This window comes from Streptomyces sp. NPDC093600 (genome assembly GCF_044764755.1).
In the GTDB taxonomy this organism is placed as follows: domain Bacteria; phylum Actinomycetota; class Actinomycetes; order Streptomycetales; family Streptomycetaceae; genus Streptomyces.
The window spans coordinates 310863-423990 of sequence record NZ_JBIWIU010000004.1 but is presented as its reverse complement, the minus strand read 5'-3'; the positions used below and the strand labels follow the sequence as shown (position 1 = coordinate 423990).

At 72.1% G+C, this 113128-nt stretch carries 98 protein-coding genes (1 of these 98 running past the window's edge); 57 read left to right on the top strand and 41 right to left on the bottom strand.

From position 1 onward, the window contains the following. The first annotated feature begins 51 nt into the window (after positions 1-51). From ald to ACIRB4_RS14590, 10 genes are all read left to right on the top strand, one after another. On the top strand, positions 52-1167 hold the full coding sequence (gene ald, locus ACIRB4_RS14635; protein ID WP_403291187.1) for an alanine dehydrogenase: 1116 nt from the start codon (positions 52-54) through the stop codon (positions 1165-1167). 430 nt (positions 1168-1597) lie between these two features. Beyond that, on the top strand, positions 1598-2641 hold the full coding sequence (locus ACIRB4_RS14630; RefSeq protein WP_229818740.1) for a ParA family protein: 1044 nt from the start codon (positions 1598-1600) through the stop codon (positions 2639-2641). Then, the gene (locus ACIRB4_RS14625; protein ID WP_403291244.1) at positions 2638-3129 is read left to right on the top strand and encodes a hypothetical protein; all 492 of its coding nucleotides are present in this window, start codon (positions 2638-2640) and stop codon (positions 3127-3129) included. Before ACIRB4_RS14630 ends, ACIRB4_RS14625 begins: the two co-directional genes overlap by 4 nt. A 45-nt stretch (positions 3130-3174) precedes the next feature. Continuing rightward, entirely contained in the window at positions 3175-4320 is a 1146-nt protein-coding gene (locus ACIRB4_RS14620) for a segregation and condensation protein A (RefSeq protein ID WP_403291186.1), read from the top strand. Next, the gene (gene scpB / locus ACIRB4_RS14615) at positions 4317-4907 is read left to right on the top strand and encodes an SMC-Scp complex subunit ScpB (RefSeq protein WP_403291185.1); all 591 of its coding nucleotides are present in this window, start codon (positions 4317-4319) and stop codon (positions 4905-4907) included. The genes ACIRB4_RS14620 and scpB overlap by 4 nt, the downstream gene beginning before the upstream one ends. Continuing rightward, positions 4907-6064 (top strand): pseudouridine synthase, encoded by a 1158-nt coding sequence (locus ACIRB4_RS14610; protein WP_403291183.1) that lies wholly within the window; start codon positions 4907-4909, stop codon positions 6062-6064. The genes scpB and ACIRB4_RS14610 overlap by 1 nt, the downstream gene beginning before the upstream one ends. Before the next feature lie 136 nt (positions 6065-6200). After that, positions 6201-6854 (top strand): nicotinamide riboside transporter PnuC, encoded by a 654-nt coding sequence (gene pnuC / locus ACIRB4_RS14605; protein WP_403291181.1) that lies wholly within the window; start codon positions 6201-6203, stop codon positions 6852-6854. Next, positions 6851-7930: an AAA family ATPase gene (locus ACIRB4_RS14600; protein WP_403291180.1), complete on the top strand. Its 1080-nt coding sequence runs from the start codon at positions 6851-6853 to the stop codon at positions 7928-7930. The genes pnuC and ACIRB4_RS14600 overlap by 4 nt, the downstream gene beginning before the upstream one ends. Beyond that, on the top strand, positions 7927-8664 hold the full coding sequence (locus tag ACIRB4_RS14595) for an NUDIX hydrolase (protein ID WP_403291179.1): 738 nt from the start codon (positions 7927-7929) through the stop codon (positions 8662-8664). The genes ACIRB4_RS14600 and ACIRB4_RS14595 overlap by 4 nt, the downstream gene beginning before the upstream one ends. After that, positions 8661-9677: an ADP-ribosylglycohydrolase family protein gene (locus ACIRB4_RS14590; protein ID WP_403291178.1), complete on the top strand. Its 1017-nt coding sequence runs from the start codon at positions 8661-8663 to the stop codon at positions 9675-9677. Before ACIRB4_RS14595 ends, ACIRB4_RS14590 begins: the two co-directional genes overlap by 4 nt. A gap of 6 nt (positions 9678-9683) precedes the next feature. On the opposite strand, the gene ACIRB4_RS14585 is transcribed toward ACIRB4_RS14590, so the two are convergent. Genes ACIRB4_RS14585 through ACIRB4_RS14575 form a run of 3 tightly spaced genes read right to left on the bottom strand, consistent with a single transcriptional unit; the run spans position 9684 to position 11251 of the window. Further along, the gene (locus ACIRB4_RS14585) at positions 9684-10382 is read right to left on the bottom strand and encodes a DNA polymerase beta superfamily protein (protein ID WP_403291177.1); all 699 of its coding nucleotides are present in this window, start codon (positions 10380-10382) and stop codon (positions 9684-9686) included. Between the two features lie 10 nt (positions 10383-10392). Beyond that, on the bottom strand, positions 10393-10875 hold the full coding sequence (locus ACIRB4_RS14580) for a Rieske (2Fe-2S) protein (protein WP_403291175.1): 483 nt from the start codon (positions 10873-10875) through the stop codon (positions 10393-10395). A 46-nt stretch (positions 10876-10921) separates the two neighbouring features. After that, entirely contained in the window at positions 10922-11251 is a 330-nt protein-coding gene (locus ACIRB4_RS14575; RefSeq protein ID WP_403291174.1) for a DUF952 domain-containing protein, read from the bottom strand. Between the two features lie 145 nt (positions 11252-11396). Here ACIRB4_RS14575 and aroH point away from each other — a divergent pair, with 145 nt between their 5' ends. The 5 genes from aroH (at position 11397) to der (ending at position 16000) form a co-directional block, all read left to right on the top strand. Then, a complete protein-coding gene (gene aroH, locus ACIRB4_RS14570) occupies positions 11397-11759 on the top strand; it encodes a chorismate mutase (RefSeq protein WP_403291172.1) in 363 nt (120 codons plus the stop codon). Then, on the top strand, positions 11756-12844 hold the full coding sequence (locus tag ACIRB4_RS14565; protein WP_403291171.1) for a prephenate dehydrogenase: 1089 nt from the start codon (positions 11756-11758) through the stop codon (positions 12842-12844). Before aroH ends, ACIRB4_RS14565 begins: the two co-directional genes overlap by 4 nt. Positions 12845-13172: 328 nt before the next feature. Continuing rightward, positions 13173-13850: a (d)CMP kinase gene (gene cmk, locus ACIRB4_RS14560; RefSeq protein ID WP_403291243.1), complete on the top strand. Its 678-nt coding sequence runs from the start codon at positions 13173-13175 to the stop codon at positions 13848-13850. Continuing rightward, positions 13793-14491: a lysophospholipid acyltransferase family protein gene (locus ACIRB4_RS14555; protein ID WP_403291169.1), complete on the top strand. Its 699-nt coding sequence runs from the start codon at positions 13793-13795 to the stop codon at positions 14489-14491. The genes cmk and ACIRB4_RS14555 overlap by 58 nt, the downstream gene beginning before the upstream one ends. Positions 14492-14551: 60 nt before the next feature. Continuing rightward, positions 14552-16000, top strand: coding sequence for a ribosome biogenesis GTPase Der (gene der / locus ACIRB4_RS14550; protein WP_403291168.1), 1449 nt, complete (start codon positions 14552-14554; stop codon positions 15998-16000). A gap of 63 nt (positions 16001-16063) precedes the next feature. Here the strand turns inward: der and ACIRB4_RS14545 are convergent, their stop codons facing one another. Both ACIRB4_RS14545 and ACIRB4_RS14540 read right to left on the bottom strand, forming a co-directional pair. After that, positions 16064-16330, bottom strand: coding sequence for a hypothetical protein (locus ACIRB4_RS14545; RefSeq protein WP_403291166.1), 267 nt, complete (start codon positions 16328-16330; stop codon positions 16064-16066). A gap of 182 nt (positions 16331-16512) precedes the next feature. Beyond that, positions 16513-17295, bottom strand: coding sequence for a hypothetical protein (locus tag ACIRB4_RS14540; protein WP_403291164.1), 783 nt, complete (start codon positions 17293-17295; stop codon positions 16513-16515). Between the two features lie 204 nt (positions 17296-17499). Here ACIRB4_RS14540 and ACIRB4_RS14535 point away from each other — a divergent pair, with 204 nt between their 5' ends. Then, positions 17500-18135 (top strand): transglycosylase family protein, encoded by a 636-nt coding sequence (locus tag ACIRB4_RS14535; protein ID WP_403291162.1) that lies wholly within the window; start codon positions 17500-17502, stop codon positions 18133-18135. A 52-nt stretch (positions 18136-18187) separates the two neighbouring features. On the opposite strand, the gene ACIRB4_RS14530 is transcribed toward ACIRB4_RS14535, so the two are convergent. From ACIRB4_RS14530 to ACIRB4_RS14520, 3 genes are read right to left on the bottom strand one after another with little or no spacing between them, the layout of a single operon-like run. After that, positions 18188-18841, bottom strand: a complete 654-nt coding sequence (locus tag ACIRB4_RS14530; RefSeq protein ID WP_403291160.1) for an ATP-binding cassette domain-containing protein — start codon at positions 18839-18841, stop codon at positions 18188-18190. Beyond that, positions 18838-21447, bottom strand: a complete 2610-nt coding sequence (locus ACIRB4_RS14525; RefSeq protein WP_403291159.1) for an ATP-binding cassette domain-containing protein — start codon at positions 21445-21447, stop codon at positions 18838-18840. The genes ACIRB4_RS14530 and ACIRB4_RS14525 overlap by 4 nt, the downstream gene beginning before the upstream one ends. Continuing rightward, positions 21435-21851, bottom strand: coding sequence for a hypothetical protein (locus ACIRB4_RS14520; protein WP_403291157.1), 417 nt, complete (start codon positions 21849-21851; stop codon positions 21435-21437). The genes ACIRB4_RS14525 and ACIRB4_RS14520 overlap by 13 nt, the downstream gene beginning before the upstream one ends. A 99-nt stretch (positions 21852-21950) precedes the next feature. Here ACIRB4_RS14520 and ACIRB4_RS14515 point away from each other — a divergent pair, with 99 nt between their 5' ends. The 4 genes from ACIRB4_RS14515 (at position 21951) to ACIRB4_RS14500 (ending at position 26218) form a co-directional block, all read left to right on the top strand. Next, entirely contained in the window at positions 21951-22481 is a 531-nt protein-coding gene (locus tag ACIRB4_RS14515; protein ID WP_403291155.1) for a hypothetical protein, read from the top strand. Continuing rightward, on the top strand, positions 22459-23754 hold the full coding sequence (locus ACIRB4_RS14510) for an ABC transporter substrate-binding protein (protein WP_403291153.1): 1296 nt from the start codon (positions 22459-22461) through the stop codon (positions 23752-23754). The genes ACIRB4_RS14515 and ACIRB4_RS14510 overlap by 23 nt, the downstream gene beginning before the upstream one ends. A 68-nt stretch (positions 23755-23822) precedes the next feature. Further along, a complete protein-coding gene (locus ACIRB4_RS14505; protein WP_403291152.1) occupies positions 23823-25097 on the top strand; it encodes a glycosyltransferase family 4 protein in 1275 nt (424 codons plus the stop codon). Positions 25098-25237: 140 nt separating this feature from the next. Next, complete coding sequence (locus ACIRB4_RS14500) at positions 25238-26218, top strand: helix-turn-helix transcriptional regulator (protein ID WP_403291150.1); 981 nt, start codon at positions 25238-25240, stop codon at positions 26216-26218. Here the strand turns inward: ACIRB4_RS14500 and ctaD are convergent. Beyond that, positions 26163-27869, bottom strand: a complete 1707-nt coding sequence (gene ctaD / locus ACIRB4_RS14495) for a cytochrome c oxidase subunit I (protein ID WP_403291148.1) — start codon at positions 27867-27869, stop codon at positions 26163-26165. The two genes, ACIRB4_RS14500 and ctaD, sit on opposite strands and share 56 nt — an antisense overlap. Before the next feature lie 398 nt (positions 27870-28267). Between ctaD and ACIRB4_RS14490 the strand changes: the two genes are divergently transcribed. Then, positions 28268-28486, top strand: coding sequence for an I78 family peptidase inhibitor (locus ACIRB4_RS14490; RefSeq protein WP_403291146.1), 219 nt, complete (start codon positions 28268-28270; stop codon positions 28484-28486). A gap of 114 nt (positions 28487-28600) precedes the next feature. Here the strand turns inward: ACIRB4_RS14490 and ACIRB4_RS14485 are convergent, their stop codons facing one another. Next, positions 28601-29602, bottom strand: a complete 1002-nt coding sequence (locus tag ACIRB4_RS14485) for a phosphatase PAP2 family protein (RefSeq protein WP_403291145.1) — start codon at positions 29600-29602, stop codon at positions 28601-28603. 406 nt (positions 29603-30008) lie between these two features. Here ACIRB4_RS14485 and ACIRB4_RS14480 point away from each other — a divergent pair, with 406 nt between their 5' ends. Then, a complete protein-coding gene (locus ACIRB4_RS14480) occupies positions 30009-31814 on the top strand; it encodes an MFS transporter (RefSeq protein WP_403291144.1) in 1806 nt (601 codons plus the stop codon). A 67-nt stretch (positions 31815-31881) separates the two neighbouring features. Here ACIRB4_RS14480 and ACIRB4_RS14475 read toward each other — a convergent pair whose 3' ends face one another. Next, positions 31882-32316: a cell division protein SepF gene (locus ACIRB4_RS14475; protein ID WP_403291142.1), complete on the bottom strand. Its 435-nt coding sequence runs from the start codon at positions 32314-32316 to the stop codon at positions 31882-31884. A 343-nt stretch (positions 32317-32659) separates the two neighbouring features. On the opposite strand from ACIRB4_RS14475, the gene ACIRB4_RS14470 reads away from it, so the two are divergent. From ACIRB4_RS14470 to ACIRB4_RS14455, 4 genes are all read left to right on the top strand, one after another. Beyond that, positions 32660-33916 carry a DUF5685 family protein gene (locus tag ACIRB4_RS14470; RefSeq protein WP_403291140.1) on the top strand — a complete coding sequence of 419 codons (1257 nt, stop codon included), beginning with the start codon at positions 32660-32662 and terminating at the stop codon, positions 33914-33916. 148 nt (positions 33917-34064) lie between these two features. Continuing rightward, a complete protein-coding gene (locus ACIRB4_RS14465; RefSeq protein ID WP_403291138.1) occupies positions 34065-34853 on the top strand; it encodes a DUF1684 domain-containing protein in 789 nt (262 codons plus the stop codon). A gap of 199 nt (positions 34854-35052) precedes the next feature. Next, the gene (locus ACIRB4_RS14460; protein ID WP_403291136.1) at positions 35053-35943 is read left to right on the top strand and encodes a S1 family peptidase; all 891 of its coding nucleotides are present in this window, start codon (positions 35053-35055) and stop codon (positions 35941-35943) included. A 179-nt stretch (positions 35944-36122) separates the two neighbouring features. Then, positions 36123-37025, top strand: coding sequence for a S1 family peptidase (locus tag ACIRB4_RS14455; RefSeq protein WP_403291135.1), 903 nt, complete (start codon positions 36123-36125; stop codon positions 37023-37025). Between the two features lie 105 nt (positions 37026-37130). Here the strand turns inward: ACIRB4_RS14455 and ACIRB4_RS14450 are convergent, their stop codons facing one another. Both ACIRB4_RS14450 and ACIRB4_RS14445 read right to left on the bottom strand, forming a co-directional pair. Continuing rightward, on the bottom strand, positions 37131-37850 hold the full coding sequence (locus ACIRB4_RS14450; RefSeq protein WP_403291133.1) for a hypothetical protein: 720 nt from the start codon (positions 37848-37850) through the stop codon (positions 37131-37133). 71 nt (positions 37851-37921) lie between these two features. Next, positions 37922-45823, bottom strand: coding sequence for a ricin-type beta-trefoil lectin domain protein (locus tag ACIRB4_RS14445; protein WP_403291241.1), 7902 nt, complete (start codon positions 45821-45823; stop codon positions 37922-37924). A gap of 644 nt (positions 45824-46467) precedes the next feature. Here ACIRB4_RS14445 and ACIRB4_RS14440 point away from each other — a divergent pair. Continuing rightward, complete coding sequence (locus ACIRB4_RS14440; protein ID WP_403291132.1) at positions 46468-49602, top strand: DNRLRE domain-containing protein; 3135 nt, start codon at positions 46468-46470, stop codon at positions 49600-49602. A gap of 76 nt (positions 49603-49678) precedes the next feature. Here the strand turns inward: ACIRB4_RS14440 and ACIRB4_RS14435 are convergent, their stop codons facing one another. Then, the gene (locus tag ACIRB4_RS14435) at positions 49679-50704 is read right to left on the bottom strand and encodes an ABC transporter permease (RefSeq protein WP_403291130.1); all 1026 of its coding nucleotides are present in this window, start codon (positions 50702-50704) and stop codon (positions 49679-49681) included. Between the two features lie 160 nt (positions 50705-50864). Here ACIRB4_RS14435 and ACIRB4_RS14430 point away from each other — a divergent pair, with 160 nt between their 5' ends. The 3 genes from ACIRB4_RS14430 to ACIRB4_RS14420 all read left to right on the top strand — a co-directional run bounded on the left by ACIRB4_RS14430 (position 50865) and on the right by ACIRB4_RS14420 (position 56524). Continuing rightward, the gene (locus ACIRB4_RS14430; protein ID WP_403291128.1) at positions 50865-54434 is read left to right on the top strand and encodes a DNA polymerase III subunit alpha; all 3570 of its coding nucleotides are present in this window, start codon (positions 50865-50867) and stop codon (positions 54432-54434) included. Continuing rightward, positions 54431-55429: a DNA polymerase thumb domain-containing protein gene (locus ACIRB4_RS14425; protein ID WP_403291126.1), complete on the top strand. Its 999-nt coding sequence runs from the start codon at positions 54431-54433 to the stop codon at positions 55427-55429. Before ACIRB4_RS14430 ends, ACIRB4_RS14425 begins: the two co-directional genes overlap by 4 nt. Positions 55430-55654: 225 nt before the next feature. Beyond that, positions 55655-56524: an esterase/lipase family protein gene (locus ACIRB4_RS14420; RefSeq protein ID WP_403291124.1), complete on the top strand. Its 870-nt coding sequence runs from the start codon at positions 55655-55657 to the stop codon at positions 56522-56524. 209 nt (positions 56525-56733) lie between these two features. Here ACIRB4_RS14420 and ACIRB4_RS14415 read toward each other — a convergent pair whose 3' ends face one another. Both ACIRB4_RS14415 and ACIRB4_RS14410 read right to left on the bottom strand, forming a co-directional pair. Continuing rightward, the gene (locus ACIRB4_RS14415) at positions 56734-57765 is read right to left on the bottom strand and encodes a lytic polysaccharide monooxygenase (RefSeq protein ID WP_403291122.1); all 1032 of its coding nucleotides are present in this window, start codon (positions 57763-57765) and stop codon (positions 56734-56736) included. A gap of 468 nt (positions 57766-58233) precedes the next feature. After that, positions 58234-58902 carry a response regulator gene (locus ACIRB4_RS14410; RefSeq protein ID WP_403291120.1) on the bottom strand — a complete coding sequence of 223 codons (669 nt, stop codon included), beginning with the start codon at positions 58900-58902 and terminating at the stop codon, positions 58234-58236. 123 nt (positions 58903-59025) lie between these two features. Between ACIRB4_RS14410 and ACIRB4_RS14405 the strand changes: the two genes are divergently transcribed. The 4 genes from ACIRB4_RS14405 (at position 59026) to ACIRB4_RS14390 (ending at position 62542) form a co-directional block, all read left to right on the top strand. After that, entirely contained in the window at positions 59026-60009 is a 984-nt protein-coding gene (locus tag ACIRB4_RS14405) for a Bug family tripartite tricarboxylate transporter substrate binding protein (RefSeq protein ID WP_403291119.1), read from the top strand. Between the two features lie 77 nt (positions 60010-60086). Beyond that, a complete protein-coding gene (locus ACIRB4_RS14400) occupies positions 60087-60569 on the top strand; it encodes a tripartite tricarboxylate transporter TctB family protein (RefSeq protein WP_403291240.1) in 483 nt (160 codons plus the stop codon). A 3-nt stretch (positions 60570-60572) separates the two neighbouring features. Next, positions 60573-62069 carry a tripartite tricarboxylate transporter permease gene (locus tag ACIRB4_RS14395; RefSeq protein WP_403291117.1) on the top strand — a complete coding sequence of 499 codons (1497 nt, stop codon included), beginning with the start codon at positions 60573-60575 and terminating at the stop codon, positions 62067-62069. Continuing rightward, positions 62066-62542: a GNAT family N-acetyltransferase gene (locus ACIRB4_RS14390; protein ID WP_403291116.1), complete on the top strand. Its 477-nt coding sequence runs from the start codon at positions 62066-62068 to the stop codon at positions 62540-62542. The genes ACIRB4_RS14395 and ACIRB4_RS14390 overlap by 4 nt, the downstream gene beginning before the upstream one ends. A 55-nt stretch (positions 62543-62597) precedes the next feature. On the opposite strand, the gene ACIRB4_RS14385 is transcribed toward ACIRB4_RS14390, so the two are convergent. Both ACIRB4_RS14385 and ACIRB4_RS14380 read right to left on the bottom strand, forming a co-directional pair. Continuing rightward, a complete protein-coding gene (locus ACIRB4_RS14385) occupies positions 62598-63119 on the bottom strand; it encodes a DUF402 domain-containing protein (protein ID WP_403291114.1) in 522 nt (173 codons plus the stop codon). Beyond that, on the bottom strand, positions 63100-64029 hold the full coding sequence (locus tag ACIRB4_RS14380) for a GNAT family N-acetyltransferase (protein WP_403291112.1): 930 nt from the start codon (positions 64027-64029) through the stop codon (positions 63100-63102). The genes ACIRB4_RS14385 and ACIRB4_RS14380 overlap by 20 nt, the downstream gene beginning before the upstream one ends. A 73-nt stretch (positions 64030-64102) precedes the next feature. On the opposite strand from ACIRB4_RS14380, the gene ACIRB4_RS14375 reads away from it, so the two are divergent. After that, entirely contained in the window at positions 64103-64477 is a 375-nt protein-coding gene (locus ACIRB4_RS14375) for a GntR family transcriptional regulator (protein WP_403291111.1), read from the top strand. Positions 64478-64573: 96 nt separating this feature from the next. Here the strand turns inward: ACIRB4_RS14375 and ACIRB4_RS14370 are convergent, their stop codons facing one another. Next, on the bottom strand, positions 64574-65764 hold the full coding sequence (locus ACIRB4_RS14370; protein WP_403291110.1) for a DUF5925 domain-containing protein: 1191 nt from the start codon (positions 65762-65764) through the stop codon (positions 64574-64576). A 220-nt stretch (positions 65765-65984) separates the two neighbouring features. Between ACIRB4_RS14370 and ACIRB4_RS14365 the strand changes: the two genes are divergently transcribed. After that, a complete protein-coding gene (locus ACIRB4_RS14365) occupies positions 65985-66791 on the top strand; it encodes an SGNH/GDSL hydrolase family protein (protein ID WP_403291109.1) in 807 nt (268 codons plus the stop codon). Here the strand turns inward: ACIRB4_RS14365 and ACIRB4_RS14360 are convergent. Beyond that, positions 66775-68451 (bottom strand): serine/threonine-protein kinase, encoded by a 1677-nt coding sequence (locus ACIRB4_RS14360; protein ID WP_403291108.1) that lies wholly within the window; start codon positions 68449-68451, stop codon positions 66775-66777. The two genes, ACIRB4_RS14365 and ACIRB4_RS14360, sit on opposite strands and share 17 nt — an antisense overlap. Before the next feature lie 336 nt (positions 68452-68787). Between ACIRB4_RS14360 and ACIRB4_RS14355 the strand changes: the two genes are divergently transcribed. Beyond that, entirely contained in the window at positions 68788-69051 is a 264-nt protein-coding gene (locus ACIRB4_RS14355) for a hypothetical protein (RefSeq protein WP_403291106.1), read from the top strand. A gap of 134 nt (positions 69052-69185) precedes the next feature. On the opposite strand, the gene ACIRB4_RS14350 is transcribed toward ACIRB4_RS14355, so the two are convergent. The 3 genes from ACIRB4_RS14350 to ACIRB4_RS14340 form a co-directional block, all read right to left on the bottom strand. After that, on the bottom strand, positions 69186-70382 hold the full coding sequence (locus ACIRB4_RS14350) for a CaiB/BaiF CoA transferase family protein (protein ID WP_403291104.1): 1197 nt from the start codon (positions 70380-70382) through the stop codon (positions 69186-69188). A 111-nt stretch (positions 70383-70493) separates the two neighbouring features. Then, positions 70494-71273, bottom strand: coding sequence for an ABC transporter permease (locus ACIRB4_RS14345; protein ID WP_403291102.1), 780 nt, complete (start codon positions 71271-71273; stop codon positions 70494-70496). 4 nt (positions 71274-71277) lie between these two features. Beyond that, on the bottom strand, positions 71278-72234 hold the full coding sequence (locus tag ACIRB4_RS14340) for an ATP-binding cassette domain-containing protein (protein ID WP_403291101.1): 957 nt from the start codon (positions 72232-72234) through the stop codon (positions 71278-71280). A 62-nt stretch (positions 72235-72296) separates the two neighbouring features. Here ACIRB4_RS14340 and ACIRB4_RS14335 point away from each other — a divergent pair, with 62 nt between their 5' ends. Beyond that, positions 72297-73013, top strand: a complete 717-nt coding sequence (locus ACIRB4_RS14335) for a TetR/AcrR family transcriptional regulator (RefSeq protein WP_403291099.1) — start codon at positions 72297-72299, stop codon at positions 73011-73013. Between the two features lie 33 nt (positions 73014-73046). Here the strand turns inward: ACIRB4_RS14335 and ACIRB4_RS14330 are convergent, their stop codons facing one another. From ACIRB4_RS14330 to hmgA, 3 genes are read right to left on the bottom strand one after another with little or no spacing between them, the layout of a single operon-like run. After that, positions 73047-74270 (bottom strand): type ISP restriction/modification enzyme, encoded by a 1224-nt coding sequence (locus ACIRB4_RS14330; RefSeq protein WP_403291097.1) that lies wholly within the window; start codon positions 74268-74270, stop codon positions 73047-73049. 57 nt (positions 74271-74327) lie between these two features. After that, a complete protein-coding gene (locus tag ACIRB4_RS14325; protein WP_403291096.1) occupies positions 74328-75077 on the bottom strand; it encodes a GntR family transcriptional regulator in 750 nt (249 codons plus the stop codon). Positions 75078-75089: 12 nt separating this feature from the next. Beyond that, the gene (gene hmgA, locus ACIRB4_RS14320) at positions 75090-76412 is read right to left on the bottom strand and encodes a homogentisate 1,2-dioxygenase (RefSeq protein WP_403291094.1); all 1323 of its coding nucleotides are present in this window, start codon (positions 76410-76412) and stop codon (positions 75090-75092) included. A 446-nt stretch (positions 76413-76858) separates the two neighbouring features. On the opposite strand from hmgA, the gene ACIRB4_RS14315 reads away from it, so the two are divergent. The 8 genes from ACIRB4_RS14315 (at position 76859) to ACIRB4_RS14280 (ending at position 87341) form a co-directional block, all read left to right on the top strand. Then, positions 76859-77449, top strand: coding sequence for a TetR family transcriptional regulator (locus ACIRB4_RS14315; protein ID WP_403291238.1), 591 nt, complete (start codon positions 76859-76861; stop codon positions 77447-77449). A 105-nt stretch (positions 77450-77554) separates the two neighbouring features. Beyond that, entirely contained in the window at positions 77555-79750 is a 2196-nt protein-coding gene (locus tag ACIRB4_RS14310; protein ID WP_403291092.1) for a molybdopterin oxidoreductase family protein, read from the top strand. A gap of 157 nt (positions 79751-79907) precedes the next feature. Continuing rightward, entirely contained in the window at positions 79908-81332 is a 1425-nt protein-coding gene (locus ACIRB4_RS14305; RefSeq protein ID WP_403291236.1) for a CitMHS family transporter, read from the top strand. 191 nt (positions 81333-81523) lie between these two features. Then, on the top strand, positions 81524-82165 hold the full coding sequence (locus ACIRB4_RS14300; RefSeq protein ID WP_403291091.1) for a hypothetical protein: 642 nt from the start codon (positions 81524-81526) through the stop codon (positions 82163-82165). Next, the gene (locus tag ACIRB4_RS14295; RefSeq protein WP_403291089.1) at positions 82152-82997 is read left to right on the top strand and encodes a class F sortase; all 846 of its coding nucleotides are present in this window, start codon (positions 82152-82154) and stop codon (positions 82995-82997) included. The genes ACIRB4_RS14300 and ACIRB4_RS14295 overlap by 14 nt, the downstream gene beginning before the upstream one ends. Before the next feature lie 1260 nt (positions 82998-84257). Then, positions 84258-84734 carry a DUF3574 domain-containing protein gene (locus ACIRB4_RS14290; protein ID WP_403291087.1) on the top strand — a complete coding sequence of 159 codons (477 nt, stop codon included), beginning with the start codon at positions 84258-84260 and terminating at the stop codon, positions 84732-84734. A 109-nt stretch (positions 84735-84843) separates the two neighbouring features. Then, positions 84844-86235 (top strand): aldehyde dehydrogenase family protein, encoded by a 1392-nt coding sequence (locus ACIRB4_RS14285; RefSeq protein WP_403291085.1) that lies wholly within the window; start codon positions 84844-84846, stop codon positions 86233-86235. 20 nt (positions 86236-86255) lie between these two features. Next, a complete protein-coding gene (locus ACIRB4_RS14280) occupies positions 86256-87341 on the top strand; it encodes a zinc-binding dehydrogenase (protein ID WP_403291083.1) in 1086 nt (361 codons plus the stop codon). Between the two features lie 38 nt (positions 87342-87379). On the opposite strand, the gene ACIRB4_RS14275 is transcribed toward ACIRB4_RS14280, so the two are convergent. From ACIRB4_RS14275 to ACIRB4_RS14260, 4 genes are all read right to left on the bottom strand, one after another. After that, positions 87380-87844, bottom strand: coding sequence for an excalibur calcium-binding protein (locus ACIRB4_RS14275; RefSeq protein ID WP_403291082.1), 465 nt, complete (start codon positions 87842-87844; stop codon positions 87380-87382). Positions 87845-87936: 92 nt separating this feature from the next. Further along, entirely contained in the window at positions 87937-88851 is a 915-nt protein-coding gene (locus ACIRB4_RS14270; protein WP_403291080.1) for a DMT family transporter, read from the bottom strand. 32 nt (positions 88852-88883) lie between these two features. After that, positions 88884-89579, bottom strand: coding sequence for an ArsR/SmtB family transcription factor (locus ACIRB4_RS14265; RefSeq protein ID WP_403291078.1), 696 nt, complete (start codon positions 89577-89579; stop codon positions 88884-88886). A gap of 88 nt (positions 89580-89667) precedes the next feature. Continuing rightward, a complete protein-coding gene (locus ACIRB4_RS14260; protein ID WP_403291076.1) occupies positions 89668-90345 on the bottom strand; it encodes a TetR/AcrR family transcriptional regulator in 678 nt (225 codons plus the stop codon). Positions 90346-90458: 113 nt separating this feature from the next. On the opposite strand from ACIRB4_RS14260, the gene ACIRB4_RS14255 reads away from it, so the two are divergent. From ACIRB4_RS14255 to ACIRB4_RS14245, 3 genes are all read left to right on the top strand, one after another. Next, the gene (locus ACIRB4_RS14255) at positions 90459-91610 is read left to right on the top strand and encodes an acyl-CoA dehydrogenase family protein (RefSeq protein WP_403291075.1); all 1152 of its coding nucleotides are present in this window, start codon (positions 90459-90461) and stop codon (positions 91608-91610) included. Between the two features lie 140 nt (positions 91611-91750). Continuing rightward, positions 91751-92038, top strand: a complete 288-nt coding sequence (locus ACIRB4_RS14250; protein ID WP_403291073.1) for a YiaA/YiaB family inner membrane protein — start codon at positions 91751-91753, stop codon at positions 92036-92038. A 104-nt stretch (positions 92039-92142) separates the two neighbouring features. Beyond that, positions 92143-92778 carry a TetR/AcrR family transcriptional regulator gene (locus tag ACIRB4_RS14245; RefSeq protein WP_403291072.1) on the top strand — a complete coding sequence of 212 codons (636 nt, stop codon included), beginning with the start codon at positions 92143-92145 and terminating at the stop codon, positions 92776-92778. Here the strand turns inward: ACIRB4_RS14245 and ACIRB4_RS14240 are convergent. Continuing rightward, entirely contained in the window at positions 92769-93230 is a 462-nt protein-coding gene (locus ACIRB4_RS14240; RefSeq protein WP_403291071.1) for a MaoC family dehydratase, read from the bottom strand. The two genes, ACIRB4_RS14245 and ACIRB4_RS14240, sit on opposite strands and share 10 nt — an antisense overlap. A 121-nt stretch (positions 93231-93351) precedes the next feature. Here ACIRB4_RS14240 and soxR point away from each other — a divergent pair, with 121 nt between their 5' ends. Continuing rightward, positions 93352-93822: a redox-sensitive transcriptional activator SoxR gene (gene soxR / locus ACIRB4_RS14235; RefSeq protein ID WP_403291068.1), complete on the top strand. Its 471-nt coding sequence runs from the start codon at positions 93352-93354 to the stop codon at positions 93820-93822. 95 nt (positions 93823-93917) lie between these two features. On the opposite strand, the gene ACIRB4_RS14230 is transcribed toward soxR, so the two are convergent. The 3 genes from ACIRB4_RS14230 to ACIRB4_RS14220 form a co-directional block, all read right to left on the bottom strand. Continuing rightward, positions 93918-94988 carry an RNA ligase (ATP) gene (locus ACIRB4_RS14230; protein ID WP_403291066.1) on the bottom strand — a complete coding sequence of 357 codons (1071 nt, stop codon included), beginning with the start codon at positions 94986-94988 and terminating at the stop codon, positions 93918-93920. A 98-nt stretch (positions 94989-95086) separates the two neighbouring features. After that, positions 95087-95872: a 3-keto-5-aminohexanoate cleavage protein gene (locus tag ACIRB4_RS14225; protein WP_403291234.1), complete on the bottom strand. Its 786-nt coding sequence runs from the start codon at positions 95870-95872 to the stop codon at positions 95087-95089. 15 nt (positions 95873-95887) lie between these two features. Next, positions 95888-96499, bottom strand: coding sequence for a hypothetical protein (locus tag ACIRB4_RS14220; RefSeq protein ID WP_403291064.1), 612 nt, complete (start codon positions 96497-96499; stop codon positions 95888-95890). Positions 96500-96712: 213 nt separating this feature from the next. Here ACIRB4_RS14220 and ACIRB4_RS14215 point away from each other — a divergent pair, with 213 nt between their 5' ends. After that, entirely contained in the window at positions 96713-99490 is a 2778-nt protein-coding gene (locus ACIRB4_RS14215) for a penicillin acylase family protein (protein ID WP_403291063.1), read from the top strand. A 65-nt stretch (positions 99491-99555) separates the two neighbouring features. Here the strand turns inward: ACIRB4_RS14215 and ACIRB4_RS14210 are convergent, their stop codons facing one another. After that, the gene (locus tag ACIRB4_RS14210; RefSeq protein ID WP_403291061.1) at positions 99556-100782 is read right to left on the bottom strand and encodes an alpha/beta hydrolase; all 1227 of its coding nucleotides are present in this window, start codon (positions 100780-100782) and stop codon (positions 99556-99558) included. A gap of 132 nt (positions 100783-100914) precedes the next feature. Continuing rightward, positions 100915-102171: an exo-beta-N-acetylmuramidase NamZ domain-containing protein gene (locus tag ACIRB4_RS14205; RefSeq protein WP_403291060.1), complete on the bottom strand. Its 1257-nt coding sequence runs from the start codon at positions 102169-102171 to the stop codon at positions 100915-100917. A gap of 167 nt (positions 102172-102338) precedes the next feature. Here ACIRB4_RS14205 and ACIRB4_RS14200 point away from each other — a divergent pair, with 167 nt between their 5' ends. From ACIRB4_RS14200 to ACIRB4_RS14190, 3 genes are read left to right on the top strand one after another with little or no spacing between them, the layout of a single operon-like run. Next, complete coding sequence (locus ACIRB4_RS14200) at positions 102339-103103, top strand: SDR family oxidoreductase (protein ID WP_403291058.1); 765 nt, start codon at positions 102339-102341, stop codon at positions 103101-103103. Continuing rightward, a complete protein-coding gene (locus ACIRB4_RS14195; protein ID WP_403291056.1) occupies positions 103100-104755 on the top strand; it encodes an AMP-binding protein in 1656 nt (551 codons plus the stop codon). The genes ACIRB4_RS14200 and ACIRB4_RS14195 overlap by 4 nt, the downstream gene beginning before the upstream one ends. Before the next feature lie 29 nt (positions 104756-104784). Beyond that, complete coding sequence (locus tag ACIRB4_RS14190; protein WP_403291054.1) at positions 104785-105378, top strand: TetR/AcrR family transcriptional regulator; 594 nt, start codon at positions 104785-104787, stop codon at positions 105376-105378. 10 nt (positions 105379-105388) lie between these two features. Here the strand turns inward: ACIRB4_RS14190 and ACIRB4_RS14185 are convergent, their stop codons facing one another. Further along, positions 105389-106603 carry an acyl-CoA dehydrogenase family protein gene (locus ACIRB4_RS14185; protein ID WP_403291052.1) on the bottom strand — a complete coding sequence of 405 codons (1215 nt, stop codon included), beginning with the start codon at positions 106601-106603 and terminating at the stop codon, positions 105389-105391. Between the two features lie 6 nt (positions 106604-106609). Further along, the gene (locus ACIRB4_RS14180; RefSeq protein ID WP_403291050.1) at positions 106610-107662 is read right to left on the bottom strand and encodes a phosphotransferase family protein; all 1053 of its coding nucleotides are present in this window, start codon (positions 107660-107662) and stop codon (positions 106610-106612) included. A 134-nt stretch (positions 107663-107796) separates the two neighbouring features. Between ACIRB4_RS14180 and ACIRB4_RS14175 the strand changes: the two genes are divergently transcribed. Then, on the top strand, positions 107797-109086 hold the full coding sequence (locus tag ACIRB4_RS14175) for a glucarate dehydratase family protein (protein WP_403291049.1): 1290 nt from the start codon (positions 107797-107799) through the stop codon (positions 109084-109086). Positions 109087-109187: 101 nt separating this feature from the next. Next, on the top strand, positions 109188-110135 hold the full coding sequence (locus tag ACIRB4_RS14170; RefSeq protein ID WP_403291047.1) for an NADP-dependent oxidoreductase: 948 nt from the start codon (positions 109188-109190) through the stop codon (positions 110133-110135). Between the two features lie 24 nt (positions 110136-110159). On the opposite strand, the gene ACIRB4_RS14165 is transcribed toward ACIRB4_RS14170, so the two are convergent. Genes ACIRB4_RS14165 through ACIRB4_RS14155 form a run of 3 tightly spaced genes read right to left on the bottom strand, consistent with a single transcriptional unit; the run spans position 110160 to position 111436 of the window. Continuing rightward, entirely contained in the window at positions 110160-110468 is a 309-nt protein-coding gene (locus ACIRB4_RS14165; protein ID WP_403291046.1) for a DUF202 domain-containing protein, read from the bottom strand. Then, positions 110465-110860: a YidH family protein gene (locus tag ACIRB4_RS14160; protein WP_403291044.1), complete on the bottom strand. Its 396-nt coding sequence runs from the start codon at positions 110858-110860 to the stop codon at positions 110465-110467. The genes ACIRB4_RS14165 and ACIRB4_RS14160 overlap by 4 nt, the downstream gene beginning before the upstream one ends. A 9-nt stretch (positions 110861-110869) precedes the next feature. Beyond that, a complete protein-coding gene (locus ACIRB4_RS14155) occupies positions 110870-111436 on the bottom strand; it encodes an NUDIX hydrolase (protein ID WP_403291043.1) in 567 nt (188 codons plus the stop codon). Between the two features lie 121 nt (positions 111437-111557). Between ACIRB4_RS14155 and ACIRB4_RS14150 the strand changes: the two genes are divergently transcribed. Next, positions 111558-113128, top strand: the 5' portion of a protein-coding gene (locus ACIRB4_RS14150; RefSeq protein ID WP_403291042.1) for an FAD-binding dehydrogenase. The gene runs 85 nt beyond the window's last position; only the first 1571 of its 1656 coding nucleotides appear in the window; it begins with the start codon at positions 111558-111560; the stop codon falls past the right edge of the window.

The following is a 113128-nucleotide window of genomic DNA, read 5'->3' as shown; positions in this document are numbered from 1 at the left end:
TGTATCGCATTGCCCCCAGTTATCCCCCTGATTCAAGGACCGTGATCGACGATGAAGGTCGGCATCCCCCGCGAGGTCAAGAACAACGAGTTCCGCGTGGCCATCACCCCTGCCGGTGTCCACGAGCTCGTCCGCAACGGCCACCAGGTCTTCGTCGAGCAGAACGCCGGTGTCGGCTCCTCGATCACGGACGAGGAGTACGTCTCGGCCGGTGCGCAGATCCTGTCCACCGCCGACGAGGTCTGGGCCACGGCCGACCTGCTGCTCAAGGTCAAGGAGCCCATCGCGGAGGAGTACCACCGCCTCCGCAAGGACCAGACCCTCTTCACCTACCTGCACCTCGCCGCCTCCCGCGAGTGCACGGACGCCCTGCTCGCCTCCGGCACCACCGCGATCGCCTACGAGACCGTCGAGACCGCGAACCGCGCGCTGCCGCTGCTCGCCCCGATGTCCGAGGTCGCGGGCCGGCTGGCCCCGCAGGTCGGCGCCTACCACCTGATGCGCTCGGTCGGCGGCCGCGGCGTCCTGCCCGGCGGCGTCCCCGGCACCCACGCCGGCGAGTGCGTCGTCATCGGCGGTGGCGTCTCCGGCTGGAACGCCACCCAGATCGCCGTCGGCATGGGCTTCCACGTCACCCTGCTCGACCGTGACATCAACAAGCTCCGCGAGGCCGACAAGATCTTCGGCACCAAGGTGAAGACGATCGTCTCCAACGCCTTCGAGCTGGAGAAGGCCGTCGTCGAGGCCGACCTCGTCATCGGCGCCGTCCTCATCCCGGGCGCCAAGGCCCCGAAGCTGGTCACCAACGAGCTCGTCGCCAAGATGAAGCCCGGAAGTGTCCTTGTCGACATCGCGATCGACCAGGGCGGCTGCTTCGAGGACTCCCACCCGACCACCCACGCCGAGCCGACCTTCCAGGTCCACAACTCGGTCTTCTACTGCGTCGCCAACATGCCGGGCGCGGTGCCGAACACCTCCACGTACGCCCTGACCAACGCCACGCTTCCCTACATCGTGTCGCTGGCGAACAACGGCTGGGTCGAGGCGCTGCGCCGCGACTCCGCGCTCGCCCTGGGCCTCAACACCCATGACGGCAAGGTCGTTTACAAGGAGGTCGCCGAGGCTCACGGCCTCGAGCACCTGGAGCTGAACAGCCTGCTGGGCTGACCTCCGCCGCGGCGCCGTCAATGCGCGCCGTCAACTGACGCATCCGGCCGGACCCTGTGCACCAGGGCCCGGCCGGATGTGTGTCCGGCCACTTCGAGGCCCCGGTTCAACTCGCCTCGAACGTAACCCTTTAACCGATTCGCACACCCCCGAAACGTGTGGATGCGTGGCTGCGCGCCCTTGACAGAGGGGTGTTCGGTTGCCGACACATCGGGGCGGGTCCGGCGGATTGTGTTGCTGCGGAGCGGTGACACGCCATAGAGTCGCCAACCGTCGGCATGGTGCCACGCTGACCTATCGATAAATGTTCCTGGTCACATCCAAGGAGGTAAGACGACTTGTGAATGAGTCGACATTTACTCCCGGGGGTGGACAGCCAGGAAACCCTGTCGGCTCCGTCGCTGTCCGAACTTTCGCGACGCATCAGCCCATGACGACAGCCCACACGATGAAGATGATGGACGGCCTACACGTGAACGCCACGGCCGGCAACGAGAGTGGCCGAGAGTCCACCCACTTCGCCGCCTACGACGAGGTGCCCGAGGGGCACTTCTACGACCCTGACGCCGAGTACGAGCCCGACCCGGAGTACGCGGCCACCCTCGCACCGGACGCTGCCCGGCAGCGCCGCGAGCGGATCGGCCCCACCGGACGGCCCCTGCCGTACTTCCCGATCCCGGGCCCGTTGACCGACCACGGACCCGCGAAGATCATCGCGATGTGCAACCAGAAGGGCGGCGTCGGCAAGACCACGTCGACCATCAACCTGGGTGCCGCGCTCGCGGAGTACGGACGGCGGGTGCTGCTCGTCGACTTCGACCCGCAGGGAGCCCTGTCGGTCGGTCTCGGCGTGAACCCGATGGAGCTCGACCTCACCGTCTACAACCTGCTCATGGAGCGGGGCATGTCGGCGGACGAGGTGCTGCTCAAGACCGCCGTTCCCAACATGGACCTGCTGCCCAGCAATATCGATTTGTCTGCGGCCGAGGTGCAGTTGGTCAGCGAGGTCGCGCGCGAGTCCACGCTCCAGCGCGCCCTGAAGCCGCTGATGAACGACTACGACTACATCGTGATCGACTGTCAGCCGTCGCTCGGTCTGCTGACCGTGAACGCGCTGACGGCGGCTCACAAGGTCATCGTGCCGCTGGAGTGCGAGTTCTTCGCGCTGCGCGGTGTGGCCCTGCTGACCGAGACGATCGAGAAGGTCCAGGAGCGGCTCAACCCCGAGCTGGAGCTCGACGGCATCCTCGCCACGATGTACGACTCCCGGACCGTGCACAGCCGTGAGGTCCTCGCGCGCGTCGTCGAGGCCTTCGACGACCACGTGTACCACACGGTGATCGGCCGGACCGTGCGCTTCCCGGAGACCACGGTCGCCGGCGAACCGATCACCACGTACGCCTCGAACTCCGTGGGCGCCGCCGCCTACCGCCAGCTCGCCAGGGAGGTGCTCGCCCGGTGTCACGCCGAGTGAGTCTGCCCGGCGCCGACGAACTGTTCCGTACGACCGGGGGGATGGCGCTCCAGGCGTCCTCGCCCCGCAGGGGCGAGGCCCGGGTGCCGGCGCCGGCGGGCGAGAGCGACACGGGCGCGGCGGAGGGCTCCGCGGAGCACACGGCGGCGTCCTCGGAGACGGCGGAGCCGCGGGCCCGGACGGCCGAGCCCGCGGAACCCGCACCTCCGGTGAAGTCCGCGTCGCCGGTCGCCCCGGCGGCACGCCGCCGGGGCCGTTCGCCGAACCGGCGGCCCAGCGGGCGCGAGCGGCACGACGAGAAGATCACCGTCTACGTCTCCGCCGAGGAGCTGATGGACCTGGAACACGCGCGTCTGGTGCTCCGGGGTGAGCACGGTCTCGCCGTGGACCGGGGCCGGATCGTCCGCGAGGCGGTCGCGGTGGTCCTGGCGGACCTGGAGTCCCGGGGCGACGCGAGCATCCTCGTGCGCCGCCTGCGCGGCCGCTGAGGGTAGCCTGCGGGCTGCCGCACCCCTGCTCCTCCCTGGACCCCGATGCCCCCGCCCCCCGCCGAGACGTCCCGCCCGCCCCGCCGCACCCTGGGGCGCGGCCCGGGGGTGCCTCCGGCAGGCGCGTCGGACCTGACCGCCGAGCCCGCGCCCGAGCCCGAGCCCGCGCCCGAGCCCGGCCCCGCCGACGGCCGGGCCGCGGCGGCGCCGGGCGCGGCCTCCGACGGCCGCCGGCCCGCCAGGGACGAGACCCCGGCGGAAGCGGGGCCGGAGAGCGGCGGCACGGCTCCCGACGCGTCGGCGAGCTCCCCTGCCCCCGACGCCCCGGCCGCGAGCGCCCCCGGTGTCAGCGTCCCTGCCCCCGGCACCCCCGAGGACTCCGCCGAGGGCGCCCCCGTTCCCGACGGCGGCCGGTTCACGGTCAGGCTGGTGAACTTCGAAGGCCCCTTCGACCTCCTGCTCCAGCTCATCTCGAAGCACAAGCTCGACGTCACCGAGGTCGCCCTCTCCAAGGTCACCGACGAGTTCATGGCGCACATCCGGGCCATGGGGCCCGACTGGGACCTCGACCAGACCACTGAGTTCCTCGTCGTCGCCGCCACGCTGCTCGACCTCAAGGCCGCCCGGCTGCTGCCCGCCGCCGAGGTCGAGGACGAGGCCGACCTGGCCCTCCTCGAGGCACGGGACCTGCTCTTCGCCAGGCTTCTGCAGTACCGCGCGTACAAGCGGATCGCCGAGATCTTCGCCGAGCGGTGGGAGGCCGAGGGCAGGCGGTACCCCCGTACCGTCGGCCTCGAACCGCACCACGCCGAGCTGCTCCCCGAGGTCGTCATCAGCATCGGCGCCGAGGGCTTCGCCGCGCTCGCCGTCAAGGCGATGCAGCCCAAGGCCAGGCCCCAGGTGTACGTCGACCACATCCACGCCCCCCTCGTCAGCGTCCGTGAACAGGCAGAGGTCGTCGTCGCCCTGCTCAAGGAGCGCGGAACCGTCAGCTTCCGGGAGCTCGCCGAGGGAGCCGAGGACACCCTGACGGTCGTCGCCCGGTTCCTCGCCCTTCTGGAGCTGTACCGCGAGAGGGCCATCGCCCTCGAACAGGAGGACGCCCTCGGCGAGCTCACCGTCACCTGGGCCGGTGCCGGTGAAGTCCGCGTCACCGACGAGTTCGATCAGGAAACGGAGGCCCCGGCGTGAGCGACCTCAAGCCCTCCCTCGAAGCCGTCCTCATGGTCGTCGACGAGCCCGCCACCGAGGAGCACCTCGCCAAGATCCTCGACGTGCCCCGCCGCGAGGTCGGCGACGCCCTGCGCGAGCTCGCCGACGAGTACACCGCCCAGGGCCGCGGCTTCGAGCTGCGCCTGGTCGCCGGCGGCTGGCGGTTCTACACGCGGGCCGAGTACGCCGGGGCCGTCGAGGCCTTCGTCCTGGACGGCCAGCAGGCCCGGCTCACCCAGGCCGCCCTGGAGACCCTCGCCGTCGTCGCGTACCGCCAGCCGGTCAGCCGTTCCCGCGTCTCCGCGGTCCGCGGTGTCAACTGCGACGGGGTCATGCGGACCCTCCTCCAGCGCGGTCTGGTGGAGGAGGCGGGCGCGGAACCCGAAACAGGTGCGATCCTGTACAGGACGACGAACTACTTTCTGGAGCGGATGGGCCTGCGCGGCCTGGACGAGCTCCCCGAGCTCGCGCCCTTCCTCCCCGAGGCGGACGCGATCGAGGCGGAGACGCTGGAAGGGGTTCCGTCGTTCGACCCGGACGCAGACGACAAGACGACGGAAGATTGATGCGAAGCAGCAGCGGCAGGAACAGCAGCGGAAACAACGGCGGGAGCCGTGGTGGCAACAGCGGCGGCCGCGGCGGCAGCAGCGGCGGCAGCGGCGGGGGACGCGGTAACCACCGCGGCGCCGGCAACAGCCGCGACGACAAGCCGGGCGGCGGCCGTCCGCGCAACCCGCGCCCCGAGGAGCGTCGCTACGACGTGGGTGGCACCGGCGGCCCGTCCGACGGACCGAAGAAGGGCCGCGGCGCCGCGGCCCGCGGGGGCGCCAAGGGCGGCCCGAAGGCCCCCCAGGGCAACCCGCCCCGTCGCGGCCCGCACGGGCAGCGGCAGGCCCCGGCCCGCTCGCGCGAGCTCGACGCCAAGATCGAGCAGCGCAACCGCGACCGGTACGCGGACCGGCCCGAGATCAAGACCCCGAAGACCTTCCCGGGCGCCGAGCAGGAGGGCGAGCGGCTGCAGAAGGTGCTCGCCCGCGCCGGCATGGGCTCCCGCCGCGCCTGCGAGGAGCTGATCGAGCAGGCCCGCGTCGAGGTCAACGGCGAGATCGTCCTGGAGCAGGGCAAGCGCGTCGACCCGGAGAAGGACGAGATCAAGGTCGACGGCCTGACCGTGGCGACCCAGTCGTACCTCTTCTTCGCCCTGAACAAGCCCGCCGGTGTCGTCTCCACCATGGAGGACCCCGACGGCCGTCAGTGCCTCGGCGACTACGTCAACAACCGTGAGACCCGGCTCTTCCACGTCGGCCGGCTCGACACCGAGACCGAGGGCATCATCCTGCTCACCAACCACGGTGAGCTGGCCCACCGTCTCACGCACCCGAAGTACGGCGTGAAGAAGACCTACCTGGCCGCCATCACGGGCCCGCTGCCGCGCGAGGTCGGCAAGCGGCTCAAGGAGGGCATCCAGCTGGAGGACGGCTACGCCCGCGCGGACCACTTCCGCGTGGTGGAGCAGACCGGCAAGAACTACCTGGTCGAGGTCACCCTGCACGAGGGCCGCAAGCACATCGTGCGCCGCATGCTGTCCGAGGCCGGCTTCCCGGTGGAGAAGCTGGTCCGCACGGCCTTCGGCCCGATCGGGCTCGGTGACCAGAAGTCCGGCTGGCTGCGCCGGCTGACCAACACCGAGGTCGGCATGCTGATGAAGGAAGTCGGTATGTAGCCGCGTCGCCCCACGACGACAGGAAGCCCGTGACCGCCATGCGGTCACGGGCTTCCTCGTCGCTGTCGTCGCCCCTTCGCACTTGTGGGCGAACCCGCCGACCTTTATAGTCAAGGTGACTCTTAAGGAGGCGGGCGTGAGCCTCGCAAGCATGCTCGAACCCCTGCAGCAGCCGCTCGTCACCGTCCTGGACACCCCGGTCAGCTGGACCGAAGTCCTCGGCTTCGGCAGCGGAGCGCTCTGCGTCTGGCTCGTCGCCCGCCAGCACCTCGCCAACTGGCCCATCGGCATCGCCAACAACCTCTTCTTCATCCTGCTCTTCGCGCAGGCGGGGCTCTACGCCGACGCCGGCCTCCAGATCGTCTTCATCACCCTCGCCGTGTACGGCTGGTGGACCTGGACCCACGGGGGTGGACCGGGCTCCGACACCCTCCCGGTGCGCCGCACCTCGCGCACCGAGTGGACGTGGCTGATCACGGCGGGGGTGGTGGGGACCCTCGGCCTCACCCTGCTGCTCGACCGCGCCACCGACTCGACCGTCCCCTTCTGGGACGCCCTGACGACCGCGCTCTCCCTCACCGCCACCTACGGCCAGTGCCGCAAGCGGCTCGAGTCCTGGTGGCTCTGGATCGCCGCCGACGTGGTCTACGTGCCCTTGTACGCCCACAAGGAGCTGTATCTGACCTCCCTGCTGTACATCGGCTTCATGACGCTCTGCGTCCTCGGCCTGCGCAACTGGAGCCGCGACCTCGCCGCACAGCGCGCCCTCCCCGCGGAGGCGGTGGCATGAAGCGCTACGGCCACGGCCTGGTCCTCGGCAAGTTCTACCCGCCGCACGCCGGCCACCATCACCTGATCCGCACCGCGCGCGACCGCTGCGAGCGCCTCACCGTCCTCGTCTGCGCCTCGTCCGTGGAGACCCTGCCCCTGGAGGACCGGGTCGACTGGATGCGCGAGATCCACCCCGACGTCCTCGTCGTCGGCGCCGTCGACGACATCCCCGTCGACCTCCACGACCCCGACGTGTGGGCCGCCCACATGGCCGTCTTCCGGGCCGCCGTGCCCGAACGCGTCGACGCCGTCTTCACCTCCGAGCCGTACGGGGAGGAGCTCGGCCGCCGCTTCGGCGCCGCGTCCGTCTGCGTCGACCCGGACCGCACCCTCTTCCCCGTCTCCGGCACCGCCGTCCGCAAGGACCCCGCCGGCTGCTGGGACTTCCTCGAACCGCCCGTACGGGCCGCCCTCACCCGGCGCGTGGTCGTCCTCGGCGCCGAGTCCACCGGCACCACCACCATGGCCCTCGCCCTGGCCGACCACTACCGGCGACGCGGCGGCGTGTGGGCCCGCACCCGTTGCGTACCGGAGTACGGGCGCGAGTACAGCGAGCTGAAACTCGCCGAACTGCGTGCGGAACGGCCCGCCGCGGACTGGACGGACGTCACCTTCCGGTCCAGCGACTTCCCCGTCATCGCCCAGCGCCAGGCCGAGCTGGAGGAGGAGGCCGCGCGGGCCGGATCGCCCGTGCTCATCTGCGACACCGACGCCTTCGCCACCACGATCTGGCACGAGCGGTACATGGGCACCACCAGCCCCGCCACCGGCGAGGTCGCCGCGCGCGGCCGGCAGCACCTCTGGCTGCTCACCGACCACCACGGCGTCGCGTTCGAGGACGACGGACTGCGCGACGGGGAGCATCTGCGGCCCTGGATGACCGCCCGCTTCGTCGCCCAGCTCGCCCACACCGGCCGCCGTACGGCCGTCCTCACCGGACCGCACGAGGAGCGGCTCGCGGCCGCCGTCGCCGCCGTGGACGAGCTGCTCGCCGAGGGCTGGCACCTGGCCGACCCCCTGCCGGAGCGCCGATGAACCACGCCCAGGCCCCCGAGGGCTACGACCGGAACGCCTTCGAGCCGTTCGCCGTCACCGCCGACCTCGCCGTCTTCACCCTCCGCGAGGAGCGCCTCCACGTCCTGCTCGTCGAACGCGGCCAGGAGCCGTACGCCGGAGCCTGGGCCCTGCCCGGTGGCTTCGTCCTGCCCCGCGAGTCCTCCGAGCAGGCCGCGCGCCGCGAACTCGCCGAGGAGACCGGCCTGTCCGAGGCCACCGTCGCCGGACTCCACCTCGAACAGCTGCGCACCTACAGCGAGCCCGACCGCGACCCCAGGATGCGGGTCGTCTCGGTCGCGTACACCGCGCTCGTACCGGACCCCCCCGAGCCGCGCGGCGGCGGCGACGCGGCACGCGCCCGCTGGACGCCGTACGGGACGCACGGGCCGCTCGCCTTCGACCACGACCGGATCCTCGCCGACGCCCGTGAACGGATCGGCGCCAAGCTGGAGTACACCTGTCTCGCCACCGCCTTCTGCGCGCCCGAGTTCACGATCGGCGAGCTGCGGCAGGTGTACGAGACGGTCTGGGGCGTCGAGCTCGACCGCCCCAACTTCCGGCGCAAGGTCCTCGCCACGCCCGGCTTCGTCCAGGCCGTGGAGGGACCGCCGCGCCTCACCGGCGGACGGGGGAAACCGGCCGCTCTCTACCGGGCGGGGGAGGCCACGGCTCTCCACCCGCCGCTGCTGCGACCGGAAGGACGATCCGCATGACCAAGCAGGCGGCCACGGGGGCGCTGATCGGACTGGCGCTCGGTGACGCGCTCGGCTTCCCGACCGAGTTCAACGACGTGCCCTCCATCCTCGCCAAGTGCGGGCCCTGGCGGGCCATGGAACTCCCGGTGAGACGGAACGGCATCGCGTACATCACCGACGACACCCAGATGACGCTCGCCCTCGCGCGGGGCGTCCGCACCGCCATGGACCGGGGCGTCCTCGCCCCGCTTCGACTGGCCCGGCCGGTCCGGGAGGAGTTCGTCGACTGGTACCACTCCCCGGAGAACAACCGGGCTCCCGGCCGCACCTGCATGGTCGCCTGCCGGCTCCTCGACGGCGACCGGCCCTGGCAGCAGGCCAGCCAGACCGGCTCCAAGGGGTGCGGCGCCAACATGCGGGTCGCACCGATCGGGCTCGTCCCCGGCCTGAGCGACGAACAGCGCGCGGGCGCGGCCCAGCTCCAGTCGGCGCTCACCCACGGCCACCCCACGGCGCTCGCCGCCTCCGACCTGACCGCCCGCGCGGTCCACCTGCTCACCCAGGGCGTCGACCCGGCCGGACTGGTCGGCCACCTCCGCTCGTACGCGTACGAGAACCGCTCCCGCTACCACGAGCAGTGGCTCGGCGACCTCTGGGCACACGCCCAGGACCCCACGCCCCGGCACTTCATCGAGCGAGGCTGGGACGAGTGCCTCGCGGTCCTGGAGAAACTGGACGCCGTCCAGCGCACGGCCGACCCGGAACTCGACCCCTGCGAATACACCGGCGACGGCTGGATCGCCGAAGAGGCCCTCGCCACCGCCCTCCTGTGCTTCCTCCTCTTCCCCGAAGCCCCCCTCACCGCCCTGCGCCGCGCCGCCTGCACCCGCGGCGACTCGGACTCGATCGCCTGCCTGACGGGCGCGTTCGCGGGGGCCCACCTGGGCGCCGACGCCTGGCCGAAGGAGTGGTCGGAGCGGATCGAACACCGCGACGAACTGCTGTCGTTCGGCGCGCTCTGGGACGCTTGAGCCGGCTCAGCCCGGCTGAAGGACGCTCAGCGCCGACGCGCGGCGGGCGCGCAGGAGGAAGTCCTCCACGCGGGCGTGGTCCGGGGTCGCGGGGAGCGGGCTCGTGGTGGAGGCGTGGTCCGCCTCCTCCGTGAGGCGGAGCATCCACGACTCGACCTCGGGCCACGACACCTCGCCGCGCTTCACCGCGAGGAGCCGGTCCCGCTCGTCGCCCACGTGGATGGTCAGCTCGCCGGTCCGCAGCAGATCGCGGCAGCTCATCAGCAGCCGCAGCAGATGCATCGCGTGCTTCCAGCGCGGCTCCCCGTACTGGCGGACGTCGGCGTCGAGCTTCCTGCGCTGCCCGGCCGCGTAGCGGACGAACGTCTGGTGCGCCTGACGGGAGAGGAAAGCCCCGCGCAGCGCGACCAGTTCGCGGCCCGTGTCGTCGATCTGCTCGACCACGGGGGAGTGCAGGCACTCCAGGACGTTGGGGTTGGCCCGCAGGGCCAGTTCGCAGAAGCGCTCCAGCTCCCAGCTGAACTGCTCCTCGCCCGGCCCTTCCACGTGCGCCGGCGGCTTCTCCAAGCGCCAGAAGAGCGGGGTCGGGGCGAGGAACACGCCCCGGCGGTCGGTGTCGCTCTCCTCCGTGGCCAGACCGAAGGCGCGCGACCCCATGACACAGGAGTAGATCGTGTGGTCGCGCACCAGTTCTACCGGAGTCATGGGCGACAGATTACGTCAGGGTGATGGCGTCCCCCGACACGCTGATCCGCTCGGCAGGCAGGGGGCGCCTGGCCGGCCCCGCGGCCACCGACCCGTCGGCGATACGGAACTTCGAGCCGTGGCAGGCACAGTCGATGGTGCCGTTCTCGACCTTGCTGACCGTGCAGCCCTGGTGCGTGCAGACCGCCGAGAACGCCTTGAAGTCGCCCTGCGTCGGCTGCGTGACGACCACCTTCTCCTCCTTGAAGACCGTGCCGCCGCCGACCGGGATCTCGGAGGTACGGGCGAGCGTCGCCCCGGCGGGCGGCGAGACGGCGGGCGCGGTCGTGGCCGGACCGGTGGTGCCGGCGGTCGGGGAGACGGTCGGGCCGGGCGTCGTACCCCCGCCCCCGTCACCGTCCGCGCCGCACCCGGTGGCCAGCGCGGCGACCGAACCCGCACCCGCCAGGAGCACGGTACGGCGGGGCGTGGCGTCTGGAGCTTCTGAATTCATGCCCTCCACCATGGCGGCGTGCCGAACCCTCCCGCGGGCGACACGCCTAGGAGGCCATCCCCCTCGCCCGGCCGTCCGCGTCCCGGCGCACCTCCAGGACGTCGACCACCGCCTCCCGCTCGATCGGGCCGTACACATGCGGGAACAGCGTGCCCCGCGACTCCTCCCAGCGGACCTCGCCGGCCAGCCGGGACTCGTCGATGACCAGGGCCAGCAGAGGCCCGGCGACCTCCCGATAGCGGGCGTCGGCGACGGCGAGCGCCGCCACCTCGTCCGCCGAGCAGTGGACGAAGCCCTCGGCCGCCAGGGAGGCGGGCGCGTACGGGAGACCGGGATCGGCGGACCACGCGGCCGCCGGTACGACGTGCAGAAGCATCCGACAGTTGTACCCCCCGCGCCGAGTGGCGGCGTGGACGGGCCCGGGTGACATTGGCCGTCTCGGAGGACGGTCGCCCCGGCTGCGCGCCGGTACGGCTGACTAGGCTGATCGGAGCACTGATCGCATTTCGAAGGAGCACGACGTGGCGGTACGAGCGGTCCGAGGCGCCGTCCAGCTGGAACGGGACGAGGCCGGACATATGCACGAGCAGGTCGAGGAGCTGCTCACCGCCGTCCTGGAGCGCAACGGGCTCACCGCCGACGACCTGATCAGTATCTGGTTCACGGCCACGCCCGATCTGCACAGCGACTTCCCCGCCGCCGCGGCGCGCCGGATCGGGATCGTCGACGTACCACTGATCTGCGCGCAGGAGCTGGACGTCGAGGGAGCGATGCCGAGGGTCGTACGCCTCCTCGCGCACGTCGAGTCGGACCTGCCCAAGGCGGAGATCGCCCACGTCTACCTCGGCGCGGCCGCCACCCTCCGTAAGGACATCGCCCAGTGAGGACCGCGCTCGTCATCGGAACCGGTCTGATCGGCACCTCCGCGGCCCTCGCGCTCGCCCAGCGGGGCATCGCCGTCCACCTCCGCGACCACGACCCTGCGGCCGCGCGTACGGCGGCGGCGCTCGGCGCCGGGACGGACGAGCCGCCCGAGGGCCGCGTCGACCTCGCGATCGTCGCCGTACCCCCGGCGCACGTGGCGGGCACCCTCGCCGCGGCCATGCGGGAGGGCCTGGCCCGCGGCTACCTCGACGTGGCCAGCGTCAAGGGCGGACCCAGGCGGGAGCTGGAGGAGCTGGGGGCCGACCTCACCGCGTACATCGGGACGCACCCGATGTCGGGCAAGGAGCGCTCCGGCCCACTGGCGGCGACGGCGGATCTCTTCGAGGGCCGGCCGTGGGTCCTCACGCCGACCCGGGACACCGACACGGAGGTCCTGAACCTGGCCCTGGAGCTCGTGGCGCTCTGCCGCGCGGTGCCGGTGGTCATGGACGCGGACGCCCACGACCGGGCCGTCGCGCTCGTCTCGCACACCCCCCAGCTGGTGTCGTCGATGGTGGCCGCGCGCCTTGAGGAGGCGGACGAGACGGCCGTACGGCTCTGCGGCCAGGGCATCCGCGACGTCACCCGGATCGCCGCCTCCGACCCGCGCATGTGGATCGACATCCTCTCGGCGAACCCCGGCCCGGTCGCGGACGTCCTCGCGGGCGTCGCGGCCGACCTGGACGAGACGGTCCGGGCGCTGCGCTCCCTCCAGTCCGCCGACGAGGAGGAGCGCCGCGGCGGCGCCTCGGGCGTCGAGGACGTCCTGCGCCGCGGCAACGCGGGCCGCGCGCGTGTGCCGGGCAAGCACGGCGCGGCTCCGGCGCAGTACGAGACGGTCGCGGTCCTCATCAGCGACCAGCCCGGCGAGCTGGCCCGTATCTTCGCGGACGCGGGCCGCGCGGGCGTCAATATCGAGGACGTCCGCATCGAGCACGCGACAGGCCAGCAGGCGGGTCTGGTCCAGCTGATGGTGGAGCCCTCGGCGGCGCCGGTCCTGGGCGCGGCGCTCAAGGAACGGGGCTGGGCGCTGCGGACGGGGTGAACCGAAGGGACCGAGGTGGCCGCCCCGGGACCGGTGTGCCTGCCCGGGCACCGCTGTGTCCGCCCAGGCACCGGTGTGCCTGCCCGGGCACCGCTGTGCCCGCCCAGGGACCGGGGTGGCCGCCCAGGCACCGCTGTGCCCGTCCGTTTCGCCGGTGCGGAACGGGCGGGCACGACCCACAGGCGCGGTGCCCTTTCGGTGGCGGTGACCCCTTGGGCCCCCGGCTGGGCCAGACGGGTGGCTGGGACTCGGTAACCTTGGGGTGGCCCCCCGCGTCCGGCGAGGCCCTACCGCGTACCCCAGGAAGGTGTTCCCCACCGTGGAAACCGTGATCGTCGCCATCGACGGCCCCTCCGGCACGGGCAAGTCGAGCACCTCGAAGGCGGTCGCCGCCAAGCTGGGGCTGAGCTACCTGGACACCGGCGCGCAGTACCGCGCCATCACGTGGTGGATGATCAGCAACGGCGTCGACGTCAGCGACGCCGACGCCGTCGCCAACGCCGCCGCCAAGCCCGTCATCGTCTCCGGCACCGACCCGGCCCGCCCGACGATCACCGTCGACGGGGCCGACGCCGCCGGGCCCATCCGTACCGAAGAGGTCACCTCCAAGGTCAGCGCCGTCAGCGCCGTCCCGGAGGTGCGGACCCTCATCACCGAGCTGCAGCGGACCATCGCCAGGAGCGCCGAGGGCGGCATCGTCGTCGAGGGGCGCGACATCGGTACGACGGTGCTCCCCGACGCCGACCTCAAGATCTTCCTCACCGCGTCGCCCGAGGCCCGCGCCGCCCGCCGCTCCGGCGAGCTCAAGGGCGTCGACGTGGCCGCCACCCGGCAGGCCCTGATCAAGCGGGACGCGGCCGACTCCAGCCGCAAGACGTCCCCGCTCGCCAAGGCCGACGACGCCGTCGAGGTCGACACCACGGACCTGACCCTGGACCAGGTCATCGAGTGCGTCGTCACCCTCGTCGAGGAGCGGCGTACCCAGAAGCGGGCGGCCGCCCGGTGACCCTGCCCTCCAAGAAGGGCGCCGCCGTCGGGCGTGGCATCGGCATCGGGCTGATGCACGGCCTGTGGAAGCCGCGCGTCCTCGGCGCCTGGCGGGTGCCGGCCTCCGGCCCCCTCATCCTCGCCGTCAACCACGCGCACAACATCGACGGACCCATGGTCATGGGCACCGCCCCCCGGCCGGTGCACTTCCTCGTCAAGAAGGAAGCATTCGTCGGACCCCTGGGGCCCTTCCTGGAGGGCATCGGGCAGGTCAAGGTCGACCGGGACAGCACCGACCGGAACACGATAGGCAACGCCCTCGCGGTCCTGGAGCACGGCGGCGTCCTCGGGATCTTCCCCGAGGGCACCCGCGGCGAGGGCGACTTCGCCTCCCTGCGCGCCGGCCTCGCCTACTTCGCCGTCCGCAGCGGGGCGCCCATCGTCCCGGTCGCCGTCCTGGGAAGTTCCGAGCGGCGCGGACGGTTGGTCAAGGCACTGCCGCCGCTGCGCAACCGCGTCGACGTCGTCTTCGGCGACGCCTTCCAGGCAGGCGACCCGAGCGGCCGGCGCACCCGCAAGGCGTTGGACGACGCCACCGTACGCATCCAGGAGCGGCTCACCGCCCACCTGGAAAACGCCAGGCGCCTCACCGGGCGCTGAGTGAGACTCTGAGTAGTGGGTTCGCACCCACCGACCACGAATGATCAAGGAACGGACTTCATGAACGACCAGCACGACCACGGGGCACTTGGCGACGCCGAGTACGCGGAGTTCATGGAGCTCGCCGCGGAAGAGGGCTTCGACGTCGAGGAGGTCGAGGGCGCGATCGAGGCGGCCGGGCACGGCCCGCTCCCCGTCCTCGCCGTCGTCGGCCGTCCGAACGTCGGCAAGTCGACCCTGGTGAACCGGATCATCGGCCGCCGCGAGGCCGTCGTCGAGGACAAGCCCGGCGTCACCCGCGACCGCGTCACCTACGAGGCCGAGTGGGCCGGCCGCCGCTTCAAGGTCGTCGACACCGGCGGCTGGGAGCAGGACGTCCTCGGAATCGACGCCTCCGTCGCCGCCCAGGCCGAGTACGCCATCGAGGCCGCCGACGCCTGTGTCTTCGTCGTGGACGCCACCGTCGGCGCCACCGACACCGACGAGGCCGTCGTCAAGCTGCTCCGCCGCGCCGGCAAGCCCGTCGTCCTGTGCGCCAACAAGGTCGACGGCCCCTCCGGCGAGGCCGACGCCACCGCCCTGTGGTCGCTCGGTCTCGGCGAGCCGCACCCGGTCTCCTCGCTGCACGGCCGCGGCACCGGCGACATGCTCGACGCCGTCCTGGAGGCGCTCCCCGAGGCGCCCGCGCAGACCTTCGGCACCGCCGTCGGCGGCCCGCGCCGCGTCGCGCTCATCGGCCGGCCGAACGTCGGCAAGTCCTCGCTCCTGAACAAGGTGGCCAACGAGGACCGGGTGGTCGTCAACGAGATGGCCGGCACCACCCGCGACCCGGTCGACGAGCTGATCGAGCTCGGCGGCAAGGTCTGGAAGTTCGTCGACACGGCCGGTATCCGCAAGAAGGTCCACCTCCAGGAGGGCGCGGACTACTACGCCTCCCTGCGGACCGCCGCCGCGGTCGAGAAGGCCGAGGTCGCCGTTGTCCTGATCGACACCACGGACAACATCTCGGTCCAGGACCAGCGCATCATCACCATGGCGGTGGAGTCCGGGCGCGCGCTCGTCATCGCGTACAACAAGTGGGACGAGCTCGACGAGGAGCGGCGCTACTACCTGGAGCGCGAGATCGAGACCGAGATGCAGCAGGTCGCCTGGGCGCCCCGCGTCAACGTCTCGGCCAAGACCGGCCGCCACATGGAGAAGCTGGTCCCGGCGATCGAGACCGCGCTCGCCGGATGGGAGACCCGCGTCCCCACCGGCCGTCTGAACGCCTTCCTCGGCGAGCTGGTCGCCGCCCACCCGCACCCGATCCGCGGCGGCAAGCAGCCCCGCATCCTGTTCGGTACGCAGGCGGGCACCAAGCCGCCCCGGTTCGTGCTCTTCGCCTCCGGCTTCCTGGAGCACGGCTACCGCCGCTTCGTCGAGCGCCGCCTGCGCGAGGAGTTCGGCTTCGAGGGCACCCCGATCCACATCTCCGTGCGCGTGCGCGAGAAGCGCGGCCGCAAGAAGTGAGCGGGACCGACAACGGCTGAGGGCCGGGGCTTCTGCCCCGGCCCTCAGCCGTTGTCGCGGGTCCTACAGGCCCCTGCGGGGTCCCGGCGGAAGCGCCGCCGGGACGGGGTGGTGCTGCGCCGACCAGGCCGTCGGCTGCGCCGCCTGCCGGTAGCCGTGGTGCCCGTACAGGCCCGAGCCCACCGGTGTCCCGAAGGCCCGGAAGCCGAGATCCTCCTCGCCGCTGCGATCCCCCGGCAGCGAGCGGAACGACCGGCGGTACTCCGAGTACAGAGCGTCGTAGATCGGCGTGGCCGACTCGCCCGTCGTGACGTCATGGGCCGGACGCATCGAGGGGATCTGACTCGGACGGGGCTGGCGGAGTGGGTCGTATGAGTGCACGTATGTGCCAACGACACCGTCGTCCGTCGGATGCGGGCGGCTCTCCGAAAGAGGCGCCCGCCGGGGGCGGGGGACGCTCGGCATCCCGGGGGGACGCGCCGAGGGGCCTAAGCCCGGACGCCCGTGCTCCCTCACGTGCCGGCCAGCGGCATCGCGGCGGCCACCAGACGGCCGTTGGCCGCCGCCTTCTCCAGCGCGTCGCGCAGCAGGTCCTCGCGCGGCTGCTGGCCGATCGAGCCCACCGGCGCCGCGAAGACGAGGACCGTGTGCGACTTGTTCGCGGCCGCCCGCCAGCCCTCGGTGACCTGGAGCGGCTGGTGGGCCTGCCACCAGGCGACCTGGCCGCCGCCGCCCGTACCGGGCTGCAGCACGGAGTGCAACTGGCCCATCGCCACCAGCACCGACCAGCCCGGCAGCGTGCCCGGCTTCCGGTTCACGTCGGACACCGGCGCGAAACCCTGCTCGATCAGCAGCGGGAGGAACTCGTCGGTCAGCCCGTCCGACCCCGGCCGGGCGACCGGCGCGGTCGGCTCGACGACCAGCGCGGGGTGCAGCTCCCCCTCGATCAGGACGAGCCCGCTGGTGACCCCGAGGACGGCCTGCTCCGGGTGGGCGGCGGTGAGCGCGTCGATCGCGTCCGTCGCGGCGATGGAGCGGACGGCGCCCTGGAGCTGCTCCTCCGCGACCTGGACGACCTGGGACGGAATGCAGCTGGCGTGGGCGAACGCCAGCACGGCGGTCTCCTCGCCGACGAACAGCACGGTGCTCGTGCGCTCCTGCTCGGAGTCGCCCGGCGTGCGGCAGGAGGTGCAGTCGTAGCTGCCCGGGGCATTGTCGCCGGCGAGCAGCCGGTCGGCTTCTTCGTCGCCGATCTCGGCGCGTACGTCCTCGCTGACGTCGAGCATGCGCGGCACGGGGGGCTCCCTGGACTCGGTACGTGCGACACCGGGCGGTTCCCGGCTCGTCTCATGAAGAGTTCAACGGGTCAGCCTCGGCCGGGGTCACGCGTCCCGGTCCGGCAAGTTGTACGACCGCTCCGTGACTCCGACCGGGTGGGGGACGGCTGCCGTACCGCGCGGCACGGCGCCGGGGCGTGTCCGGGTGCCTAGCCTGCGTCGATGTCGAAGATCCGATTTTCTCGGGCCGCCGGTGTCTGTGTCGCCGCGCTGCTCGCCCTGGTTCCGGCGCCGGCGCGTGCGGACGATCCTCCCCCGGGGACGTGGGGCGCCCCAGGAGCTCCCTGGGACTCCGGCGCCCCGTGGGACTCCAGTGACGCCTGGGATTCCGGCGCCCTCTGGGACTCCGGCGGCCCGTGGGACTCCGGCGCCGCGTCGTGCGCCCAGGACCAGTGGCCGTGGGGCTGCGTCGCCGAGTGCGAGAGCAGCGGCCGCTGGAACGCCAACACGGGCAACGGCTACTACGGCGGACTCCAGTTCGCGCAGCCGACCTGGGTCGAGTTCGGCGGACTGCGCTACGCCCCGCGCGCCGACCTGGCGACCCGTCAGCAGCAGATCACCGTCGCCGAGGACGTCCTGCGGGTCCAGGGCTGGGAGGCCTGGCCGGTCTGCTCGAAGCGGTACGGCCTGAGCGGCCGGGCCCACGTGGTCCAGCCGGGGGACACCCTCAGCTCGATCGCCCGGCGCTTCGGGATCAGGGGCGGCTGGAAGGCGCTGTACGAGGCGAACCGCGCCCTGATCGGCCCGGACCCGAACCGGATCGTCACCGGCACGATGCTGCGGATCGCGCCGCTCTAGGGGGCATCCGGAAGTCTCGCCCGAGGCGTGCGCGGCGCGGTGTCCGGCGTGCTCACCGCAGTTCGGCGGCCTCCCCGCTGAACGCGAGGGAGCCGCGCCGCAGTTCGTGCGCCAGGGTGCCCGGCGGCAGGCCGGGCGGGAGGCGCTGCTCGGCGAGCACGACGGCCGCGCCGCCCTCCTCGGCGAGGGCGGCGAGCAGGCGGTACGTACGGGAGGACACCTCCGGGGACATGCCGAGGGCGGGCTCGTCGACCAGCACCACGCGGGCGGGGGACGCCACGGCGCGGGAGAGCGCGAGCATCCGGCGCTCACCGCCGGAGAGGGTGCCGGCGGGCCGGGCGAGGAACGGGGCGAGCTCCGGGTACGCCTCCAGGGCCTCGGCGCGGCGGTCGCCGGTGGCCAGGTCGAGGTTCTCCGCGACGGTCAGGGTCGCGTACACGGCCCGCAGATCCGGTACGAAGCACAGCCCGCGGCGCGCCCGGTCGTGGGCGTGCAGCCGGGTCACGTCGGCGCCGTGCCACACCACGCGTCCGGAGGCGAGCCTGACGGTGCCCGCGAGGGCCCGCAGCGCGGTGGTCCGGCCGGAGCCGTTGCGGCCGAGGAGGACGGTGACCGCCCCGGCCGGCACGGGCAGGTCCAGGCCGTGGAGGGCTTCCAGGGGGCCGTAGCGGACGCGGGCGGCCCGCAGCGCGATCTCGACGCTCATGACACGATCCGGCCGCCTTCCATGGTGTGCACGGTGTGCGCGATGCCGGCCACGAGGTCGGGGTCGTGCTCGACGACCAGGACGGTGAGCCCGTCGGCGGCCAGCGCGGCGAGGACGCGGGCGAGGGCGTCGGTCTCGGCGGCGTCCAGGCCCGCGGCGGGCTCGTCGATGAGGAGGGTGTGCGGGCGGCCGGCGAGGGCGCGGGCGAGTTCCACGCGGCGCAGGGTCCCGGTGGGCAGACCGGCGGCGGGGCGGTGGCGGACGGGACCGGCCAGACCGAGGAGGCGCAGGGCCTGTCCGGTCGCGGCGGGGTCGCGGACGTGGCCCTGCTCGGCGCCGAGCCGGACGTTCTCCTCGACGGTGAGGGAGGGGAAGACGGCGAGCTGCTGGAAGGTCCGGGCGACGCCGAGGCGGGTACGGGCGTGGGCGGGCCGCCCGGTGATGTCCTCGCCGTCGAGGACGACACGGCCGCGGGTGGGGCGGAGGGTCCCCGCGAGACAGTCGAAGAGGGTGCTCTTACCGGCACCGTTGGGCCCGACGAGCGCGGTGACGCGACCGGGGACGAGGGCGAGGGTGACGTTGGCGAGGGCGGTGAGCCCCCCGGGGTAGGTGAGGCTCAACCCGTGCGCGTGAAGCCGCGCGGGGGGCGACGGCTCGGGGGCCCGTGCGGGGCCGAACGCGGGGGGAGGCGGGACGACCTTCCCGACCGGTGTGCCGGCCGGTGGGGCGCCATCCTCGGGCCCTTGTGCCCGCCCCGGCGGACCGGGAGGTTCCGCACCCCCCGCAGGTGACCCTCCCGAGCCCGGCGGTTCCGTGCTCGGAGGACGGTGGGCCTCCCGGGGCGGTGTCATCCGTGGGAGCCAGGACGTCAGCGGGGGGACGCGGCCCACCAGGGCCGCGAGCGCGCCCACCACCGCCGCCGCCACACCGCCCCTCGTGCCCGCGTCCAGGCCGACCAGGAGGGCCGCGGCGGCCAGCGGGGAGAGGAGGCTGTCCGCGCCGAGGACGAGGATCGCGGCGAACCACAGCAGACCGCGGACCGGATCGTAGGCCTCCGGGTCGAAGGCGCGCAGGCCCATGCCCAGCAGGCCGCCGCCCAGGGCCGCCAGAGCTGCCCCCAGGACGAAGGCGAGGAGCTTGAGACCGGCCACTCGTACTCCGGCCGCCTCCGCGCCGGACTCGTGGTCCCGCAGCGCCGCGAGCGCCCTGCCCGTACGGCCCCGGCGCAGCGCCGCGACCAGGGCCAGGCAGCAGCCGAGGACGGCCAGCTCCAGGACGTAGTACACGCGGTCGTCCCCGAAGCCGGCCGGGCGCCCGAGGACCAGGCCGGCCGTCGCGTACGGCTGGGCGAAGACGAACCGGCTCACCGCCACCCCGACCGCCAGCGTCGCGAGCGCCAGCGCGAGGCCGTGCCGCCGGATCGCCGGCCACCCCGTCAGCAGACCCAGCGGCGCCACCAGGAGCACCGCGACCGCCAGGGCCACCAGCTCCGGCAGCCCTCCCGCCGCCAGCAGCGCCGTGAAGAGCGCGCCGAGCCCCGCGTACGCCGCCTGCCCAAGCGCGATCTGCCCGCCCCGGCCCGTCACCACCACCAGGGAGAGCAGCACGATCGCCAGCGCGGGCACCTGGACCGAGGTGTGGAGGTCCGACCCCGCGAACCCCAGGGGAAGCAGGAACAGGACGCCGGCCGTCACCCACACGCCGCCCGGCACCCGGCCCGTACCGGTCGGCGGTGGCAGCACGTCCTGGCCCCGGCCGCCCACACCCGGCAGGGCGAGCGCCGCCACCAGCAGCGCCACCACGAACAGGTTCGCGCCCACCGCCTGGACCAGCGGCCCCGCCCACCCCTCCGGGTGCAGCCGGGTCAGCTGCGCCTGCGCGACACCCAGCGCCAGAGCCGTCCCGATCGCGACCGGCAGGCTCCGCATCCGCGCGACCACCGCGACCGCGATCACCTCGACCACGAGCAGCGGCATCCCGTACGGGTCGAGCCGGACGTACGGGGCGAGCAGCACGCCGGTGAGTCCGGCGGTGAAGGAGCCGAACGCCCAGCCCGCCGCCGACACCCGGTCCGCGTCGATCCCGCCGAGCATCGCCAGCGGCCGGTTGTCGACCACAGCCCGCAGCTCCCGGCCGAACCGGCTCCACCGCGTCACCGCCCCCACCAGACAGGCGAGGAGGACCACCGCCGCGAGCTGCGCCCACGGGTCGTCGCCGAGCAGCACCGGGGCGTCGGCCCGCGCCCCCGGACCCCACACGAGCGCCGCCCCGCCGACGAGCAGCACGAAGACGCCGATCGAGGCCACCAGCGTCTGCGCCGGGTTCGAGCCGAGCAGCGCCAGCGGGCGGAACACCCCGCGGTCCAGGACCAGACCGATGCCCGGCGCCACCACGAGCAGAACGAGCAGGGCTCCGAGCGGCAGCGGCCAACCCCACTCCACCACCAGCTGCCGCAGCAGATACGCGCAGACCATCGCGACCGCGCCGTGCGCCAGATTCAGCACACCGGTCGTGCGGTACGTGACGATCAGCCCGATCCCGGTGAGCGCGGCGGCGCTGCCCACGGCGAGGCCCGCCAGGGTCAGGTCGTATGTCAGCGAGGCCACGGCTCACACACCGGACAGGGCGCGAGCTCCGAGTCCCCCGCCGGCAGGGCGTCGTCCCGGCCGGCCACCAACGGGCAGTCGGGCCGGTGCGCGAGGGTCCCGCCGGGGACCCGGACCGGCGGAGCCTCGGACGAGGGCGCGGGCGGCTCCTCCGGTTCGGCCGCGGGCCCGCCCGCCCGCTCCTTCGCGGCACGGACGGGCCCGCGGCCGGCCGGCGCGGTCCCGATCAGCACCGCGCCCGCCACGATCAGTGCCGCGCCCGGGACCGTGCAGGAGGCCAGATACGGCAGCTGCCGCTCCGCGAACCGCTCACCGGAGACGCCGTACCAGCCCAGGACGCACAGCACCGCGCCCACGGCGGCGGCCGCGAGGCCGCACCACAGCGGCGCCCGGGATGACGGCACGGGAGCCTCCCTCGCCTCTTTTTTGCGCTATCCCGCGATACGGAACACCCTGGAATCATCAGGCCGCCCGGCCTGAACAGACATCCGGTGGTGAGCCAGATGGTTCTCAGTCGACTCGGTGGACGTTCTCGGATCGCGGCCCTGACAGCCGTGGCGGCCCTCGCCCTCGGCCCGGCGCTCGCCGGCTGCGCGGACGACGAGACCCCCTCGAACGAGGGCACTCCGGTGGTGCCGCCCGCGCCCACGTCGCCGCCCGCGGCGGAGACCGGCCGGCTCGCCGACCCGGACGCGGCGAAGGCCGAGATCACCAAGAACTGGACCGCCTTCTTCGACCCGAAGACCCCGACGGCCGAGAAGGTCAAGCTGCTGGAGAACGGCGAGAGGATGCGGCCCGTCCTCGGAGCCTTCGAGGGCGACAAGAACGCTGCCATGACGTCGGCGAAGGTCAAGGGCGTCCAGTTCACCTCGCCCAACAACGCCGACGTGACCTACGACCTGCTCGTCGCCGGCAACCCCGCACTGCCCGACTCCAAGGGCACCTCCGTCCACCAGGGCGACGTGTGGAAGGTGTCCCAGAAGACCCTCTGCGGTCTGGTGCAGCTCAGCGGTGCGACCGTTCCGGGCTGCTGACGCGGGAGCCGCGCTGCTGCTCGCCGCGCTGCTCGCCCTGGTCACGGCGTGCGGCAGCCGGCTGCCGGAGCGCGCGTTCGAGACGCGGCCCACCGCCCACCCCTCCGGCGGTGAGCCGCTCCGCGTCGGCATCATCTCCAGCGCCACCAGCCCCGTCGGCGGCGACGCGTTCACCGGGCCGCGCGACGGCGCCCGCGCCTGGTTCGAGGCCCTCAACGCGCGCGGCGGCCTGAACGGACGCCGGGTGGAGGTCGTGACCTGCGACGACGGCGGCAGCGGCGTCGGCAACAACGCGTGCGTGCACCGGCTGGTCCGGGAACGCGAGGTGTTCGCCCTGGTCGCCACGACCGCGCTCGAGTACGCCGGGGCGCCCCAGGTCGCGAAGGCCGGTGTCCCCGACATCGGAGGCCAGCCCCTCACCCCGGCGTACGACACCTATCCGCATCTGTACGGGATCTACGGCAGCTCCGCCCCGCGCACCGGCGCCTCCCCCGGCTGGGGCGGGGTCCTGTACGGCGGCACCGAGGTCTACCGCTGGTTCAGGAGCGAGCACGGCGCCCGTACCGCCGCGGTCGTCGCCTACAACCAGGCCGCCTCCGCCGCGTACGCCCGGCTGGTCGCCGCCGGACTGCGGGCCGAGGGCTACCGGGTCGTCCACGAGCAGGTCGACTTCGCGCTGCCCAACTTCCGGGCCGTCGCCGCCGATCTGAAGGCCCAGGGCGCCGACCTCGTCTTCGACGCCCTGGACACGCACGGCAACGCCCGGCTGTGCGAGGCGATGGACGCCGTCGGGGTCCGGGTCACCGCCAAGGTGACGAACGTGCAGAACTGGTCCTCCGCCGTGCCCCGCGACTACGCGAAGTCCCCGGTCTGCCGGCAGGCTCTGTTCGTGACGGGCTCCAGCCGCAACTACGAGGACACCGGCCATCCGGCGGTCCGTGACTTCCGGGCGGCGATGGGTGACCGGCCGCTGCTGTCCCAGTGGCAGTTGGAGGGATGGGCGGCGGCCATGTGGTTCACCGACGCGGCACGCTCCTGCCTCGCCGGCGGCGGTCTCACGCGCGCGTGCGTCGAGGATTTCGTCAACCGGCCCGAGCCGTACACGGCCCGTGGCCTGCTGCTGCCCGTACGGTTCGAGAAGCTCGCCGAGCCCCCGAAGACCCGTCACACCTGTCTGTCGGTGGCGCGTTGGCGGGACGGGCGGGGCTGGGTCACCCAGGGAGACATGAACACGAACTGCGCCACCGTTCCCCAGCTCGGCTACCGACCGTGAACCGGCGGCCCGGGCACCCAGTACAGTCGCCCCCCGACGACCACTTGACCGGGGGGACCGGCAGCGCGATGCGTATCTCCTTTCTGCTTCACAACGGCTACCACATCGGGGGCACTATCCGGACGACGTTCACCCTCGCCCAGGAGCTGGCGGAACGTCACGAGGTGGAGATCGTCTCCGTCTTCCGCCACCGCGACGAGCCGATCCTCGGCGTTCCGGCCGGGGTGACCCTGCGTCACCTGGTCGACCTGCGCAAGAACAGCGCCGGTTACGACGGCGAGCACCCGGACTTCGCCCGGCCCGCCCGGGTCTTCCCGCGCGGCGACGGGCGGTGGAAGCAGTACAGCGCGCTGACCGACGCGCGGATCGGCGAGCACCTGAGCACCGTGGAGGCCGACGTGCTGGTCGCCACGCGCCCCGGTCTCAACGTGCAGCTGGCCAGGCAGGCCCGGCGCGGCCCCGTCCTCGTCGGCCAGGAGCATCTGATCCTGGACAGCCACAGCTACCGGCTCCGCCGGGAGATCGGCCACGAGTACGCGCTCCTGGACGCCGTCACCACCGTCACCGAGGCCGACGCCCGCTCCTACCGGAAGCTCGCGCTGCCCGGCGTACGGATCGACGCGGTGCCCAACAGCGTGCCCGCGCCGAGCGTGCCGCCGGCCGACCCCACCGCGAAGATCGTCGTCGCGGCGGGCCGGCTGACCCCGGTCAAGCGGTACGACGTGCTCATCGACGCCTTCGCCGAGGTGGCCGCGGCCCGCCCCGACTGGAAGCTGCGGATCTACGGCACCGGCGACGCCGCCGGCAACCTGAAGAAGACGCTGGCCCGGCAGATCGAGCGGCGCGGCCTCGGGGAGAACGTCTTCCTCATGGGCACCGCCCACCCGATGGAGCCGGAGTGGGCCAAGGGTTCCCTCGCCGCCGTCACCTCGCGGCAGGAGTCCTTCGGCATGACCATCGTCGAGGCGATGCGCTGCGGACTGCCGGTCGTCTCCACCGACTGCCCGCACGGGCCCCGCGAGATCATCGAGGACGGGGTCGACGGCCGTCTGGTGCCGGTCGACGACGTCGGCGCGATCGCCCGGGCCCTGCTCGAACTCGTCAACGACGACGAACTGCGCGCGAAGACCGCGCGGGCGGCCCTCGCGGCGTCCGAGCGCTTCGACCCGGCCCGCATCGCCGCCCGGCACGAGGAGATCTGGTCGGCCCTCCTCGCCCGGGGCGCGAGCACCCGCACCCACGGACGCGCCGGGGAGGCCCTGCACCGGGGCGCCGGTACGGTCGTCGACGCGGTCTACAGCCTGAAGGCGAAGGCGGGAGTGCTGGTGCGCCGCTTCCGCTGACCTCCGCCCCGTCTGCTTCCTTCGACCCTCCGACCCGGGGCCGGGGGTGCCGGGGCCGACGGACCCCGAGGACCGGCGACGGCCGAGAGCCGAGGGGATCGAGGACCGTGGCTGTCCTCGACGGCTGGGAGACTCGGCCCATGTTGGAGACCTCCGCACGACTGCTGCGCCTGCTCTCGCTGCTGCAGGCCCACCGCGAATGGTCCGGCGCCGCCCTCGCCGAGCGGCTCGGCGTCACGCCGAGGACCGTACGGCGGGACGTCGACCGGCTGCGCGAGCTGGGCTATCCCGTCAACGCCAGCCCCGGCACCGGGGGCGGCTACCAGCTCGGCGCGGGAGCCGAACTGCCGCCGCTGCTCCTCGACGACGAGGAGGCCGTCGCCGTGGCCGTCGGGCTGCGCACGGCCGCCGGCCAGGGCATCGAGGGCATCGGCGAGACCTCCGTACGCGCCCTGGCCAAGCTGGAACAGGTCCTGCCAGGCCGGCTGCGGAGCCGGGTGAGCGCGCTCAACGCCTTCACCGTACCGATGCTGCGCACCCCGTCCGCCCAGATCGACCCGGCCGTCCTGACCGAACTCGCGAACGCCTGCCGGGACGGCGAACGGCTCCGCTTCGAGTACCGCGACCACGGCGGCGCGGCCTCCCGCCGCACCGTCGAGCCGCACCGCCTGGTGTGCACCGAGCGCCGCTGGTACCTGGTCGCCTGGGACGTCGACCGTGCCCAGTGGCGTACGTTCCGGGCCGACCGGATCGAGCCCAAGCCGCCCCACGGCCCCCGGTTCCCGCCCCGCGAGCCGCCCGCCGAGGATCTCGCCGCCTATGTCTCGCGGGGCGTCTCCACCGGCGCCTACGCCACCGAGGCGACGATCCGGCTGCACGTCCCGCTCGCCGAGGCGGCCACGGTCGTCGGACCCATGGACGGCGTCCTGGAGGCGGACGGGGAGAGCGCCTGCCTGCTGCGCACGGGCGCGGCGAGCCTCGACCACCTGGTCCTGCACATCGTGATGACGGGGCTCGAGTTCGAGGTGGTCGAGCCGCGGACGCTCGACGACCGGATGCGGGCGGTCAGGGACCGGATCGATCGTGCCCTTCACCGCTCTCAGGAGCCGTCGCGGGCCTGAGCCGGTCCCGCTCGTAGGCGGCGAACTCCGGGTGGTGCAGGTCGAACGCCGGAGCCTCGGAGCGGATCAGGGGCACGGCCAGGAAGTTGTGGCGGGGCGGCGGGCAGGACGTCGCCCACTCCAGCGAACGGCCGAACCCCCACGGGTCGTCGACCTCGACCTTCTTCCCCTCCTTCGCGGTCCGCCAGACGTTGTAGAGGAACGGCAGTGTGGAGGCGCCCAGCAGGAGCGAGCCGATCGTCGAGACGGTGTTGAGAGCGGTGAACCCGTCGGCGTCGAGATAGTCGGCGTAGCGCCTCGGCATGCCTTCCGCGCCGAGCCAGTGCTGGACCAGGAACGTGGTGTGGAAGCCGACGAAGAGCGTCCAGAAGTGGATCTTCCCGAGCTGTTCGTCGAGGAGTCGGCCGGTGAACTTGGGCCACCAGAAGTAGAAGCCGGCGAAGGTCGCGAAGACGACGGTGCCGAAGACGGTGTAGTGGAAGTGGGCGACGACGAAGTACGTGTCGGTCACATGGAAGTCCATCGGCGGCGAGGCCAGGACGATCCCCGTCAGTCCGCCGAAGAGGAACGAGACGAGGAAGCCGACCGACCAGAGCATCGGGGTCTCGAAGGAGAGCGAGCCCTTGAGCATCGTCCCCGTCCAGTTGAAGAACTTCACCCCCGTCGGCACGGCGATGAGGAAGGACAGCATCGAGAAGAACGGCAGCAGCACCGCCCCCGTCGCGAACATGTGGTGCGCCCACACGACCACCGAGAGCCCGGTGATCGACATGGTGGCGGCGATGAGCGTGGTGTACCCGAAGATCGGCTTGCGGGCGAAGACCGGGATGATCTCGCTGACGATGCCGAAGAACGGCAGGGCGATGATGTAGACCTCGGGATGGCCGAAGAACCAGAAGAGGTGCTGCCACAGCAGCGCCCCGCCGTTCTCGGACTGGAAGACCACCGAGCCGAAGCGCCGGTCCGACTCCAGCGCCAGCAGCGCGGCGGCCAGCACGGGGAAGGCCATCAGGACCAGGATCGCGGTGAAGAGCACGTTCCAGGTGAAGATCGGCATGCGGAACATGGTCATGCCCGGTGCCCGCATGCCGATGATCGTCGCCAGGAAGTTCACCGAGGTGAGGATCGTGCCGAAGCCGGAGAGCGCGAGACCCATGATCCACAGGTCGGGCCCGACGCCGGGGGAGCGCTCCAGGCTGTTGAGCGGGGCGTAGGCCGTCCAGCCGAAGGCGGCCGGTCCCGTCGGCAGCAGCAGCGAGCCGATGACCATCAGGCCGCCGAAGAGGAACAGCCAGTACGAGAGCATGTTCAGGCGGGGGAAGGCGACGTCGGGGGAGCCGATCTGGAGCGGCACGAGCTCGTTGGCGAAGCCGGCGAAGGTCGGTGTCGCGAAGAGCAGCAGCATGATCGTGCCGTGCAGCGTGAACGCCTGGTTGAACTGCTGGTTGTCCACCAGCTGGAGCCCGGGGCGGGCCAGCTCGGCCCGCATCAGCATCGCCATGAGACCGGCGGCCAGGAAGAAGAGGAACGACGTGACCAGGTAGAGGTGGCCGATCTTCTTGTGATCGGTCGTGGTGAGCCAGTCGATCACCATCCGCCCGTGCCGCTCGCGCGCCGACTCGACGACAGCGGCCGCGGTCTCGGTACCCATCGCTGCCTCCGGAGGTCCGACCGTCCGGACATGATGCTCGCGATGGTGCCGGGACAGCGGGAGGCGCACAGGACGGGCTTGGTCCGGTTGGCGGACAGCGTGTGAAACATGCGCGGAAAGCGTGAATGCCACCGGGAAGTGCGGCGGCTCTGCAATTCCCTTCGGGCGAGCCGGGAACGCAATTCCGAAGCGGCGGCGCGATCTGTCGAGAGCCGCCTGGAATTGCCGGGGAAACGGCCGGAAACTGCTCGATCGAGTGACGGTGTTCGTGTCAAACATATGTCGAGAACCTGTGACACAAGCGTGACCGGTGAGGTACGTGGGCTTGCTGCGGCGTCTCACGCGCTCCGCGCCTCCGTCACTTCCGTCACCGTCCGGCGCCGCCTAACGTGAGGCGCATGACATCGAAGCCGACCTCTCCCGTACCGCCCGAAGACGGCTCCCCGGAGTCCTATGTGGGGCTCGACGCGGAGCGCGCCGAGCAGCTCGCCGGAATCCGCGGCTGGAACGTGGTGCGCTCCCTGCCCCCCGGTTCGATCATCACGATGGAGTACCTGGAGGGCCGCATCAACTTCGAGGTGGACCAGGGCACCGTCATCCGCTGCTGGCTCGGTTAGCGCGCGGACGGAGGTGGGGACGGAGACGGACGCGGGCCGTCGAGGACACAAGGACCCATGGGGAAGGGCCCCGGCCGGAGCCGGGGCCCTTCCCCATGGGGTCGTGAGGGGTGTTCAGCCGCCGGTGAGCGGCCGCGAATGCGACGGCCGACGGCTGCCCGCCGGGGCGACCGGAGTCCGCTCCGACCGCACGGCGTGCGTCCGGGAGGCGGTGAGCGGCGGAGCGAGCCGCCCGTCCCCGCGCCCGGCGGCCGGCCGGCCGGTCCTGGACCCGATGATCTCCCGTACCGGCTCCTCGGCGGCCGACGGACGCGGCGGGTGCGGTGCCGTGCGCGGACCGCCGGTCGCGACGGGCAGCGACGGCACCAGCCGGCGACGGGCCCGCACCTGCTCGCGCAGCCGGTTCCGCAGGCTGAGGATCAGCGCCTCCGCCCTGGCGATCAGCGGCTCGCACCAGGGCAGCGCGAGCAGGATCAGCAGGCCGGCGGCCCAGCCGAGCAGCACATCGCTCAGCCAGTGCGTACCGAGGTAGACGGTGGTGAGGCCGACGCCCAGCGCGACCACGGCCGAGAGGGCCGACAGATAGCGTCTGGCCCGGGGAGTGGTCGCCAGATACGCCAGGATCCCCCAGGTCACGACCGCGTTGGCGGTGTGTCCGGACGGAAATATATCGCCGCCGGCGAACAGTTCGGCCGATCCGATCTGTGTCGCGTAGTGGGGACCGAGACGGCCGAGCCCGATCTTGACCGAGCCGACCGTGACGTTGAGCAGCAACAGTGCCGCGCCGAGGGTGAGCAGCGGCCGCAGGGTGTGCTGACGCCATGAGCGCCAGCCCAGCCAGGCCGCCACCATCACGGCCGTCGGGCCGCGTTGACCGAGAACGACGTAGTAGTCCAGGAAGGCGTGCAGCTCCGGCCATTGCTGATAGGGCCGGAAGAGCATGATCTTCCAGTCGAGGGTCACCAACCAGGTCGACAGCAGTACGGCCACCACGATGGCGAGATAGAACGCCGACGTCCCGCCGAAGAGGGCGAGACGCGTGCGGGTCATCCGCGGGACCTCTATCTTCGGCGGTTCCGGCTCCCGGTCCAGCCGGGCAAAGATGTCGGTACGCACCCAATCGACGTTACAGGGAGTGAGTAGCGACCCTGGTCGATCCGGTCTCTTCGTGATGACGATGTGATGTGGAGTTGGTCTCAGTCGGGGGATTATTACCGGCCCCGGTCGGAGAATCCGATGACCTCTCGCCCAATTGCCGGTGAGTGACTTTCCGGAAGTCTGTTTGTACGCAGGGGAAATGCTTCAAGCGGTTGTCCGCACCGAATTCCGGGCAGCGCGCGGCGCGGGCGGAGTGGCGTACGCCACACTCCCGGGCCCGCCGGGGTGAGAGCTGCACCACGCGCTCGGCGCTTGAACTCGCGTACGCTGGCGGCTCACTCGCCCGTCGATGCCGGGCCGCCCCGAGGACAAGCGCCCCGGCCGGCGCCCACCGAGCGCGAGGGATTCACTGGGAGGTACGGACATGCAGCGGACGATCACGGCCGGAGCACGGCTCCGCGCCGCCGGCGGCGATGCCAACCGCTGGGTCGTCCTCGTCGTTCTCTGTGTCAGCCTGCTGCTGGTCGCGCTGGACGCCACCGTGCTCCATGTCGCCGTCCCCTCGCTCACCGAGGACCTGCGCCCCAGCTCCACCGCGCTGCTCTGGATCGTCGACGCCTATCCGCTCATCTGCGCCTCGCTGCTGATCCTCTTCGGCACGCTCGGTGACCGGGTCGGCCGGCGCCGGGTGCTCCTGCTCGGTTACGCGCTGTTCGGACTCGCCTCCGCGGTCGCCGCCCTGGCCACCACTCCCGAGGTGCTCATCGGGGCCCGCGCCCTCCTCGGCGTCGGCGGCGCGATGATCATGCCGGCCACCCTGTCGATCCTCCGGGCGGTCTTCCCCGACCGGCGGGAGCGCGCCACCGCCATCGGCATCTGGACGGCGGTCGCCGCCGTCGGTGCCGCCACGGGACCGGTGCTCGGCGGCTTCCTGGTCGAGCACTACTGGTGGGGCTCGGTCTTCCTGATCAACATCCCGCTGATGGCGCTGATCCTGCCGCTCGGCCGCTGGCTGCTCCCCGAGTCCAAGGGCAGCGGCGACGGCCCCTGGGACGTGCTCGGCGCGCTGATGGCGGCGGCCGGTGTGCTCGGCGCCGTCCTCGGCGTGAAGCGGATCGGCGCAGGCGACCCCCTGCTCTCCGTCGCAACCGCGGGGCCGCTGCTGCTCGGGGTGGCGCTCCTGATCCTCTTCGTGCGCCGCCAGCGACGGCGGACGCATCCGCTCATCGACGTGCGGTTGTTCTCCCGCGCCGCCTTCACCACCTCCGTCGGCTGCATCGTGCTCGCCATGCTGGCCCTGGTCGGCCTGGAGCTGATCGCCGTCCAGTACCTCCAGCTGGTCCTCGGGCTCAGCCCCCTTGAGACCGGGCTCCGGCTGCTGCCGCTCACCTTCGCCGCCATGGCGGCCGGCGCCACCGGCTCGTACACGCTGCGCCGGATCGGGCCGCGCCGCATGGTCGGCTGGGGCTTCGTGCTCACGGCCGCCGCCGTGCTGCTGCTCGTCCTGATGGGGCAGAACGACCGGCCGCTGCTGCTCACCGTCGGCTTCGTGCTGCTCGGCTTCGGACTGCAGACCACCCTCTTCTCGGCGTACGAGTCGATGCTCAGCGAGGCCCCGGCGGAGAGCGCGGGCGGGGCGGCGGCCATCGGCGAGACCTCGTACCAGCTCGGCGCGGGCATGGGCATCGCGCTGCTCGGCAGCGTGATGAACGCGGCCTACGCGCCCGGGGTCGTGGGCGTGCCCGGGGTCCCAGCCGAGGCGAGCCGGGCCGCGGCGAACTCGCTCGGCGAGGCGTACCAGGTCGCCGAGCATCTCGGCGGCGCGGCCGGTACGGCGCTGTACCACGCGTCCCGGCATGCCTTCGTCAACGGTCTGCACGTGACGCTCTTCGTCAGCGCGGGTCTTCTGCTGCTCGGCGCGCTGATGGCGCTGCGGCTGCCCCGGGTGATGGAGTGCGCGCCGGACGCGGAGGAGAAGGCCACCGCCCTCGCCGGCGCGGCCGACCCCGGCGCCATCGCGCGGGTGCCCGCCAGCCGGGAGCCGGTCACGTGTCCCGACCCGGTGGGCCATAAGACCGCCGGACGTCAGACCGCCACTCGCGAGGTCGCCAGCCGGGAGGCCGCCACCGCCACCCGTGAGAGCGCCTCCCGTGAGACCGCTACCGCCACCCGTGAGGCCGTCGGTCGTGAACCGGCCGGGCGGGCGGGCTCCGGGCGCACGGCGCGCTGACCGGAGCGGAGGGTGCCGGGCGGGACGTCCGGTGGCCGGAAGGTGATCCGGCCGGGGAGCGCCCCGCTCAGCTCTGGTTGAAGAAACCGTCCTGCGCACGCCCCGCGGAGTCACCGCTGACGATCTGCGTGTCGGCGGGGGTCAGCAGGAACACCCGCGTCGCCACGCGCTCGATCGATCCGCGCAGACCGAAGGCGAGACCGGCGGCGAAGTCCACCACGCGCTTGGCGTCGGCGGGCTCCATCGCCGTGAGGTTCACGATCACCGGGACGCCGTCCCGGAACAGCTCACCGATGCCGCGGGCGTCGCGGAAACCGTCCGGGGAGACGGTCGCGATCCGGCGGCCCTGCTCCTGAGCGGAGTCGGACGCCACCCGGACCCGGGGGTCCGTCACCCAGGCGTCGCCGGTCTCGGCACCCTCGGCGTACTCGTCGTCGTAGTAACGCTCGTCGTTGTCCTCGACGAGTCCCAGCCAGGCACTCGCCTTGCGCACCGATCCCATGGACGCCTCCTTTCAGCGCGGTCACTTGTGGTTCCGCATACCCATCGTGGTCCATGATGACGATCGCGCGCCAAGTGGATAGTCGCCGCGCAGGGGATTCGTGACGGTACTGGTGCAGAACGTGAGGCCCGTTTGCTGGCGAATCGTCAGGAAACTTGCGATATGCGGGGCCTGACGGAGGATTGGACGGGCTGCGCAACTTAAAATATGAAAGTCGGGCCGGAAGGGTGACGAGGCGGGCGTACGGGTGAACGGTCCCGCTCGATACGATGCCCGTCGCACACGCGCACGGCACGCGGCGCACGACACGCGGCGTACGGCGCTCGGCTCACGGGGGAGTCTCTTGTTCGGAATCGTCAGGCCATGCACCCACCGTCTCGGCGACGGTCTCAAGACGGAGTGGATGGCCCATCTCTGCGGTCTCTGCCTGGCACTTCGGGCCGATCACGGCCAGTTCGCCCGGGTGGTCACCAACTACGACGGCCTGATCGTCTCGGTCCTGACGGAGGCTCAGACCGGCACCAGGACCGGGGCGGTCCCTGGTGGCCGTCGCACAGCCGGCCCCTGCCCGCTGCGCCAGATGAAGAGCGCCCCGGTCGCCCAGGGCGAAGGGGCCCGGCTCGCGGCAACGGTGTCGCTGGTGCTGGCCTCGGCGAAGATACGGGACCACGTCGCCGACCGGGACGGGTTGTTGGCCCGCAGGCCGGTCGCCGCGGCGGCCCGCCGGGTCGCCAGGTCCTGGGACCGGGCGGGCGCTCGGACCGGCCGTGAGCTCGGCTTCGACACGGCGGTCCTGGTGGACGCGGTGGACCGGCAGGGCGGGATCGAGTCGCTGGCCGGGCCCGGAACGCCGCTTCTCGCCGTGACCGAGCCGACCGAGACGGCGACCGCGGCCGCGTTCGCGCACACCGCCGTCCTGGCCGGCCGGCCGGAGAACGCCGCGCCGCTGGCCGAGGCGGGACGGCTCTTCGGGCGCCTCGCGCATCTGCTGGACGCCGTGGAGGACCGGCAGGCCGACGCCGTGTCGGGTGCCTGGAACCCGCTCACGGCGACGGGCACCTCCCTGGAGGAGGCGCGGCGGCTCGCGGACGACGCGCTGCACGGGATACGGCTGGCGCTGCGGGACGTGGAGTTCGTCGACGGCGCACTGGCGCACCTGCTGCTCGCGCACGAGCTGCGCAACTCGGTGGACCGGGCGTTCGGGACGACGACCTGCGCGCACGGGGCGTCCGGGGCGTCCGGGGCTTCTCCGGGCAACCCCTACCAGGGCGGCGGCTCCGGCTCGTACGGGGCGGGGAACCCGTACGGCGGCGGGAATCCGTACGGCGGGGGAGGCCCCTACGGCGGCGGGGCGGGCGGCCCCGGGGGTCCGGGCGGGCTGCCGCCGCAGTTCGGGGCCGGGGGGCCGGAGCGGCCGAAGCCGCGCGGGTTCCTGGCCGGCTGCGCTGCCTTCACCTGGCTGTTCTGCACGTGCCAACTGTGCTGTGCGAAGGAGTACGAGGGTCCCTGGTCCCGGAAGAAGCGCAAGGGCTGCTGCCGGACCGACACCGGCCGCGACTGCGCCTGCGACAGCTGCGAGTGCTGCTGCTGCGACTGCTGACGGCCCGTCGGCTCGCGTGGGTGTTTTCGGCGGCGCCGTCGGCCCGGGCGGATGCCTGCGGGGTGCGCCGGGCACTCCGGCGCGATGCCGTGGTCGCCTCCCGGGCTTCCGGGGCTGTATGGACGCCCGTATGGAAGGGTGGGACTCCATGAGCACGGATCCTCAGCAGGACTGGCAGCACTGGCACGAGCAGCGCGTCGCCGCGGTCGCCTCCCCCTACGGCCCGCTCTCCCTCACCGGTACGTACTGGCTCTCCGACCACCCGGAGGGGCGAATTCCGGCCGTTCCCGGGCAGTGGCGTGCGGACGGTGACGAGGTGGTCCTCACCGCCGGCGCCGAGGACGCCGTCACCGTCGACGGCGAGCCGCTGATCGGCAGCGTCCGGCTCACCGCCGACCACGCGCCGATCCACGAGTCCCGGGTCGAGTCGGCCGGGCGACGGCTGGTCGTGCTGCGCCGCGAAGGGGAGTGGGCGGTACGGGACTTCGATCCGAAGTCACGGGCGCGCCGCGCCTTCCGGGGCATCGAGGCCACCCCGTACGACGACCGCTGGGTGGTGCCGGGCACCTTCCGGCCGTACGAGCGCGCCCGCAGCGTCCGCGTGGAGAACGCGGACGGCAAGGAGCGCGGGCTCGGCCTGTCCGGCGAGCTCTCCTTCGAGCTCCACGGCGCCGAGCACACCCTCCAGGTCGCGGTCGAGGACGACGGCACGCTGTGGGCGGTCTTCGCGGACGCCACCAGCGGCCGGGACAGCTACCGCTTCCGCTTCCTGCGCCCCGCCGCCCCGGCGGAGGACGGATCGGTGACGGTCGACTTCAACCGTGCGCTGCTGCCTCCGTGCGCCTTCGTGGACCACTTCATCTGTCCGTTCCCGCCGCCGGGCAACACCCTCGACACGGCGGTGCCGGCGGGGGAGCGGCGGGTGATCGAGGCCTGACCGGGAAGTTCTCCTTCCTGGTCGGGCCTGGGCCCTGTGTGCGGCGCGCGCCGAGGGCGAGAGGTCCGGGGGCGCCCGTTCGGCATGCGGTCTTGTGCGTCCGCTCGCCGAAGGCCACTATCACTGGCGTGCGTGTCAGGGACACGACACCCTGATCGCGTCTCACGGGCCCGCCATCCACGGGCCCCTCCGCTTTCCCATGAGGAGATCAGTGAGGAGACCAGTGAGCAGACCAGTGAGAACCAAGCGCGCTCGATGGCTCGCCGTCGCGGCGGCCCTCGCGGCCACCACCGCCGTCGCCCTCCCCGCGGCCCAGGCGGCCCCCGCTCCGGCGCCCGCCGGAGCCGCCCAGCTCGCCCGCGCCGACGCCGCCGTCCTCAAGGCGGACGTCGGAGGCACCGCGTGGTACGTGGACCGGGCCGCCGGCCGGGTCGTCGTCACCGCCGACTCCACCGTCTCCGACGCCGAACTCGCCAAGATCCGGCAGACCGCCGGCCCCGACGCGGGCGCACTCACCATCGAGCGCACCCCCGGCGTCTTCAAGCCCCTGCTCGGACCCGGCGACGCCATCTACGGCGGCGGCTACCGCTGCTCCCTCGGCTTCAACGTCCGCAGCGGCAGCACGTACTACTTCCTCACCGCCGGCCACTGCGGGAACTCCGTCAGAACCTGGTACGCCAACTCCGCCCAGTCCACACTGATCGGCGACACCGTCGGATCCAGCTTCCCGGGCAACGACTACGCCCTGGTCCGCTACGACAACGCCTCGCTCAGCCACCCCGGCGGCTTCACCGCCGCCGACGCCTACGTCGGCGAGCCCGTCAAGCGCTCCGGTTCCACCACCGGCACCCGCAGCGGCACCGTCACCGGTCTGAACGCCACCGTGCACTACTCCGGCGGCGGCACCGTGCGCGGCATGATCCAGACCAACGTCTGCGCCGAGCCGGGCGACTCCGGCGGCGCGCTCTACGACGGCACGAAGGCACTCGGCCTCACCTCCGGCGGCAGCGGAAACTGCTCCACCGGCGGCACGACCTTCTACCAGCCGGTGCCCGAGGCCCTCGCCAAGTACAAGGTCAGCATGTACTGAACCACCCGGACGAACACCCTTCGCCCGCAAGGTAGTTGAGCGCCGTACGGCCGAAAGGCGCCCTTGCGGCGCCGACCCGGGCGGCCCGAGACTCCCCCACAGCGCCGGCCCCCAGGGCCGCGCCTCACGGGCCCGACACCCCACGACGGGCCCCCGATTCCCCTCTGGAGGAACGACAAGTGAGGATCAAGCGCACCACCCCCCGCAACGCCACCGCGAGACGCACCCGCCTCGTTGCCGTCACCACCGGGCTCGTCGCCGCGGCGGCACTCGCCGTCCCCACCGCGAACGCCGAAACCGCCGGAACGTTCAGCGCGACGCAGCTCTCCGCCGCGAGCGACGCCGTCCTGGCCGCCGATGTGGCCGGTACCGCCTGGCACATCGACCAGGCGACCGACACCGTGGTCGTCACCGCCGACTCCACCGTCTCCCAGGCGGAGATAGCCAAGATCAAGCGCCAGGCGGGCACCAACGCCGGGGCGATACGCGTCGAGCGCACGCCCGGGAAGTTCACCAAGCTGATCTCCGGCGGCGACGCGATCTACGCCAGCAGCTGGCGCTGCTCGCTGGGCTTCAACGTCCGCGACAGCGCGGGCAACTACTACTTCCTGACCGCCGGCCACTGCACCGACGGCGCGGGAACCTGGTACGCCAACTCCGGCCGGACGACCGTGCTCGGCTCCACCTCGGGATCCAGCTTCCCGAACAACGACTACGGCATCGTCCGCTACACCAACAGCTCCATCGCCAAGCCCGGCACGGTCGGCGGCGTGGACATCACCAGCGCGGCCAACGCCACCGTCGGCATGTCCGTGACCCGCCGCGGCTCCACCACCGGCACCCACAGCGGCTCGGTCACCGGCCTGAACGCCACGGTCAACTACGGCGGCGGCGACATCGTCTACGGCATGATCCGCACCAACGTGTGCGCCGAGCCGGGCGACTCGGGCGGCGCGCTCTACTCCGGCAGCCGCGCGATCGGCCTCACCTCGGGCGGCAGCGGCAACTGCTCGTCGGGCGGCACGACGTTCTTCCAGCCGGTGACGGAGGCGCTGAGCGCGTACGGGGTGAGCGTGTACTAGGAGAGGGCGGCACCTCCGCAGCACGATGAACCGAACTGAAACACATCAGGTCCCCCGGCCGGACGCGGCCGGGGGACCTGAGCCATGACGGCGACAGCGGATGAATCAGGCGGTGAACTCCTCCATCTTGGCCTCGGCGGCCTCGACGACTTCCTCGAGCGAGTTACAGTCCCGCTTGCTCTCGGGAGCCTCCGACGACCAAACGGCATAGCCGCCTTCCGGTGTGGGTTTGATCAAGAGCTCGCCGGCCTGGCTGTCGTAGCAGTCCAGGGCCAACCGCAGGACCCAGTGGGAAAAGAACGGGAACAGCCTTCCCAGCTTGCCATTCGCACGCAGCATCGACAGCAGTTCGCGATAGGACAGGAACACATCGTCTTCGATGAGGAGACCCCACTGCGTCTCGACCGGATTGCCCTCCTCGTACGCCTGACTCAGCCGGTCGAATTCCATGAAGGGGAATCGCTCGTGCAGTTCGCCGAGTGTGGCTCCCTGACGCCAGAACGCCATTGCTTCGGCGGCACGGCCCAGATCCTCGGTGCTGCCGCTGGCCCACACATGACCATGGTGGCTGTCCAGGGTGATCGCGAATCTGCGCGCGCCATGGCCGAGGTGGACGCGCATGGCCCCGCGTGATGACGGAAATTCCGCAGTGCTCCAATGGTGCTTCTGCGATACCGGATCGGTCTCGGCGGCGCCGAGGTCGAGGTCGTGCGTGCGGGCCGACGAGACAAGAGCGGGCTGGAGCCCGCCCTGTTCGACGATGTCCGAGTAGTGGACCAGACGAGGGTCTCGGCGCGGGGCATCAGGTTCTTCGTGGGGAACCATAGGGACTCCTTGAGCAGAAAGCCCGGTGGGGCGGCTCCGGTGCGGAGCCGCCCCACGGGGTCAGGACAGACTTACGGGGCCCATTCGAAGGTCCAAGCGGTATACCACTTGCCCTCGTGCCACATGGGCTCAGGATAGTCCTCGATCAGGCCGTTCTTGTCGTAGAACTTGATCTTGTCCCACGACTTGCGCCCGCCGATCACTGCTCTCGCAAGCCATGCCATCTCCTGCGCAGTGGCGTGAACGCCCTTGCCGCCCCTGAGGCCGGCTGTCGCCATGCCTTCGAAGCCGCCTTCGAACTGCTCCGTGTACACGTGAATCGTCGTGTTGGGATTGTCGATGGCGCTCCTCACGTGGGTACTCCACGTGTCGATGTACTTCGGGTCCATGTAGTGGGTGAGATTGTTGTCGTTCGCCCACTTGGCGGCGTTGGCCTTCTGGTACCCGAGTCCGACATCGGTGGGGCAGGAACCGCCGTCGTTGTGAACCAGGACCGGGACGGCCTCGCTGACCACGTAGTACGTGTGGAGGTCGCTCACCGTCAGGTTGTGAACGGTGGCGGACTGCGCCGTCCAGCGCTGGACAGAGGCGATCTGGACGTACGTGCCCGCGCTGGTCTGGAGCCACTGGCCCGACTCCAGATCGGATGCCTCGAGCCACTTGCCGACCGAGGGAACCCAGAACGGGTGGCCGTCGGTCGCGGTGACCTCGGCCGTCTTGGTGCCCGCCTTGCCGTCGGTGTCGATGGTGACCTTGACCAGGCGCTTGAGACCCTGGCCCTTGATCTCCGCGGTGACCGTCTCGATCCGGGTCTCCCCGGTCTTCGGGTCGGTCGCGACGACCTTGTCACCGGTCTCGACCTTGTCGATCGGCTTGGTCGAGCCGTCGGCCATCAGCACCTTCGTGCCCGGCACGAAGCTGTTGCAGCCTTCTACGGCCTTGCCGGAGTCGCCGCTGCCGCTGCTGCCGCCCTTGCTCCGCGAAGAACCGCCGGAGTCGCCGCCGGGCTTGTTCCCACCGGAGCCGCTCTTTCCGCCGCCGCTCTTTCCGCCGCCACCCTTTCCGCCGCCACCCGACTGCGAGGAGGACTTCGGTGCGGCCTTGGCCTGGGACTGCTTCTGGACCGGGTTGCCGGTCTTCTTCTTGGCGGCCGCCGCCGCGTCGGCCTTTCTCTTGGCCTCTTCGGCTGCCTTCTTCTTTGCGCGTTGCGCGGCCTCCTTCTTGGCCTTCTCGATGGCGGCCTTCTTGGCTCTCAAGGCCGCGGCCTCGGCGGCCTTGGCAGCCTTAAGGACCTTCTCGGCGGCCTTCTTCGCCGCCCGGAACGCCTGGATGGCGTCGATGGTGCGGCTGACGGCCTTGAGCACCGACGGGATCTTGCCCAGCTTGGTCCACGGGATCGCCCCGACGATCATGCTGCCGCAGGACCACATGTCACCGCCGAAGCAGGCCATGGCGTCGCCGAGACCGATGAAGTCGCTCAGGATGCCCCAGGCGGCGCTCAGGATCACCGATGAGAGCGACCTGCCCATGGTGGCCTGGGCAGCCGCGACCTGTGCTGCGGACAGACCCGCACCACGGAGGGCGGCCTCCTTCTCGGAGGCGGTCAGGGTGATCGCCAGGCCGGTCGGGTCGGAGTGCGTGACGGGATTGTTGTGGGCGTAGGCGTAACCGTTGGACTGCAGCGGGTCGTTCAGATCCATGACCGGGTCGGCGGACAGGAAGCGTCCGACCACCGGGTCGTACAGACGGGCGCCCAGCGGCTGGAAGCCGGAGGCGTCATCCCTGGTCTGGCCCAGGAACCCGGTGTGCGTCTGCATGTTGACGCCCGTGGTGGCGGTGCCACGCTGGTTGCCGAACGGGTCCTGCTTGCGGATCCGCACCGCCATCGTGCCGCTCATGGCGACCTCGGCGTAGGCGGAGCCCTGGTGGTCACCCGTCTGAGCGACCAGCTGCTCCGAACCCGTGCCGTAGGCGTAGCGCATGACCGAGCCGCCCGGGGCACCGTAGGTGCGCTGGCTGTTGACCAGGACGCCGCCCTGCTGGACGGTGACCTCGGTCTCGCCCAGGTGCAGGGTGGCCTGCTTGCCCTTGATGGTGAGCAGGCGCTCGCCGTCGGGGCCGTAGATGTGGCGGGTGTCGTTCTGCGGCGCCCAGAGCTGCGCGGCGGAGGTGCCGTCACAGGTCGCGAGGACGATCGCGGTGCCACTCGCCGAGTTGGCGCCCTGCACCGCCAGGCACAGGCTCGACGCGATGTGCGTCAGCTGACCGGCGGCGTTGCGCTTCAGTTCCTGCGCGGCGGTGCCGCTGCACTTCTGGATCTGGAGCGCGGACCCGGCCGTGTTGGCGGCCGGCTGGAGGCACCAGTCGTCGTAGACGGAGAGCGTTCCCCTGTTGGGGTCGATCTGAGTCCCATCCACGGGGGCGGGAGTCGGCGTGAACTTCCAGTTCTGCGCCACCGTGGCGTTGCAGGTGTACAACTGGATCGGCTGGCTCGCGGCGGCGAGGCCGGACTTCAGGTCGATGCACTTGTCGGTGAGGCCCACGTACGGGGTCTTGCCACCGGTGCCCTGGCCTGTGATCCGGTCGACCTTGCCGTCGTACGTCCAGGTCAGCGTCTGCTTGTCGCCGTGCTGGATCGAGGTGATCGACTTGGTCTCACCCGTGAGCTCGTACAGACGCTCAGCCTCGGCCTTGACCTGCGCACCCGCGGGGGTGGTGTAGGTCTTCGACATCTTGGTGAGCGTGTGCGGCTGGCTCTTGGCGGCGCCCACACCGTACGTGTACGTGGTGGTCGCGTCCTTGGCCGTGGCGCCGGTGAGGTCCTTCTCGGTCAGCTTGGTTCGGTTGCCGAGGAGGTCGTACTCGTACTGCTGCCAGTAGCCGGAGCTGTCCTTGCCGGCGGCGACGTTCAGGGTGCCGTCGGCGTTCTTCGGGGCGGTGCAGGCGGTCTGGTCGTTGGACGTCCAGGCCTCCTTCAGCTGACCCAGCGGGTCATACGTGAAGCACTGTCGCTCCTCGATCCCGGTGGCCTCCTCACGGATGCCTGTGACGTTGCCCACCGGGTCGTAGGTGTAGGAGCGCTTGGAGACCAGATGGTCGTTGGGCAGGGGGGTCTGCTCGCGGTAGACCGACTTGTCCTGGAGTTCACCGGTGGATTCGTCGTACGAGTTCTGCGTCCACACCCGGTAGGGCAGGGCCCCGAGAGTGGAGCGCATGACCTGGCCGTACGGCGAGTAGACAGTCTCCGAGCCGTACCAGTCCTTGCCGGAGATGGAGAGCGGCTTGCCGTGCTTGTTGTAGCGGACTATCAGGTTCTCGGCGTCGAACTTACCGGCCTTGGGGAGTTTCGCCTCCTCCAGCTGACCGGTGTCCGAGTAGGTGAAGGCGTGGGTGTACTCGGACTGCAGGCCCCAGGTGGTGGCCAGCGACGACGGCAGCGACAGCGTGGTCGAGGTCGGCTGGTAGTCCTTCGTGTAGCCGTTGACCTTCTGGGTGTACGCCAGTCCGTCCGTGTAGCGGGTGGCGGTGGCGGGCATGCCCTTGCCGCCCGGGGCGGTGTCGTACGTGAACTCCGCCAAGAGCGTGCCGGTCGAACCGGTCAGGCGCTGCTGCTTGGGCCGGGACAGCTCGTCGTAGCCGTTCCAGACCGTGACTCCGCGAGCGTTCGTCGTGGTCAGCGGCCGGTCGCGGTGGTCATAGGTGTTCCGGGTGATGCCCGTGTCCGGGTCGGTCGCCGTCGCCATCCGACCGCGGTAGTCGTACGTCCACGTCCAGGGGTGCGTCGGGTCGGCGGAGCTGACCGCCTTCACCATCTCACCGCGGGTGTCGTACTCGTAGCGCATCGACGTGTAGCCGTCGGGCGCCGCCGGGTTGATGGTGTCCGTGCGGACCGTGCGGCCCAGAGCGTCGGTGTAGACCCGGTAGGAGGAGGCGCCCTGCGGCTGGATCACCTTGGACCAGTCGGTGCCGTACTCGTAGCGGGTCGCCTTCTCGGGGACCGCCTGGGAGATGGCCTCGGTGGTCCCGGGGGCTTTCACCTTGAGGACCGGCATCTCCTCGAGTACGCGGCCGAGGCCGTCGTACTTGTAGCGGGTGATGTTCGGAACCGTGGTGTCCGCGCGCGGGGTGAACAGCTCACCGGTCGGCTCGGCCTCGTTGAGGTAGGCGTTGTTGGTCTGGTAGACCTCACCGGCGCTGTTGTACAGCGTGTCGGTGATCAGACGGCCACCGCCGTCCGCCTCGTCCTGCGTCTGCCGCTCACGGCCCAGACCGTCGTAGATCGTGACGGACTTCTCGATCCGGTCCTTGTAGCCGCGGCTGTAGGTCGTGACGTACGGAGGCTTGCGGGTCTTGCGGGTGGAGTCGTCCGGGTCCGTCTCCTCCGCCGGGATCGTGTACTCGGCGCGGAAGTCGGGTACCGCACCTGTCGTCGGGGTGCGACCCGCCGCCCAGGCCTCGACCAGGCGGCCCAACGGGTCGTACGTCGACTCACTCACGTACCCGTTGGCGTCGGTCGTCTTGAGCGTGACCGCCCGGCCGGGCTCCAGCTCCTGAATCTGGCTATGCCCGAGCGGGTTTGTCTGGGTGACCTTGAATGCCTGGCCGGTGGGCGGGTCGAAGGCCATGGTGGACACCTGCTGGTCGGTATCCGTCTTCTTGATGACGCGGCCGATGGCATCGAATTCGGTCGTGCCGTCGGTCTGGAAGCCCGTGCCCGCACCGTTGAGCGACCACGACTCGGTCGCGAGGGCGCGGGTCGTGTCGGCGAGCGCGGTGGCGTACGCCGTGTTGTCGTACGCGGTCCGCGTCGCGGCACTCAGCGTGGAGAGGTCGGCCCAGTTGGCGCTCGCACACGAGGTGGGCGAGACGAGGACCTGCTTGGACAGACCGATGAGGTTCTTGGTCGTGTGGTGCAGGTACTCGAGCTTGGTGCAGGACTCGTCGCCGGTCTTGCCGGTGTCGCCGAACGACTCGACGTAGGTCGGCAGACCGTAGGTCGACTCGAACGTCGTCTTCGTGCGGACACTCCGCAGGGTGCGGGTGTCGTCACCCGTTCCCGACGACTTGGTGTACGCGATCTCCTCGGGCTCGGTGACGCGCCAGGCCTTCAGCGGGTCCAGGCCGTCGCCGAGGTCGCGGCTGGCGAGCTCGGTGGCCGCCGGGACGGTGAGGCTGCGGGTGAGCCAGTTGCTGTCGGCGTCGGTCGCGTTGGTGTAGCTGAACTCCTCGGCGATGCGGCCGGCGAACGCCTCACGGTCGTAGACGGTCGCACCGTTGTGGGTGAGGGTGGCGCCCGTGATGTCCTTCATGGGGACGGTGTCGCCCATGCCCCGGTAGAAGCGGGTGACAGCCTTGGTCTTCGGACCCTCGGCGCCGGGAACGTCCTCGGTGGGGCTGGTGCCGTCGCCGCTGTCGGCCGTGGCCTTGCGCTCGCCGGTGGTGACCGTGGTCTGCTCGAAGCCCGCGAACTGGGAGTACGTCCGCGTGGACTTCTTGGTGAACTCCGCCTCGGCGAGCTTCCAGCCGGCGTTCTTGTAGTCGTACGAGGTCAGCGTGGAGTACGAGCCGTCGACGTTCGGGAGTTCCTCGATCGAGGCGACCACGTACTTGTTGAACCAGTCGATGTCCTCGACCTCGGCGTCCGGGTGCCAGAACACCGGGTAGCACAGCCGGGTGTTGGACTTCAGCGCGGCGGTGTCGGTCTTGCCCGGAAGGTTGGTGCTGTCGAGGCACGCGGTCTCACGGGGCTTGTAGGTGACGACCGTCTCGCCGCCGTACTCGTTGACGACACGGGCGATGCGCAGACGCGAGAAGCCGGGCCGCGGGTCTGTCTCCGGGCTGCCGCGGTAGACGCGGTTCGGCATGGCCTCTTCGTTGGACTCGAACCGCACCGGATTCAGCTTCACCGAGGCGTCGGTGGAGCCGTTGCGGGCGTAGCCGGTGCGCTGGATCGACTCCAGCCACAGCGCCGTGTTCGCGCCGGTCTTCAGCACCGGGAAGCTCTGCTTGAGCTGGTACTCGTCGACGACCTGACGCGCGGTGGTGTCCGTACGGCGCTGCGCGGAGGTGGTGATCTTGTCCAGGCGCTTGCGGGTCCAGAACGTCGGACCGGCGTTCCAGCACTTGCGGGTGTACGTCGAGGTGACGGCCTTGCAGTTCAAGTCGGCCGGGGTGTCGTACCAGATGCGGTACTTGCCCGGGTCCTTGTCCGTGAAGTTGGCGTCCGTGCAGGTGAGCGTTCCCTCGGTGTAGCACCGCTCTTCGACGGAGAAGTTCACACGGGCCGGGGCCGACGCGGAGAAGATGCTGTCCTTGCGCTGGCCGTAGTCGATCCGCGACAGGTAGCCGCCGCGGTGGTACTTGACCGGGCCCTTGAAGTAGAAGTTCTTCGCGTAGTAGTTCTCCTCGCGCTCCCACCACAGCGACATGGCGTTGCCGTGGATGTCCTCGACGTAGTCGAGGTTCCAGCGCCAGGCCTGGAGGCAGGAGGAGTTCTTCCAGTCGGCGGTCGTCGAGCCCTTGTAGCAGGGCTCGCCCGAGTGGTTGCCGTAGACCGGCACCGCGAGGACGGAGTCGGTGTACGGGTCGTCGGCGGCGGTGCCGTTGTCCGACCAGCCCGGGAGCTTGTTCAGACCGAAGTGGTACTTGGTGCCGTCCTTGGTGGTGACGACCCAGTACTCGCCGTCCGCGTCCTTCAGGCCCGAACGCGGGTCCTTGGACGTGTCCTTGATCCGCTCGATCTTGGAGCCGTCACCGTTGGCGGTGAACCACTGGCCCTTGGCCGCGTCCCACACCAGCTCGGTGGTCATGCCACCCAGCGACAGGGTGGCGTTCTCCGAGCCCCAGCACAGGTCGGCCGTCTTGTGGTCCTTGTTGTTCGACCCGGCCCTCTTGGAGTCCTGGCGGCAGTTGTTGTACGTCCGGGTGATCGAGCCCGCGTTGTAGTCCCAGCCGTCACCGATCCAGGACGCCTGGTTGTTCGACGCCGAAGTACGGCCGTCGACCGACTGCGAGTTGTACGACAGGCCGACCTTCGGCATCAGACCGCCGGCGGTCTCCGGGACCTGCACCTGGTAGCTGTAGGTGAACGCACCGTTGGACGAACCGGCCGCCCAGGAGCCGGAGGACAGCAGCGGCGAGGCGGTGAAGTCACCGGACGCCGAAGCACCGGTGTCCATCGCGCCGACGACCTGACGGCCGTTGGCGCCCACGTTCGACGAGAAGGCGGCCTTGCGCGCGGAGGCGCCCGACACCTTCGAGGTGTCCTCGTCCGGCAGCAGGTTCGCGACCGGGATCGTGCCGGACAGGATCTGGCGGGTCGCGGCGTTCTTGGTCTTGCCGGACGTGGCCTTCAGCTTGGTCTTGGCCGCCGGCACCTCCTTGACGGTGCTGCGCAGCCGCTCGACCTCGAGGTCCGGCTCGCTCTCGCCGGCCATGGTCTCGGTGCCCGTGTCCGGAGCACAGTCACCGGTCTCCGGGGAGTCGATGACACAGCTCGGCAGCAGGACGAGACCGAAACGCTCGGCGGCCAGCTGGCCGTAGCGGTCCTCGAAGGCTGTGGTGTCGACGTCGACGAGCACCTGCGCCGCCGGGTCCGCCGTCGCCGGCGGCACGATCTCCATGATCATGCCGGGCACGCCGGTGTCCTCGGACGTCGTGGTCGCCTTGACCGCGACCTGCCAGTCACCGGCGATCGCCGCCGGATCCTGACCCGCAGGCACACCCACACCGACCGGCAGAAGCGCCGAAGTCGTCGTGTTCACGACCTGGACCGTGGACCCCGGCGCCGCCGTCGACGGGTCCGCCTTACCGGCGTCCGCCGCCCACGGGTCCACCGCCACCGGCTTGTACGCCGTGACCGGCTGCTCCGGCGCCGTGGTCAGCGCCTTCGGAGCCTGGGGGTCGTCCGACAGCGTGGTGCTCTGCGGAAGATCCGGCAGATCGACCTCGGAGGTCTGCTCCTCACGAGTCATCCCGTCGCCGGGAACGGCCAGAGCCTGACCACCCAGGCTCGTCACCGTCAATATCGATGACAACAAAAGGACGGTCGCCGTGCGGCTTCGCCGACGGCGCCGTCGTTGTGACTCTGTCATGGCCAGGCGATCCCGCCCCGACCATGACAGTGGTTCTGAAGCACGCATGCGCGTCGACTCCCACCCAGACGAACAAGACAACGGAGAGGTGCGGAAACACCAAAGAGCACGCGCCTGATTCAGGCGCGTGCGTGCGCACTTTCTGTCATACGCGTTCCATTTGCAAGATCGACGAGGGGGGGCGATGCACCATGGAAGTGATCTTCGACACAGTGCAGTCGCGAGCAGAATCCCGCACTGCCGATCTTTGAGATAGATCGGGCATCGGACTTAATTCGCGACCTAATGGACCATCAAGAGGTGATATTCCAGGACGTCCTGGTGGTTCATCACTCCACTACCACGTAGTACGTAACGGCTTCATAAATCATTAAAGCGTGGACGTGACCTGCCGATCGTGTGATCGTGTGCGCGCCTTGCGCCCCGCGGCTATCCGTCGGGGCTGTCTGTGTTGTCCACAATCAACCTGGTTCCCACGGGAGTAGACCGCCGTGCCTGCGCCGCCTCGTCTTCTCAGCCCATTCGTGCGCACGCGCACACGGCTGACACTCACCCTCGGCCTCGTACTGGCCGCACTCACCGCCGCGCTCCTGCCCTGGTGGCAGCCGAGCACGCCTCCGATCGCCAAGTCCCCCGTCACGGACGCCAAGCGGGCGTCGACCGGTCCGAAGGACGAGGCCGCCGCGGCGGCCGAGGCCAAGCGGATCGGGAAGAAGGTGCTCGTCGACACGGCGACCACCGAGACGCAGCTCGTGTGGGCGATGCCCGACGGCAAGATGCGTACGCAGATCCACGCTCTGCCGCAGCGTGCGAAGAACACGCAGGGCAAGTGGGCGCCGATCGACAACACGCTGCAGCGGACGAAGGGCGCCGGCCAGTTGGCCGTGCGCCCGGTCAACGCCGTCGTGCCGGTCCGGTTCTCCGGCGGTACGGCTGCCGCCTCGGAGCGTGCGGACCGCTCGTACAGCCGCGCGCCGCTGGCCGATGAGACCGTGCTGGCCGAGGTCGACCTGGGCGGTCACACCATCGCCTACACGTGGCCGGGTGTTCTGCCCGAGCCGGTGCTGGACGGCCCCCGTGCCCTCTACCCGGAGGTGTTCCCGGGTGTCGACCTGCTGCTGGTGGTACGTGAGGAGGGCGGCTTCGGCCAGCTCCTGATCGTCAAGAACCGCGAGGCCGCGCAGAACAAGGACCTCGCCGCCGTCTCCTACGGCCTGCGCTCGAAGACGGCCGTCTTCCGGCAGGACGCGAAGGCCAACCGGATCCAGGTCCTGGACAAGGCGGGCAAGGAGGTCGGCAACATCCCGACCCCGTTCGCCTGGGACTCCAACGGCCGCGACTCCGAGCTGCCGCCGGGCACTCCGCAGCGCACCTCGGTCGCGACCACGGCCGACGTGCTGAAGCTGTCGGGTCTGACCGGTATCGAGCCCGGTGCCCGCTCCGCGCAGCTGCCCGTCACCCTCGACGGTGACAAGACCGGCGCGGCCCGGCTCCACCTGAACGTCGCCGAGACCGGCCTGCTGACGGACAAGGACACGAAGTTCCCGGTCTTCATCGACCCGCCGCTCAACAGCGACTGGCTGGCCTGGACGGTGGCGTACAAGAAGTACCCGAACTCCAGCTTCTGGAACGGTACGAACTTCTCCTCCGGCACCTCCGACGCCCGCGTGGGCTACGAGAGCGACACCGGCGGCCTGGCCCGCTCCTTCTGGCGGATGCGGTTCTCGGAGACGTACAAGGGCGCGAAGTTCGACTGGGCCACGTTCAAGATCCTGAACAACCACTCCTGGTCCTGCACCACGCGCCAGATGGAGTTCTGGCTGACCGGCTCGATCTCCTCGGGCACGACGTGGAACTCGCAGCCGAGCTGGGGCAGGGCTCTGCACAAGAAGTCCTTCGCGCACGGCTGGTCGAGCTCCTGCCCGGACGACTACGAGGCGTTCACGGTGACGTCCGCGGCCCAGGAGGGCGCGGACAAGGGCTGGGGGAACATCACCTTCGGCATGCGCGCCACGACCGAGACCGACACCCAGACCTGGCGCAAGTTCAAGGCGACCGGCGCCGTGATGGAGGGCCAGTACAACCGCCCGCCGTCCCAGCCCACCTATGGCACCTCCTTGCCCGGTGGCGACTGTGTGCCCGGCCCGACCAACAGCGTCCTCATCGGCCGGACCAAGATCACCCTGAAGGCCAAGGGCCACGACCCCGACGGCACCCTGCCCAAGCTGCGCTTCCGCTTCTGGAAGACCGGTTCGACCGCCGCCAAGAAGGAATACCTCGCCACCCCGGCGACCACCGGCTACGGCCAGATGGTCATCGAGGCCGACGATGTACTGCTGAAGGACATCACGGCCAACACGCTCTATTCGTGGGACGTGCGCGCCGAGGACTCGGCCGGTGAGGTCTCCACGTTCTTCCCGAGCGGCACCGAGCCGTGCCGCCTCACCGTCGACCCGACCGCGCCGCCGCAGCCGGAGATCACCAGCACGGTGTTCACGGAGGCCACGGCCGACGGCAAGACGTGGGCGAAGGTGAACTTCGGCAAGCCGGGTGACTTCACCTTCACCGCGGCCGGAGCCACCAAGTTCAAGTACGCCTTCGAGGGCGTGGGTTACGTCGACGCGCCGACCCCCGTCAACGGGACGGTCACGATCAGCAACGTGACGCCCAAGCACGCGGGCCCGAACGTGCTGACCGTCTACGCCTACGACGCCAACGGCAACCAGAGCATCCGCGGGGACTACAGGTTCTACCTGCCGCCGCGCGACAAGGCCGACGGTCCCGGCGACACGGGTGGCGACGGCATCGCCGACCTCATCATCGTCGACGCCAACGGCAACCTGCGGAACTGCGTCGGCGCTCCCGACGGAGAGCTGTACACCTGCCTGGCCGCCTCCTACGTGACCAAGGACAAGAAGCTCGACCCCGCCGGCCACTGGTGGAACGGCACCAAGGCCGCGCTGATCGCGCACTACGACGACGTCTACCCCGGTGACGGTTCGACCGACCTGTTCTCGGTCTCCCCGGACGGCCAGTTCTGGCTCTACCCCGGTGACGGCTACGGCAGCTTCAACGTCGACGACCGCATCGAGATCCGCCTGCCCCAGGGCGCCCCGGCACCGTCCACCTGGACGCAGATGAAGGCGATCGGCGACATCACCGGCGACCAGAAGCCCGACCTGGCCCTGCGGGCCGGCACGGCCTTCTGGGTCCTGTCCGGCTACACCGGCGCCACCTTCCAGACCGCCACGCTCATGGAGGGCTCCGCCTGGGCCCGCCGCGACATCGTCAACATCGCCGACATCAACAAGGACGCGACGCCCGACCTGCTCTGGCGCAACCTGGACAACGGCAACATGTACGTCCGTCACGGCAAGCCCGGCACGGGCACCGGCAGCGTCGACCTCGTGTCGCTCAAGCAGGCCGCCAACTCCCTGAACGGTGACGTCTCCTACGGCACCAACTGGACGGAGGCCAACGTGGGGGTCGCGATCGGCATCCCGGACATCAACGCCACCAAGGACGGCGTCCCGGACATCTGGGCCCGTTTCGAGGACAACGGAAACATCAAGGTCTACCACCCGTCCACCACCAATACCGGCGCACCGGTGAAGACCGTGCTGTCCGTGGACTGGCGCACCGTCAAGTCATTCGGTTGATCCCGTCCGCCCACTGAACACCGAGCCCCGGCCGCCTGCCTCCCAGCAGGCGACCGGGGCTCGGTCGTTCGACCGCTCAGACCACCTCGTCCGCGATCCGCTCGGGCTCCGGCTCGCGCTTCAGCGAGGAGAGCACCAGGGTGATCACGGTGCCGACGAGCGCCCAGGCCGAGAGGACCAGGAGCGAGCCGGTGACGTCGTTGCCCTTGAAGTACGCGATCGAGCGCGCCGCCCAGGTGCCCGCGCCCGGGGGCAGGGCCGGGCCGATCGCGCTCCAGAACGGGGGCAGCATCGGGAGCGGGAAGGCGCCGCCCGCGCTCGGGTTGCCCGCGATCACGATCAGCAGGATCGCCAGGCCGATGCCGACGATGCCGAAGAGGCACTGGAGGGCCAGGGTGGCCGCGCCGACCGCGAAGACGACCAGGGCGCCCAGGCCCCACAGGGCCGCGACGCTGCCCGGCAGGGCTCCCAGGATCGGGCCCACGATGACCGCGCCGCCGAGGCCGCCCAGGACCGAGTAGAGGGCGAGCACGCCGAGCCGGATGATCGCGCGCTCGCGGTTGGCGGGGCGGGAGCCCGCGCTGATGGCGAGGATCGCGGCGCAGATGTAGCCGCCGACGCACCAGCCGACGACCAGGTAGAACGCCGAGAGGCCGTCGAAGTCCTGCCTGGAGGCCGGGGCGATGTCGACGGTCCGGAGCGTGCGCCGGTTGGCGGACTCGACCTCGGTGAAGATCCTGTCGAGGGCGGAGGACAGCACCGTGCCGCCGCCGGAGGCGACGAGCAGGGTGTCGGTGGTCCCGGCCGGGTTCACCACCAGGGCGCCGTCGATGTCCCGGTTCATGATCTGCTTCCGGGCCTCGGCCTCGTCCGCGACCGTCCGGGGGTCGAGCGGCCCACCGGGAAGCTTCTCCAGCCGTCCCATGAGCTGGGCGGAGACCTGCTGCGGCGCGACTACGCCGAAGGGCACGTCCTTCGGTTTCGGGCTGTGCAGCGCCCCGACGTAGGAGGCGATGAAAAGCAGCTGGAGGGCGAACACGCCGAGGACGAGCAGGGCGGCTCGCGGGGTGACGGCGCTCTTCAGTTCAGCGGCGAGGCTCATGCCCCCACGCTCCGGGGCGGGGAGTGTTCGCGCAGGTGGGCCGGGGCCGAACGGATGACGGGGGAGCGGAGCGCCCGCCGTATCGTACGTCCGTTCGAAATGGGCTAGGGTGAAGGAGAGGGGGTGGGAACGTACGTACGAATCGATGCGGGAGGTGCGCATGCCGGGGTTCACGCATCTGCACACCGCGTCGGGCTTCTCCCTGCGCTACGGCGCCTCGCACCCCGAGCGGCTGGCCGAGCGCGCCGCCGAGCGCGGCATGGACGCCCTGGCCCTCACCGACCGGGACACCGTCGCGGGCGTGGTCCGCTTCGCGAAGGCCTGCGCGGCGGCGGGGGTGCGCCCCCTGTTCGGCGCGGACCTCCCGCTCGCCGGCCCCGCCCCGGCCGGTGGCTTCGCGGGCCATGCCGGTGCCGGTCCGCGTGGTGCGGGCCCCACCGGTGCCGGTGCCGGGCGCCCGCGCGACCGCGGCCCGAACGCCGGGACCTCCGCGCGCCGCGTGCCCGTGCGCGGGGGCGCCTTCGTGGACGAGTCCGCGCCCCGCGCCGTCTTCCTCGCCCGGTCCCGGGAGGGCTGGGCCGCGCTCTGCCGGATGATCACCGCCGCCCACGCGGAGGGCGAGCGCCCCCTGCTGCCCTGGGACGCCCACCACGGCGACGGTCTGACCGTGCTCCTCGGCCCCGCCTCCGACGTCGGCCGCGCCCTCGCCGCCGGCCGCCCCGACCGGGCCGCCCGGCTGCTCACCCCCTGGCGCGAGCGGTACGGCGACGCGCTGCGTCTGGAAGCCGTCCACCACGGGCGGTCCGGCACGGGCCCCGGCTCGCTGCGGCTCGCCGCCCGTACCGTCGGCTTCGCCGCCGAGCAGGGCGTCCGCCCGGTCCTCACCAACGACGTCCGCTACGCCGACCCCGGCCAGGGGCCCGTCGCCGACGTCCTCGACTCCGCCCGCCGCCTGGTGCCCGTCGACCCCCGCAAGGAGCTCGACAGCGGCGAGGCCTGGCTCAAGGGCGCGGACGACATGGCGGCCGCAGCCGAACGGATCGTCGAAGCGGCGGGTTTCCGCCGGGACACCGCCCACCGGCTGCTCGAACAGACCCGGGCGGTCGCCGCCGACTGCCTGCTCGACCCGGAGGACGACCTCGGCATCGGCTCCGCCCACTTCCCCGAGCCGCACCTCGTCGGCGCCGCGCACCGCACCGCCCAGCGCGTACTCGCCTCCCGGGCCGCCGCCGGCATGGTGCTGCGCGGTTACGACAAGCGCCGCGCCTACTGGGACCGGATGCACCGCGAGCTGGACATCATCGACCACCACGGTTTCGCCACCTACTTCCTGACGGTCGCCCAAGTCGTGGACGACATCAAGAAGATGGGGATCCGGGTCGCCGCCCGCGGCTCCGGCGCCGGCTCCCTCGTCAACCACCTCCTCGGCATCGCCCACGCCGACCCGGTCGAGCACGGGCTGCTGATGGAGCGCTTCCTGTCCAAGAACCGCACCGCCCTGCCCGACATCGACATCGACGTCGAGTCCGCCCGCCGTCTGGAGGTCTACCGCGCGATCATCGACCGCTTCGGCACCGAGCGGGTCGCCACCGTCGCCATGCCCGAGACCTACCGGGTGCGCCACGCGATACGGGACGTGGGCGCGGCCCTGTCCATGGACCCCGCCGAGATCGACCGGATCGCCAAGGCGTTCCCGCACATCCGGGCCCGGGACGCGCTCGCCGCCCTCGACGAACTGCCCGAGCTGCGCGAACTCGCCGGTGAGAGGCAGAAGTACGGCAGGCTCTGGGAGCTGGTCGAGGCCCTCGACAAGCTCCCGCGCGGGACCGCCATGCACCCGTGCGGGGTGCTGCTCTCGGATGCTTCGCTGCTCACCCGTACCCCCGTCGTGCCCACCAGCGGCGAGGGATTCCCCATGTCCCAGTTCGACAAGGAGGACGTGGAGGACCTCGGGCTGCTCAAGCTCGACGTCCTCGGGGTGCGGATGCAGTCCGCCATGGCCCATGCCGTCGCCGAGATCGAGCGGGCGACGGGCGAACGGGTGGACCTCGACGACCCGGAGCAGGTCGAACCGGACGACCCGAAGACGTACCGGCTCATCCAGTCCACCGAGACCCTCGGCTGCTTCCAGATCGAGTCGCCCGGCCAGCGCGACCTGGTCGGCCGGCTCCAGCCCGCCACCTTCCACGACCTCGTCGTCGACATCTCGCTCTTCCGGCCCGGCCCGGTCGCCGCCGACATGGTCAGGCCGTTCATCGAGGCCCGCCACGGCCGGGCCCCCGCCCGCTACCCGCACCCGGACCTGGAGGGCGCGCTGAAGGAGACGTACGGCGTCGTCGTCTTCCACGAGCAGATCATCGAGATCGTGCGGATCATGACCGGCTGCGGCCGGGGCGAGGCCGACCAGGCGCGGCGCGGACTGTCGCACCCCGAGTCGGAGGGGCGGATCAAGGTCTGGTTCGCCCAGCGGGCCGCGCGGCGGGGGTACGACCTCGAGACGATCACCCGCACCTGGGAGATCGTGGAGGCGTTCGGCTCGTACGGCTTCTGCAAGGCGCACGCGGTGGCCTTCGCCGTCCCCACGTACCAGTCGGCCTGGCTCAAGGCGCACCACCCGGCGGCCTTCTACGCCGGGCTGCTCACCCACGACCCGGGGATGTACCCGAAGCGGCTGCTGCTCGCGGACGCGCGGCGGCGCGGGGTGCCGGTGCTGCCGCTGGACGTGAACCGGTCGGCGGCCGCCCACCGTATCGAACTGGTGTCTGAGTCGCCGGAGGTGTGGGGCCTCCGGCTCGCCCTCGCCGACGTCCACGGCATCAGCGAGGCGGAGAGCGAGCGGATCGAGGCCGGACAGCCCTACGCCTCGCTGCTCGACTTCTGGGAGCGGGCCAGGCCGCGAAAGCCGGTGGCCGAACGGCTCGCGCAGGTCGGCGCGTTGGACGCCTTCGGCGCCAACCGGCGTGACCTGCTGCTGCACCTGACCGAACTGCACCGCGTCCAGCGCGGAGCCGCCTCCTACGGCGGTCAACTGCCGCTCGCCCAGGGGCGCAAGACGGCCCCCATCGGTCTGCCCGACCTCGATGAGTCGGAGCGGCTCAGCGCCGAGCTGGGCGTCCTCGGCATGGACGCCTCCCGCCATCTCATGGGCGACCACCACGCCTTCCTGCGGGAGCTCGGCGTGGTCTCCGCCAAGCGGCTGCGCGAGGCTCCGCACGGGCAGACCGTCCTGGTCGCGGGCGCGAAGGCGGCCACCCAGACTCCGCCGATCCGCTCCGGCAGGCGGGTCATCTTCACCACGCTCGACGACGGCACGGGCCTGGTCGACCTCGCCTTCTTCGACGACTCCCACGAGGCCTGCGCGCACACCGTCTTCCACTCCTGGCTGCTGCTCGTCCGGGGCGTGGTGCAGCGGCGCGGCCCGCGCAGCCTCAGCGTGGTCGGGTCCGCGGCCTGGAACCTCGCGGAGCTGGTGGAGCTGCGGGCGACCGGAGGTCTGGAGGCGGTGGGGGAGCGGCTCGCCTCCCGGCCGGAGGGCACCGGCGAGAAGAACGCCGATGGGGAGAACGCCGATGGGAAGGCCACCGAGGGGAAGACCACCGACAGCGGTCGCCGGATCAGGATGTCGACGGGGTACGAGATGAACCCCTGGGCGGACCTCCAGCCGGCCGGCGAGGGCGCGGCGACCCCGTCGCGGAAGTTGTGGCACAGCAGTCCGGGGAGCGCGGGATGATCCTCTGTGTACGGTTCCGGCTGGAGCCCACGCCTTTCCAAAGCGGAGGGGTCGAGCCGATGCTGCCGCGACTGGTGGAGCTGCTCGGCGAGTTCACCCCGGTCGTCGAGGCCACCCCGCCCGACACCCTGCTCGCCGACGTGCGCGGCGCGCTGCGCTACTTCGGCTGGAGCCCGGCGGAACTGGCCTCGGTGGTACGGGTCAGGGCGCTCGCCCTGTACGGCGTCGACTGCGTCATCGGGGCCGGTCCCAACCCGATGCTGGCCCGGATGGCCGCCCGCGAGGCCCGCCCCGGAGCCACCCTGGTCGTCGAGGATCCGGAGGGCTTCCTGCGGGACCGCCCGGTCGCCGCGCTCGACGGGGTCGGCCGCGCCACCGCCCGTACCCTCTGCGCGTACGGACTCGACTCCATCGGCCGGGTCGCGGACGCGCCGCTCGCCGTGCTCCAGCGCCTGGTCGGCGCGAAGACGGGACGCGAACTGGGGGAGCGGGCGCGGGGCGTCGACCGTACCCCGGTCGTACCGAACGCGCTCTCCCGCTCGATGGCCGCCGAACGCTCCTTCGACCGCGACGAGTTGGACCCGTCGGCGCAGCGCCGGGCGCTGCTCTCGCTCGCCGGGGAGCTGGGCGCCCGGATGCGGGCGGAGAAACAGGTGTGCCGCTCCCTGACGGTGACCGTGCGGTACGCGGACCGGTCCACCAGCAGCCGTACCCGTACGCTGCGTGAGCCGACCGCGCACTCGGCGGCGCTCACCGCCCTCGCGTACGCGGTCCACGAGTCGTTCGGGCTGCAGCGGGCGCGGGTGCGGGGGATCGCGCTGCGCGCGGAGGGGCTCGCACCCGCCGAGGGGGCCGCGCACCAGCTGACCTTCGACCCGGGGGACGAGAAGGCCCGGCGGATCGAAGCGGTGGCGGACCGGGCGCGGGCGAAGTTCGGTCCGCGGGCGGTGCTGCCGGGCTCGCTGGCCCAGGGGCGGGGGCCTCTGGCGGCCTGACGCCGCGGCCCATGGCCCCGCCGACGGCGGACCCGAAGGCCGCCCGGTGCCCGGCCGTTACTCCTTATTGACGAGAAGTCAGTTTTTACCGACGCGTAACTTCCCAGTAAAGACTACTCGTGCGTAGCTTGGCATGAGCAGAGCATCCCCACCTGTGGTCCGGACCGCAGGGCTCGCTGCCGTCGCTCGTCCCAGGTTTCCCTTGAGCCGCAAGGAGATCGCACGATGCTGCCCTGGAAGCACGCGCTCAGAGCCGTGTCGGTCCTGCTGCTGACCGCCGCCGCCACCCTCGCCCCCACCGCCTCGGCCCAGGCCACCACGGCCGCCACCACCGTGAGCCGGGGCTGGAACGACTTCACCTGCAAGCCCTCCGCCGCGCACCCGCGCCCGGTCGTCCTCGTCCACGGCACCTTCGGGAACTCCGTCGACAACTGGCTGTTCCTCGCCCCGTACCTGGTCCAGCGCGGGTACTGCGTCTTCTCGCTCGACTACGGCCGGCTGCCGAACGTGCCGTTCTTCCACGGTCTCGGCCCGATCGAGAAGTCGGCCGAACAGCTCGACGCGTACGTGGACAGGGTGCTCGCGGCCACCGGCGCCGCCGAGGCCGATCTCGTCGGCCACTCCCAGGGCGGCATGATGCCCCGCCACTACCTCAAGTTCCTCGGCGGGGCCGAGAAGGTCAACGCGCTCGTCGGGATCGCCCCCGACAACCACGGCACGACCCTGCTCGGCCTCACCGCGCTGCTGCCGTACTTCCCCGGCGCCGAGGACCTCATCAGCGAGAAGACACCCGCTCTCGCCGACCAGATCGCCGGCTCCCCGTTCCTGACCCGGCTCAACGAGGGCGGGGACACCGTGCCGGGCGTCACGTACACGGTCATCGCCACCAGGTACGACCAGGTCGTCACCCCGTACCGCTCGCAGTTCCTCGACGGCGAGCACGTCACCAACGTCCTCATCCAGGACAAGTGCGCGCTCGACCTCTCGGAGCACGTGGCGATCGGGACGGTGGACCGGGTCACGTTCCACGAGGTGGCCAACGCCCTCGACCCGGCCCACGCGACCCCGACCACCTGCGCGTCCGTGGTCGGCTAGGGGTCGGACACGACCTAGGTCGTGTCCGGAAAGTCTCGCCTGGTCCGCGACGCCCTGCACGCGCGGTCGCTGCGTTGGCCACAAGCCCAAGTAGCTCCGCTACGAGGGCTTCCGGCCGCCTCGCGATCGCACGCACCGGACGCCGCAGACCCCGCCCTCCGGGCGGACGGCGATACTTTCCGGACACTCCCTAGGAGCCAGCGGCTGTGTCAGCGGCCGTGTCGGCGGCCTGCCTGCGGCGACGAGCGGCGGACCGTCGCGAAGAGCACCGCCGCACCGATCGCCAGGACGGCGGCGCCGCCGACCGCGAGGTACGGGGTCATGGCGTCGCCCCCGGTCGCGGCGAGGCTCTCGCCCGGACCGTCGGCGGCCGCACCGGCGGGCGCCGGCCCGTTCGGTGAGGTCGGCGTGGTCGGCTCGGTCGGCGTGGCGGGCTCGGACGGGGCCGGCGCGGCCGGCGCCGAGGCCGGGGCGGCGGCGGTCTCCTTCGCGCCCGTCTCCGCCTTGTCGTCCCCGTGCCCGCCGTGCTCGACCGACGACTCGTCCTTGCCGTCCTCGATCTGCTCGTCGGTGGGCGCGGACGGCGCCGGGGCCGTACCGCCGCCGTCCCGGCCGAAGACGACGTCGGAGCAGGTGTAGAACGCCTCGGGGGAGTCGGAGCGCTGCCAGATCGAGTAGATCAGATGCCGGCCGGACTTCCGTGGCACGGTCCCGTCGAAGACGTAGTCGCCGCCCTCCAGACTCGGGTCGGTCACCGTCGCGAACGGCTTCTCCTCCAGGTCCGACCACCTCAGCGGCTTCGACGGGTCGTAGCCGTCCTTGGTGACGTACAGCTCGATGGAACCCCGGTGCGGCGCGGTCGCCTTGTAACGGAAGCGGTGCGCACCGGAGTCGAGCCGGCTCGCCGGCCAGTCGGCGCGTGCCAGGTCGAGGCCCCGGTACTTGTCGTTGCCGGCGCTGCACAACGCGCCGTCCGGGATCAGCTCGCGGTGCTTGCCGGCCGCGTTGGCGATGTTCACCGCGTTCCAGTCGTAGAACGCCTGCGCCCCGCTCGCCGCGACGGCCGCCTTGCACGCGGCGGACCTCGGGCTCTCCGGCCCCTCGGCGTAACAGGCCGAGACCCGGCTCACCGGATCCGTCATCGACCCGTGCGCGGAGGCCGGGGCGGCGGCGAGACCGGCGAGCGCGAGCGGCGCGATGCCGAGGACGAGAGCGGTGGAGGCCTTGCGGCGAGTGGTCATGTCGGAGCAACTCCTTCGACGGGGCCGGTGGGGGGACGCGTGGAGGCGCGAGGCGCTGACGCGGGAACGCGCTGGGGCGGTCCGGCCCGGCGGCGCAGCCCCCCGAGAGCTACGGCACCGACGGCCCGGACCGGCCCGGCGCTCAGCAAGCTAGCCCGTCGAAACCGCGAAAAACGCTGCTGGGAGCGGTGGGTGGCGATCTTTATGGTCGCCTTAAGGCGGGAGTAAGAAGCCGCTCAGGAAGCGGAGGGAACGGCGCCGGAACGGAAACCGGAGCGGGGCCGGAACGCGGCCGAGTGGAGCGGAGGTCGAACCGAAGCCGGAGCCGAGCGGACCTGGGTGGCGCCGAACGGGAAGGTGCCCGAAGGAGCGGAGGCCGTCCGAAGCCGGAGCCGCCCGAGCCCGTACGGAGCCGAACGGGGAAAGTGCCCGAAGTGCGGGCCCCGCCCCGCCGACGAGCCCGCCTGTTCAGCCCAGCCGGCGGTAACGCCGCTCGGGCCGCCCCGTCCCCCCGTACCGCAGGGTGATCTCCGCGCGGCCCGTCTCCGCGAAGTACTCCAGATAGCGCCGGGCGCTGACCCGGGACAACGAGCCCGCCTCCGCGCACTCCGTCGCCGACAGGCCCTCCGGATGCGCCCGGAGGATGCCGTCCACCAGCTCGGCCGTCGGCGCCGCCAGCCCCTTCGGGAGCTCCCGCGAACCCGGCGGGCGGGTCCCGAAGATCTGGTCCACGTCCTCCTGGCGGGCCTCGTCCAACTCCTCCAGGCGGCTGCGCAGCGACGCCACGTGCCGCAGCTGCTCCTGCAGGGCGGCCTGGTTGAACGGCTTGATCAGATAGTGCAGCGCCCCCGCCCGCAGCGCCGAGCGGATCGTGCCCGCGTCCCGCGCCGCCGTGATGAACAGCGCGTCGACCCCCAGGCCCGCCCCGCGCAGCTCCCGAAGCACGCTGATCCCGTCCATATCGGGCAGAAAGATGTCGAGCAGCACCAGATCGGGACGCAACAGGTCGGCCGCGCGCAGCGCTTCGGCGCCGCTGTGCGCCACACCGACGACGGAGAAGCCGTCCACGGCCGACACATAACGGCTGTGCAGCTTCGCGACCATGAAGTCGTCGTCCACCACCAGCACCTTTGTCACGCCGCCACGCTAGGTCGCGACCACAAGGACCACAACGTCCGTTGATTGCGGAAGAGAGACAGCTTCTTAACGCGCGGGCAACATGTGGGCCACTTCACTCCATCTACCCGAGAGGCGGCACACGTGCGTCTACGCACTCCCCTCGCCCTGTTCGGGGCGGCGCTGCTGGTGCTCGTGGGGCCGCCGCTGCTCTCCACCGGCAGCGGCTCCGACACCGGCACGCAGATCCCCGGCCTGCGGTTCATGGTCCCCAACACGCCCGGCGGCGGATACGACATCACCGCCCGCACCGCTGCCAAGAACGCCGAGGACGCCGGTCTGACCACCGACATCGAGGTCTTCAACCTGCCCGGCGCCGGTGGCACCGTCGGCCTCACCCGGCTCGTCGGAGAGCACGGCAACGGCCGGCTCGCGATGTCCATGGGCCTCGGCGTCGTCGGAGCCGTCCACACCAACAAGACCCCGAAGACCCTCACCGACACCACCCCGATCGCCCGGCTCACCGAGGAGCCGGACATCGTCGTGGTCGGCAAGGACTCCCCGTACCGGACCATCCAGCAGCTTCTCGCCGCCTGGCGGAAGGACCCCGGCAAGCTGCCCGTCGGCGGCGGCTCGTCGCCCGGCGGACCCGACCACCTCGCGCCGATGCTCATGGCCCAGGCCGCCGGCATCGCGCCGAAGAGCGTCAACTACATCCCCTTCGACGGCGGCGGCGAGCTCCTCGCCTCCATCCTCGGCGACAAGGTCGCCTTCGGCGTCTCCGGCGTCGGCGAGTACCTCGACCAGATCAGATCCGGCGAGCTGCGCCTCCTCGCCGTGACCGGCCCCGAGCGCGTCCCCGGGCTCGACGCCCCCACCCTCCGGGAGGCCGGGCTCGACACCGAGTTCACCAACTGGCGCGGGATCGTCGCCCCGCCCGGCCTCTCCGACGCCGAGCGGGACAAGCTCGTCGGCCTGGTGACCAAGCTGCACGACTCTCCGCAGTGGCGGGAGTCGCTGAAGAAGAACGGCTGGCACGACGCCTTCCTGCCCGGGGAGAAGTTCGGCGACTTCCTCGCCGAGCAGGACAAGCAGGTCGCGTCGGTACTGAAGGAGCTGGGTCTGTGAGCACTCCCACCGGAAACCCCACCGACACCCCCACCGACACCCCCACCGGCACCCCCGCCGAGAAGCGGTCCGGCTGGCTGCGCGAGCACTCCGAGCTCGGCGTCAGCCTTCTCCTCCTCGTCATCGGCGTCCTCGTCCTCACCGACGCCCTGACCATGTCCGTCGACCTCACCCAGCGCGGCCCCGTCGGCCCCAGGACCGTCCCGCTCGTCGTCGGCGCCGGCCTCCTCCTCGTCGCCGTCCTCCTCGCGGCCGACGTCCTGCGCGGCGGGCGCGGCGAAGCCGAGGGCGGCGAGGACGTCGACCTCTCCGAGCCCAGCGACTGGCGCACGGTCCTGCTGCTCGCCGGCGTCTTCCTCGCCTTCGCGGTCCTCATCGACCCCGTCGGCTTCCCCGTCGCCGGCGCACTCCTCTTCTGGGGCGCCGCCTACGCGCTCGGCAGCCGCCACCTCCACCGCGACCCCCTCATCGCCGCAGGCCTCTCGCTCCTCACGTACATCGTCTTCAACAACCTGCTCGGAGTCCCGCTGCCCGGCGGCCCGCTGATGGGAGTGCTCTGACCCATGGACTCACTCAACTCGCTCATCGACGGCTTCGGTACGGCCCTCACCCCGATGAACCTGCTGTGGGCCGCCATCGGCGTGCTCCTCGGCACCGCCATCGGCGTCCTGCCCGGCATCGGCCCCGCCATGGCGGTCGCCCTGCTGCTCCCGGTGACCTACGGACTGGAACCCACCGGCGCCTTCATCATGTTCGCCGGCATCTACTACGGAGCCATGTTCGGCGGCTCCACCACCTCCATCCTGCTCAACACCCCCGGCGAGAGCGCGGCCGTCGTCGCCGCCATGGAGGGCAACCCCATGGCCAAGGCCGGCCGTGGCGCACAGGCGCTCGCGGCGGCCGCCATCGGCCACTTCACCGGCGGCATGATCGGCACCCTGCTGCTCGTCGCCCTCGCCCCGACCGTCGCCGCGCTCGCCGTCGACATCGGCGCGCCCGACTACTTCGCCATCATGGTCCTCGCCTTCATCGCGGTGACCTCCGTCCTCGGCTCCTCCCGCATCCGCGGTCTTGCCTCGCTCCTCATCGGCCTGACGATCGGCCTGATCGGTCTCGACCAGATGACCGGCCAGCAGCGCCTCACCTTCGGCTCGCTCCAGCTCGCCGACGGCGTCGACGTCGTCATCGTCGCGGTCGGCCTCTTCGCCATCGGCGAGGCGCTGTGGGTCGCGGCCCATCTGCGCCGTACCACGGGCGAGGCCATCCCCGTCGGACGGCCGTGGCTCGGCAGGGACGACGTCCGGCGCACCTGGAAGTCCTGGCTGCGCGGCCCCCTCATCGGCTTCCCGTTCGGCGCGATCCCGGCCGGCGGCGCCGAGATACCGACCTTCCTGTCGTACGTCACCGAGAAGCGCCTCTCCAAGCACAAGGACCAGTTCGGCAAGGGAGCCATCGAAGGCGTCGCGGGACCCGAGTCCGCCGCCTCCGCCTCCGCCGCCGGCACACTCGTCTCCATGCTCACCCTGGGGCTGCCGACGACCGCCGTCGCGGCCGTCATGCTCGCCGCGTTCCAGCAGTACGGAATCCAGCCCGGCCCGCTCCTCTTCGAGCGCGAACCCGACCTGGTCTGGGGCCTGATCGCCTCGCTCTTCGTCGGCATGGTCCTGCTGCTCGCCCTCAACCTGCCGCTCGCCCCCGTCTGGGCCAAGCTGCTGCGCATCCCGCGCCCGTACCTCTACGCCGGCATCCTCTTCTTCGCGGCCGTCGGTGCCTACGCGGTCGGCGGCGAGGCGCTCGACCTGGTGATCCTGCTGGTCATCGGCCTCATCGGCCTCGGCATGCGGCGCTACGGACTGCCCGTCCTGCCGGCCGTCATCGGCGTCATCCTCGGCCCGGCCGCCGAACAGCAGCTCCGCCGCGCGCTGCAGATCAGCGACGGCTCCCTGACCGGGCTTGTCGACACCCCGTTCTCGGTCACCGTGTACGCGGTCGTCGTGGTCCTGCTGGCCTGGCCGCTGCTGAAGAAGGTGATCAAGCGCCGTCGTAACGTGACGGCATGACAGACACCATCCCCCGCCTCGCGGTCCCCGCCGACGTGCCCGCCGTGAAGTCCGTGACCGACGCGGCCTTCCGGCACTACATCGAACGGATCGGTCTCGTACCGGCGCCGATGGAGTACGACCACGCGGCGAACGTGGCCGCGGGGAGGGTGTTCGTCGTCGGGAACCCGGTGCTCGGCCTCGTGGTGGTGATCCCCGAGGCCGACCACCTCTACCTGGACGAGATCGCGGTCCACCCGGACGCCCAGGGCACGGGCCTCGGCCGCACCCTGCTCACCTGGGTCGAAACGCACGCCCGGGAACTGGGGTTGCCGGAGGTGCGGTTGCTGACCAACGCGATGATGTGGGAGAACCAGAAGCTGTACGAGCGGTACGGCTACGAGATCACCGAGCGCCGCCTGGACGGGCCGTACGACCGCATCCATTACCGCAAGCGCGTGTCCCCGCTCCTCCACCCGCCCGGGACGGCGTGAGTTCCGGAGGCGGCACCGCAGGGCAGCCCGCCTGCGCCGTCCCGGCGTCGCGGCCTCAGCCCAGGATCCGCGCCGACCCGGTGTCGTGGCCGCAACCCAGGAGTTCCAGCAGGCCCTCGCGGCCGAGGACCTCCAGTTCGTCGAGGGCGACGACCGCACAGGCGGCCGCCTCAGGGTCGGAGGTGGTGAGGCCGCTCGCCGCGAACTCGTCCTCGTCGAGTCGCAGCACCTCGCTGCCGTCCGCCGACACCCACAGATCCAGGTCGAGGTCCTCGACCACCACCTCACCGCCCTCCCCGTCGATCGCGGCGGGCCGGGTGATGTCGCAGTACCAGCCCTTCAGGGCGCCGTCCGCCGAGCGGACCTCCTTGACCGCGTACCAGCGGTCGCGCCAGTAGTGCTCGACGAGGACGTCGCCCGGCTCGAACCGTACGAAGCCGAAGTCCCGTACCCCCTCGGCGGCCCAGGGGGCGCGGACCGTGAGCCGGGTGCCGTCGTCGGCGAGGACGTCCGCCGGGTAACGGATCTTCGTCCGCCCCGCCTTCACGAGCACCACATCAACCAAGCGTGCGGACATGGCGTACCTCCGTCGCGCAGATCTCGTATCCGAACCATGAGTTGATGGCCAGCATCGGCCCGTTCCCGGCGTCGTTCCCGGTGAACGCCTCCGTACAGCCGGCGGCGCGGGCGCGGTGCAGGGAGTGGTTCTTGGCGAGCTTGGCCAGGCCGCGGCCCCGGAACGCGGGGTCGGTGCCGGTCATTCCCGAGCCGTACCGGCCGGCGCCGTCGGTCTGCGCGGCGGTGAAGGCGGCGGGCCGTCCGTCCACGACGGCGACGGTGGTCAGCTCGCGGTCGAGCAGGGGGTGGTGCCAGGTGGTCGCCAGCCAGTGCTCGTAGTCCGTGAGCTGGGCGCCGACGTCACCCGGTTCGTCCGCCGTGGTCAGCGCGTCGAGGACGAAGAGCGGACGGGGGTCGGCGGCGAACTCGGCGGCCGTCCGCAACTCGACACCGGCGGGCGGCTCCTGGAGCGGGGGCAGCTCGGCTCCCGCCAGGTCGAGGCGGAGGAAGTGTGCGGACCGGCTCGGCGCGTACCCGTGCCTCTCGGCGAAGGCGCGGAACCCCGGCTCGTCGAGCACCCAGCTGTAGAGCGTGGTCGCCCCGGCCGCCGCGAGGTGCTCCTCGGAGGCCCGCAGCAGCAGCGTGCCGGCGCCGCGGCCCCGCTTCTCCGGGTGGACGTAGATGTTGACCGAGCCGATGCCGGGCTCGGGGGCGTCGTACGCGATGCCGAGCTGCGAGCAGCCGACGATCTCCCCGTCGATCTCGGCGACCAGAGGCCGCTCATGGGCGTCGGGATGGGCGTGCGCCCAATCGAAGGCCACCTGTGCGGCATTGCCGAGCATGCAGGGGAGCGCTGCCCGCCGGACCCGGGCGAAGCCCGCCGCGTCCTCGGGGTCCTCGGGCCGTACATCGCGCACGATCACAGTCATGGTGCCGCACGCTACGTCCGGCGGCGGTGGGGCCGCCTCCCATTTTTCCGTGCGGCGGGGGCAGAATCGGCCCGTGACATTGCGAATCACCGTGGACACGGGCTCCCCGACCGCCCCGTACGAACAGCTGCGCGCCCAGATCGCGGAGCGCGCCCGCTCCGGCGCGCTGCCGGTCGGCTACAAACTGCCGACGGTACGGGGTCTGGCGGAGGACCTGGGCCTGGCGGCGAACACGGTCGCCAAGGCGTACAAGGCGCTGGAGGCGGACGGTGTGATCGAGACGAGGGGCCGGCACGGCACGTTCGTCGCGGCGGCGGGCGACGCGGCGCAGCGCCGCGCGGCGACGGCGGCGGCGGCCTTCGCGGAGGAGGCGCGGCGCCTGGGCCTGACCCGCGAGGCGGCCCGCGGCGCGGTGGACGAGGCCCTGCGGGCGGCGTACGGGGCGTGAGCGGGGGAGCCGGCGGCCTGGCCTGATCCCAAAAGGAGAGGCCCTGAAAGAGAGGCCATACAGGTACAGCCCCGGTCTACAGGTACAGCCCCGCGTCTACAGGTACAGCCCCGCGTCCGGTCGGCGGGACTCCGGGACGCCGGCCGGAGCCGTGCCCCGGCGCAGCGCGAACAGCTCCGCGAGCGTGGCGCCCTCGTGGCCGAGGCTTTCCCGGCCCTGGGCATCCCCGCCGAGCCACGAGAGCGCCTCGGCGTGGGTCAGGCCGCCCACCTCGATCCGCGCCAGGCAGCGGCCGGGCCGGACCACCGCCGGGTGGAGGCGCTCCAGGTCCTCGTTGGTCGTGACGCCGACGAGGACGTTGCGCCCCTGGCCGAGGAGACCGTCCGTCAGGTTCAGGAGCCGCGACAGCGCCTGTCCCGCCGTGTGCTTCGCCTCGCCCCGGATCAGCTCGTCGCAGTCCTCCAGGAGCAGCAGGCGCCACCGTCCCTTCGCCGTGCCCTCGTCCTCGCCGATCGCGATGTCCATCAGATAGCCGACGTCGTTGAAGAGCCGTTCCGGGTCCAGGACGCAGTCCACCTGGCACCAGTCACGCCACGAGCGGGCCAGCGTCCGCAACGCGGACGTCTTGCCCGTTCCCGGCGGCCCGTGGAGCAGCAGCAGCCTGCCCGCGATGTCGTCCGGCGTGACCTTCATCAGCCGGTCCATCGCCTCGGCGACCGGCGCGGTGTAGTTGGGCCGGATCTCCTCCCATGTGCCGGCGCTGATCTGACGCGTCGTGCGGTGCGGGCCGCGGCGCGGCGACACGTACCAGAAGCCCATCGTCACGTTCTCCGGCAGGGGCTCCGGCTCGTCCCTCGCCCCGTCCGTCGCCTCCTTGAGGACCTTCTCCGCCAGCTCCGCGCCCGTCGCCGTGACCGTGACGTCCGCGCCCCGGTTCCACCGCGAGATCAGCAGGGTCCAGCCGTCGCCCTCGGCGAGCACGGCGCTGCGGTCGTCGTCCTTGGCCGCGCGCAGCACCTTCGCCCCGGCGGGCAGCAGCGTCGCGGCGGGCTTGACCCGGTCCAGGGTGGTGCTGTGGGAGTGCGGCTGCTCGCCCGTCGCGAAGCGGCCGAGGAACAGCGCGTCGACGACATCGGCGGGCGAGTCGCTGTCGTCGACGTTGAGCCGGATCGGCAGCGCTCGTTCGGGCTCTGACGGATCGACGGCGGACGGAGCGTCAACTGGAACCGGATCACGAGAATCCGACGAGGTGGCGGGCTCCGCGGGGGTGGCAGACATGGCGCCCATGATCCGGCAATCGCGCATCGAGCGCACAGTGTTTTGGAGACGCCCCGCGGCCGACCGGGAGCCGGCCGACCTGTCGGATCGCCAGGTGGCCTGATTCGAGCGGTGCCTGACGGGCGGTCGGCAGGTTCTCGCCAAATGTTCTTGGCATGGACACTTCCAGCGGATCGTTCACGCTGCTACTACCTAGTAACAGCAGAGGTCCTGCTACCAGGGAGGTTCCATGAAACTGTCCCGTCTCGCGGCCGTCTCGTCCTCGCTCCTGCTCGGCGCCGTCCTCGCCCTCACCGGCGCTGGGGCCGCGCAGGCCGCCGAAACCGCCGCCCACGACTACGTGGCGCTGGGCGACTCCTACTCCTCCGGCGTCGGAGCCGGGAGCTACGACAGCGCAAGCGGCAACTGCAAGCGCTCCACCCGCGCCTTCCCCGTCCTGTGGGCGAACGCCAACTCGCCCTCCTCGTTCTCCTTCACCGCTTGCTCGGGCGCCCGGACGGGAGATGTGACGAGCGGGCAGCTCGGACCCCTCTCCGCCGCCACCGACCTGATCTCCATCACCGTCGGAGGCAACGACGCCGGCTTCGCCGACGTCATGACCACCTGCGTCCTCCAGTCGGAGGCCAGCTGCATCAACCGCGTGAATCAAGCCAAGAGCTACGTCGACACCACGCTTCCCGGAAAGCTCGACTCCGTGTACTCGGCGATCAGAACCAAGGCCCCGAACGCGCGCGTCGTCGTCCTCGGCTACCCCCGCTTCTACAAGATCGGCGGCAGCTGCATCGCCGGGCTGACCGAGAACGAGCGCCGCGCCATCAACGGCGGTGCCGACCACCTCAACGCGGCCACCGCCAAGCGCGCGGCCGACCACGGCTACACCTTCGCGAGCGTCGTCCCCGCCTTCACCGGACACGAGATCTGCTCCGGCTCGTCCTGGCTGCACAGCGTCAACTGGAGCAACATCGGCGAGTCGTACCACCCCACTGCCGCCGGACAGTCCGGCGGCTACCTGCCCAGCTTCAGGAACGTGGTGTAGTCGGCCCGCCCGGGGAGGCGGCCCCGCCCGTCGGGGTCGCCTGCTCACAGGTCACCGAGAACCGCACCCAGGACGAACGGGTCTCCACCGGCTCGCGGACCTCCACCCGGATCCGGTCGCGCCGCGTGTCGCCCGCCCGGTACGTCAGCTCCGTGTGGTCGACCCTCCGCCGCTCCGGACCGCCCGCCGCGAACTCCAGCGTCCGCCAGCCGCCCGCCGAGGTCTCCCCGCTCTCCGTGACCCAGCGGTACTCCACCGACGCGGGGGTTCGCCCCACCATCAACGTGGCGGAGAAGGCAGGGGCCTTGGCCGCCGGTGGCGGACACGGCCCGCTGTAACCGCCGCGTACGGCCGTCACGTACACCAGGACCGACGGGGACGGCGGCGCGGTGGTCCCGGTGGCGGTGTTCGTCCTCGTGGCGGTCACGGTCGTGGTCGCTGTCGCGGTCGTGGTCGTCGTAGCGGGCGGGGACGTGGTCGCGGTGGTCGTCGGGGTGGCCGAGGGCGAGCCGCTCGACGGGGCGCTCGTGGTGCTCGCCGGCGGAGAGCTCGCTCCGGGCGCGCTGCTCGTGGGCCCGCCGCCCTTGCCCGTGGCGCCGATCCGATCCTCGTTCCGCAACAGCCAGTACGCCAGCGCGATCGCGGCGAGCAGCAGCGCGATCGCCACGGCGAGCAGCGGCCCGCCGCGCCCCGACCGCCGCCCCCGGCCGGACGACGTCCCCGCACCCGTCGCGGGGCTCCGGGAGAGCGGCGCGGTGGACGAGAGAAAGGGCAGGGGCGGAGGCATGTCGGAGGTGTCGGCGCGAACGACCGGACCGTACGGCTCCGCCCGTAGCGTCCCCGGCTCCGGCGCTCGGCCCGCGCCCACCAGGCGCAGCTGCCGTTCCGCCTCCTCGGCGGTGAGCCGCTCATCGGGCTCCTTGCGCAGCAACCCCTCGATCACCGGGGCCAGCGGGCCGGCTCTGCGGGGCGGCGGAAGCTCCTCGTCCACCACGGCCCGCAGGGTGCTCAGCGGAGTGTCCTGGCGGAAGGGGGAGTTGCCCTCCACCGAGGCGTAGAGCAGCACGCCGAGCGACCACAGGTCGGACGCCGGACCGGGCGTGTCTCCCAAGGCCCGCTCAGGAGCGAGGAATTCGGGCGACCCGACCAGTTCGCCGGGCACCGTGAGCGTCGAGGCGCCCTCCACCGTCGCGATGCCGAAGTCGGTCAGTACGACCCGACCGTCGTTCCTCAGCAGGACGTTGACGGGTTTCACATCCCGGTGCAGCACCCCGGCCCCGTGCGCGGCACGCAGCGCGGCCAGCACCTCAGCGCCGATGCTCGCGGCGCGCCGCGGGGGCATCGGGCCCTCCGCGTCCAGGACTTCGGAGAGGGTGAGCCCGCGGATCAGCTCCATCACGATCCAGGGGCGGCCGCCGTCAGTGGCCACGTCGTACACCGTCACCACGTTCCGGTGCGAGATCCGGGCCGCCGCCCACGCCTCGCGCTCCAGCCGCGCGTACAGTCGGCCCTCCTCGCCCGCGGGTGTCCCGACCGGGGCGCGGACCTCCTTGACGGCGACCTCGCGGCCGAGGGCCTCGTCCCTGGCGCGCCAGACGGTGCCCATCCCGCCCTCGCCCAGGATGTCCAGGAGCCGGTACCGACCCGCGATCACGGTCATGGCGTGTCCCCTGTCCGTCGTTGGCCCGGTGGAGCATTTCTGCCCCCGGGCCGGGTACTTCGAACTCCGGCGGAAGGAGGTCCGGTGATCTTGGTGGCGGAGATCACACTCCGTCAGATGACCGTGGGTGACGTCCTTGCGTGCAGGATGGTTCCTGACAGTTCGGCAGGTGTTCGAGCGCTGTCCAACTCGCCCTGGAATCAGCTGGATTCGGACAGTAACCGTCAACCCCCGTACGAGTGCGGTGAATACCACCGCCGGGATACACGGGTGTCGAGACGGGGCGATAGGGTTAACCTGCCCGGGCCGGGTGCCCTCGTTTGGGTGGGGAGTGACATGGAACAGATAGCAATGCGCAGCAGGCCGCGAGTGCCTGCCATCACATGCGGGAGCGGCGCGACCAGTTCGCGGCTCGACCGCCATCTCGCGGTACTCGGCGGTCCCGCCGTGCCACAGCGCGAGGCGGCCGAGGCGACGCTGCTGATGCGCGAACTCACGACACGTGACGTCACGCACAGCCGTCGCAGCAAGAGCGCGCGCGTCTCGCTCTTCGCGCCCCTGCGACGCCTGCGCCGCTCGCTGTTCGGCAGCCGAGGCTAAAGCAGCAGGCCCAGCAGGCCCACCGGAAGGGTTGTGGGCACACGTTCCGCCGGGCCGGGGGGCTTCCCCCGGACGAAAGCCCGGGGGAGGTGCGCACAACCCCCACCTCCGCGCTCAGGTACCGACCGGCCTGGTCAGGCCACGACACCCTCCGCTCGAAGCACCCCCAGCTCGGCCGAAGTGACCCCCAACTCCCCGAGAACCCGCTCCGTGTCCTCGCCCAGCGCGGGGATCCGGCCCATCCCCGGCTCCGGACCGTCGGGAAAGACGACCGGCGGCAGCAGTGAGCGCAGCGGCCCCACCGGCGAGTCCACGGACCGCCAGCGGTCGCGCGCGGCGAGCTGCGGATGCTCCGCCAGATCCGCCACCGTGTTCAGCCGGGCACAGGCGATCCCCGCCGCGTCCAGCCGGGCCAGCGCCTCCGCCGCCGTCAGCGGCGCCAGCGCGGCGGCGACCACCGCGTCCGTCCTCTCCCGGCCGGCCACCCGGGCCGCGTTGGTCGCGAACGCCGGATCGTCCGCGAGCTCCGCCCGGCCCATGACCTGTTCGGCGAGCCGCCGCCACTCCCGGTCGTTCTGCACGGACAGCAGCACCAGGCTCCCGTCGGCCGTCGGATAGGCGTCGTACGGCGCGATGACCGCGTGCGCCAGGCCCGTACGCGCCGGAGGCGTCCCCCCATGCATCCCGTGATGCAGCGGATGCCCCATCCACTCGGCCAGCGCGTCCAGCAGCGACACCTCCACCGGCCCGCCGCGCCCCGTCGTCCCGCGCCGCACCAGCGCGGCGAGCACACCCGCGTACGCGTACATCCCCGCGGCGATGTCGGCCGCCGGGATCCCCGACTTGACCGGCCGCTCCTCGGTCCCGGTCACGGACACGAGACCGGCCTCGCACTGCACCAGCATGTCGTACGCCCGCCGGTGCGCGTACGGCCCGCCCGGCCCGTACCCCGAGACGTCCACCGCGATCAGCCGCGGATGGGCGGCGCACAGCGTGGCCGCGTCCAGACCCAGCCGCGCCGCCGCCCCCTGCGCCAGGTTCTGTACGAAGACGTCGGCGCCGGCGACCAGCCGGCGGACGAGCGCGAGCCCCCGCGCGTCCTTGAGGTCGACGGCCACCGACTCCTTGCCCCGGTTGCACCACACGAAGTGCGACGCGAGCCCCCGGGCCGCCGTGTCGTACCCGCGGGCGAAGTCCCCGCCGTCGGGGCGCTCGATCTTGACGACCCGGGCGCCGAGATCGGCGAGCTGGCGGGTGGCGAAGGGAGCGGCGACCGCCTGCTCGACGGCGACGACCGTGATCCCCTTTAGGGGGAGTGGCTGAGTGCTCATGGAAGCCCTGCCTACCCTGCCGAGCCGCGCTTGTCACTGCGGCCCTTCTCACCCGCGGGCCGCCGTCACCGCGGCCCGCGTCCCGCGAGGCCGGGGCCGGCCGGGGTGCGGTCAGCCGCGCCCGTACCGCCGTACCGCCGCCGGAGCGCAGAGCGCGACCAGCGCCAGCGACCAGAGCAGGGCGCCCGCCACCGGATGCGCCACCGGCCAGGCGGCGTCCGGCGGCACGTGCGCCGCGCTGCCGGAGAGCTCGCGGACCGCCGTCGTCACCGCCGAGATGGGGTTCCACTCGGCGACCGTCCGCAGCCAGCCCGCCATGTTCTCGGTCGGGATGTACGCGTTGGAGAGCAGCGGCAGCATGAAGGTGGCGCTGCCCAGCTGGCCGGCCGCCTCCTCGCTCCGGGAGGCCAGGCCCAGCAGGATGCCCACCCAGGTCGTCGCGAACCGGAAGAGCAGCAGCAGACCGAAGGCGCCGAGGGCCTCCAGGGCCGTGCCCTCGATCCGCCAGCCCATCGCGAGGCCCACCAGGATCATCGGGACCATGCCGACCGCGCTGGTCACCAGGTCGGCGAGCGCCTGGCCCAGCGGCACGGCGGCCCGGCTGATCGGCAGGGTCCTGAACCGGTCCGTCACCCCCCGGTGCGCGTCCTGGGCGGCCTGGAACATCCCCGTCATCAGCCCGCCCGCCGCCGTCGCCACGAGCAGACCGGGCACCAGATACGCCCGGTACTCGGCGCCGGGCATGGCGAGCGCGCTGCCGAAGACGTAACCGAAGAAGAGGAGGAAGACGATCGGCATCGTCTGCGTCATCACGAGGATGGCCGGGGCGTGCCGAACCCGTCGCAGATGGCGGCCGAGGATGTAGGTGCCGTCGTGGACGAGGGCGCTCATGCGATCAGCTCCTCAAGGGGGAGGGGGTGGGGGCGTCGGGCCGCTCCGTGAGGCGCAGGAACACCTCGTCGAGGGTGGGCGGACGCAGGGTGGCGTCGACGATGTGGACGCCCGCCGCGTCGATCTCGCGGACGATCCGGGGGAGGGTGAGCGTGATGTCGGTGGTCACCGCTCCGACCGTGCGGCGCTCGGCGTCCAGCGTCGGGACGGAGCCGGTGAGCTGGTCCAGGACGGCAGCGGCGGCGTGCAGCAGGGCGGGATCGGCGACGACCACCTCCGCCCGGCTGCCGAGCATCGCCTTGAGCTCGGACGGGGTGCCCCGGTGGGCGGCCCGTCCTCCGTCGATGAGCACGATGTCGTCGGCGAGCTGGTCGGCCTCCTCCAGATACTGCGTGGTCAGCAGCACGGTCGTGCCCTGGGAGGCCGATTCCCGCACGGCGTCCCAGATCTCTCCCCGGCTGTGCGGGTCGAGCCCGGTCGTCGGCTCGTCGAGGAAGAGGACCCGCGGCCGTACGAGCAGACTCGCGGCCAGATCGAGGCGGCGGCGCATGCCGCCCGAGTACGTCCGGGCCGGCCGGCCGGCGGCCTCCGTGAGCCCGAAGCGTTCCAGGAGTTCGTCGGCGCGGCCGCGCGGGGCACGCAGCAGCCCGGCGAAGAGCCGCAGGTTCTCGGCGCCGGTGAGGTCGCCGTCGACCGACGCGTACTGCCCGGTGACGGCGATCCGCTCCCGGACACCCGCCGGGTCGCGCACCACGTCCCTCCCCGCCACGCGAGCGCTGCCCGCATCGGGCCTGAGCAGCGTGGTCAGCACCCGTACGGCCGTGGTCTTGCCCGCTCCGTTGGGGCCGAGGACGCCGCAGACCGTGCCCTCGGGCACGGCCAGATCGAGACCGCGCAGGGCGGAGACCTCGCCGTACCGCTTCGACAGACCCTCACTAAGTACAGCGTACGTAGTTGTCATGGTGTGACCATAGCGCACTACGTACGGTGTACGTAACTAGGATGGGGGTGAGGTGATGATCCATGGCGGGCCGAGCGGCCGACCCCGAAGTGATCTGGGCGCGCCCCGAGCGCACCGGCCGAGGTCCCAGACCGGCGTACAGCAGGGACGACATCGTCGCCGCCGCGGTGCGCATCGCCGACGAGGACGGCATCGACGCGCTCTCGATGCGCCGACTCGCGGCCGATCTCGGCTGCGGCACCATGTCGCTCTACAACTACGTGCCGCGCAAGGAGGACTTGTACGAGCTGATGGTCGACGCCGTCAGCGGCGAGTACGTCCTTCCCGATCCGCCCAGCGGCGACTGGCGCGCGGACATGCTCGAGGTGGGCCGCCAGGCCCGGGCGATCCTGCGCCGCCATCCCTGGGTGATCCGGCTGATGACGACGGGGTACGCCTTCGGGCCCAACGCCCTGCGGTTCCTGGAGTCCTGTCTGGCCTGCCTCGACGGGCTCGACCTGCCCGGCGGCACCAAACTGGAGCTGATCGCGACCGTCAACGGCACCGTGATGACCATCGTCGCCAACGAACTCGCCCTCGCCGAGCGCGCCCGTGGACTGCCCTGGTCCGAAGAGCAGGAACAGGCCGTGCGCGCCGCCTACCTCGCCCGCCGGCTCGCGGGCGGCGCGTACCCGCGCCTGGCCGCCGTCCTGGGGGAGGGTGGTGTCGAACGCCTCGACCCGGACGAGGTCTTCGAGCGGACGCTGGGGCGGGCGCTGGACTCGTTCGTACGGGGATAGGGCGGCGTAGGCGGATAGGGCGGTGAGGGCGCCTTAGAGCAGGGCGAACTGGCCCTCCGGGCCCTCCTCCTGATGGTCCAGGACGGACGCCGGGCGCCGTGCCCGGTCCGGTACGGGCAGCACGCCGGCCTCCCGCAGGGCGCCGCGCGTCAGGCGCGGCCCGGCGTCGAGGGCGGCGCGCTCCGGCTCCCGCTGGGCCAGCAGGGCGAGGACGGTGATCAGTTCCAGGAGTTCCGAGGTCCACTCCTGCGGCCAGGTCGCGGGCCCGATCGCCTCCAGGCTCCCCGGCTCGGCCGGCGCGGTCCGGCGCGCGAACCACTGCTCCAGTACGCGTACGCCCCCGGCATGGAACTCCCACGCCTCGGCGGGCACCGGCGAGATCCGTCCCCCGTCGAGGTCCAGGGCCTCCTCCCCGGGGTCGTACGCGAGCGTCGTCGGCCGGGCGGGAATCGCCGCCCGCACATAGGGCCGCCGGCCGCCGGGCAGCCGGGGCCTGTCACCCCCGCGGGCGCCGCGTAGCTGAATGCCGGTCAGCCGCCGGCCCAGCTCCACGCCCGCGAGCCAGACGGCCGGGTCCTCGGGGAGCGGGACACGGCAGCCGGTGGGGGAGGGGCGTGCGGCCGCCACCGCCCAGGCCAGCAGGTCGTGGGCGGCGACCTCGTGCCCGTACCGCTCGCTCAGCAGGGGCAGGAGACCGGGTGCGACGTTCGGTTCCAGGCCGCCGGGGCGCCGGAACAGCGGACGGATCCGGCCGGGCCGGCCGGCGGGGGAGCGGCCGTCGGGCAGAGCCGCGGTCACCAGCAGGGCGGGACCGGCCGTGCCGGAACCGGTGCCCGGCACGTACCCCTGCTCGACGGCGAACAGCTGACGCCCGTCGGCGACGCGCCACAGCTCGGGCCGGGCGGTGTCGATCAGCCGGTGGTCCGGGATCAGCCACTGCTCGTCGAACGGCCCGTGCGCGATCCGCACAGGCGCCGGACAGGGCCCGGACTCCCGCGCGAACCGGCCGGTGCCGGTCGCCTGCCCCGGGAGCGCGGCCACCGAACTCGCCGGCGTACGCGCCCGGCTGGGCCGGAAGAGCCGCTCCCGCTCCTCCCCCTCGGCCCCGACCAGCCGCTCCCAACGGGCGCGCAGCGTCCGCACGTCCGGCGCTACCACCCAGGACCGGCCGAACCGCAGCGGCGCCACGGACCACGGCATGAGCTCGTCGAGCAGCGGCACCTCGTCCGTCCGCGGGTCTTCGGTCACCCGCCGCATGCTAATGAGCGGCCCCGGGGCCGCGCAGCAGGGCCTCCCGCCCGCCGGGCCGCCGGCTCAGTGGGACTCGACCGTCACCGTGAAGGAGAACCGGTCGCCCCGGTACTGGATGCGCGCCACGTCCACCACCCGGCCGTCCTCGCCGTAGGTCACGCCCGTGTAGTGCAGGATCGGTGAGAGCAGCGGGACCTCGAGGAGGGCCGCCGTCTCCGGGTCGGCGAGGCGGGCCTCGACCGTGTCCGTGATCCGGCTGATCCGGACGCCGACCACGTCCCGCAGGACCTTCGTCATCGGCCAGCGCTCCAGATCGGCCGGGTCGAGTCCGGCCGCCACATCCGGACGTACGCAGTTCCGGGCCCAGTTGGTGGGCTCACCGGTCTCCCCGTCGCAGCGCAGCCTGCGGTAGGCGACCACCTCCGAGTCGTCGGGGAAGTACTCGGCGAGCTCACCGGGCACCGGCTCGGGGCCGTGGCCGAGGACCGTCGTCCGCTCGCCCGACTGCTGGGCCACGATCGCGTCGATCGAGCCGAGCAGCCGACGCGGGGTGGAGCGCCGGGCCCCCGGCTCGATGAACGTGCCGCGCCGCCGGTGCCTGCTGATCAACCCCTCCTGCTCCAGCTCCTTGAGGGCCTGTCGCATGGTCAGCACGCTCACGCCGTAGTGGGCGGCGAGCTGCTCCTCGGTGGGCAGCCGCAGCGAGGCGTCGGGCGTGCGGCCCAGTATCGAGGCGCGCAGGGACTGCGAGACCTGGTACCAGAGCGGCAGTTTGCGGTTCAGGATCAGCGAGTCGGGAGCGAAGGCGGTCACGGTTTCTCCGTACTACGACCGGAAGTGGCGCTCAAGACCCTGCCACACGTCGTCGTAGCCGCTCTGCAGATGGTCGGCGTTCGCCGCCTGGCCGGTGGCGGTGACGGGCCAGCGGGTCTCGAACATGAAGGCGAGACCGTCGTCGACCTTCTGCGGCTTCAGCTCCGCCGCGCTCGCCCGGTCGAAGGTCTCCCGGTCGGGCCCGTGGGCGGACATCATGTTGTGCAGCGAGCCGCCGCCCGGCACGAAGCCCTCGGCCTTCGCGTCGTAGGCGCCTTCGATCAGGCCCATGTACTCGCTCATCACGTTGCGGTGGAAGTACGGCGGCCGGAAGGTGTCCTCGCCGACCAGCCAGCGCGGGGCGAACACGACGAAGTCGACGCCCGCCAGGCCGGGGGTGTCCGTCGGTGAGGTCAGCACCGTGAAGATCGACGGGTCCGGGTGGTCGTACGAGATCGTCCCCATGACGTTGAAGCGGCGCAGGTCGTAGACGTACGGGGTGTGGTTGCCGTGCCAGGCGACCACATCGAGCGGGGAGTGGCCGTAGGTCGCCGACCAGAGGTTGCCGCAGAACTTGTTGACGACCTCGACCGGCCCCTCGACGTCCTCGTAGGCGGCCACGGGCGCGCGGAAGTCGCGGGGATGGGCGAGGCCGTTGGCGCCGATCGGGCCGAGGTCGGGGAGCTGGAAGGGCGCGCCGTAGTTCTCGCACACGTATCCGCGGGCCGTCTCGTCGAGAAGCTCGACCCGGAAGCGGACCCCGCGGGGGATCAGCGCGATGTCGCCGGGGCGGGCGGCGAGCAGGCCCATCTCCGTGCGGAGGAGGAGCCCGCCGCGCTCGGGGACGATCAGCAGCTCGCCGTCGGCGTCGCTGAAGACCCGGTCCATGGAGGTGTTGGCGTGGTAGAGGTGCACGGCCATGCCGGCGCGCTGGGTCACGTCGCCGTTGCCGCCGAGCGTCCAGAGGCCGGCGAGCCAGTCCGTTCCGGGAGCCGGGTCGGGCAGCGGGTTCCAGCGCAGCCGGTTGGGGTCCGGGACCGTCTCGGTGAACGGCGCGGAACGGACGGCGCCGTTGTCGATCCGGGTGAACGCCGGATGCGCGGCCGAGGGGCGAATCCGGTACAGCCACGACCGGCGGTTGTGGGCGCGCGGCTCGGTGAACGCGCTCCCGCTCAACTGCTCCGCGTACAGGCCCAGCGGCGCGCGCTGCGGGGAGTTGCGGCCGTGCGGCAGCGCGCCCGGGACCGCCTCCGAGCTGTGCTCGTTGCCGAAGCCGGTGGAGTACCGGAGTCCTTCGGCCGTCTTCGCGACCTGTTCGGTGCTCTCCGTGGTCATCGCGCGCTCCTGTCCTCATGCCCCGAAACAATCCTATGCATGACCGTAGGATTCCGCGCCCGCCCGCGTCAACGGGGCACTCGCGGCGGGGGTGGGACGAAGTGCGTGCACGAGGGGTTCCAAAGATGAGCATTGCTCTACTCTCACGCGCATGTGGTGGACCCGCAGGCTCCTTCTCACGCTCTCGGTCGTCCTCGCGGTGTACACCCTCGGGGGCATCCGCCTGCTCATCGCCTGATTCCGGCCGGAGCGGCATCATGGTCCCCGTGCCCCAGCCCAGCCCGTCCGACAAGCCCCGCCCGTCCGGCAGACCCAGCCCGTCCGACAAGCCCCGCCCGTCCGACAAGCCCGGTCCCTCCGGCAGGCCCAGCCCGTCCGACAGACCCGGCCCGCACCCCCACCCCGGCCAGGTCGCCGGCCCGGTCGCCCCGCCCCCACCGCCCGCCCTGCGCCGTACCCCCGTCCAGCAGCGCAGTGCCGACCGTCTCGCCCGGATCCTCGACGCCTGCGCCGAACTCCTCGACGAGACCGGTTACGAGCAGCTGAGCACCCGGGCCGTCGCCGTCCGCGCCGGCGTCCCCATCGGCTCGGTCTACCGCTTCTTCGGCAACAAACGCGCCATGGCCGCCGCCCTCGCCCACCGGAACCTCGACCGCTACGCCGCGCGCATCACCGCCCGCCTCGCCGTGCTCCCCGCGGTCGACGCCCACGCGGCCATCGACACCGTCCTCGACGAGTACATCGCGATGAAGCGCACCGTGCCCGGCTTCGCGCTGGTCGACTTCGGCGTCCCGGCTCCCGGCGAGGCCGGCGACGACGACCCCAACCACCTGGTCGCCGACCGCCTCTGCGAGCTGCTCGCCGCCCCCCTCGGCCGTCCCGCCGACGAGACCCTGCGCCGCAAGGTCCTCGTCGGCGTCGAGGCCACCGACGCCCTGCTCCAACTCGCCTTCCGTACGGCGGCGTCCGGCGATCCGGCCCTCATCGCCGAGACGCGCGAGCTGCTGTACGCGTACCTCGCACCCTCCCTGTCGTGACCGCTGCCGATCGAACCCCGCCCGTCACCACCCTCCCGATCATCCCTACCGGTCGGTATGCTCGGCGCCACCCGCTGCCCGCCCCAGCGCTCCAGGGAGCCCGTCATGTCCACCGCACTGCGCATCTGCCCCCTCTGCGAAGCCACCTGCGGGCTGACCCTGACCCTCGAAGGAACCCGGGTCACCGGCGCCCGGGGCGATCGTGACGACGTCTTCAGCCAGGGCTTCATCTGCCCCAAGGGCGCCTCCTTCGGCGAGGTCGACGCGGACCCCGACCGGCTCAAGGGGCCCCTCGTCCGCGAGGGCGGCGCCCTCCGGGAAGCGAGCTGGGACGAGGCCTTCGACACCATCGCCGCCCGGATCCGGCCGCTCGTGGAGGAGTACGGGCCGAACGCCGTGGGTATCGTCCTCGGCAACCCGAACGTCCACACCATGGCCGGCGCCCTCTATCCGCCCCTGCTCCTCGGGGCGTTGGGGACGCGGAACCTCTTCACCGCGTCCACGCTCGACCAGATGCCCAAGCACGTCTCCAGCGGACTGCTCTTCGGCGACCCGTTCGCCGTGCCCGTTCCGGATCTGGACCGCACCGCGCATCTGCTGATGCTGGGCGCCAACCCGCTGGAGTCCAACGGCAGTCTGTGCACCGCCCCCGACTTCCCCGGCAAGCTGAAGGCTCTGCGCAAGCGCGGCGGCACCCTCACCGTCGTCGACCCGCGCCGCACCCGCACGGCCGCCCTCGCCGACCGGCACCTCGCCATCCGCCCCGGCTCCGACGCCCTCCTCCTCGCCGCGCTCGCCCACACCCTCTTCGAGGAGGGCCTCACCGACCTCGGCGCGCTCGACGGGCATGTCGAGGGCGTGGAGGAGGTCCGGGCGGCGGTACGGGAGTTCACCCCCGAAGCGGTCGCCGCCGCCTGCGACCTGGACGCCACCACCATCCGTACCATCGCCCGTGAACTCGCCGCGGCCCCCTCCGCGGCCGTCTACGGACGCATCGGCAGCTCCACCGTCGCCTACGGCACCCTCGCCAGCTGGCTCGTCGACGTTCTCAACATCCTCACCGGCAACCTCGACCGCCCCGGCGGCGCACTCTTCCCGCTCTCCGCCACCGCCCCTGCCTCCCGCCCCGCCGGCCCCGGCAGGGGATTCACGCTCGGCCGCTGGCGCAGCAGGGTCTCCGGCCATCCCGAGGTCAAGGGCGAGTTCCCGATGGCCGCCCTCGCCGAGGAGATCGAGACCGAGGGCGAAGGCCGGATCCGGGCGGTGATCACCATCGCCGCCAACCCCGTGCTGTCCGCGCCCGACGGCCGGCGCCTCGACGCGGCCCTCGGCGCCCTCGACCTCATGGTCGCCGTCGACCCGTACCTCAACGAGACCAGCCGCCACGCCGACGTCGTCCTGCCCCCGCCGCCGCCGTCCCAGAGCGCGCACTTCGACTTCGCCTTCAACGGCTTCGCCGTCCGCAACCAGGTCCGCTACACCCCGGCCGCCGTCCCTCTGGAAGAGGGACGCATGGACGAGTGCGAGATCCACGCCCGGCTGATCCTCGCCGTCTCCGGCATGCACGGCGCCCCGCCCTCGGCCGTCGACGACCTGGCCATCGACACCGCCCTCGCCAAGGCCGTCACCCAGGAGCACTCACCCTTCTTCGGGTCCGACCCGCGGGAACAGGCTCGGCTCCTCTCCGGCCGCACCGGACCTGAGCGGCGCCTCGACATGATGCTGCGCCTGGGCCCGTACGGCCTCGGCCTCGATGACGTGCGGCAGGCACCGCACGGCATCGACCTCGGCGCGCTGAAGCCCCGGGTCCCTCAGCTCCTCAAGACCCGCAGCGGGCGGATCGAGCTGCTGCCGGAACCCCTCGCCGCCGACCTGCCCCGGCTGCGCGCCGCCCTGGACGCGGAGCCGGACGGGCTCGTGCTCGTGGGCCGCCGTCATCTGCGCTCCAACAACAGCTGGCTCCACAACGTCCCCTCCCTCAACGGCGGCTCCAACCGGTGCACCCTCCAGGTCCACCCCACCGACGCCGACCGGCTCGGGCTCGCCGACGGCAAGCCCGCCCGGATCACGGCGGAGGGCGGTGCGCTCGACGTCGAGGTGGAGATCACCGACACCGTACGGACCGGGGTGGTGAGCCTGCCGCACGGCTGGGGCCACGACCGCCCCGGCACCCGGCTCACGGTCGCCGCCGCCCGGCCGGGCGTCAACGTCAACCAGCTCCTCGACGGCTCCCGGCTCGACCCGCTCTCCGGCACCGCCGTCCTCAACGGATTCCCCGTCGAGATATCACCCCTGCCGTGAACCTTGTGATGCCCCTGCTGTGACCTGGGGTTTTGCTCGTATTGCTCACGCGTCAACATCTTGTTAACGGCTGAAGAGGGCACCTAACGTCATCCGAACCGCCGCACCGGTGGAGTCCTCCCGGTGGGAGTTCAAAGGTGAACGTGAGGTGTCCTCCATGCTGACCGTCCTCGGCTTCGCCATGATCGCGACCTTCCTGGTCCTGATCATGATGAAGAAGATGTCGCCGATCGCGGCGCTCGTCCTGATCCCCGCGCTGTTCTGTGTCTTCGTCGGGCAAGGAGCCCAACTCGGCGACTACGTCCTCGAGGGCGTCGGCAAGCTCGCGCCCACCGCGGCGATGCTGATGTTCGCCATCGTCTACTTCGGCGTGATGATCGACGTCGGCCTCTTCGACCCGATCGTCCGGGGCATCCTGCGCTTCTGCAAGGCCGACCCGGTGCGCGTGGTGGTCGGTACGGCGCTGCTGGCGGCGATCGTCTCGCTGGACGGCGACGGCTCCACCACCTTCATGATCACCGTCTCCGCCATGTATCCGCTGTACAAGCGGCTCGGGATGAGCCTGGTCGTCATGACCGGAGTCGCCGCCACCGCCAACGGCGTCATGAACACACTGCCCTGGGGCGGCCCCACCGCCCGCGCCGCCACCGCGCTCAAGCTCGACGCGGCCGACGTCTTCGTACCGATGATCCCGGCGCTCGGCGCGGGCCTGCTGTTCGTCTTCGTCCTCGCGTACGTCCTCGGCCGCCGCGAGCGCAAGCGGATCGGCTACCTCACCCTCGACGAGGTGCTGGTGACGGAGCCCGAGGCCGAGACGGTCCTGGTGAAGGCGGGCGCGGGCGCGGGCGGGGGCCCGGACGCCGGCGCGGGCAAGGCTGTCGGCGGGTCCGGCGGCGCCGCCGGGCTGCCGGAGGGACCGGACGCCGTCCCCGGCGGGGGTTTCCAGGGCCTCGACCCGGACCGCCCGACGCTGCGGCCCCGGCTGTACTGGTTCAACGCGGGTCTCACCGTCGCGCTGCTCAGCGCGATGATCCTGGAGCTGCTGCCGATCCCGGTCCTCTTCCTGATCGGCGCCGCCCTCGCGCTGACCGTGAACTACCCGCAGATGGCGGACCAGAAAGCCCGGATCGCCGCCCACGCGGACAACGTCCTCAACGTCGCCGGCATGGTCTTCGCCGCAGCCGTCTTCACCGGCGTGCTCACCGGCACCGGCATGGTCAAGCACATGGCCGACTGGCTCGTCGGCGCGATCCCCGAGGGCATGGGCCCGCACATGGCCCTGGTGACGGGGGTCCTCAGCCTCCCGCTCACGTACTTCATGTCGAACGACGGCTTCTACTTCGGCGTCCTCCCGGTGCTTGCCGAGGCGGGCGCCGCCCACGGGGTCTCGCCGCTGGAGATCGCCCGCGCCTCCCTCGTGGGCCAGGCCCTGCACATGTCGAGCCCGCTGGTGCCGGCCGTGTACGTCCTCGTCGGCATGGCGAAGGTCGAGTTCGGCGATCACACCAAGTTCACGGTGAAGTGGGCGGCGCTGACATCGCTGGTCGTGCTGGCCGCGGGGATACTCTTCGGCATCATCTAGGGCGCGCGGTCACGCCGGGGGACCGGGAGCTCCGGATGAGGCCCGGGACTCCGTCGGAGGTCCGAGGCTCCGCCGGAGGGGTGAATGTGGCGGGTGTCGCGGCCCGGTCGACACCCTTTGCGTTCATGTCATGACAGATAGTCAGATTATCGGTTGATCACCGACGTCTTCATGACTGGAGGAACCCCCGCATGTCCGCTCTGCCTGTCCGCTCCCTGCTGTCCACCGCCGTGGCCACCTGCGCCCTCGGCACGGTGGCCCTGGCCGGTGCGCCCGCGGCCCTCGCCGCCCCCGGCGACAACGGCGACGTCAAGGTCCACCACGCCGGGCGTCCCGACGAGCCGCCCCGTACGCTCGAGTCCGACCAGCGCAGCGAGCCCAAGGTCTGCACGTTCTACTTCTCCGCGCTCAGCTTCGACGGGCTCCCGGCGCTCACCTGGACGATCGTGCCCCAGCCGCTGAAGGGCGGCGTCGTGAAGAGCGGCACGATCACCGTCGACCCGCAGGGCAACGGGTTCACTCCGGACCTGGAACTCGCCGACGGCCTGTACAAGGTCGAATGGACCTGGCCGGGCCAGATGGGCGCCAAGAAGAGCAAGGTCTTCAAGGTCGACTGCGGCAACTTCACCCACCCGCCGAAGAACGAGGGCCAGGGCCACGGCAAGCCGCCGCACGGCCCCGTCGGCGCGGGCGGTGGCGGCAGCGCCGAACTCGCCGCCGACAGCTCCGCCTTCGGTGTCGGAACGGCACTCACCGCGGGCCTCGCCGGTACGGCCGGGCTCATCCTGCTCCGTCTCCGTCGGTCGCGCCGCCGCACCGATGGCGCCGCGTAGGTCCCGCTACACGCGCAGGCAGCGGCGCCTCTTCCGGCTCGCCCGGACGGTGGTGGTGGCCCTGTCCCTGGTCGTCGGCGGCATGTGGTGGGCCCAGGACGAGGAACCGTCGGGCCCACCGATCGCGGCCGCCCCGGCCGCGCACGGGGCGGCCGAGGTGCCCGCCGCGGCCCCGGCCGTACCCGCGCCCCAGCCCGACCAGAAGCCCCGGGCGCAGCCCCCGCCGAAGCCGAAGCCCAAGGCGACGCCGACGCCGACGCCGACGCTGACGCTGACGCCGACGCCGAAGCCCCCGCTGAAGCCGAAGCCGAAGCCGAAGCAGGGGGCCAAGGCGAAACCGGTGCCCAACGGACCGCCCTCCCCCCTGGGGCGTTCGCGCCCCACCGGGCTCGCCGTCCCGGCGATCACCATCGAGGCGCCGGTCATCGGCCTGGGGCTGGACTCGTCCGGTCGGCTCGCCACCCCACCGGTCGACAACCCGCGCGTCGTCGGCTGGTACCGGCAGGGCCCCACACCGGGTGAACGCGGTACGGCCATCGTCGTCGGCCACCGCGACACCCGCACGGGGCCCGCCATCTTCCTCAACCTCACCGCGCTCAGCCCCGGCAACACCGTCCGGATCGCCCGGGCGGACGGCCGGGTCGCCGTCTTCACGGTCGACAAGGTCCGCACGTACACCAAGGAGAATTTCCCCGACAGCGAGGTGTACGGCTCCACGGGCCGGCCGGAGTTGAGGCTGCTCACCTGCGGCGGAGCGTTCGACCGGAAGAAGGGTTACGAGGCGAACGTCGTCGTCTACGCCCACCTCACGGATCTCGACCGGAAGATCTGACCGCGGCCTCGCGCCGCCACCGCCCGGCGGGCCCCGCCAACTCGGCGCGCGCCCGCCGGCTACGGCGGCGCCCGGTCGAACTGGTCCCACGCGGTACGTTGACGGCCTGGCGTGCCGGGTCGGCGACGGCCGGCTTCGGCGCGGCCCGACGCGGTACGTCGACGGCTCGCGTGGCCGGGGTCGGCGATGGCCAGCTTCGGCGCGGCCGGATCTTTCGCCGCCCGGTGTGGCGGTGACCGTCTGGTGCGGCATGGTCAGGTCCGATCCAGCCTGACTGGGCCGGCAAGTGCGGCGACGGCCCGAGCCGGTCCGTCCGGCGGCGGTGGGTCGGGCCTGGCCGCGCTGTATCGCGGCTCGGCCTGGCCGGTCGGCGTGCGGCGGGGTTGGGCTCGTCGGTCCGGCGGCGGTGGGTCGGGCCTGGCCCCGCCGTGTCCCGGCTCGGCCTGGCCGGTCGGCGTGCGGCGACGCCCGGTCTCAGTCACCCGTCCCGGCGGGGTCGGTACGGCCTGCCTCCGGCCCGGCCATGTCGTCAGAGTGCGACGGCGTCCCGGCCCGCCAGTCGGCGTGCGGCCACGGCCTGGGCTCGCGCGTCCGGAGCGCAGTCCGGCCTGGCCGCGCCGTGCCCCGGCTCGGCCTGGCCAGTCGGCGTGCGGCGACGGTCTTGGCTCGCCCGTCCGCCTCGGTCTCTTCCCGCCTGCGCGCCGTCAGCGCGGCGGGACGGCCCGCCCGTCTGAGCCTGGCTCGGTCCAGTGGACGGCGGGTCGCCGCGTCGCGCCGGCCCGCCCTGCCGTGCCCCCCTTGGCCTCAACGAGCCGCTCGCCGGCTCACCCTGCCCCGTCACCTCGGCGGCCGCCCGCGCCAGTCGCCCCTCTGGCTGGCCCGTACCCCAGCTGGGACCGCCCGTCAGCGTGCCGCGACGCCGACCGGCCCCCCGCCCGAGCCGGGTTCGGCCCAGCGGACGCCATGCCGCCCCCGCCTCTCCGCGAGCCACCGGCCGGCTCGCCCCGCCTCCGTCGCTCGGCGCCCACCAGCCGCTTCTCTGACGTGCCCACGGCCCAAGCCGGCCGCGCCCGCCGACTGGGCCGCCAGCCGAGCCGCCTCGTCCGCTTGCCGCGACGGCCCGGCCCGCCCGAGTCCGGCTCCCGCCAGCGGACGGCACATCCGCCGCGCCGCCCCCGACCACCGAGCCATTCGGCGTCGCACTCGCCGAGCTCAAAGTCACCTTCAACCCCACCACCCCACCACCCAAGGGACGCCCCCATGCCCCACCCCCTGCCCACCCCACGCCGCCGCCTCGCCGTCTTCGCCGCCGGGCTGGTCATCGTCGTCGGCGCCCCCGCTGCGTACGCCGCCCTCGGGGACGAGACCGCTCCAGAGTCAGCCGTCCCGGCCGCGCGGGGCCGCGGAGCGGCGTACCTGGAGACCCGGTTGTTCTTCGGGACCGAGCGGCCAGACGGCGGGCCCGATGTCACCGACCGGCAGTTCATGGCCTTCGTCGACAAGGAGGTGACGCCCCGCTTTCCCGGCGGGCTCACCGTGCAGGACGGCCGTGGACAGTGGAGGGACAGGAGCGGCACCATCGAGCGGGAGCGTTCGTACGAGCTGATCCTGCTGTACCCGGCGAGCGAGGCGAAGGTCCATGATCCGTGGATCGAGCGGATCAGGCGGGCGTACCGGACCGCCTTCGCGCAGGAGTCGGTGGCGCGGCTCGACGAGCCGACCCGGGTCGACTTCTGAGGGCCGGCCCTGAGACGAGGGCCACGATTGGCGGCCCTGGCGCCGGAAAACTATCAGCGCTAGTTTGGGTCGGACGTGCGAACCGGTCGGTGACGTGAGGAGACAGCGGATGAAGGCCCACGACGCGATGTACATCGGCGGGGAGTGGCGCCCCGCCTCCTCCACGGACACCATCCCGGTGATCAATCCGGCGGACGAGCAGGTCATCGGTCATGTCCCCGCCGGCACCGGCGAGGACGTGGACGCCGCCGTACGCGCGGCTCGCGCCGCCTTCCCCGGCTGGGCCGCCACCCCGCCCGCCGAGCGCGCGGCCCGCATCGGCGCCCTGCGGGACGCGCTCGCGGCCCGTGCCGAGGACATCGCCGCGACGGTCACCGCCGAGCTGGGAGCCCCGCCCAAGCTCGCCGCCGCCGTCCACACCGGACTACCGATCGCCGTCGCCGGCTCCTACGCCGAACTCGCGGCCACCTACCCCTTCGAGGAGAAGGTCGGCAATTCCACCGTCTACTCCGAGCCCGTCGGCGTCGTCGGCGCGATCACTCCGTGGAACTACCCGCTCCACCAGATCGTCGCCAAGGTCGCCCCCGCGCTCGCCGCAGGCTGCACCGTCGTCCTCAAGCCCGCCGAGGACACGCCGCTGACCGCCCAGCTCTTCGCCGAGGCCGTCCACGAAGCCGGTGTACCGGCCGGGGTGTTCAACCTCGTCACCGGGCTCGGCCCGGTCGCGGGGCAGGCGCTCGCCGAGCACGAGGGCGTCGACCTGGTCTCCTTCACCGGCTCGACCGCCGTGGGCAGGAAGATCGGCGCCCTCGCGGGCGGCGCCGTCAAGCGCGTCGCCCTGGAGCTCGGCGGCAAGTCCGCCAACGTCATCCTGCCCGGCGCCGACCTCGGCAAGGCCGTCGCCGTCGGCATCGCCAACGTCATGTCCAACTCCGGTCAGACGTGCAGCGCCTGGACCCGGATGCTGGTCCACACCGACCGGTACGACGAGGCGGTGGCGCTCGCCGCCGAGGCCGTCGCCGCGTACGTCCCCGGCGAGCGCGTCGGCCCGCTCGTCAACGCCAAGCAGCAACAGCGCGTTCTCGGATACATCCGGAAGGGCGCCGAGGAGGGCGCCCGGATCGTCGCCGGCGGCCCCGAGGCGCCGCGGGAGACCGGTTACTACGTCTCCCCGACCGTCTTCGCCGACGTCACCCCCGACATGACCATCGCACAGGAGGAGATCTTCGGCCCGGTCGTCTCGATCCTCCGGTACGAGGACGAGGAGGAGGCCCTCGCCATCGCCAACGGGACCGTCTACGGCCTCGCCGGCGCCGTCTGGGGCGAACAGGAGGCCGCCGTCGCCTTCGCGCGCCGTATGGACACCGGTCAGGTCGACATCAACGGCGGCCGCTTCAACCCGCTGGCGCCCTTCGGCGGTTACAAGCAGTCGGGCGTGGGGCGCGAACTCGGCGCCCATGGCCTCGCCGAGTACCTCCAGACCAAGTCCCTCCAGTTCTGAGCGTCCGAGGAGTCACGAGCGTGAGCGTCATCCGTGCCGCCGTCCTGCCCGCCGTCGGCGCTCCTCTGGAGATCACCGGCATCGAACTCCCCGAGCCGGGGCCGGGCCAGGTCAGGGTCCGCCTGGCCGCCGCCGGGGTGTGCCACTCCGACCTCTCCCTGAGCAACGGCACCATGAGGGTGCCCGTCCCGGCGGTCCTCGGCCACGAGGGCGCCGGAACGGTCGTCTCCGTCGGCGAGGGCGTCACCCATGTCGCCCCCGGCGACGGCGTCGTCCTCAACTGGGCGCCGTCCTGCGGCTCCTGCCACCACTGCTCGATCGGGGAGGTCTGGCTCTGCGCCGACGCCCTGACGGGGGCGGGGAACGTGCACGCCGTCTCCGAGGACGGCACGGAGCTGCACCCCGGTCTCAACGTGGCCGCCTTCGCCGAGGAGACCGTCGTCGCGGCCAACTGCGTGCTGCCCGTCCCCGACGGGGTCCCGCTCACCGACGCCGCCCTGCTGGGCTGCGCCGTCCTCACCGGCTGGGGTGCGGTCCACCACTCCGCGCGGGTACGGGAGGGGGAGTCCGTCGTCGTCTTCGGCGCCGGAGGCGTGGGCCTCGCCGCCCTCCAGGCCGCGCGGATCGCGGGCGCCTCGCCGATCATCGCCGTCGACGTGTCGCCGGAGAAGGAGGCCCTGGCGCGGGCCGCCGGAGCCACCGCGTACGTCGTGGCCTCCGCGACGACCGCCAAGGAGATCCGGAAGCTGACGGGCGGCCACGGCGCCGACGTGGCCGTGGAGTGCGTCGGCCGCGCCACCACCATCCGTACCGCCTGGGACTCCACCCGACGCGGCGGCCGCACGACGATCGTCGGCATCGGGGGCAAGGACCAGCAGGTCTCCTTCCACGCCCTGGAACTCTTCCACTGGGGCCGCACCCTGTCCGGCTGCGTCTACGGCAACTCCGACCCGGCGAAGGACCTCCCGGTCCTCGCCGACCACATCCGCGCCGGCCGCCTCGACCTGAGCACCCTGGTCACCGACCACATCACGCTGGACGGCATCCCGGCCGCCTTCACCAACATGCTGTCGGGCAAAGGCGGCCGGGCGCTCGTGATCTTCTAGGGGGCGGCCGGCCTCTACGTCGTTTCGGCCGTGCTCCGTCAGGCGCGCTGCCGGGTGCGGCGCCGGTGGAGCGCGTAGCCGACGGCCACGGTGGACGCGACGACCAGGCCGAGCCCCAGGCCCGTCTCCCAGTCCGCGGGACCGAAGCTTCCGCCGACGCCGCCCTGCGCTCCTCGGGAGGGCATCACGGTAGGGCGGGGGGACGGGGTGACGACCGGGGCGCTCGGAGCGCTCGGGGTGATGACCGGGGCGGTCGGGGCGGTCGGGGGGACGACCGCGCCGCCCCTGCGCGGCAGCCATTCACAGGCGATCTGGTCGTCCTGGCCCTGGTCCTCGTCGAGTCGGTGCGGGTCGCTCGGGTCCCTGTTGAACTCGGCCTGCGCGTCCTCCTGGAAGCGGAAGTCCCGGCAGTCGAGATCCTGCGCGTGCGCCGCCCCCGCCAGAGGGACGACGGACGCGAAGGCCAGGGCTATGCCGGCGACAGCGGTGCGGCGGCACTTCATGTAGGCCTCCTCGTGGTCGGTTCGACCGTCGGTTCGACGCTACGAGCGGGGAGACGGCACGGCGCGGGACGTTGGGCCGAACGGGGTCGCCCTCAGGCGGCCTCGACGCTCTCGGCCGGGCTCTTCTCCGGCTTCGGGCGGGAGCGGGACACCGCCACTCCCGTCAGGCAGAGCGCGCCGCCGGCGAGGGTGAGGAGGCCCGGGAGTTCGCCGAGGAAGAGCCACGCCATGAGGACGACCAGGGCCGGTACGGCGTACGTCGTCGCGCCCATCCGGCCCGCCGTCGTACGGGCCAGGGCGTAGGCCCAGGTGGTGAAGGCGAGGGCGGTCGGGAAGACGCCGAGGTAGACCATGTTCAGGGTCGCCGCGAGGGGTGCCCGGCTCGCCTCGGCGATGAGTTGGCCGGCGAAGGGCAGACAGGCGACCGCGCCGACCAGGCACCCGAACGTGGTGACCTGCAGGGCGCTTCCGTGCGCCAGGGCGGGCTTCTGGGCGACGACACCGCCGGCGTACGCGATCGCCGCGACCAGACAGAGCACGACGCCCAGGACCGAGGCGTGGCCCTCGCCCGACATCGACAGGCCGACGGCCACCGCGCCGGCGAAGGACACCACCATCCCCGCGATCAGCCGCGGCGGCAGCGACTCGCGCAGGAACCGCGCGCCGAGCAGCGCGATCAGGATCGGGCCGATGTTCACGACCATCGCGGCCGTACCCGCGTCGACCTCCTGCTCACCCCAGTTGAGCGCCACCATGTACGCGCCGAACCAGAGCAGACCGGAGACCAGGATCCCCGGCCAGGCGGCCCGGGGCGGTACTCCCTCCCGCCGTATCAGGAGGACGGCGCCGAGCACGAGCGCCCCGGCGAGCAGTCGGCCGAGGGCGAGGGCGCCGGGGGAGTAGGCGGCCCCGGCGCTGCGGATGGAGACGAACGCGGAGGCCCAGAGGACGACCGTGACTGCGGCGGCGGCCAGGGCGAGGCGGGCGGTTGCGGGGGAACGGGTCATGCGGAGACCGTAGGGCCCCGACCTTTCGGCGCTCACCGAATTATCGCCGGCGCGATGCCCAGCGCCCGGTGGAGGGCGTCCTCCCCGGCGGGGGTCACCTTCACGGCCCGCCCGGACCCGATCCGCACGCACCAGCCGCTCTCCAGCGCGTGCCGGCACAACGCCGCCCCCGCGATCCCGGCGAGGTGCGGCCTCCGTTCGGTGAGGTCGAGGCAGCCCCGGGCGACCGGCCGCCGCCCCTTGGCCTCCAGCGGAATGCCGAACTCCGCGAACCAGTCCACGCCCCGGTCCGTCAGCGCGAACCCGGTGTCCTGGCGGAGCAGTCCGCGTACGGTCATGGCCTCGGTGATCGCGATCCCGAGCCGCCCGGCGAGGTGGTCGTAGCAGGTACGCCCCCGCGCCATCGCCCGGCCCGCGCTCGCGGCCCGCAAGGTGCGCGGCGGCTCGGGGACGGCGGGCTCGGCCCGCGCGGCGAGGTCCTCGACGAGGTGGGCGACGCCGGGGTCGGCGAGGCGTACGTGCCGGTGCCTGCCCTGTCGTTCCTCGGCGAGCACCCCGCCCGCGACGAGCTTCCCGAGATGCTCACTGGCGGTGGACGGCGCCACGCGCGCGTGCCGGGCGAGTTCCCCGGCGGTCCAGGCGCGCCCGTCGAGCAGGGCGAGCAGGAACGCGGCGCGGGTCTCGTCCGCGAAGAGCGCCGCGAGCGCGGCGAGGTCTCTGGCTGCCATGGAAGACAGGGTCCCGCACGCACTGTTCGGCAGGGGCCGAACGATCCTTCCGGCCCGTCTCCAGCCCCGCGTCCGGCCGTACCGCCGGCTACGAACCGCTCGCCGACCCCTGCTTGGGCCACTTCCCCCGTACCCCCGCCTCGTACTGCATCGACAACCCGTCGAGCAGCGCCCGCAGCCCCGTGTCGAACGCGCCCTCGTCGACCTTCTGCCGGTGCTCGGCCAGAAGGTGGGCCTGGCCGAGGTGGGGGTAGTCGGCCGGGTCGTACGCCGTCTCGTCGTCGACGAAGCCGCGGGCGAAGGAGCCGAGCGCCGAGCCGGTGACGAAGTAGCGCATCAGCGCGCCGATGTAGGTCGCCTGGGCCGGGGGCCAGCCCGCCCTGACCATCGCGCCGAAGACGGCGTCCGCCACCCGCAGGCCCGCCGGACGGCGGCCGGGGCCCTGGGCCAGGACCGGGACGATGTTCGGGTGGTCGGCGAGCGCCGCGCGGTAGGAGGCGGCCCAGTCGTGCAGGGCCGTACGCCAGTCGCGGCCGTCGTCCTCGTCGAACATCGACAGATCGACCTTCGCGCTGACCGCGTCGGCGACGGCGTCGAGGATCTCGTCCTTGGTGCGGAAGTGGTTGTAGAGCGACGGCCCGCTCACTCCCAATTCCGCCGCGAGCCGACGGGTGGAGACCGCCGCGAGGCCTTCGGCGTCCACGAGCGCGCTCGCCGTCTCGACGATCCGGTCTCTGCTCAGGAGGGGCTTGCGCGGTCGGGCCATGGCGCACATAGTAGGCATGCGTCCCAGAAACTAGCAGCGCTAATTAACTGCTTAAGCATCTCCGAAGAATCGTCCGAGAAACGCCCGAAGAACGCCCGAAGGTCGGTGTCGCAGTGGATCTGGAGCTGAGCGAGGAGCAGGCGGCCGTACGGAAGCTCGCCGAGGACTTCGTCGCGCGCGAGGTCGCTCCCCATGTCGTCGCGTGGGACCGCGCCGAGAGCGTCGACAAGTCGATCGTGAAGAAGCTCGGCGCGGTCGGCTTCCTCGGCCTGACCGTCGCGGAGGAGTACGGCGGCTCGGGCGGTGACCACCTCGCCTACTGCCTCGTCACCGAGGAGCTCGGGCGCGGCGACTCCTCGGTGCGCGGCATCGTCTCCGTCTCGCTCGGCCTCGTCGCCAAGACCCTCGCCTCCTGGGGGAGCGAGGAGCAGAAGCGGGAGTGGCTGCCCCGGCTCACGGCGGGCGACGCCGTCGGCTGCTTCGGACTGACCGAGCCGGGGACCGGCTCCGACGCCGGGAACCTGACCACCAGGGCCGTCCGCGACGGCGGCGACTATGTCGTCAACGGTTCGAAGATGTTCATCACCAACGGCACCTGGGCCGATGTCGTCCTGCTCTTCGCCCGCACCAACGACACCCCCGGTCACAAGGGCGTCTCCGCCTTCCTCGTCCCCACCGACACCCCCGGTCTCACCCGCCGCACCATCCACGGCAAGCTCGGCCTGCGCGGGCAGGCGACCGCCGAGCTGGTCCTGGAGGACGTCCGCGTCCCGGCCTCCGCCATGCTGGGGCCGGAGGGGAAGGGCTTCACCATCGCCATGTCCGCCCTGGCGAAGGGGCGTATGTCGGTCGCCGCCGGCTGCGTCGGCATCGCCCAGGCGTCTCTGGACGCCGCCGTCCGCTACGCCGGGGAGCGCGAGCAGTTCGGCAAGCCGATCGCCTCCTACCAGCTGGTGCAGGAGCTGATCAGTGACATCGCCGTCGACGTGGACGCCGCCCGGCTGCTGACCTGGCGGGTCGCCGATCTGATCGACCGGGGCGAGGAGTTCGCCACCGCCGCGTCGAAGGCGAAGCTGTACGCCTCGGAGGCCGCGGTCCGCTCGGCGAACAACGCCCTCCAGGTCTTCGGCGGTTACGGCTACATCGACGAGTACCCGGTGGGCAAACTGCTGCGCGACGCGCGCGTGATGACGCTGTACGAAGGCACCAGCCAGATCCAGAAACTGATCATCGGCCGCGCGCTGACCGGCGTCTCGGCCTTCTGAGCCCCCCCCGTCGGGTCGCCGCGCGCCCCCGCGTCGAGCCCCTGCGACCAGTCCCCGCGATGAGCACCTGCGCCGAGTGAGTACGCGATGAGTATCCGAACGGATGTGGCGGGTGCCACATCCGTCCGATGCTGTCCGGCATGAGTGACACACCGGTCAAGCAGCAGAACACGGCCGCCTACTACATGCAGGCCGTCATCTCCTTCGGGCTCGCCCTCTCGGCCGTGAGCATCGGCATCTTCAACCTGGACGCCGACGCCTGGGTGCGGTCCTTCCTCGCCATCGCGGTCCTCTACCTCACGACCTCCGCCTTCACCCTCGCCAAGGTGGTCCGCGACCGCCAGGAGGCCGGCCAGATCGTCAGCCGGGTCGACCAGGCCCGTCTGGAGAAGCTCCTCGCGGAGCACGACCCCTTCCAGAAGCTCTGAGCGGAGCCGGTTGCGAGCGCGCGGCTCCGGACGCCACGCCTCTAAGCGCTTGCTCAGCTTCGTTGTATGGTGTTCGTCCTGACCGGCTGGAGAAGGGGCGAACGATGAGCGCGGCGGACGCGGCGGAGGAGACGCCCGGCGGCGAGGACGGGCCATGGGGCGAGGTCACGCCCGAAGCGGCCAGGCGGCTGCTGGTGGCGGCCGTCGAGGCCTTCGCCGAGCGGGGGTACCACGCCACCACGACCCGTGACATCGCCGGCCGGGCCGGGATGAGCCCGGCCGCGCTCTACATCCACTACAAGACCAAGGAAGAGCTGCTCCACCGGATCAGCCGCATCGGCCACGACAAGGCCCTGGAGATCCTCCGGGCCGCCGCCGACGGCGACGGCACGGCCGGTGAGCGGCTCGCCGACGCGGTGCGCTCCTTCGTACGCTGGCACGCCGAGCGCCACACCACCGCGCGGGTCGTCCAGTACGAGCTCGACGCGCTGGGCCCCGAGCACCGCGCCGAGATCGTGGAGCTGCGCCGCGAGTCCGACGCGGCCGTGCGCCGGATCATCGAAGAGGGCGTGGAGGCCGGGGAGTTCGACGTGCCGGACGTGGCGGGCACGACCGTCGCGGTGCTCTCGCTCTGCATCGACGTCTCACGCTGGTTCAACGTCCGGGGCCGCAGGACGCCGGACGAGGTCGGCGCGCTCTACGCCGACCTCGTCCTGCGGATGGTCGGCGCTCAGAAGTAGTAGCGCGACACCGACTCCGCGACGCACACCGGCTTGTCGCCGCCCTCGCGCTCCACGGTCACCGTCGCGGTCACCTGCACACCGCCGCCCGCCTCCGTCACCTCGGTCAGCACCGCGCCGGCGCGCACGCGGGAGCCGACGGGCACGGGTGCGGGGAAACGGACCTTGTTCGTACCGTAGTTGAGCCCCATCTTCATGCCCTCGACGCGCATGATCTGCGGAACGAGCACCGGCAGCAGCGACAGCGTCAGATAGCCGTGCGCGATGGTTCTCCCGAACGGACCGGCGGCGGCCCGCTCCGGGTCCACGTGGATCCACTGGTGGTCGCCGGTCGCCTCGGCGAACAGGTCGATCCGCTTCTGCTCGATCTCCAGCCAGTCGCTCCGGCCCAGCTGCTCGCCGACGGCGGCGCGCAGCTCCTCGGCGGAGGTGAAGATCCTCGGCTCTGCCATGTCCCGCTCCCTGCGTCTCACCCGATCACCCGATGTCGCTTCGTCTAAGCGACTGCTTAGTCTGGCGGGGGTGGAGGGCTGTGTCAATGGGCCGGCAAAGGCGCGCAGTAGGGTTCGAGGGGTGCCACAGATTCCGGAGAAGATCCACGAACTCACTGTCGGGCAGCTCTCCGCGCGTAGCGGAGCCGCCGTGTCCGCCCTGCACTTCTACGAGTCCAAGGGGCTGATCAGCAGCCGCCGCACCAGCGGGAACCAGCGCCGTTACGGTCGTGACACCCTGCGCCGGGTCGCCTTCATCCGGGCCGCCCAGCGCGTCGGTATCCCGCTGGCGACCGTCCGCGACGCGCTCTCCCGGCTCCCCGAGGAGCGCACGCCCACCAACGAGGACTGGGCGCGGCTCTCGGCGGCCTGGCGTACGGAACTCGACGAGCGGATCAAGCGGCTCGGGATGCTGCGGGACCACCTGACCGACTGCATCGGCTGCGGGTGCCTGTCCCTGGAGAACTGTGTGCTGTCCAACCCGGACGATGTGATCGGCGAGCGGATGGCCGGCTCGCGACTGCTCCCGGAGCGCCGCGCCACGAAGGAGTGACCCGGTAGGGGCGAAGGGCGGGAGCGCCCGGTACGAAGCAGGAGCCCGCCACCCCCGTGGGCGGGCCCCTGCGGTTCCTGGGTGCGCGGCGGCTCTTACTCGTACTCGGTGCCGCCCTTGCGGGTCAGATACGCCGGGCTCACCGCCTTGGCGATGGCGCGGCCGCCCACGACGGGGCTGTACCGCTCGGTGACCGGACGGATCACGACGCCCTCGCGCAGATGCAGCCCCCGGCCCGACACGGTCTCCCGGCCGCTCGCCAGGTCGAGCACCACGGCGAGGTCGTACGGACCCGTGTACAGCCGCGGTACGAGGGGCAGTTCGCCCGGCTCCAGGACGGCGGCCGCGTCCAGCCACCGCACCTCGCCGTCGATCTCGGCCGAGACGTCGAAGACGGCGTAACAGAGGTCGGTGGTGCGGGCGTCCGCGCCGTAGCCGAGGTCCTGCACACCGGAGCCGTAGACCTCGCCGAACAGGCCGACCCGGCGCGCCCCGAGCCGCTCGGCCAGGCGCGCGGCGACGGCCGGGACGTCATGGCCCAGGATCGCGCGCCAGTACAGATTGCGCGGATCCTCCGTGAGCGCCAGGCCCTTCGCGCCGAACCCCTTCGAGGAGACCTGCACCCGGCCGTCCTCGGCGAAGTACGTCATCAGGCAGGCCGAACCGTGCAGCTTCTCCGTCAGGACCACCGGCTCGCCCGGTTCGAAGATGTCCGGATACCGCTGGAGGTTCTCGATGTCGACCCAGGGCAGGAGATCGGGCGCCGCCTCCACGTCCCCGCTCATCGTCGGCGGGATCGGCGGCGCCCATTTGGTGATCCCCAGCACCTCCGCGAAGTCGGTCCCCTCCGCGGCCGCCCGTACGAGGTCCACGTCCGCGAGCGCCTTGGGCCGGCACACCAGCCCCTGCGACAACTCGCCCCGCAGCCGTACCGCCTTGACCCGGTCCGAGGCCTTTCCGGCGAGCCGCCCCGTCAGCCCCAGCTCCTCGACGAGGGCGGCGGGAAGCACGGCCTGCTCCGGGATGTAGAGCGCGGCGTCACCACTGCGGTACGCACCCTTGGCGACGACCGCGCGATAGAGGCCCACCTGGGCCAGTTCGAGGGCGTCGGCGTTCGGGTGTGCGTGGACGGTCAGCAGTTCGGCGGTGACGCGCAGCGTCGACATGTCAGTTCTCCGGCCCTTCAGGTGGCGTTCTCATCGCCGGACACTCTGCCGGTGCGAATTCCCCTGGGCGAGCCGTTTTCCCTCTGCTATAGGGAACGCTACAGGGAGCGTTCCGTCGCCGTCACGGCGGCCGCGACCAGCTCGGCGTTGGACCGCGCCGGGCGCCCGTCCGGCAGGAAGAGCGTGTCCTCCAGGCCGACGCGGGTCGCGAGACCGAGGCGGCGGGCCAGGCGCAGGACCGGCCAGGCGCCGGCGTCCTCTCCGTGAAGGAGGACGGGAGCAGGGGCGTGGCCCGGTGCGGTGAGGCGGCCGTGAGCGGAGTCCCGCTCGGCAAGTCGGCTTGAATCCGGCCCCAGTGCGGCCAGTTGGGCGAGCAGGGCGTGGGCGGTGGCCTCCGCCGTCGTCGGGTCCAGGTCCGTGACCTCGGCCAGGATCCGCAGGACCCGGGGAGCGAGGGGCGAACGCAGGAACCTCGCCGGGCCTTCCGTACCCGACCAGAGGCCCGCCTCCACCCCCACACCCCGCTCCAGGAGCGCCGCCGCCAGCTCCTCCGCGCCCCGCTCGTGCCAGTTCACCGAGGCGTGGTCGGGAAGCACCGTCCAGGAGCGGACGCGCTCGACCCTCCGTACCGGATCGGGCTCCGCCCACGCACCGGTCGTCACCCCCACCGGGACGTCGACCACCGCGCGGATCGCCGTCAGCGTCTCCGCCAGCACCCGGGGCGAGAGCGTGTCCCCGCCGCACGGCGTCTTCGGATGGACATGGACGTCCCCAGCCCCGGCGGCGACGGCTGCCGCCGCCTCCTCGGCCAAGGCCGCCGACGACATCGGCACGGCCGCCGAGTCCCCGGGCCCGCGGCCCCCGTTGAGACAGACCTGGATCAGCACGTCACCCGTGCCTCAGGCCGCCGACACCAGCCGGGGCAGGGACCTCTCCCGTGCCCGTGCCAGCGCCCGCGAGGTGAGGACCGCCCGGGGCACGACCACGCCGCAGTCCCCGCACACCGGCCCGAACCACGGTTCGTCCGCCAGGTCGGGACGCCACTCGATCCGCGGCCCCGCGCACACCGGGCAGTGCTCGCCCGGGTCCGACTCCAGGGCCGCGATCAGCCGCCGCAGCACCTCCGCCAGCGGCTCCGACGGGTGGACGGCCGGATCGTCGCACCGCGCCACTCCGTTGCCGCCCCAGGTCCGCCGGTGCCAGTCGTCGAGCGCGCCGGGCCGGCGCAGCCCGTCGTGCTTCTCCCGCCGTCGGCGCTCCGCGAAGTCCCTCTCGTACGCGAGCCACACCGCCCGCGCCTCCTCCAGCTCCTCCAGCGCGGCCACCAGCCGCCCAGGATCGAGTTCGCGGTCCTCGGGCCCGAACCCGTGCCTGCGGCACAGGTGGTCCCAGGTCGCGCGGTGCCCGTAAGGGGCGAACCGCTCCAGGCACTTGCGCAGGGAGTACCTGCGCAGCGCCGTGTCGCACGCCGGGTCACGCACCTGTCTCGCAAGACTCCGGAAACCGGCCATCGCTCCGCACCTCCGTCGCTCGTACTTCGGCGTCAAGGACGTTATGGGATGGACGAACGAGTGCCCCGTCCTGTTCCATCCAAAATTCGATGGCCCCATCAGAAGACCGGAAACGACCGTTGTGGGGATTCGGAAAAAGTGACGGTTGCTCACCTTACCTACCGGTCCTACCGCCAGTAACCTCCGGCGCACCGGCCTCCCCGAGGAGCAACCATGCGACGACGCACCGGACGACTGAGAATCACCCTCGCCGCCGTACTCGCGCTCGGCGCGGGCCTGCTGGCGCCCTTCCCCAACGCCTCGGCCACCGCCGAGACCCCCGTGCCCGACCTCTGCGGCAGCCAGTGCGCCGACATCCTGCCGCCCGGGCAGAACGGCAACGCCACCCTGGCCGACGTCCTCGCGCACCGGGTGCTGGGAACCCGTCCCGCCCACTCCTCCGACCAGCTCGGGCGTTACGACGCGCTCGTCGGCGGATACGGCACCCTCACCGACGCGAAGCTGACCGAATTCTTCAACGACTCCTCCTTCGGCGTCCCGGCCGACCAGGTCGAGTCGGTCACCCGGCCCCGCGAGGACGTGACCATCACCCGGGACAAGAAGACCGGCGTCCCGCACATCAAGGGCACCACCCGCTACGGAACCGAGTTCGGCGCCGGGTTCGCCGCCGCCCAGGACCGGCTCTGGATGATGGACCTCTTCCGGCACATCGGCCGCGGCGAACTGACCTCCTTCGCCGGCGGCGCCCTCGCCAACCAGGGCCTGGAGCAGCAGTTCTGGCCCCAGGCCCCGTACACCGAGGCCGACTACGAAGCCCAGATCGCCCGCATCAAGGCCACCGAGGGCGAGCGCGGCGAGCTCGCCATGGCCGACGCGCAGGCGTACGTCGACGGCATCAACGCCTACCGGAAGGCGGCGAAGGAGGGGCGCTACTTCCCCGGCGAGTACGTCCTCACCGGCAAGGTCGACGCGATCACCAACATCGGCGAGATCCAGCCCTTCAAGGTCACCGACCTGATCTCCATCGCCTCCGTCGTCGGCGGCCAGTTCGGCGGCGGAGGCGGTGGCGAGGTCCAGGCCGCGCTCTCCCTGCTCGCCGCGCAGAAGAAGTACGGCGTGGTGGAGGGCACCCGGGTCTGGGAGTCGTTCCGCCAGCGCGACGACGCCGAGGCCGTCCTCACCGTGCACGACGGCACCTCCTTCCCGTACGCCGAGAAGCCCGCACGGCCGCGCGGCACCGCCCTGCCCGACCCCGGATCGGTCCGTCCCGAACAGCTCGTGTTCGACCGCACCGGCTCGGCCGGCACGGACACCAAGTCCCCGCTGAAGGCACCGGAGCGGCTCAGGCCCGCGCAGGGGATGTACGACGACGGGGTCATCGACCCGCGTTCGCTCGACCCGAAGAAGGGCATGTCCAACGCCCTGCTGGTCTCCGGCGCCCACACCGCGAGCGGCAACCCGGTCGCCGTCTTCGGCCCGCAGACCGGCTACTTCGCCCCGCAGCTGCTGATGCTCCAGGAGCTCCAGGGGCCGGGCATCTCCGCTCGCGGTGCCTCCTTCGCCGGTGTCGGCATGTACGTCCAGATGGGCCGGGGCCAGGACTACGCCTGGTCCGCCACCTCCGCCGCCCAGGACATCACCGACACCTACGCGATCGAGCTCTGCCAGGACGACGTCCACTACCTGTACCGCGGCGTCTGCACCCCCATGGAGAAGCTGGAGAAGCACAACGCCTGGCAGCCCACCGTCGCCGACTCCACCGCCGCCGGCTCCTACCGGATGCGGGTCTGGCGCACCAAGTACGGCATCGTCACCCACCGCGCCACGGTCGGCGGCAAGCCCGTCGCCTACACGACCCTGCGCACCACCTACCGCCACGAGGCCGACTCCATCATCGGCTTCCAGATGCTCAACGACCCGTCGTACGTCAAGGACGCCCGCTCCTTCCAGCAGGCCGTGTCCCACATCGACTACGCCTTCAACTGGTTCTACGCGGACTCCCGGGAGGCCGCCTACTTCAACAGCGGAATGAACCCCGTCCGGGCCGAAGGCGTCGACCCGGCCCTCCCCGTCCGGGCCGAAGCCGCCTACGAATGGCGGGACTTCGACCCCACGGCCAACACCGCCGCGTACACCCCCTTCGCCGCGCACCCCCAGTCGATCGGCCAGGACTACTACATCTCCTGGAACAACCGGCAGGCGAAGGGCTACAACACCGCCGGCTTCGGCTTCGGCGCCGTCCACCGCGGCGACCTGCTCGACCAGCGCGTCCGGCGCCTGGTCGAAGAGGGCGGGGTCACGCGTGCCTCCCTCACCCGGGCCATGGCCGAGGCAGGGGTCACCGACCTGCGCGGCGAGCAGCTGCTGCCCGAGCTGCTGAAGGTGGTCCGCACCGCGCCCGTCACCGACCCGGCGCTCGCCACCGCCCTCCAGCAGCTCGACTCCTGGCGCGCCGCCGGAGCGCCGCGCAAGGAGACCGCGCCCGGCTCACGGACCTACGGCCACGCCGACGCCGTACGGATCATGGACGCCTGGTGGCCGCTGCTGATCGAGGCCGAGTTCCGGCCGGGGCTCGGCGACGAGCTGTACACCGCGCTGACGGCGAGCCTGGCGATCGACGAGTCACCGGGCGCGAGCCACGGACCGACCGGCGCGCACGGCGGCTCCGCCTTCCAGTACGGCTGGTGGGGCTTCGCCGACAAGGACCTGCGCCAGGTCCTCGGCCTGCCGGTCCGGTCCCCGCTGGCCCGGACGTACTGCGGCGACGGCGACCCGGCCGCCTGCCGTGGCACCCTGCTCGCCACGCTGAAGCAGGCGGTCGCCAGGACACCGGCCCAGGTCTACCCCGGCGACGACAGCTGCGCCGCGGGCGACCAGTGGTGCGCGGACTCCCTCCGGCACCGGGCACTCGGCGGCATCACCCACCCGGGCGTCAACTGGCAGAACCGCCCCACCTACCAGCAGGTGGTCGAGTTCCCGGCCCACCGCTGACGTCCCACACGAGGCCGGATCGGACGGCACCACCGTCCGATCCGGCCCCTCGGGCGCCTAGCCGGTCAGGCCGGCCTCAGCGGCAAGCCACCCCCCAGCGCCACCACCCGCGCCAGCTCCGGATGGCAGATGTCGCTGTGCTCGCCGACCACCTCGGCCGCGTCCACGCTGACGCACCCCGACGCCGGCATTCCGCCGTCCAGCGCGGCGGACAGCGGCAGCGCGACCGTGCCGCGCACGGCCTGGATGCCGTCGTGGCCGATCGCCCACCAGCGCTTGTCGCTGCCGAGGAGCGACTGGGCGTCCCGGGCCAGCCGGGAGGCCAGCGGATAGAACACCCGCAGCGGAGTGTCATGACGGGAGTGGCAGGCGATCACGGGCCCGTCGACCCGTCCCTGGAGATCGCGCAACGCCCCGCCCCTGCCCGGATCGTGCGGCAGGCTCGCCGCGAACGCGTAGTGGGAGAAAGCCCCTTGGAGCAGCGTCACCGACTTCACGTTCCGCGCACCGACGGGCAGCCCGCGCAGCGCGTACGCGACGAGCCGGGCGCCCATGCTGTGTCCGACGAGGTGGATCCGCAGACCGGGGGAGGAGCGGGCGAGAGCGCTGAGGAGGGGGCCGAGCCCCCGCTCGCCGACGGTGCCGGCCCGCCGCTTCATCGTGTAGTACGTGGCCTGGCGCAGCGCCTCGCGCGCACCCTTCCAGTAGCGCCCGAACCGGCCGCCGAACGCCTCGCGCGGAGTGGGCACGGCGCCCGGACCCGCCGCCTCGTCCAAGGCGTCGGCGAACATGGCGCAGACCGCGACGGGATCGCCCAGGAGGAAGTCGGGCACCTCCGGCGCTCCCGGGCCTACCGCGAAGCCCGCCGATGCCGAGCCGGTGTCGGTCAACTCGCGCAGCAGATCGCCGAATTCGGTGAACGCGGCCTCGTCGTCGGGCTGTTCCCGCAGCAGGACGGCGAGCCGCTCCACCACCGGCCCCTTGCCGGGATGCGCCGCCGCCACCGCCTCGAAGTCGGGGATCGGCTCGTCCGAGAACATGATCGACGGCCAGACCGCCCCCACGTACCCGACCTGTGCATCGGGCCGCAGCAGCTGGGGGAAGGGGGCGAAGAACGCCGCGAAGAGACGGTCGGCCACGGAGGGGGTGTTGTTCCAGCCGTGGGCGAACATCACCAGATCCGTGACCCCCCGCGCGGCCAGGGCCGAGAGCGCCTCGCGCTGCCCGGCCGCGCCGTCGCCGTCCTTGTCGAAGGTGATCTCCCGGTACGGCTCCACACTCATCCCGGCCATGGCCTGCCCCGTCCCTCCGCGTCGAGGTGCGCTGCTCCACGGGCATTGTGCCCGCGCGGGGGTGCGGCCAGACGTCCGGCGCGGGCGCGCCGCCGAGACTCCACCGGTCGTCAGGGGGTCGAGCCCACCCGTTCAGCGGTAGAGCAGGTACTCCTCGCGCACGGCGCGGAAGGCGGCCAGGTCCGAGGCCCACGCGCCCACCACCTCGTCCGTGTCGGCGCCCGTGTCGATCAGGGTGCGCACGCGGGTCGAGCCGGTCAGCTTGTCGATCCAGTGGTCGGGGCGCCAGGCGAAGCCGCTCCACGACCGCTTGGCGCTGACCAGCAGCCCGATGCCGGTGCGTACGGGGTCGAACGCCGCTCGGTCGTGCACCTGGACCTGGACCCCGCCGACCGTCCTCCCCTGGAACTTCGAGAAGGTGGGGGCGAAGTACGCCTCACGGAACCGCACGCCCGGCAGCTCCAGGGCGTTCGCCGCCTCCGCCCAGCGCCGGTCGACGCCCTCGGCGCCGAGGAGTTCGAAAGGCCGGGTCGTGCCCCGCCCCTCGGAGAGGTTGGTGCCTTCGAAGAGGCAGGTGCCGGGGTAGACGAGCGCGGTGTCGGGCGTCGGCATGTTGGGGCTCGGCGGCACCCACGGCAGCCCGGTCGCGTCGAAGAACTCCGCGCGCCGCCAGCCCGACATCCGCACCGTCTCCAGCTCCACCGGCTTCGTGAGGAACTCGCCGTTGAACAGCCGGGCCAGCTCCGCCACCGTCATCCCGTGCGCCTGCGCGATCGGCTCCCGCCCCACGAAGGTCGCGAACGCCCGGTGGAGGACGGGGCCGAGCGCCGCCCGCCCGGTCACCGGGTTCGGCCGGTCCAGGACGACGAACCGTTTCCCCGCCAGCGAGGCGGCCACCATGCAGTCGTACAGCGTCCAGATGTAGGTGTAGAAGCGCGCGCCCACGTCCTGGATGTCGAAGACGACCGTGTCCACACCGGAGGCGGAGAAGACGTCCGCGAGCGGCTGACCGCTCTTCAGATACGTGTCGTAGACGGGCAGTCCGGTCGCCGGATCGTCGTGGCGGCCCTCGGAGCCGCCCGCCTGCGCGGTGCCCCGGAAGCCGTGCTCGGGGCCGAAGACGGCGACGAGGTCGACGCGGTCGTCGGCGTGCATGACGTCGACGATGTGGCGGACGTCGGAGGTGATCCCGGTCGGGTTGGTGACGACGCCGACCCGCTCCCCGGCGAGCGGGGCGTAACCGTCGGCGGCCAGCCGCGCGAAACCGGTGCGGACCCGGTGGGGCCGGTCGTGCGCGACGGCGGCGGGCGCCCCGACGGCCGCGGCGCCCAGCCCCAGCACGCCGCCGGCGGCGAGCAGACCGCGTCTCGACAGGTTCGACGGGCTCATACGGAAACCTCCCTGATCGCCTTCCCTGACATGGCCACGCACGCTAGCGCTTGGACCGCCCGCCGGGAACGAGGCGTGCGCGGCGTGCCCCCGGCGAAGAGGGCTTCCCAGGCAACATACCGACTGGTTAGTCTGCTCATACTGTCGCAACGGAGAGGCGGGTCCCGATGAGTACGGTGCAGGGCGCTGGAGTGGTCGTCACGGGCGCGGGGGGCGGAATCGGGGCCACGCTGGCCCGCCGCTTCGCCGCCGAGGGGGCCCGGGTCGTCGTCAACGACCTCGACCCCGGCCGGATCAAGGCCGTCGCCGAGGAGATCGGCGGCACCGCCGTGCCCGGCGACGCCTCCGCGATCGTCGACGAGGCCCGCGAGGCGCTCGGCGGCACCGTCGACGTGTGGTGCGCCAACGCCGGACTCGCCTCACCGGGCGACGCCTTCGCCGACGAGGCCGTCTGGGCCGCCGCCTGGGACGTCAACGTCATGGCCCACGTCCGCGCGGCCCGTGCCCTGCTGCCCGACTGGCTGGAACGCGGCAGCGGCCGCTTCGTCTCCACCGTCTCCGCCGCCGGCCTGCTCACCATGGTCGGCGCCGCGCCCTACAGCGTCTCCAAGCACGGCGCGTACGCCTTCGCCGAATGGCTCTCCCTCACCTACCGCCACCGTGGCGTCAAGGTCCACGCCATCTGCCCCCAGGGCGTGCGTACGGACATGCTCACCGCCGCCGGATCGGCCGGCGAACTCGTCCTCGCCCCCACCGCGATCGAACCCGAGGACGTCGCCGACTCCCTCTTCGACGCCATAGAGGCCGACCGCTTCCTCGTCCTGCCCCACCCCGAGGTCGCCGACTACTACCGGGCCCGCGCCACCGACCCGGAACGCTGGCTGGGCAACATGAACCACATCCAGCGGAAGTGGGAAGGCGGGCGCCGATGACCACGAAGGAGTCGGTCTACGCGGCGATGCCCTGGCTGGCGCAGCTCAGCGAGGCCCAGCGGGCGCCCCTCTCCCCGCCGCCCACCGTCCTCCACGCCTTCCGGGCCGCCGCCGCCCGCACCCCCGAGCACCCGGCCCTCGCCTATTTCGACGCCCGGCTGACCTACCGCGAGACCGACGCCCTGTCCGACTCCGTCGCCGGCCACCTCGCCGCCCGCGACGTGGAGCGCGGCGACCGCGTCGCGATCATGCTTCAGAACAGCCCGCACTTCGTCCTCGCCCTGCTCGGCGCCTGGAAGGCGGGCGCCACCGTCGTCCCGCTCAACCCGATGTACAAGTCCGGTGAAGTCGGCCACGCCCTGCGGGACTCCGGGGCCACCGCGCTGATCTGCTCCGACCGCGCCTGGGTGGACCATCTGCGGGAGACCGCCGCCGACTCTCCCGTACGGACCGCGCTCACCGCCTGCGAACGCGACCTGCAGACCCGCGACGACCCCCGGGTCCTCGGCTTCGACCGCGTCACCACCGACGTCGACGACCTGCTCGCCGTCGCCCGCGCCGGACACCCGGCCCCCGCCGACCGCGAGCTCGACGGCGACGACGTGGCCCTGATCAGCTACACCTCCGGCACCAGCGGCACCCCCAAGGGCGCGCTCAACCTCCACCGGGGTGTGATCCACAACGCCGAACGCCAGCGCACCGGGCACCCCGTCCCGCCCGGCGCCGGCTACTTCGCGCTCGCCCCGCTCTTCCACATCACCGGCCTCGTCTGCGAGCTCGCCGCCTGCTTCGCCAACGCAGGCACCCTCGTCCTCGCCTACCGCTTCGACGCCGGCGTGGTCCTGGACGCCTTCCTGGAGCACCGGCCCGCCTACACCGTCGGCCCCTCCACCGCCTTCATGGCGCTCGGCGCCCACCCCGCGGCCACCCGCGACCACTTCTCCTCCTTCCTGGTCCTCTCCTCGGGCGGCGCCCCGCTGCCACCCGCCCTGGTGGAGACGTTCCGCGCCCGCTTCGGCCCGTACATCCGCAACGGCTACGGCCTCACGGAGTGCACCGCGCCCTGCGCCTCCGTACCGCCGGAGAAGGAGGCGCCCGTCGACCCCGCCTCCGGAACCCTCTCCGTCGGCGTCCCCGGACCCGACACCGTCGTCCGCGTCCTGGACGAGACCGGCGCCGAGGTCCCCTTCGGCGCGCAGGGCGAGATAGCGGTCCGCGGCCCCCAGGTCGTCCCCGGCTACTGGGGCCTGCCCGAGGCCACCGCCGCCACCTTCCCCGACGGGGAGCTGCGGACCGGAGACATCGGCTTCATGGACCCGGACGGCTGGCTCTACGTCGTCGACCGGAAGAAGGACATGATCAACGCCTCCGGCTTCAAGGTCTGGCCACGGGAGGTGGAGGACGTCCTCTACACCCACCCGGCGGTCCGCGAGGCAGCCGTCGTCGGCATCCCCGACGCCTACCGCGGGGAGACGGTCAAGGCGTACGTGAGCCTGCGCCCGGGGGCCAGCGCCGAGCCCGCCGAGCTCTCCGCCTACTGCGAGCAGCGGCTCGCCGCGTACAAGTATCCGCGCGAGGTCGAGATCCTGGCGGAGCTGCCCAAGACGACAAGTGGGAAGATCCTCCGAAGGGAACTTCGTTCCCCCCGATGACGACGAGCACGACGGAAAGGCGGCGGAGCATGGCCAGGACGACGGACGGGAGCGGCACGCCCGTCCCCCAGAGGCTGCTGGCCGCCGCCACCCGGCTCTTCGCGGAGCGGGGGTACGACCGCACCTCCGTCCAGGAGATCGTGGAAGCGGCGGGCGTCACCAAGGGCGCGCTCTACCACTACTTCGGCTCCAAGGAGGACCTCCTCCAAGAGGTCTACTCCCGGGTGCTGCGCCTCCAGCAGGAGCGGCTCGACGCCTTCGCGGACGCCGACGCCCCCGTGGAGCGGCGGCTGCGCGACGCCGCCGCCGACGTCGTCGTCACCACGATCGACAACCTCGACGACGCGTCGATCTTCTTCCGCTCCATGCACCACCTCAGCCCGGAGAAGAACAAGCAGGTACGGGCGGAGCGCCGCCGCTACCACGAACGCTTCCGCGCCCTGATCGAGGAGGGCCAGCAGGCCGGGGTCTTCTCCACCGCGACCCCGGCCGACCTGGTCGTCGACTACCACTTCGGCTCGGTGCACCACCTGTCGACCTGGTACCGCCCGGACGGCCCGCTCACCCCGCAGCAGGTCGCCGACCAGCTCGCCGACCTGCTGCTGAGGGCGCTGCGGCCCTAGGGGATCCGCCCTACAGGTACTTCTTGATCTCCCGGCGCGCCAGCGAGCGCTGGTGCACCTCGTCGGGGCCGTCCGCCAGCATCAGCGTCCGCGCCCCGGCCCAGAGCTCGGCCAGCGGGAAGTCCTGCGAGACACCGCCCGCGCCGTGGACCTGCACCGCCTTGTCGAGGATCTCGACCACCGCGCGCGGGGTCGCGATCTTGATGGCCTGGATCTCCGTGTGCGCGCCCCGGTTGCCGACGGTGTCCATCAGCCAGGCGGTCTTGAGGACGAGGAGCCGCAGCTGCTCGACCGTCACCCGGGCGTCGGCGATCCAGTTCTGCACCACCCCCTGCTGGGCGATCGGCTTGCCGAACGCCGTACGCGACACCGCCCGGCGGCACATCAGCTCGATGGCCCGCTCCGCCATGCCGATCAGCCGCATGCAGTGGTGGATGCGGCCCGGGCCGAGGCGGGCCTGGGCGATCGCGAAGCCGCCGCCCTCCTCGCCGATCAGGTTCGAGGCCGGGACGCGGACGTCGTGGAAGAGGACCTCCGCGTGACCGCCGTGGGAGTGGTCCTCGTAGCCGTACACCTGCATCGCACGGCGCACCTCGACTCCCGGGGTGTCGCGCGGCACCAGGATCATCGACTGCTGGCGGCGGACGTCCGGGCCGTCGGGGTCGGTCTTGCCCATCACGATGAAGATCCGGCAGTCGGGGTTCATCGCACCGGAGATGTACCACTTCCGGCCGTTGACGACGTAGTCCCCGCCGTCCCGCTCGATCCGGGTCTCGATGTTCGTCGCGTCCGACGAGGCCACCTCCGGCTCCGTCATCGCGAACGCCGAGCGGATCTCCCCGGCCAGCAGCGGCTCCAGCCACTGCTTCTTCTGCGCCTCGTCGCCGAATTGGGCGAGCACCTCCATGTTGCCGGTGTCCGGGGCGGCGCAGTTGAGCGCCGTGGGGGCCAGCTGCGGGCTGCGGCCGGTGATCTCGGCCAGCGGCGCGTACTGGAGGTTGGTCAGCCCCGCCCCGTGCTCCGCGTCCGGCAGGAAGAGGTTCCACAGCCCCTGGCGCCTGGCCTCGGCCTTCAGCTCCTCCACGATCCGCGGGGTGTCCCACGGCGAGGCGAGCAGCGCCCGCTGCTCGTGGGCGACCTGCTCGGCGGGGTAGACGTGCTCGTCCATGAAGGCGAGCAGCTTCGCCCGCAGCTCCTCGGTGCGCGCGTCGAATGCGAAGTCCATGGCGGATCAGCCTTCCTGGAGGGTGGTGAGGCCGTGCTCGATGAAGACGGGGACGAGTTCGCCGATGCGGTCGAAGCCGGCGCCGACGGTCTGGCCGAGGGTGTAGCGGTAGTGGATGCCCTCCAGGATCACGGCGAGCTTGAACCAGGCGAAGGCCGTGTACCAGGAGATGGCGGAGGTGTCGCGGCCCGAGCGGGCGGCGTACCGCTCGATCAGTTCCTGGGGCGCGGGGTGTCCGGCGGCCGCCGCGGTCGTGCTGACGGGGGAGTGGGGGATGTCCAGCCTCGCGCTGTACATCACCAGCAGCCCGAGGTCGGTCAGCGGGTCGCCGAGGGTGGACATCTCCCAGTCCAGGACGGCCTTGATGCGGTCGTCCTCGCCGATCAGCACGTTGTCGAGGCGGTAGTCGCCGTGCACGACGGTCGGGGCGGGGGAGGCGGGCAGGCCGCGGCCGAGGCCGGCGTGGAGCTCGTCGATCCCGGGCAGCTCGCGGTCGCGCGAGGCGTCGAGCTGCTTGCCCCACCGGCGCAGCTGCCGGTCGAGGAAGCCCTCGGGGCGGCCGAAGTCGCCGAGGCCGACCTCGGCGGGGTCGACGGCGTGCAGATCGACGAGGGTGTCGACCAGTCCGAGGACGGCGGCCCGGGTCCGCTCGGGGCCGAGCGGGGCGAGCTGGCCGGCCGAGCGGTACGGCGTTCCGTCGACGAACTCCATGACGTAGAAGGGGGCTCCGAGGACGCTGTCGTCCTCGCAGAGCAGCACCGTCTCCGGGACCGGCACGGCCGTCGGGTGCAGGGCGCTGATCACCCGGTGCTCGCGCTTCATATCGTGCGCGGTGGCGAGGACATGGCCGAGCGGAGGCCGGCGCACCACCCACCTGCCGGTGCCGTCACTGACGACGTAGGTGAGATTGGACCGGCCGCCCTCGATCAGCCGGGCGGTGAGCGGCCCGGCCACAAGACCGGGCCGCTCGCGGTCGAGGAACCCGCGCAGCTGCTCGGGGTCGAGGCCCGGCGGGGGCACCTCCCGCGTCGCGGACTGCGGGGGAGGGGCTGAGCTCATCGTGCGTACCTCCGGAAGCGGTCATGGGGTCGGCGCCCATGATGACCGACCAGTCGGTATGTCGTCCAGGGCGGGACCTGAAATGCCCTTCCGGGGTCTGGCCCACGGATCTGCCCCATGAATAGGGTTCACATATGGATTCAGAGCTGCTCGTCGAGGAAGTCCGGCTGACCCCGATCCTCATCCCCGACCCCCCGCTGCTCAACACCCAGGGAGTCCACCAGCCCTACGCGCCCCGGCTCATCGTCGAAGTGGTCACGCGCGGCGGTGTCAGCGGCCTGGGCGAGACCTACGGCGACACCCGGTACCTGGAGCCGGCCCGGCCCCTTGCCGAGGCACTGCCCGGCCGCTCGGTCACGGACGTGAACGGCCTGTTCGCGCTCGCCCGTCAGGTGTGCGGGGAGCCGAGCGCCACCGACGGGCGGGTCGACGCGGGCGGGCTGCGGGGCGCGCAGACGGCGGACAAGCTCCGGCTCTCCGTCGTCTCCGCCTTCGAGGTGGCCTGCCTGGACGCCCTCGGCAAGACGCTCGGCCTCCCGGTCCACGCCCTGCTCGGCGGCAAGGTCCGCGACTCCGTCGAGTACAGCGCCTATCTCTTCTACCGCTGGGCCACCCACCCCGACGGCGGAGAGGCGGACGGTTGGGACGCGGCGCTCGACCCCGCCGGCGTCGTCGCCCAGGCCCGCCGATTCGACCGTATGTACGGCTTCCGCTCGTTCAAGCTCAAGGGGGGCGTCTTCCCTCCGGAGCGGGAGATCGCCGCGATCCGGGCTCTGGCGGAGGCGTTCCCCGGCCGCCCGCTCCGTCTCGACCCCAACGGCGCCTGGTCCGTGGAGACCTCCCTCGCCGTGGCACGGGAGCTGAAGGACGTCCTGGAGTACCTGGAGGACCCCGCGAGCGGTACGGAGCCGATGGCCGAGGTCGCGGCCCGTACGGACGTACCGCTCGCGACCAACATGTGCGTCACCACCTTCGAGGAGGTGCCGGAGGCCTTCTCCCGTGACGCGGTACGGATCGTGCTCTGCGACCACCACTACTGGGGCGGGCTTCACCGCACCCGCGAACTCGCCGCGCTCTGCCGCACGTACGGCGTCGGCCTGTCGATGCACTCCAACACCCACCTCGGCATCAGCCTCGCCGCCATGACGCAGGTCGCCGCCACCCTTCCCGACCTGCACCACGCCTGCGACACGCACTACCCGTGGCAGACCGAGGACGTCGTCACCGTCCGGCCCGTCTTCCGCGACGGCCGGCTCGCGGTCTCGGACGCCCCGGGCCTCGGCGTCGAACTGGACCGGGACCGGCTCGCGGCCCTGCACCGCCGCTGGCTCGACGACGACGGCACGATGCGCGACCGCGACGACGCGGCGGCGATGCGGGTGGCGGACCCGGACTGGCGGACACCGGACGTCCCCCGCTGGTGACGCGGCCCGCGCGGCGATCGCAAGCGGGACTCCCATGCCCGACCGCCCGGCCGGGGGAGTCCCGCTTGCGAGGTGCGGGCCTGACCTCGATGGTTCGGGGTATGAAGGCGATCAGCTACAGCCGGTACGGCGGGCCCGAGGTGCTCGAGTACGGCGAACGGCCCGACCCGAAGGTCGGACCGGACGACGTGCTCGTCAAGGTGCGTGCGGCGGCCGTGAACCCCGTCGACCGGAAGGCGCAGGCCGGATACCTCGACGGGATGATCGACGCCGTCTTCCCCGTGATCCCCGGCTGGGACGTCTCCGGAGTCGTCGTGCAGCCCGGCGTCTCCGTCCCGGAGCTCGCCGTCGGTGACGAGGTCATGGGCTATGTCCGCGAGGACTTCCTCTCCCGTGGCACCTTCGCCGAGTACGTCGCCGCGCCCGTCCGCACCCTGGCCCGCAAGCCCCGCACCATGGGCTTCGAGGAGTCGGCGGCCCTGCCGCTGGCCGGGCTCACCGCCTATCAGGTGCTCCACCAGGCGCTGTCCGTGCGCTCGGGCGAGACCGTCCTCGTGCACGCGGCGGCCGGCGGCGTCGGCTCCATGGCCGTCCAGATCGCCCGCCACCTCGGCTGCCGGGTCATCGGCGCGGCCCGCGAGTCGGGCCAGGACCGGATCAGGGAGCTGGGCGCCGAGCCGGTCCTCTACGACGAGCACACCTTCGCCAAACAGGTCCGCGCCCTGGCCCCGGCGGGCGTCGACGCGGTCCTGGACACCATCGGAGGCCCGTTCCTCAAGATCAGCCCGGAGGTGCTGGCACCCGAGGGCCGCCTGGCCTCGGTCGCCGACGGCGAGGTCATCGGCCTCGGCGGCCGCTACTTCTGGGTCCGCCCGGACCGCGACGACCTGGCCGCGCTCGCCACCCTGGCCGAGGAGGGCGTCCTGACGGTCCGGGTGGCGAAGGCCTTCCCGCTGGAGCGGGCGGCCGACGCCCAGCGGGCCAACGCGGAGGGCGGCCTGAACGGAAAGGTCGTGGTCACGGTGGAGTGGCCGACCGACGCCACCTGAACCACTCGAACGGCCAGGGCCCGTTCAGACCACGACCGCCACGGCGAACCCGGCCAGCGCGATCGTGCACACGGCCGCGAGGACCGCGCCCCGGTGCGAGAACGGCCGGGGCCGCGCCGCTTCCAGGGACCGGATACGGCGGTGGGCGACGGCCAGGAACGCGATCCAGACCAGCGCCGACAGCGCGGCCCCCGCCACTCCGGCCGCCGTGATGTCGTCATGGATGGCCTGCTTCGCGGCGAGGACCGCCACGACCGTGCAGGTCAGCGTCGTACGCCGCCACGCCAGCCGCGTCCGCTCGGGCTGCAGCCCCGGATCCCGTACCTCCGTCACCGCCCGGCCCAGCCGAAGACGACGACCACGACCATCGTGAGCGCCACCACGGCCACCGCCAGGCTCAGCACCGTCGGGAACCGTGACACCGGCAGATCCTCACCCCGGCGCATCGCCCGCTCGCACCGCACCCAGTGGTTCACCGCCCGCAGCGCGCACAGCGCCCCCGCGCCCAGCAGGGCCAGCGCCAGCCCGACCCGTACCCCCCAGCGCAGATCCGGCAGGAACTGGTCGACGGCGAAACCGCCGCCGACGAGCGCGAGCGCGGTCCGGATCCAGGCGAGGAAGGTGCGCTCGTTGGCCAGCGAGAAGCGGTAGTCGGGGGTCTCGCCCTCGTCACGGATCCGCCGCGGCGCGAACCACAACCGCAGGCTCTGTACGAAGTCGCTCACCGGGGCACCCTATCCGCCGGCGCGCTCTCCGCCCGTCCCTCCCGGTTCGCCGGCCGAGCGGCCCGCCCGGAGCGCGGACATCCGCTGATAGGCCGCCAGACCGTCCGGCACCCACTCCCATGTGGCGAGCCGGGCGGCCACCTCCTCCTCCGGCAGGAAGGCGTGCCAGGCGACCTCCGTCGCCTGCGGGTTCACCGGCAGCTCGCACCGCACCTCGTACACGGCCGACCACCACTTCCCGGCGACGCCCCCCGAGTCGTGGAGGAAGCGGAACAGCGGCTCGGGGCGGGGCAGTCCGCTCACACCGAGCTCCTCCTCGGCCTCGCGCAGCGCCGCCGCGTCGTACGACTCGCCCGCCCCGAGGACCCCGCCGACGAACATGTCGTACAGCGAGGGGAAGAGGAGCTTCGTGGGGGTGCGGCGATGCACGAAGATCCGGTCCTCGGCATCCCGTACCAGGACGAAGGCGCAGCGGTGGATCAGGCCGCGCGCGTACACCTCGCCGCGCGGGGCCTGACCGATCACCTCGTCGTTCTCGTCGACGACGTCCAGGATCTCTTCAGCGGGGTCGGTCATGCCGCCATGAAACCACCGGTCCGCCGACCGCCCGCGGGCACCGCCCCATCTCGCATAACGAGAGCGTTTCTCTCCGTCGGAACGGTTGACTCGATACATTCGTGTATCCAATAGTCGGGCCATGTCCTACGACGCTGATGTGATCGTGATCGGGGCCGGCCTCGCGGGGCTCGTCGCCACCGCCGAACTGGTGGACGCCGGGCGGAGCGTCATCCTGCTCGACCAGGAGCCCGAGCAGTCCATCGGCGGCCAGGCGCACTGGTCCTTCGGCGGACTCTTCCTCGTCGACTCGCCCGAACAGCGCCGCCTGCGGATCAGGGACAGCCACGCGCTCGCCCTCCAGGACTGGCTCGGCACCGCCGGGTTCGACCGCGACGAGGACCGGTGGCCGAGGAAGTGGGCCGAGGCGTACGTCGACTTCGCGGCGGGCGAGAAACGCTCCTGGCTGCACGCGCGCGGGGTGCGCTTCTTCCCCGTGGTGGGCTGGGCCGAGCGCGGCGGGTACGACGCCAGCGGCCACGGCAACTCGGTGCCCCGCTTCCACATCACCTGGGGTACGGGACCGGGCCTGGTCGCCCCCTTCGAGCGCCGCGTCCGCGAGGGCGTCGCCGCGGGCCGCGTGCAGCTCCGCTTCCGCCACCGCGTGACCGCCCTCGGCCGTACGGCGGGAGCCGTCGACACCGTCAGCGGCGAGATCCTGGAACCGTCCGCCGCCGCACGCGGCACCGCGAGCAGCCGCGAGGTGACGGGTGCCTTCGCCTACCGGGCCCAGGCGGTGATCGTCACCTCGGGCGGCATCGGCGGCAACCACGACCTCGTGCGCCGGCAGTGGCCGAAGCGGCTCGGCACCCCGCCCGCGAAGCTGCTCTCCGGCGTGCCCGCCCATGTCGACGGGCTGATGCTCGGCATCGCGGAAAAGGCCGGCGCCCACCACATCAACCGCGACCGGATGTGGCACTACACCGAGGGCATCGAGAACTGGAATCCGATCTGGGCCCGGCACGGCATCCGCATCCTGCCCGGCCCGTCCTCGCTCTGGCTGGACGCGCGCGGCCGACGGCTGCCCGTCCCCCTCTTCCCCGGCTTCGACACCCTCGGCACGCTCGAACACATCACGCGCACCGGGTACGACCACACCTGGTTCGTGCTCGACCGGCGGATCATCGGCAAGGAGTTCGCCCTCTCCGGTTCCGAGCAGAACCCCGACCTGACCGGCAAGTCGATCCGCGACGTCATCGGCCGCGCGCGGCAGGACGTGCCCGGCCCGGTGAAGGCGTTCATGGACAAGGGCGTGGACTTCGTTGTCGAGAACGACCTGTCCGCCCTCGTCCGGGGCATGAACGCGCTCACCGACGAGCCGCTCATCGACGAGGCGGAGCTCCGGCGCGAGATCACCGCCCGCGACCGCGAGATCGCCAACCCCTTCACCAAGGACCTCCAGGTGATGGCGGTCCGGGGAGCCCGCAAGTACCTGGGCGACAAGCTGATCCGTACGGCGGCCCCGCACCGGATCCTCGATCCGAAGGCCGGCCCGCTGATCGCCGTACGGCTGAACATCCTCACCCGCAAGTCGCTCGGCGGCCTGGAGACCGACCTGTCGTCACGGGTGCTGACGGAAGGCGGAGAGGCGCTGGAAGGGCTGTACGCGGCGGGCGAGGCAGCCGGCTTCGGCGGCGGCGGTGTCCACGGCTA

What these genes read in the sequence shown, in the direction of transcription:
- ACIRB4_RS14500 (WP_403291150.1), top strand. Translation starts at nt 25,238, where the DNA reads ATGTTGGAGACCTCCGCACGACTGCTGCGCCTGCTCTCGCTGCTGCAG.
- ACIRB4_RS14200 (WP_403291058.1), top strand. Translation starts at nt 102,339, where the DNA reads ATGAGTACGGTGCAGGGCGCTGGAGTGGTCGTCACGGGCGCGGGGGGC.
- ACIRB4_RS14275 (WP_403291082.1), bottom strand. Translation starts at nt 87,844, where the DNA reads ATGAAGTGCCGCCGCACCGCTGTCGCCGGCATAGCCCTGGCCTTCGCG.
- ACIRB4_RS14230 (WP_403291066.1), bottom strand. Translation starts at nt 94,988, where the DNA reads ATGTCGACGCTGCGCGTCACCGCCGAACTGCTGACCGTCCACGCACAC.
- ACIRB4_RS14595 (WP_403291179.1), top strand. Translation starts at nt 7,927, where the DNA reads ATGAACCACGCCCAGGCCCCCGAGGGCTACGACCGGAACGCCTTCGAG.
- ACIRB4_RS14535 (WP_403291162.1), top strand. Translation starts at nt 17,500, where the DNA reads ATGTCGAAGATCCGATTTTCTCGGGCCGCCGGTGTCTGTGTCGCCGCG.
- ACIRB4_RS14355 (WP_403291106.1), top strand. Translation starts at nt 68,788, where the DNA reads ATGGAACAGATAGCAATGCGCAGCAGGCCGCGAGTGCCTGCCATCACA.
- ACIRB4_RS14335 (WP_403291099.1), top strand. Translation starts at nt 72,297, where the DNA reads ATGGCGGGCCGAGCGGCCGACCCCGAAGTGATCTGGGCGCGCCCCGAG.
- ACIRB4_RS14610 (WP_403291183.1), top strand. Translation starts at nt 4,907, where the DNA reads ATGCGAAGCAGCAGCGGCAGGAACAGCAGCGGAAACAACGGCGGGAGC.
- ACIRB4_RS14480 (WP_403291144.1), top strand. Translation starts at nt 30,009, where the DNA reads ATGCAGCGGACGATCACGGCCGGAGCACGGCTCCGCGCCGCCGGCGGC.
- ACIRB4_RS14415 (WP_403291122.1), bottom strand. Translation starts at nt 57,765, where the DNA reads ATGACCACTCGCCGCAAGGCCTCCACCGCTCTCGTCCTCGGCATCGCG.
- ACIRB4_RS14600 (WP_403291180.1), top strand. Translation starts at nt 6,851, where the DNA reads ATGAAGCGCTACGGCCACGGCCTGGTCCTCGGCAAGTTCTACCCGCCG.
- ACIRB4_RS14155 (WP_403291043.1), bottom strand. Translation starts at nt 111,436, where the DNA reads ATGACCGACCCCGCTGAAGAGATCCTGGACGTCGTCGACGAGAACGAC.
- ACIRB4_RS14175 (WP_403291049.1), top strand. Translation starts at nt 107,797, where the DNA reads ATGGATTCAGAGCTGCTCGTCGAGGAAGTCCGGCTGACCCCGATCCTC.
- ACIRB4_RS14265 (WP_403291078.1), bottom strand. Translation starts at nt 89,579, where the DNA reads ATGGCAGCCAGAGACCTCGCCGCGCTCGCGGCGCTCTTCGCGGACGAG.
- ACIRB4_RS14390 (WP_403291116.1), top strand. Translation starts at nt 62,066, where the DNA reads ATGACAGACACCATCCCCCGCCTCGCGGTCCCCGCCGACGTGCCCGCC.
- ACIRB4_RS14420 (WP_403291124.1), top strand. Translation starts at nt 55,655, where the DNA reads ATGCTGCCCTGGAAGCACGCGCTCAGAGCCGTGTCGGTCCTGCTGCTG.
- ACIRB4_RS14240 (WP_403291071.1), bottom strand. Translation starts at nt 93,230, where the DNA reads ATGGCAGAGCCGAGGATCTTCACCTCCGCCGAGGAGCTGCGCGCCGCC.
- ACIRB4_RS14220 (WP_403291064.1), bottom strand. Translation starts at nt 96,499, where the DNA reads ATGGCCGGTTTCCGGAGTCTTGCGAGACAGGTGCGTGACCCGGCGTGC.
- ACIRB4_RS14205 (WP_403291060.1), bottom strand. Translation starts at nt 102,171, where the DNA reads ATGAGCCCGTCGAACCTGTCGAGACGCGGTCTGCTCGCCGCCGGCGGC.
- ACIRB4_RS14180 (WP_403291050.1), bottom strand. Translation starts at nt 107,662, where the DNA reads ATGAGCTCAGCCCCTCCCCCGCAGTCCGCGACGCGGGAGGTGCCCCCG.
- ACIRB4_RS14285 (WP_403291085.1), top strand. Translation starts at nt 84,844, where the DNA reads ATGAAGGCCCACGACGCGATGTACATCGGCGGGGAGTGGCGCCCCGCC.
- ACIRB4_RS14530 (WP_403291160.1), bottom strand. Translation starts at nt 18,841, where the DNA reads ATGAGCGTCGAGATCGCGCTGCGGGCCGCCCGCGTCCGCTACGGCCCC.
- ACIRB4_RS14270 (WP_403291080.1), bottom strand. Translation starts at nt 88,851, where the DNA reads ATGACCCGTTCCCCCGCAACCGCCCGCCTCGCCCTGGCCGCCGCCGCA.
- ACIRB4_RS14340 (WP_403291101.1), bottom strand. Translation starts at nt 72,234, where the DNA reads ATGACAACTACGTACGCTGTACTTAGTGAGGGTCTGTCGAAGCGGTAC.
- ACIRB4_RS14310 (WP_403291092.1), top strand. Translation starts at nt 77,555, where the DNA reads ATGTCCACCGCACTGCGCATCTGCCCCCTCTGCGAAGCCACCTGCGGG.
- ACIRB4_RS14290 (WP_403291087.1), top strand. Translation starts at nt 84,258, where the DNA reads ATGCCCCACCCCCTGCCCACCCCACGCCGCCGCCTCGCCGTCTTCGCC.
- ACIRB4_RS14465 (WP_403291138.1), top strand. Translation starts at nt 34,065, where the DNA reads ATGAGCACGGATCCTCAGCAGGACTGGCAGCACTGGCACGAGCAGCGC.
- ACIRB4_RS14630 (WP_229818740.1), top strand. Translation starts at nt 1,598, where the DNA reads ATGACGACAGCCCACACGATGAAGATGATGGACGGCCTACACGTGAAC.
- ACIRB4_RS14515 (WP_403291155.1), top strand. Translation starts at nt 21,951, where the DNA reads ATGGTTCTCAGTCGACTCGGTGGACGTTCTCGGATCGCGGCCCTGACA.
- ACIRB4_RS14350 (WP_403291104.1), bottom strand. Translation starts at nt 70,382, where the DNA reads ATGAGCACTCAGCCACTCCCCCTAAAGGGGATCACGGTCGTCGCCGTC.
- ACIRB4_RS14170 (WP_403291047.1), top strand. Translation starts at nt 109,188, where the DNA reads ATGAAGGCGATCAGCTACAGCCGGTACGGCGGGCCCGAGGTGCTCGAG.
- ACIRB4_RS14590 (WP_403291178.1), top strand. Translation starts at nt 8,661, where the DNA reads ATGACCAAGCAGGCGGCCACGGGGGCGCTGATCGGACTGGCGCTCGGT.
- ACIRB4_RS14300 (WP_403291091.1), top strand. Translation starts at nt 81,524, where the DNA reads ATGTCCGCTCTGCCTGTCCGCTCCCTGCTGTCCACCGCCGTGGCCACC.
- ACIRB4_RS14330 (WP_403291097.1), bottom strand. Translation starts at nt 74,270, where the DNA reads ATGCGGCGGGTGACCGAAGACCCGCGGACGGACGAGGTGCCGCTGCTC.
- ACIRB4_RS14580 (WP_403291175.1), bottom strand. Translation starts at nt 10,875, where the DNA reads ATGAATTCAGAAGCTCCAGACGCCACGCCCCGCCGTACCGTGCTCCTG.
- ACIRB4_RS14545 (WP_403291166.1), bottom strand. Translation starts at nt 16,330, where the DNA reads ATGCGTCCGGCCCATGACGTCACGACGGGCGAGTCGGCCACGCCGATC.
- ACIRB4_RS14505 (WP_403291152.1), top strand. Translation starts at nt 23,823, where the DNA reads ATGCGTATCTCCTTTCTGCTTCACAACGGCTACCACATCGGGGGCACT.
- ACIRB4_RS14190 (WP_403291054.1), top strand. Translation starts at nt 104,785, where the DNA reads ATGGCCAGGACGACGGACGGGAGCGGCACGCCCGTCCCCCAGAGGCTG.
- ACIRB4_RS14385 (WP_403291114.1), bottom strand. Translation starts at nt 63,119, where the DNA reads ATGTCCGCACGCTTGGTTGATGTGGTGCTCGTGAAGGCGGGGCGGACG.
- hmgA (WP_403291094.1), bottom strand. Translation starts at nt 76,412, where the DNA reads ATGACCACGGAGAGCACCGAACAGGTCGCGAAGACGGCCGAAGGACTC.
- ACIRB4_RS14460 (WP_403291136.1), top strand. Translation starts at nt 35,053, where the DNA reads ATGAGGAGATCAGTGAGGAGACCAGTGAGCAGACCAGTGAGAACCAAG.
- ACIRB4_RS14435 (WP_403291130.1), bottom strand. Translation starts at nt 50,704, where the DNA reads ATGAGCCTCGCCGCTGAACTGAAGAGCGCCGTCACCCCGCGAGCCGCC.
- ACIRB4_RS14425 (WP_403291126.1), top strand. Translation starts at nt 54,431, where the DNA reads ATGATCCTCTGTGTACGGTTCCGGCTGGAGCCCACGCCTTTCCAAAGC.
- ACIRB4_RS14245 (WP_403291072.1), top strand. Translation starts at nt 92,143, where the DNA reads ATGAGCGCGGCGGACGCGGCGGAGGAGACGCCCGGCGGCGAGGACGGG.
- ACIRB4_RS14360 (WP_403291108.1), bottom strand. Translation starts at nt 68,451, where the DNA reads ATGACCGTGATCGCGGGTCGGTACCGGCTCCTGGACATCCTGGGCGAG.
- ACIRB4_RS14430 (WP_403291128.1), top strand. Translation starts at nt 50,865, where the DNA reads ATGCCGGGGTTCACGCATCTGCACACCGCGTCGGGCTTCTCCCTGCGC.
- ACIRB4_RS14210 (WP_403291061.1), bottom strand. Translation starts at nt 100,782, where the DNA reads ATGGCCGGGATGAGTGTGGAGCCGTACCGGGAGATCACCTTCGACAAG.
- ACIRB4_RS14575 (WP_403291174.1), bottom strand. Translation starts at nt 11,251, where the DNA reads ATGCTTCTGCACGTCGTACCGGCGGCCGCGTGGTCCGCCGATCCCGGT.
- ACIRB4_RS14295 (WP_403291089.1), top strand. Translation starts at nt 82,152, where the DNA reads ATGGCGCCGCGTAGGTCCCGCTACACGCGCAGGCAGCGGCGCCTCTTC.
- ACIRB4_RS14395 (WP_403291117.1), top strand. Translation starts at nt 60,573, where the DNA reads ATGGACTCACTCAACTCGCTCATCGACGGCTTCGGTACGGCCCTCACC.
- ACIRB4_RS14345 (WP_403291102.1), bottom strand. Translation starts at nt 71,273, where the DNA reads ATGAGCGCCCTCGTCCACGACGGCACCTACATCCTCGGCCGCCATCTG.
- ACIRB4_RS14250 (WP_403291073.1), top strand. Translation starts at nt 91,751, where the DNA reads ATGAGTGACACACCGGTCAAGCAGCAGAACACGGCCGCCTACTACATG.
- ACIRB4_RS14585 (WP_403291177.1), bottom strand. Translation starts at nt 10,382, where the DNA reads ATGACTCCGGTAGAACTGGTGCGCGACCACACGATCTACTCCTGTGTC.
- ACIRB4_RS14215 (WP_403291063.1), top strand. Translation starts at nt 96,713, where the DNA reads ATGCGACGACGCACCGGACGACTGAGAATCACCCTCGCCGCCGTACTC.
- ald (WP_403291187.1), top strand. Translation starts at nt 52, where the DNA reads ATGAAGGTCGGCATCCCCCGCGAGGTCAAGAACAACGAGTTCCGCGTG.
- ctaD (WP_403291148.1), bottom strand. Translation starts at nt 27,869, where the DNA reads ATGGGTACCGAGACCGCGGCCGCTGTCGTCGAGTCGGCGCGCGAGCGG.
- ACIRB4_RS14305 (WP_403291236.1), top strand. Translation starts at nt 79,908, where the DNA reads ATGCTGACCGTCCTCGGCTTCGCCATGATCGCGACCTTCCTGGTCCTG.
- ACIRB4_RS14370 (WP_403291110.1), bottom strand. Translation starts at nt 65,764, where the DNA reads ATGGGCGCCATGTCTGCCACCCCCGCGGAGCCCGCCACCTCGTCGGAT.
- ACIRB4_RS14260 (WP_403291076.1), bottom strand. Translation starts at nt 90,345, where the DNA reads ATGGCCCGACCGCGCAAGCCCCTCCTGAGCAGAGACCGGATCGTCGAG.
- ACIRB4_RS14380 (WP_403291112.1), bottom strand. Translation starts at nt 64,029, where the DNA reads ATGACTGTGATCGTGCGCGATGTACGGCCCGAGGACCCCGAGGACGCG.
- ACIRB4_RS14450 (WP_403291133.1), bottom strand. Translation starts at nt 37,850, where the DNA reads ATGGTTCCCCACGAAGAACCTGATGCCCCGCGCCGAGACCCTCGTCTG.
- ACIRB4_RS14185 (WP_403291052.1), bottom strand. Translation starts at nt 106,603, where the DNA reads ATGGACTTCGCATTCGACGCGCGCACCGAGGAGCTGCGGGCGAAGCTG.
- ACIRB4_RS14620 (WP_403291186.1), top strand. Translation starts at nt 3,175, where the DNA reads ATGCCCCCGCCCCCCGCCGAGACGTCCCGCCCGCCCCGCCGCACCCTG.
- ACIRB4_RS14365 (WP_403291109.1), top strand. Translation starts at nt 65,985, where the DNA reads ATGAAACTGTCCCGTCTCGCGGCCGTCTCGTCCTCGCTCCTGCTCGGC.
- ACIRB4_RS14475 (WP_403291142.1), bottom strand. Translation starts at nt 32,316, where the DNA reads ATGGGATCGGTGCGCAAGGCGAGTGCCTGGCTGGGACTCGTCGAGGAC.
- der (WP_403291168.1), top strand. Translation starts at nt 14,552, where the DNA reads ATGAACGACCAGCACGACCACGGGGCACTTGGCGACGCCGAGTACGCG.
- ACIRB4_RS14445 (WP_403291241.1), bottom strand. Translation starts at nt 45,823, where the DNA reads ATGACTCGTGAGGAGCAGACCTCCGAGGTCGATCTGCCGGATCTTCCG.
- ACIRB4_RS14195 (WP_403291056.1), top strand. Translation starts at nt 103,100, where the DNA reads ATGACCACGAAGGAGTCGGTCTACGCGGCGATGCCCTGGCTGGCGCAG.
- ACIRB4_RS14490 (WP_403291146.1), top strand. Translation starts at nt 28,268, where the DNA reads ATGACATCGAAGCCGACCTCTCCCGTACCGCCCGAAGACGGCTCCCCG.